Origin of the sequence: Niallia tiangongensis, from assembly GCF_044704065.1 — a bacterium.
In the GTDB taxonomy this organism is placed as follows: Bacteria; Bacillota; Bacilli; order Bacillales; family Cytobacillaceae; genus Niallia; species Niallia tiangongensis.
On sequence record NZ_CP162613.1, the window covers coordinates 3,109,410 to 3,224,752 of the forward strand.

Sequence of the window (115,343 nt, forward strand, 5' to 3'; positions counted from 1 at the left end):
ACTTACAGAACATTAAAATAGCCTATATAATTCAAACCATTGGTATTCTTGGCATATTAGGCTATGATCTTATTTTAAAAGGGTTAGATGGAATGACAGACAACCCATTATGGTATGTATTTATGATTACAAGCATTATTTCTGCTTATCTATCAATGATTATAAGCGTCGATCATGAAAACAGCAAAAAGGACCCTAAAAAGGGATTATACCTTTCTATTACTATTGTCACTCTGCTTTCTCTCCTTATTGGAATTCTGGTAATATTCTCTGATGGAGACCAATTTTTATCTGGTGCGCTTATTGGCGGAATAGTGTTTATATGTGGGATAGTTCCTGTTCTATTTATTTATTACTTACGAAATAGAAGAAAAAATGAGATGGAGGATGAGGAGGAACGGTAATTCCTATGCTATTATTCACTTTTGTCAGCTGGATTAATCTACCATTATTCCTTATAATTAAAGTAACGTAATTGGGAAACCACTTCCTAAAATGGAAATAATCATATAACCTAAAAGAAGGTGCAAAATGAATAATTTTTTTAGCAGACTAACCATTTCTTTATATATTTTTTGTTTCATCCTATCAGCAGTTGCTTTATATTTTATATATAAAAATATTAATACCACTTTTTCTTTTTATTTTATTATTGGATACACTATTTTCATAATTTGTTTTATGTTTTACTTACTATGGATAGCGGTAATCACGTGGAAGAATAAATTCAGCTGGTCTTTATTGAGAAAGAAGATATATCAATTTATTTGTCTTTTTATCTTCTTAAGTCTAGTTAGTTATCTATTTCATTATTTTTTCCAACCGACTCAGAAAACATTTACTGTCTCTTTTACTTCTCTCGGCTTGGCAATCGGTCTTTCTTTTCTAGATTTTCCTTATTTCCAAAGCAAAAGTAAGGAATAAAACGAAAATAATACATGAAGTGCCATGGTTTAACCCCCATAGTGAATCATGTATTTTTTTGCTTCCTGTGCTTGTTTTATTTTTATAGCTAGATCAATAAACTACTGCGATTTTCTTCTTTTTTTATTAGACAAAATGATATCTAAAAAAAGTGGTAACGACTCAGGAGGAAGCAGCGTTATTCCGTAGTACCCTAAACCATTAGCAGGTCTTTCATATGTATGGAAATATGTTTTCATCATCGCTAATTGTTTTATCATCTCTTGTATAAAATCATCATTTACTGTTACTCAATCATAAAGATCAGGGGGGTAATGATTTAGAAATGATAATTTAAATATGTACAAACGTGCTTGAATAAAGATGTACAAAATCGACTTTAGATTACATACTAATCTTGGGTGATTAGTATGTACATAACATTAGATATTGAAACAAATTTTGAGATTAAGAGTCTTTCAGACTTAGCAAAATTTAAACAAGTAATGGAGCACTTAAAGATGAAAATTAATAAGAGTGAATTAGCTAGAGAGCTAGGGGTGGACCGTAGAACGATTGATAAATATCTAAATGGCTTTATCCCAAAACGCACACGAAAAAAAACATCAAAAATGGATGAGTATTATGAAACGATAGCAGCACTTTTATCAGAGGATTCCAAGCAGAAGTTTTATTACCGGAGAGTCCTTTGGCAATATTTAAAGGATAATCATGGTCTTGACTGTTCAGCTTCTACGTTCAGAGCTTATATTGCGAGAACGCCAGAATTTAAAGCATATTTTGATGAGGACAAAAGAATTTCCTCTCCTAAAGGAACAGCTCGTTTTGAAACTCCAGCTGGCAAACAGGCACAGTTAGATTGGAAAGAAAGTATTCCCTTTGAAACTAGAGATGGTCAACATGTGGAGGTGAACGTCGCGGTTCTTATCCTTTCTTATTCCCGTTTTCGTACGTTTCATTTAAGTATCTCGAAATCACAAAGTGTGTTGTTCTCGTTCTTAACGGAAACATTTGAAGCGCTTGGTGGGGTCCCCTCTGAGATAGTCACGGACAATATGAAAACCGTAATGGATGAAGCTAGAACAGAATACACCGGAGGGAAAATTAATAATAAGTTTGCACAATTCGCTAATGACTTTGATTTTAAAGTAAAACCTTGTGTAGCAGGCAGACCACGTACGAAAGGTAAAGTAGAAACTACAATGAAACTATTAGATGAGATTCATGCATATCAAGGTCAACTGACCTTGGAAGAACTGAATCAATTTATACAAGATTTATGTAATCGATTAAATCATGAGGTGCATCAGGGAACAGGCAAGATACCAGTATTAGAATTGAAAAAAGAAAAGAACCTCTTACACCAGCTACCAACTGTCCAAGTAAGAGATTCTTATCGCATTAATCATAAGCTTGTAAAAGTGAATGCCTCCAACATGATTTCTTACAAATCTAATCAATACTCGGTACCAGCACAGTACCAAGGAAAGCGAGTGGGACTACAAGTGTATGATGATCAAATATGGATTTATTATAACACGGAGCTCATCGCTCAGCATCCTCTAAGCGATAAGAAATTAAATTATCAGGAGACTCACTATCAAGAATCTTTAGGAGTATCTATGCCTAACTATCCTAATATTGATGAGTTAGCGAAAAAGAATTTAGCAGCGATTGGAGCAGTGTATAAATAATGAATCCAGCAACAACAAACCATCAACAGTTAGTAAAGAATTTAGAGTATTTAGGACTTAAGCAAATGACCTTACATTTAAATGAAGTCTTAGACTTTAGTGTAAATAATCAATTGTCATTTAGTGACACACTGATTAAATTAACTAATTATGAAATTGATGTCAGAGAGCAAAATATGACACAGGCAATGGTGAAAGTAGGTGCTTTCCCACATCGTAAAGAAATAACGGAATTTGATTTTAATTTTCAACCTTCCGTTAACCGGCAACAAATTTTAGATTTTTTAACGCTTCGTTTTATAGAGAAAAATGAAAATATCGTTTTTTTAGGTACAAGTGGTGTGGGAAAGACTCATTTGGCCACTTCCATCGGGATTGCCGCAGCGAAGAAACGAACTAGTACTTATTTTATTAAGTGCCATGATTTAATCCAGAATTTGAAGAAAGCACGTTTGGAAAACCGATTAGAGAGTCGTTTAAAGCATTATGCCAAGTACAAGCTTTTGATCGTAGATGAAATAGGTTACTTGCCAATAGATGCGGAAGATGCGAAGCTCTTTTTCCAACTGGTTGATATGAGATACGAAAAGAAGAGTACAATTCTCACTACAAATGTGAATTTCAAAGAGTGGGATACAATCTTTCAAGAGACTAAGTTAGCAAATGCGATTTTAGATCGAATTTTACATCACGCAACTGTCGTGACGATTGTAGGTGATTCTTATCGATTAAAAGCTCATTTAACCCAAGAAGAAGAGTGATTTTGTACATCCTTACGCAAGCGAAATTGTACATAATTGTGTTGACATTTATAATGATTGTATGCTTGCTGTTTATTAAAATTTTCAATGATACCAAATTCATGGGTAATAGCCACGCATTTCAACCTTTCCAAAAAGTTATTCCATTTTATTAAATCCTCTATTCCTTCTACTATCTTAAATTAAATCTTTCTTTAATTTGTTTTGCAACTTCCTCTGCACTTATATTTGTATTATTAATTCGCAAATAATTACTGTGTTTTATTTCTCCTGGTAATGAATTTAAACGATAGGCTTGCATAGATGTCTTCAGATTATTTTCAGACCAAGCGATGTCTCTTTTAGTAGGTTTATGTTCAAGCCGATTCGGACTTTTATTCCGTTCGATTCTCTCCTCTACATCTGCTTCTAGCTCAACGAAATAAACCGTTGCTCCACTTGATTCATAAAGCTCGCAAACTTGATTTACATAATCCCAATCTTCCTTCATATCAAATGCCCACACGTAAGTGAAGATAATGCCATTCAAATCACTTTTAGAAACCTCTTCAAATATTTCCTTACGAAACAGCTCAACTAATCTCTTTCCTGCTGTTGACCCATAATCAAAAAATGTACTAACTAGATCAATGGTCATATGATTATGGAATAACTTTAAATCTGTTACTTTTGCTAGTTCTTGGCCAACAGTCATTTTACCGACTGCTTGTGGACCTACGATAAAAACTAATTTCAATACCTTCTCCCCATTTCATTTATAAACTATAATTTTTTATTTTAACAAAGAATAATCTTAATACAACAAAAATTGGAAATATTACGTAAATATTGCATTATGTCATTTACAATATTAACCATCTGTAATAAAATATATTTTAGTAAATAAATTTTTAGTATAGGTGGTTAATATAATGAGCTTACTTGACGTCTATTTACAAAAGAATGGAAAAAAGCGTTATGATGTTTTTAAACAAACTGGCATAAGCCAACAAATGCTAGCTGCCGTCAACAAAAAGAATGTCAGCAGCTATTCAGTAAAAACCATACAAGCTATCGCTGAAACAGTCAAAAAAAGCGAAGGAAATGTATTAGATGAACTATTACAGTTAGAAAAGAAAACTGCCTATTTTGAAGTATATAACACGGAGGATTTATTGCTCGCCTTCGCAAACAAAGAATCCCATATTTTAATTAAAGAGGAATATAAAAAAGAAATAGAGGAATTAGCAAAAACACAGCTTTCAGAGACAGAAACATTAGGTCTTGAATTAGGTTCATCTGGTACCATATACATTCTAGGTGAAATTTTTTATCAGCTTGCATTAAAGCTAAGTAATAAAAATACCGATCAAAAAAAGCTGGAAAATGATATTCGTAAGTATAAATTGAAGAAACTTAATGAAAAGGAATATCTTTTGTATTATAAGCATTTGGATTATTAACAAATGAAACAGGCTGGGACAAAACTAAATAACCAATCTGTAAAGACGAACAATCTCTAATTTAGCTCTTAAATAAAGCTAATTTCTCATGATGGTTATCTATGTTTTTAAATATAGTCACGTGTAAAAACTAAGTCGTTCCATTGCGCTACAGACACACGATGCGCTAGGGAGCAACCTAAGCCTCCTTGGCAAAGCCTGTGGGGTCTAAAGATTGCTCTACTTCCCGCAGGAGTCGAGTGTCTTCCGCTCCATTCCACTTCGTTTTTTAAAGTCTTTTCTAAAATATTTTTTAATAGAAAAATTTAATTATATGGAAGAACTGAGCAGTCTGAATACACGTAGACTATGGGAGCTGCGAGAAAGTCTGAGACCCCGCAGGAGCTAGCGACGAGGAGGCTTGGCGCTAGCCCCATGGAAAGCGAAGTGTATTCTGACTGCGGGTAATAGCAACAGACTTTTTTGAAACCTTCTTTCTAAAACGAAAAAAACACTAACATTAATACATCCTCATTCCATAATCGTTCGTGTTATTATTAGTTGAAATGCTTATGTGCCAGCCTCTTCCTCTACCAAAAAAGATGTCTCTCTCTACTAATAATAAATCATCTCACAAAATTTCATTTACTGTTGCAACTCCCCTTTTGCTAACAGGTATCCAACTTTCGCAGGCTACTTTAGGAGATTGTAAATCTTTACTTTTAATCGATAAAATTTCAGGACCTTCCATTTGTTGATAGCCTGAAGATGGGAACCATTCAGCATAAATATTTCCCCATGCTTTCTGTACTGTTTCAAAAGATTTGTAAAGGAGCGGGAGCAATGTATGTAAAAGTATATGAATACCATATACAAAAGGAGAAGGTTGCAGAATATTTTCGTATTCAAGAAAAAGCAACCAACATTTATAAAAAATACATCGACTCAGAAACAACCTACTTACAAAGTCACGATGATCCAACAAAATGGATGGAGATAACGACATATACTAGTGAGGAAGAATATCAAAAAAACATTGCTATTATTAATGAAAATGTGGAGATACAACTATTATTTAGTGAATTTCATTCCTTGCTTTCACCTGAGAATAATCATATAAAAGAAGAAGATTTCACCAAAGTCAGGGGATAGAACCAGATAGCTTTTTGGATTATATAAGGAAAGGATACCATTACTTAAAGCAAGGTATCCTTTGAATCCTATTTAAAATCCTTCCAGTTCATTGAATTTTCATTTAACAGTTCTTCAAAGCTTTTATTTTTCTCTCTTTGTCTACGTTCTTCTCTTTTTCTTTTTTCTTCCGCTTTTAGCTTAGCCTCTTCTTGTTCTTTAAGCTCTTGCTTTTTATTTTTCAGCTGAGCTGCTAATTGATCGTTCAGGAGATCACCTAATGTAACAGGCTTATCCAGCTGCTTTTCTTTTTGTATATTTTTTCGTTGTTTTGCCATATGATTATCCTCCAACTATCCGTTCTTTACAATGCAAGCTCAATCGTTTCGTCTAGCTCGACTTCAACATTCCCTTTGATAGCTCTAGTAATCATGCAGCTATCTTCTGCTTTTTGTGCAAGTTTTGCTGCAAGTTTCACGTCTTTTTCAGTAGCCTCTTTTTTAAGTATAATCTTCGGGCGATGGATAATTTTTTTATAGGTAAATACACCGTTTGTTACATCCACAACTGCCTCTGATTCCAATGTCAAACTCTCTTTCTCAAGACGGCTTCTTTCCATCATTGCTGCAAGCGTAATAATAAAACAAGTTGCCGCAGCACCAAGGAGCATTTCATCTGGATTTGTTCCGACACCAGGTCCATCCATTTCATTTGGAATAGATATTTTTGTTTTTAAATTCCCGCTTTCAATTGTACCGACATCATTACGATAGCCTGGCCAATCTGCTTTTAAATAAAAATGATGTTCTGCCATAATTCAACCCTTCTTTTTTACTATGCTGTATGTATAATAACATATTTTTTAACTCAAGTTATATTAGAGAATCGGATACAGCACAAATTGTCCTGCTAGTATCAGCATTTTAATTTAAGAGGGATATGAATGAGTCAAAAACGAGACAAAGGATACAGCCAAGCTGGAAAATCAAATGCAGATACTGTCAAACAAACGATTGCTGCGGAGGACTTGGAAAAAGCGATTCATCCGACAAACAGACAAAACTCCAAACAATAGATATCTTTGCTGCATCTTCTAATATCCTTTGAAGGTGCAGTATTTTCTTTGTATCCGTCTCCTTATCTCCAATGCCAATAAGCTTTGGTCACTCATTTTCCGCATTGTAACCATTTAATCATTCCTGCATATGATTTTTTATCATAGGCGCTAATCCTTCTACGTCTATTTTTTTATAATTGAAGAGATTGTCTATTTTGTTTCTCTACGGAGAAGTGATACACTCAAATTAGTTTCTGCTAAATTTCTGTACTTACTGGAGGAATCGGTTTGAGAAAACTGTTTCGTTATCTATTTTCTGTCTTATTGTTTATTACATCCATTGGGGTATACTGTTCCAATCGATTAATGTATATGAAGAAAAAGGACGATGCCTATATTTTAAAAAGAGAGAAAGAAGCTGGCAGATATGACCCTGTTTCTTTTGAAAATATTGCTAAACAAGAAATCACCATCCCCTCCCCCTATGGCTATGACTTAAAAGCAATCCTAGTGGAACCTTTTCAAACAAAGAAATATATCATCATTTCACACGGTGTTACGGAAAATAAAACAAGTTCGATTAAATATATGAACTTATTTTTAGAAAGAGGTTACAATGGAATCATTTATGATCATCGCAGACACGGAGAATCTGGCGGAAAAAATACAAGCTTTGGTTATTATGAAAAATTTGACCTTAAACAAATTGTAGACTGGGTAAAACGTGAAAAAGGGAAGGATATTGTTCTGGGCATCCATGGGGAATCAATGGGTGCTGCGACGATGATTCTTTATGCTGGAGGAATAGAGGATGGTGCTGACTTTTATATTGCAGATTGTCCATTTTCGGATTTTAGCGAACAGTTAAATTATCTAATTAAACAGGAAATTAAACTTCCTGGGAAAGTCTTCATCCCCCTTGCTAATTTGTTCCTACGAGCAAGAGCTCGATATTCCATAAAGGATATCTCTCCTATTTCCGTTATTGATAAGATAAAAAGTCCAATGTTATTTATCCATAGTCAAAAAGATGATTTTATTCTGCCAGAAATGACCCAAAAACTTTTTGATAAAAAACAGGGGCCAAAAAAATTATTTTTTGCCATAAATGGATTTCATGCTCAAAGCTATAATGAGAACAAAGAAGCCTATGAGAAAGCGATTGATGACTTTTTAACGGAATATGTAAAATGTGATTAAAGAAAGAGGAGATATGCTTTTATTCAGCATGTCTCCTCTTTCTTATTATATCTTAAATTGTTTTATCTTATCCTGTAGGTCGGTTGCGAGTTGTGCTAATGAAGTCGAAGATGCTGCTATTTCCTGCATCGACGCTACTTGTTCCTCAGTAGCTGAAGAAACGTTTTCTGTACTAGCAGCTGCTTCACTTGCCATACTATTAACTTCTAGAATGGAATAATTGATTGTATTTGTATGCTCTTTCAAATGGTCAAGTGATTCACTTACTTCCTCAACAAGTGTGACTAGTTCATTAATGGACCTCTCAATTTTCATAAAAGAATCTCCAGCATCTTGCACAATACCAATACCTGCATCCACTTCATTTGCAGCTGTTGTCATGGAAAGAGAAGTATTCTTTGAATCCGTTTGAATTTGACTAATAAGACTCGTGATTTGCTCTGCAGAACCTGCCGTTTGTTCGGCTAATTTTCTTACTTCATCTGCAACAACTGCAAAACCTTTACCTTGCTCGCCAGCTCTTGCTGCTTCAATGGCAGCATTTAAAGCTAGTAAATTGGTTTGGGAAGAAATATCTGATATAACCATCGTAATATCGCCGATTTTGTTAATTCGAGATTCCAATGTAGCTATAGATTGACCTAACGTCACTACATTATGATTAATTGATTTCATTTGTTTTGTTACTTCTGAAATTCGACTAGCACCTTCAGCTGATACAACCGAAGTTCGTTCTGCAGTTTCTGCCACTTTTTTCGCACGCTCTGTAATGCTTCCAGTCGTTTCATTCACACTATGGATTCCTTTTGAACTAGATTCCATTAATGTCATCTGCATTTCTGAGTTTTCTGCAAGCTCCTGTATTGTTTCCGAAATATGTTCACTTGCTCTACTGCTTTCTTCTGAGCTTGAACTCAATTGTTCAGATGATGTAGCAAGATGATGAGACGTTTCAGATAACGTTTCAATTAGTTCCTTCATCCCGTTTGCCATTATATTGTAGCTATCAGAAAGAGACCCTACTTCATCCTTGCCAATATAGGCTGATCTTTCCGAAAAATCTCCTTGTCCGCCTTTTTCCATTAGTGCTTTTAATCGTTTAATTGGGTTGACAATCATTGCGGAAATATATAATCCAAATAATACGGCAAGTGCTACAGCAATAATGATAATACCTGCCGTGATGAGTATCATCTTGGTATAATAAGTATCATTTTCTTTTGAAATCCGTTCCGCTTCTGCCTGATTTGCCTCTTGTAGTTCATCCAATTGACTGTTAATAACATTCCTTTTTGATTGAAGATTTGTAGTATATACGTTATACGCTGAGTCATTAAAGTTATTGATAGCTAAAGAGACAACTTGATCTTGCAAGTCTTCGAAACCACTATAAGCATCTTTAAATATCTTATAAGCATCTTCTTCTTCCTGAGAAAGCTCTATTGCATCTAGTTTTTTTATGTATTGCTCAGACTCATCCGTATTCTTTTTTATTGCGTCTAAAAGTTCCTGATTTCGTTTTTCATCCTCTGTTATCATTAACTCGATTACATAACTATCGTTTATACGACGATAATTTTGTACTTTCGCAATATATGTATTGGGTACTAGCTTCTCCTCATACATTTCTTGAGAATTATCAGCCATCTCTTTCATCCCATACATTCCAAATAATCCTATTAATACTAATGCAATGGCACTAAACATAATAATGAACAATATTTTTTTGGAAATATTCATATTTTGTAAAAATTTCATTGAAGCTACTCCTTTTTTATCTAATTCTCCCTCTCTTATCGACATAATCCGACAATACTTTAGACATAAGCATGATTAAATTGTTTTTTTCGAAAAAAATGAGATTTTTGCACCAATATTTTTTTAAATCGCTTTCTTTATGGTGTCAGTCAGATAGTCTTGAAGCCATAAAAAAGAACGAATTTGCAAGTTCTATCACATGGATAGATTAACTTCCAAAATCCGTTCTCTATAATTTCACCAATGTTCTTTAATAAATTCGTCTCTTCCAGACTTTTCTCTATCTTCTTTATAATGTGTCTTGTTTTTCTTATGATAATCTTGATGATAGTCTTCAGCAGGATAGAATGTCGCAGCTGGTTCTATTAATGTAACAATTGGCTTTTTAAATTTTCCACTTTCCGCCATTGCTTGTTTCGATTTCTCAGCAAGTTCTTTTTGTTTTTCATTATGATAAAAAATCGCTGTCCGATACTGCGGTCCACGATCTTGAAACTGTCCATCTGGATCAGTTGGATCAATTTGCTGCCAAAATAATTCTAATAAACGCTCATATGGAAATAATTCTGGATCATATGTGATTTCTACAACTTCAAAATGTCCAGTTGTCCCTGTTTTTACTTGTTCATATGTTGGATTCTCCACATGTCCCCCACTATAGCCAGAAACAATTCCTCCAATGCCTGGCTGCTCTTCAAATGGAGATACCATACACCAGAAACATCCACCTGCAAACGTTGCTTTTTCCATTACTCTCATCTCCCTAGTTGTTCCAATTAATTTTTTTAACATGCTATTTTAAGAAAATTAGCTATAACTCTCCTATTAGATAAAATTTAGTATATAATACTTTGGAGAAAGATACTATTTTATTTTAAGGAAAACTTATCAATGAATAAATTACTTCTTCAAAAAATGATTCAAAAGACACTTATGCAGTATCAAGGAGAAGGCAACATATTTTCTTCCAATGATGTAGATGAATTGTCTATCAAAATAATCAATCAAAAAAAGCGACATCCCATAAATGAGCTTTATGATATTGTTCAAGATGTTGTTTATGGCTATGTTACAGATTCGCCTTATTTTTCATGTTTTTATTTTTTATTCAAAATACCGCCCACTAACTTATCAGCAATCCCCGGAAATAAATTATATAAAACACTTCCCCAGTTCATCCAAACAGGAAGATTCAGTTCACGTTTTGGGTGAATCATTAATTTTGTTACTTTATCTGCTACTTTTTCCGCTGAGAGCATATACTTTTGAACATTTTTAACATAGTCTCCAGATTTGTCGGCCGTAGTAAAAAAGGCAGTTTCGATTGGTCCTGGATTTACTGCTGAAATGTTGATATTCGATTGAGAAACTTCCATTCTTAAACTGTTTGTAAAACCTAAAACAGCATGTTTAGTTGCAGCATAAGCACTTGATTTAGGAGTGGCTAATTTGCCTGCTTGTGATGCGACATTGATGATATGTCCTCTATTTTTTTCTAACATAAAAGGCAATACTTCTTTCGTACAGGCAATAACCCCCATCACATTTACTTGAAACATACGATCAATATCAGTCATACTTGCTTCATGTACCATATCAAAAACGCCAAACCCTGCGTTATTAAGTAAAATATCGATAAAATCCACCTCTCGATATATTTTAGCAAATACTTCTTTCACTTGGTTTGTATTACTTACATCTAAAGAAAAATAAATAGCTTGAACAGGAAATTGATTATTTATTTTCTCACAAATGGCAGCGAGCTTATCTTCTGAGCGAGCAAGAAGAATTGGACGAGCCCCCAAATGAGCTATTTTTAAAGCAATTTTCTCCCCAATGCCAGATGAAGCACCTGTAATTACAATGTTCTTTCCATTTAATTCCTTCATTATCCACCTCAGAAAAGCGCAAGCATATAGAAAAAAATGCCGTGCACCTCTTTCATAAATAGCCATTACTATATTGAAATATTATATAGTTTGAATTCTACTTTCTCTTTGTCTTCATAGACTTGATAAGTAAAATTTTCCTTATTATTTTCACATAGAAGATTCAAAATAACAACCCAGCTCTTTACTCTTCTTTTTTTAAACAAACAAAATAGCGTCTCATATTCTTAGGGATTCCTTTCATCTCAAACACACCTGAATAAACGAGGTGACGAATCCGATATTCAAGAAAATCAGGATCAATAAAAAGATTCTCTTCCTCTATCGTTCTCCAAATAAGCTGACTAGTCATGATGTAATCTATTTTATCCTTCGCATTCATTCGTTTCCATACTTTCACAATCGTTTGGTCATAATAACCCAGATTCACCGGTATAATCTCTTGATTTTCCCATATTCTTAAAAGCTCATCAGCGTTTGTTATTGATAGCCACTCCATTTCTAATCTTAGTTTTTGATTTGTTGTAATAACATAACTGCTATCAATATGTTCAAATATAGATTGTAATATCCCGCTTTTTATTTCTGCAGTATTAACCACTAACTTTTCAGTTGGAGCTATTTTTTCAAGGGCTTCCGATGTGTTGATAATGGAAATGGAATTAGGTCTTCTTCCCAACATAAAGATAAAAAATCTTAATGCTAACTGTTCTTCGATATTATTCCCACACCAGATATAGATGGGGCTTTCGTCATTGATCTCATCTAAACTATTTATTTTATTAGCTAGTGCAATCATGTATGGATTTTTGTCCTCAAATTCCCGATTTATGTTTTCAAAAATCCATTCAGACCGTTCTCTTTGGCCATAATACTCTTCAAGTTGACGAATTGGACCATACATAAAGGCTGCATCTAAGCCAATCACTTCGATATTCTCATTAAGGTCCATAGCTAATCTACTTGCAATATGTTGTGAGGCAACTAAATGAATCGCTTTCTTCTCTTTCTCTGCCTCTCTCTTCTTTTGTTTTTTGATAGCTTTATTAATATGAGTAACTAATTCTTTTAAACTCTCTTCATCTAAAAGTAATCCAGTACCAACAACTGCTTCGCTACTTTCATGTTCAAAATCTTGAAACGCTTGTTTATTTTTAATTTCATATAGAGCAGAATGGTTTGTCGTCTTTAAGTCATGTAAAGTAATATATGTATGTGACTCGATTTTGTAACTATAAATGAGATGATCATCTATCAAAAAATATACATAAGAACCGTTTGTTCTACTCTTCATTAGCAATCTCCTTTTTTAAAATTCTAAATTCAATTATACTATCGATTGGCTAAATTTCCCATCAAACTATTTTTCTATTGACAGACAAGCCTTGAATCTTGCATAATCAATTGAACTACACCCACTAATCGACCTTGAGGTCTGATTGAAGTGGGAGGATTCTTGGGATCAACCGATTTCTGCGAAGCAATACTATCCACTTCTTTAAGAAATGAATAGTGTTTCTTTAATTATGGAATTGCTTTTACTCTTTCATTTTTGTTCAACCATTTTCCTTTCCAATTATTCGTTGGAGAACCTACTTAGGAGTAGTTAGGCAAATCTAAACGTAATCCGTCGATACCGGGGAAGAGTTGTATAATCATGCGCATTGCTGTTTATATAGTAACTAAGGTGATACCACAGAAAATAACCTTTCGTCCTTTATTTTTGGCGAGAGTTTTTCTTGTTTCAAAAGCAAATGTAATAATTTTTATAGGGGGAAGGAAAATGAACAAACTTGCTATCATTGGTGCTGGTTCGATGAGCGAAGCATTAATTTCTGGGATTGTATCAAGCAAAATAATAGAGACAACAGATATTACGGTTACAAACCGTGGTAATGTGGAAAGACTGACTGAATTACAGGAGCGTTATGGCATACATTACTCCTTCGACTTAGAAAAAATTGTTCAAGAAGCAGATGCTATCATTCTCGCAATGAAACCGAAAGATGTAAAGGAGGCAATTGCTCAATGGAAGGATTATCTCTCGGAAAAAACCCTTCTAATTTCTGTTCTCGCTGGTGTTAGTATGGACAGCCTACAACGATTAATCGGCATGGAAGTTCCAATTGCCCGAGCGATGCCAAACACATCGGCTACAGTCGGCAAATCTGCTACTGGAATCTCCTTCAACTCCTTTGTAGTAGACGAGCAAAAACAATTCGTCCATGAGATGTTTGAGACTGTTGGCTTCGTTACATTTGTGGAGGAAGAACAATTAGATGCTATAACTGGGCTCTCAGGAAGCGGCCCCGCATATATCTATTACTTAGTAGAAGCAATGGAGAAAGGTGGTCTTACAATCGGGCTAGATCGTGATGTAGCTAATGCATTAATTGTACAAACATTACTTGGTGCTGCTGAAATGATCGCAAAATCAGCTAAAACGCCTCTAGAGCTTCGTAAAAATGTGACAAGTCCTGGTGGAACAACGGAAGCAGGAATTAGAATACTAGAGGAATTTGATGTGCAAAATGCCTTTATTACATGTATCCAAGAAGCAACTGCCCAATCAAAACGAATGGGAAAAGCACTTACAGATGAACTGAATCTTCCTAAGTAAAGTGACATTAACCATTCCACATATACGAAATAATTGAGCTACCACCTATATTAGCTAATTTCATAGGCTTATAGTTGAGTTTTACTCGTGTTTAAGAACATGGCTCTGATTGAAAAATTCTAGAAATGGATGATTGATAGTAACCAGCTTATATAATTAGTTAGGATAATTTCCTCAGCGTTTTATACAAAAAATACCTTTTCAGTGCCCTAGTTGGATGGGGATAAAATACTACCATTTCCCTTACAGAATCAAAGGCTGTTGCCTTAAATTTGACAACAGCCTTTTTCCTATTAAATCTCAAACTCTGAAAAATCTTCTGCTATATATGTATTCGGAAATATGGCTCTTGCTTCTTTCAAAAGCTGCATAGTTAACGATTGGTCATATCTTGCACTAATATGTGTTAATAAAAGACAATCTACATTAGCCATTTTCGCTGTTTTGGCAGCCTGTACAGTTGTAGAATGATAATATTCTTTGGCAATAGAAGCTTCTTTTTCAGAAAATGTTGCTTCATGAACCAATACTTTTGCTTCTTTAGCCAATACTCCTGCAGCATCACAGGTTCTTGTATCCCCTAAAATAGTAATAACTCTTCCTTTAATATTTGGTCCAAGAAAGGTTTGACTACTTATGACTGTACCGTTATCAAGCTTGAGGTCTTCTCCATCTTTTATTTTTTTGTAAATAGGTCCTGGGCTAATCCCATACTCCAATAATTTATTGGTATCTAACTTTCCTGGGCGATCCTTTTCGATTACACGATAGCCAAAGCTTATTACACCATGTTCTAAGGTTCTTGCTTCCACAATAAAATCATTATCCTCAAAAATAACGCCTTCTTCTATTTCCACGACTTGTAGCTCATATTTTAAATATGTCTGACTAACAGCAAGGCTGATTCGTATATACTCACTGATTCCTTTAGGACCATATACTGTCAGGGTTGTTTCCCCTCCTTGAAAGGATCTACTGGAAAGAAAGCCAGGCAATCCATAGATATGATCACCATGTAAATGGGTAATAAACACTTTGTCAATTCTTCTTGGTTTTATACTTGTATGTAAAATTTGATGCTGTGTTGCTTCCCCACAATCAAACAGCCAAATACTGCCCTTTTCTTCTAAAAGCTTTAAAGCAATCGCTGTAACATTTCTCGATTTAGCCGGAATCCCTGCACCCGTTCCTAAAAATTGCAATTTCATGTTTACGCGCTACTCCCCTTTCATTTTTCTTCATTGTTCCTAATCCTGCTGTATAAATAAAACCGTATCATTAAATACTAAATCAGAATAGTTGCCTTAAGTATACTTTACTGCTGTAGGAATATCCAAATTCTTAAATCTTTTAACTAGTAACTTTTGCTAATCTATTGTAATATCATGTTGGATGAATGAAAAATTTCTGCTGAAAATACAAATAGTAAAAATATTTGCAAAAATTACAAACAAATTTGTTGCCTTATCCTTCAGAAAAAGATAAAATTTTATAACTGTATAGGTACATGTCTTTTTTTAAGATAAATGTACTTTTGTAAAGCAGCAATTTAAACATTTTCATACATATATAAATGAAATGAGGTACAAGAAAGTGAATGAAAAACAAACATCAAATGCACTTATAATGATCTTCGGGGCTACAGGAGATTTAGCCAATAGAAAGCTTTTCCCATCTCTTTATCGATTGTATAAAAAAGGTAAATTAGCAAATTTCGCCGTGGTAGGTGTAGGAAGAAGAACGTTAACGCAAGAACAGTTTAAACAAAATGTTGTTAATTCAGTATCTGAAGCCATTGCGAATTCTAAAAATGATGACTTAGAGACATTCGCATCTTATTTCTGCTATCATTCACATGATGTTACAAATTCAAGCTCTTATGTGGAACTGAAAAACATCGCAGATGATTTAGATGTAAAATATAGCTTAAACGGCAATCGTGTATTTTATTTAGCAATGGCACCAGAATTCTTTGGACCAATTGCCATTCATTTAAATAAGGATGGACTAACAGATGTAAAAGGATATAAACGTTTAATCATTGAAAAGCCATTTGGACATGACTTAGAATCAGCTAAAGAACTGAATGAGCAAATCCGTACTGCTTTTTCTGAAGATGAAGTATATCGAATTGACCATTACTTAGGAAAAGCAATGGTTCAAAATATTGAAACGATTCGTTTTTCTAATGCGATTTTTGAAAATCTGTGGAACAATCGTTACATCAGCAATATTCAAGTAACTTCAAGTGAAGTGCTTGGAGTGGAAGAACGAGGAAGATACTATGAAACAAGTGGCGCTCTTCGTGATATGGTTCAAAACCATATGCTGCAAATGGTTGCACTACTTGCAATGGAACCGCCAATTAAACTTACTCCAGATGAAATTCGCTCTGAAAAGGTAAAAGTTTTCCGTGCGATGCGTCCAATTGAATTAGATGAAATTGATAAATATTTTGTAAGAGGACAATATGGAAAAGGATTAGTAGAGGATTTAGAAGTACCAAGCTACCGTGAAGAACAAATGGTTGATCCTAACTCCAACACAGAAACTTTTGTAGCTGGTAAAGTCATGATCGATAACTTCCGTTGGGCTGGCGTTCCATTCTATATCCGTACAGGAAAAAGATTAGAAAGCAAATCAACAAAGATTGTTGTTCAATTTAAAGATATCCCAATGAATCTATATAATCGACCTGATCAAGAAATCACACCAAACCTTCTTGTCATTCATATTCAACCAGAAGAAGGAATCACTTTGCATTTAAATGCTAAAAAAGCAGGACAAAACATGGAAGCAACACCTATTAAACTGAGCTATGCCAATACAGGAATTGCAGGAATAAATACTCCTGAAGCTTATGAGAAACTAATTGACGATAGCCTTCACGGTGATGCAACAAACTTTACCCACTGGGATGAAGTAGCGTTATCTTGGAGTTATGTAGATAAAATTTCACAAGCATGGGAACAAACTCCTTCTACTCAATTCCCGAATTATGCTTCAGGGACAATGGGACCAAAAGAGGCAGATGAGTTATTAGAAAAAGATGGCTTCTTCTGGTGGCCGGTCAATCAATTTGAAGTAGATGTTTGCTAAGTAAAACTTTTTTCGAGAATTTTTAAAAAAACGTGAATCCTCATTTGAATTCACGTTTTTTTTCTTATCAAAAATGGAATAATAGGAGCTCCTGATGAAAAAAATAAAATTCGCTTTTACTATCCTGCTAGTATTTCTCATATATAATTCACTTGTTTTTTACATAGGCTGGAATGGTTATGTATGGCTTAAGTCCTTACAACTGACACCCCACCCAGCTTTCTATATTGGGGTTATTATCCTTTTTTCCTATGCTTATTTTATAAGTCACTTCCTTAAATCAATCACGATTTTTAAAATAATCGGTGCCTATTGGCTAGCTATTTTTGAATATGGGCTAATCCTTTTTCCCCTAGCCAATATTAGCTTGTTTATCTTAAAGATGTTGATTGACCCTATGGATGCGACCATAATCATAGGTACTATCACTGCATCATTGCTCTTATTTTCACTTGTTTTTGGGACATATAATGCTTATTCGCCAGTTATTAGAACATATAAACTTACAGTAGAAAAAAAACAAGCGAAAAGAAACACTCTACGCATCGCTATGGCTTCTGATATGCACTTTGGTACTTTATCAGGGAAAAGTCACTTGAACCGGCTAGTAATGCAAATAAACAGCCTACAGCCCGATTTAATATTATTACCTGGCGATATCATTGATGACGATCCTCTTCCTTTTATGAAAAAGAAGATGGGAGAGCAATTGAAGCAATTACATGCTCCACTAGGTATTTATGGTGTATTAGGCAATCACGAGTATTATGGAAAAATGATTCCTACGTTTATTAAAGAAATGAACCGCATTGGCATTCACATATTAATGGATGAGAAACTTACAATCGACGAAACCATTCGTCTAATTGGTAGAAAAGATAAAACAGATAAAGATAGGCTTTCCATTCCTGCACTATTAGAAAATGAGAGCAACCACCTTCCAATCATCATGATGGATCACCAGCCAGATGAGCTTGAAGCTGCCATGAATGATGGAATTGACGTCATTTTGTCAGGACATACACACAGAGGACAAATGGCACCAAATCATCTTATAACTAGAAGAGTATTTGAATTAGATTGGGGCTATAAACAAAAGAAGCAACTTCATGCCATTGTTTCCTCTGGCTTTGGATTCTGGGGACCACCAATAAGAATTGGCAGTAGATCAGAAATCGTTTCTATTGAAATTAAATTTACTTAAAACGAGTTAGCTTTTATTATTGTGATAAAATAGACACTCTATCAATGTATAAGTATATGCTGCTGAAAAATATAGCAGCATATTTTTTTTACTTTTATTAGAGGAGTTTTTCATTTTTGGCAGGTAATAGTTTGGGTGCGGAAAATTTTTATTTAATGATGTTATGAACACACTTTTTCTTTGACTAGTCTTTCTTCTGGTTTTCATCCGCTTGATGAAAACCACTTTTCTCTTGATATCCTTCCTAATCTAGCTTTCATTCCCTTAATTTATGCATCTGCACCTTTGTCATTTCCATTGAGCTAATTTAATCCATCAAAAAACACACCACAATTAAAAGAGTGGTGTGTTTTAACATATTTCTTATTTTTCCATCCAGTTTGTATGGAAAATTCCTTCTTTATCAAGACGCTCATATGTGTGTGCACCGAAGTAGTCACGTTGCGCTTGTAATAAGTTTGCTGGTAAAGTTGCTGTACGGTAGCTATCAAAGTATGATAATGCTGCTGCAAAGCTTGGTACAGGAATACCGTTTAAGACAGCACCAGAGATTACTTCGCGTAATGCTGCTTGATAGTTTTCAGTGATTTCACTGAAGTATGGATCTAATAAAAGGTTTTTCAATTCTGGATCACGGTCATATGCATCTTTAATTTTTTGTAAGAATTGAGCACGAATAATACAACCACCACGGAAAATCATAGCGATTTCTCCATAATTTAAGTTCCAATCGTATTCGTCAGATGCTTCTCTCATTTGTGCGAATCCTTGTGCATAAGAAACAATCTTACTTAAGTAAAGTGCTTTACGTACAGATTCGATATATGCTGCTTTATCGCCTGTAAATGGTTTGATTTCTGGACCTGTAAGTACTTTGCTTGCTTTTACACGTTCGTCTTTCATTGCTGAAATAAAACGAGCAAATACAGACTCTGTAATCATTGGAAGTGGGACACCTAAGTCTAAAGCACTTTGGCTTGTCCATTTACCAGTTCCTTTTTGACCAGCAGTATCTAAAATAAGATCTACTAAAGGCTTACCTGTTTCTTCATCTATTTTAGTGAAGATGTCTGCAGTAATTTCGATTAGGTAGCTATCAAGCTCGCCTTTATTCCATTCTGCAAAAACTTCATGAAGTTCTTGCGCTTCTAATCCTAGAACATGCTTCATGATGAAGTATGCTTCACAGATTAATTGCATATCTCCATACTCAATACCGTTGTGGACCATTTTAACATAATGACCAGCACCATCAGGACCGATATAAGTAGTACAAGGCTCATCATTAACTTTTGCAGAGATATCACGGAAAATAGGAGCAACTAATTCATATGCTTCTTTTTGACCACCAGGCATGATAGAAGGACCTTTTAAAGCGCCTTCTTCTCCACCAGAAACGCCTGTACCAATAAAGTGAATACCAAGTTCACTTAATTCTTTGTTACGTCTTTGTGTATCTTTAAAGAATGTGTTACCACCATCAATAACAATATCCCCTTTATCTAATAAAGGTTTTAATTGCTCGATTGTTGCATCTGTGGCAGGTCCTGCTTTAACCATTAACATGATTTTACGTGGAACTTCTAAAGATTGTACAAATTCTTCTAATGTATATGTTCCAACAATATTCTTGCCTTCTGATTCTTTAAGCATTTCTTCTGTTTTTTCTTTTGAACGGTTGAAAACGGAAACAGTATACCCTCTGCTTTCGATGTTCATCGCAAGGTTTTTACCCATGACCGCTAAACCGATTACACCAAATTGCTGTTTTGTCATTTTTTCCTAACGTCCCTTCTAAACTATGTATCCTTATAGTAGAATTCACTTAACTTTAGCAAGATTTTTTAAGTTATGCAACTAAAATGCAACTACTTTTCAAGTTTATTTCAAAAAAATTTTTTTATCAAAAATAACGTCGCTAAAATTTCTTTCCTTGTAGAAAATCTTTATTAAAGCTAGTCAGTGTACCGATATTTTCTTCTTTTTTTGAAATATTATTTCTTTCCGATGCCGGTTCGATAATGGATGAGCCATATTTTTCTTTCAACTTATCAATAGCTGTCCATAAAGGTTCTTTCTCTGCATCTTTTTCAAAAGAAAAGAGATCCAGTTGTTTTACTACAATATTATTGTCTATTAAATCTCCTGCTGTTATTCCTAATAAGCGAACAGGATTGCCATCCCATGCAGAAATAAAAATCTCTTTGCTATATTGTAGTATCTCTTCCTCTGTTTTAACCGGATTTGCTAATTTTTTGCTTTTGGAATAATTTTTACGATTTCCATAGCGAACGGTAACAGAAAGATGATTAGCATGAACATGCTTCCTTTTCATCCGTGTTGCTACTTTATTTGCAAGTGTTCCTAATACTCGGAAGAGCTCCTGCTGATTCTTTACATCCTTTGGCAAAGTAGTAGAGTTACCGATACTTTTAAACTCATTGGCCGCTTCTGGATCGACTGGCCGATTATCTTCTCCATTAGCTCTTTCCTTTAAGCGAATTCCATTAATGCCTAATGTTGCTTTTAATGGAATAGACTGTGCCATCGCCAAATCGTGAATCGTTTGGATACCAATCGCCCTTAGTTTTTCCCCTGTTTTTTTTCCTATACCATGCATTTCTTCTACTTGCATTGGCCAAAGTATATTGGGAATATCTCGCTTTCTTAAAATCATGATTCCCATCGGTTTCTTTAAATCAGATGCCGTTTTGGCAAGAAATTTATTCGGAGCAATCCCAATACTACATGGTAAATCTAAACGTTCATAAATTCGTTTCTGGATTGTTTTTGCAATGTATATAGGAGTTCCTAAGTCATGACAATTCGTAATATCTACATAGCCTTCATCAATGGAAACAGGCTCGACAATATCGGAAAATTCATGGAGAATTTGAAACATCGCGAGAGATGCCGTACGATAACGATCAAAATTTGGAGGCAATACAATTAAATCCGGGCATTTTTTTTTGGCTTCCCATAAAGGCATTGTTGTTTTTACACCAAATTTTCTTGCTTCATAGCTGCAAGTGACGATAATACCTCTGCGTTCTTTTTCATTTCCCGCAATTGCCAGTGGCTTTCCCTTTAACTGTGGATCATAGGCCATTTCAACAGATGCATAAAAACTGTTCATATCTACGTGTAAGATAACTCGTCCTTTTTTTGGATAAAATTCCTTCATTTTGCCTTCACCAATTCTTTATGATCATTTGTAGACGCTTCTATTATATATTCCATATTTCCTACTTGTTGCTTATGCAGGTTGATTTTTCATATAGTCTTTAATATCTTTTACTCCTTCAAGTGTTTCTAATAAGACATTTGGGTCTAGCATTAAAACCAAACGATTTTCTAAATTAAGAACACCTGTAATATATTCTGTTTTCTGATATGCAGAAATACCAACCTCTTTAATTACTTCTTCTTTTATATCAAGAATTTCTTTTGCATCGCTAACAATCATAGCAAACGAGATATCTTCTGTTCGCGCAACAATTAATTTATTATTTTCATCTTCTTCTGTTTTTTGATTGTATAAAACCATTTGTAAATCAATGACAGGGATAAGCTCATCTCTTACTTTTCTTATTCCTCTCACAAAGGATGGTAATTGAGGAACAGGAGTAATCTGTTCTTCTTTCTCAATTGATATGACATAAGAAACATCTACGGAATATTCTCCGTTTGCCACTTTAAATATAACAACCTTCTTTTCTTCCATTTATATTCCCCCAAAATTATATTTTACAGTAGTATTTTCCTATAAAATATTTTCCTCTGTTTTCTAGATAAATGCAAGCAAAAATAGAAACATTTGTTTGATATATACACAAAAAGGGTGCTTCCCTAAAAAGGAAACACCCCTACTCAAAAATATGATTATTTACCTGTTACTCCTTCAATAATAAAATCTTTGAAACGACCGATCGACCTCGAAGTGACTAAACACACATCTACTTCTCCAAGAAGCGAATGTTAAGCTATTATCTTTTTGATTTTATATGAACCTTTTAATCACTAAAATCTCTAAAAAGAATCTCTAGTTCTTTCTCGTCATACATTGTATTATCAAAAATAAATTTCTCTACTTCAAATGATTGTGATTTTTTGTATATTTTAATTTTAATTCAAGAACTACTCTTCCATTTAAAAATTGTGCATCTGGCTTTTATTAGTTCCTCTTAAAATTTTATTTATGATACTTACAATTCCATCTTGTATTTCATAAACTATTATCGCTCGACTTGAGCAGAACTTCTTTCATTATTTGAAATTAATTTAACGGTAATCTTCTATTATAACGATTGATGTTTTTTCTGACACAACCCTATAAGTTTCACCTGTATGCAGAAATAGTCTGTGGTTTAAAAAGATTAATAAAAAGTAGGATGGCAGCCATAACATAAATTCCTTTCTACCTTTTGAAAAAATGGATTTCCATTCTCTTTCGAAATTTAAAGTTATTTGATATTTTGTAGTTATTACCAGTTTGTATCTCCATTTTTGTTATTTAATTATTTATTGAATCCTTTTTTTACTAGTCTTATAAATTCTAGTAATAAATAAAACTAGCGATAATATAATAGATATAAATCAAATGACTAATTATAACTAAACAAATGGAATAAATATTTATTAATTTTGAATATCCGTCTTTTTTTAAAAGACTAAAAATTAATAAGAAAAAACAGATAATAACCAATTGTCCCAAAAATGTTATAAACATATAGGCTTTTAGGTTCTCACCTATTCCAATATATATGCCTATACCCACTAACACAATCCCGGTCAATCCATATCCTCCAATAATATTATTTAGCTTCTTACTTTCAAAATTTACAGTTTTACCTAAAAATAAAGATATTGCTAACACCATAAAACTGCTTAAAAGATGAAATAATAATACTAACAATCTTATGTCTCCTATCTTTTATAAATTACATTTGCTATAACATCGCTTCGTCCCTAACCTATTCTTCATGTAAATGGAGTATGAATAAATTAATAAAATTTACAATAATAAAATACACCGTGAACATCTTTACAAACTAATTCATCTGCTTTAGCGTCTAGATATTGAAACTCTAAGTGATTTCCCAATTGATCAATTGCCTTAAATAATTCTATTTTTTTGAAAGAAAATCATAGACTTCCATTTCCCCACCAGAAGAGATTTTCCATATTTTTGATTTAGTTATACAGGACACAGTTGGAATCAGTTTTCCTGTAGCGCCCCAGTTAAAGATATTAACTTTATTTTTAATTTGAAATCATAGGTAACGAATCTTCACCAAAGTAACAAACCCATATATTATTATTATCATCTACCGTAATACTATAACATTCATTCATTAAATCCATTTTCAAAACCTTAAATACTGTATAATGTTGTTATATTAATTAGTTTTGTAATACTGATTCTAGAAATGTGATTTTGATATATTATGTCTACTATTATTTTATTCAACTCTAGTATAAAATTTATGCTTTACATCCAAAGAAATTTCTGATAACTGATTATTTTCCAATGAAATTTTAGTGAATTTTAATTTTCCCAATATAGAAATGCTCCTATACGATTGTTACGATACTCATATCATTATAGGCATAACTATCATCTTTTTTAACCTAAAGTAAGATAAGTATCTAAATCATTTTTATCATCTAAATACTGAATGTCATTTAAATTCAAACTCTCCGCATTTAAAAATAATTTCTTTAATTTAATTTCATCTTTACAATAAATTCTAGTATACTTACTATCAGCAATTAAAAATAAAAGTTCACAGTTACTATTTAAAAATTCATCATATGTTTTAAAATTTTGATTTAATCTTTCCCCGTTTAAGTATGCTTTCATTTCTGCAAAGATAACATAATACTGCTTATCTTGAATTAATTCCTTTATCTTTGTTCCTTCCATAAAATTACTTTCTGTAGAAAAGAGCTGATTTTCTAACGATTTATTCTTAATTTCATAAATCTCACAATTATCTTGTATGAACCAGTCATAATTTTCAACTTCTATAGGCTTAAGAATGTTAAATAGCCATTTCCCATATTCATTAGGTATAATAAAACTAATTCCTCTAATCACTTAAACCATTCACCTTCCTTTTTATCTTGCATGGAACTACTTAAAAATTCATAAAATAATACTATTTACATTTTTATTAAATTTCAAAATATATACTTTTTCTCTCTTCATCGATTAATTCAACTTCTATAATTTCGTATTCCTTTACAGATGGAGAACCATTAAATTGCTTAAGTATTTTCATGATACCATTATAAAAGCATTTTTCTTTAACAACACCCTTTGACTTAAACTTTTTCTCTTCTAAATACAATTCAAGATTGTAAGTCATTCCATCAAAAGATAAATTAAAATTAACTTCCCTTTCTTCTAGCCAAATAATTAAATCATCAAGGGTAGGAATCCATGTGCCTTTTTCATATATATCTTTAGGGCAAAGCAATGCTTCTCGAGGTCCTAATTTCCCTCCAACTATCCATGTTGACTTATTATAGTAGAACATATCGCAAGGGTTTATTTCATCATTAGTATATTGTACTTTACTAAAGCCTGCATTCATTAGTTTAGTAGCATCATTTACACTCAACGTCATCTGAATCATCACCTAATTTTTATTTAAGTTTAATAATCATACCTTTTTTACTTTTATGTTTATTTATGTAATTTCCATATTATCAGCATTTCCCATTCGTACTAGCCGTTTCTTTTCTGTTCAAAAACCTTATAGCAACTATCTGCATGTTTAGTTGTATCTTTAGCCCACCAATTTCCCTGTCCTAGGATCCTTACATATTTATTACTTCAATCTGTCTTATGAACCAGTTTTTATATCCCAGAGCGTTTCTTGATTCTTAATCTTTTTCAATTTACTACTAGAGCTGCTTTTAGGGTTTTTAGCAGATAATCCCCCTTTAAGTCTAAGTCCTCCATCCATATTTGAGCTATTTTCATTTATTCGTTTCTCTCCAGTAAGATCTATATAATTAACTGGATTATTATCAGTATACAAATATCTATTTTGAGATAGAGGTTCAGATATATTGCCTGAGAATGAATCTATAGATAATCTGAAAGATTATAATACCGTGCGTTTGAGTAATATTTTTTGTTCTTGGTCATTATTTCATTACTTTATCATAACTATATTCATTTATAGTAGCATTTGGTAATTCTTCTCTTGTTAGCTAATTAATGGCATCGTAAAATAAGATCTAAAAATATGCCATAAACGATATACCATATCTTAAAAATGTATATTTTAATCCCAAAACGTTTTAATTCATCCCAATTTTGCTATACTTTATTTTCCTAAAATATATTTCACAATGGTTTAGGCATATTTAAACTAAGGAAGAATGAACAATGTTGAAAAGAAAGCTGATAAACGTGTGCTGAATTAGAATTTTCTTTTCCTACTCTAGCAAAGCCTTAACACTTCCAGATATTTGCGGTCAGATAATATGCGAGAAGGAAAAAATGGCGATAGACATTAGTCGTAAAACAACACAGGGATTGGTAGGGCAATCGAGGAAATAGAAAAGGAAGCAGTCCCCCCCTGCTTCCTTACAAAATCTAACCCCTATAAATCTTCGACAAATTTCGGAACGTCACTGTGTAGTGAGCCTAATTTTTATACTTCAATAGGAAATTTAAAGTAATAAATTGGGATAATTAGCATCACTACCATCAAACTTACTTTCCCCAAAGTAATTATGTGCTTTCTCTTCAAGTTCACTAATAACTTTCTCATCAGGAATTTCAGCTAATTGAGTAATAATACCATTTTTATTTTCCAAGAAAATTCACTTATACTATTTTTGCCTAAATAGTCAACAAATAATGGAGAAAAATAATTTAACCAAAAAACACCAGGTAGTCTTTCTCTTAATGTACCTGTAACATGCTGTCTATTTCTTGATTCTTCATTAGTCACATATCCATATGTAGCATCCATATTTTCAACTAATTCAGTAAAAAACAAAAAGATCTCTCTAGTTTTTTGTTTAAAGACTTTTTTACTTAAGTATACAGTTAAATAATTTAAAGTTTTTTTTGATGGATGTTTCCACCAATGAACTTGATACCAGAACCCTTTCCCCTTTCCATACATTCCTCCGGATTTTCCAATCATTTTATCTGAATCTGAATCATATAGTCCCGGCTCTTCTGTTACCCACATATTTTTTGCCTTAATTAATGAGTAAGTTTCGTTAGCTGGTTCTGACAAATTAATTTTTTCTATTTCAAATCTATATTCTTCCATTAATCGTAAAAATCTTCCTGCGTATTCCTCTGTACCAATATGATTAGTGGAATAAATCGTTATTAGTATTCCCATATTCTTCACCTCAGATTATATAATTCAAAGTTTCCTAGAATTACGGTTTCCAATCCATAAAAAAAGTTTAAAAAAACATATTTCGCTTAGCGATAATATGGCTAATACACGTACAAATTCAAAGTCACTAATCATAAAAATCTCATTATTGGAGCAATTACTCAACTATAAAATCTTTATTTAAATTAAAGACAGAATTAAAAAAATGCCAAATATTTCAATTCTTCTTTTGAATATTGCGCTAACATAGATTTGTTTTTTTCAAATTATCCCTCCTCTTTGTTTAATTGCTTTTATACCTCAAGATATTTCCCGTTTTTAAATGATTCAATCTTAACTCTTTCTCTGTCCAATAGTTTTTTGTTTATCCTCATTAAATTACTGTTTTTTGCGAAAAATTGCAAATTTAATTTTTTCAACTTAAGGTTAGGAAATATTAGCATACTAAAATTAATCCTAGCTTCACCGCCTCTACCAGCCATGGAACTATTCTCATTACCTACTTTTTGATCTCCGTTTGGATCACAGTAATTGATAGGATTATTTTCCGTATATATAACCATTTTGTGATAATGATACATTAATCATGCCTGGATATGGATCTAGCGCTTGAAAATTCCCATTCACCGGATCATGGTTTAGGCATTTTAAACTAAAGAAGAGTGAACGATGTTGAAAGGAAAACTGTTAAAAAATATTCTCTTCTTACTCTAGCAAAGCCTTAGCACTTCCCGATATTTGCGGTCAGATAACGCAAGAAAGAAAAAACTGAATAGACATTAGTTAGAAAACAATACAAGGATTGGTAGGGAAATCGAGGAAATAGAAAAGGAAGCAGTCCCCCCTGCTTCCTTACAAAATCTAGCCCCTATCAATCTACGACAAATTCCGGGACGTCACTGTGATCAGGAATCTTTGCAACGCCTGCGATAGTTCCACTACACGGACAAAAGTTAAGTCAATGGTGGCGGACTACCGAATTTGCACTACCTTAGATAAGTATAGTGGTCTTTTTTATAGTGGATCTCTTGCTCGCATTTCCTGGCTCTATTTTCCGCAAACGGTGGCTCAAAACTCCACAATACTCAATTGGGAAATCTTTTAAACTTACATATATTTAATATTCAGACTTATAACTCCTTTTTATTTTAAAAAAATAATTTCTTTCAAAAGAGAAGCTATATCTTTGTATATTATTCGATTTAAAAAAGTGTTTTTTTTCATATAGGTTTTGGAATCATAAATTTCCTTTAACTCCCTTTTAATTTCCGGGAATTTTTTCAGCTGTTTTTTTAACAATCTTAATGCCATTTCTTTAGTTCTAACAGAATAATCCCCTCTTATAATTTCTAATAATCTAATATAAATACTTTTATTAAGAGTCTCCGTTGGAAAATAAGGTTCATATAAGATAACAGTAATTGTATCAATTAATGTTTGGTCATCTTTTTCAAACAAATCTTCAATAATAACTTGGGCAGATTCATTATTTGGAAGTGATGTATAAATCGCTTGTCTTAAACTCCCAATACAATAATTCTTATTTTTTTCCTTATAAACATTTATCACCCCATTAATTCCGCTTATAATTTGAAGCTTCGCAACAACTACCTGCTCTTTTACATGGGTATTTTTTGTAGTAATTTCATCTAAGAACGGAATTATCGAACTATCTGCGTTATTACCTAGATAAGACAAGGAAAGTACTTTTTCCTCGTCTGGTTGATTATGAAATTGTTTTTTTATCTTTCTTATATTTTTTTGCTTTTTTGTTTTCTTTTCAATTACATGTTTAACTATATCATTAATAAAAAAAGGTTCATTTGTATCTAATAATGACTCTATATAATCAAATAATTTAGCATTATTACTAAACAAGCAGACTTGAATGATTGTAATTTTTTGTATATTAGTAGCATTAGGATAAAAAGTTATTAGGTCTAAAGAATTCTTTTCATCCATTTTTTTTGCAATTTTTTCTGACGTCTCAACACAATTATCATCATTAACAGCTGATAATAATATTTCAATCTCTTTGTTTTCCATGATTCTCCCTCTTTAATTAATATCTTAATACAATTCTAACTTTCGCCCCAGCTTTTTTATAATTGTTTAATTGCTTCTTATATGTTGAACTTCTTGTATATTTTGATTTTAATTCAAGAACCACTCTTCCATTTAAAAATTGTGCATCTGGCCGTTTTTTAGTTCCTCTTAGTGTTTTATTATATTTCCCTCCTGGTACAACTTTTTTCATACTTTTATCCCATGCATTATGTGCTGCTCTCCCTTTGGTAAGATGCGAACCTTTGGTTGCAGTTGAAACCGATCTTGCAACTTTTAATGCCCTAAAAGTTCCAGAACCTACTCCTCCAATTGCTCCGAGTGCTGTACCTCCAGCTACTGATCCCCAAAGTTTCCATCCTTTTGTTCCACTCTTTTTAGCAGTCACGTACGAAGACACTCCTCCAATTAATGCACCTGCAGCCATCCAATAAAAATCTCCATCCGGATCAATATTGATAATTGGATTATTTCCTGCATAATTATAACCATTTTGAGAAATAATATCATCTTCATCCCCAGGATGTGGATCTAACGCTTGGAAAATTCCATTGACTGGATCATAATATCTTGCCTTCAAATAATAATGTTTTGTCTCTTGATCATAATAATAACTAGCATAACGGATATTATTTTCTTTCGCAATTGTGCCTGTTTCACTTAACACATTTCCATAAGCATCATACGAATAGGATCCTACTTCTACTCCCGTATTATCTATTATACTACTTACATCGCCGCGTTGATTTGTTAAGAAATAATAGACGCTAGTCTTCCACGTTCCATCTGAAGCTTTCTGTTTGATTGTCATTCCGACCGCTTTTCCGAATGTATCCCATTGATAGTAGCGGTACTGCTGTATCTGGTCGTTTACACTCATTACTTCTAAGGTTAAATGATCTTCTTCCCCATCGTAATAGTATTCGTACGTTTTCGTGCCGACAATCTTTTTCGTTCTTAAGCCTTCGTTATCATATTCATGTTTGGCAATTAGACTACCTGCTAGTGTTGATATGGTTTAGGCATTTTTGAAAGCTGTAAAAAATATTCTCTTGCTGCTCTAGCAAAACCTTAACACTTCCAGATATTTGCGGTCAGATAATATGCGAAAAGGAAAAAATGGTGATAGACATTAGTCGTAAAACAACACAGGGATTGGTAGGGCAATCGAGGAAATAGAAAAGGAAGCAGTCCCCCCTGCTTCCTTACAAAACCTAACCTCTATCATCAATTTTCGACAAATTTTGGGACTTCACTGTGACCATACCTATTTTTGTGGTCAGGTGGTCACTTTTTTGCTTTTCATCCAGAATTTTAAAATTAATACGTGAAAAGCATCATAATTACTATCATTATAATCAATAAAACACGGTGTATTACGTCTACTTATTTTCCAAACTTTATAATTATTTTAACATTATAAGCTTTGAATAATTATTGAGCATACTCATTAATTTGACCGTCTATGTTGAATCGCTTTAATTGTTCCCTTGTCGACACTCTTGCGTAAATCACTATCAAGTTTGTTTTGTTCCTCTCTATATTTCTTTACAATATAATGATAGCAATCTTGTATTACTTTATCAGTATTAGGAACCTTGATAATGTTGACCTTCATGTTGTCATCACCTCATTAATCTATATGAGGTGAGAGCTTGTACTTATTAGTTCCAAAAAATTCTTATTACAGTTTAGAGTATATCTTAAGCTTTGCTTACTTTTATTATCTATTACTCGCAGTAGATATAACTCCGCTTATTGAAAAATTCATGTAATTCCCTGTGAGTTATGTTGAATTTGTTCCTATATAATTATTCCCGAAAGGAGATGATCATTATGTTAAAAGATTGCGGGACAAAAAAATGGATAGCAATCATGTTATCAGAACATGCTGCAACAGTTATTGAAGTTAATAAAGAGCTATCCATCTCTATCATGGAATAGCTCTTCATTATACATTTAACTATATTTATCCTTATATCTATCAGTTAACATTTCTAAAATTGCTAGATCTCCAACTACCCCCAATGGATTAGGTATTTTTCTAGCCTCTTTCTCTTCAATTACTTCACATTCCATAATTTCTCTATTACTTAATCCTCTGCTTTTAAAATATTTACCTCTTGTAAAAGTAACATATTCAATCTCTCTTAGTTCTTCCTCAGTAAAAATTACTTTGTTATATTGACTTGTTAACTTCCAGTCATAGTTCATTATTGATGCATATCCAGTATTAGCAATCATTAAAAACTTATGTTCACTAATATATGAATATATTTCAGATACTTTCAGAGGATTGTCGGAGAAAACATCTAAATATCCTAAGATAACATCGTCGTTTTTGTCGACAACTAGATTTCCACTAATAACTATCCCATAATTATATTTTTGAATGTTCTCAAGGAAGATTTCAAAAACTTGCCCGGTTTCTATTTTTTTAAAATACTTTGTTTTTTTAGGTTGCTTTATTTTCAATTCTGATACTATGCCTTCAAGTAATCGAACATCATAATTTAGTATCTCAAGTAACAAATTTTGTATGTCTGTTAGTTTATCCTCAGTATTATTAGATATACTCCTGTCTTTAAGATATTCAACAATTGCTTCTTTATTATCCATCTCTTCCTCCTTTTTCATTAATGCTTATTTATAAACACTTCTTGATACAGACATATACTGTTTATATTTTTTATTCTTCTTACTAATAGGTCTAATCTTATTTCTCAAATTTTTCTTTCCACCATTTTTCAAGTATAACCTATGTTCTAATCCTCTTGCTTGGGCATACGTTAAGCCTTTTTTTTCTATATTAAAAGTAGCATCGGAATGAACTTTGCTATGTGATTTTGCTCTAGCCTTAATATTTCTTGTCCTTCCTACATAAACAACCTTTCCTCCTTTATTTAAGGTATATACAGCATGACTAGCCTTTTTTAAAGCCTTTAATTTTGGTCCACCAACAATAGCTAAAGCAGCAACACCTGCAATTTTCGCCGCACTTCCACTAGCTTTATATGCTTTATAACCATCATAAGCAGCAAATCCTACATTCACTGCCATCCAAAAAAAGTCACCATCTGGATCGACATTTATTACTGGATTATTACCCGCATACGTATATCCATTCTGAGAAACTGGATCATCTTCATCCCCTGGATGTGGATCTAATGCTTGAAAAACCCCATTCACTGGATCATAATATCTAGCTTTTAAATAATAATGTTTTGTCTCTTGATCATAGTAATAACTAGCATAACGGATATTATTTTCTTTCGCAATTGTGCCTGTTTCACTTAACACATTTCCATAAGCATCATACGAATAGGATCCTACTTCTACTCCCGTATTATCTATTATACTACTTACATCGCCGCGTTGATTTGTTAAGAAATAATAGACCCTAGTCTTCCACGTTCCATCTGAAGCTTTCTGTTTGATTGTCATTCCAACCGCTTTTCCGAATGTATCCCATTGATAGTAGCGGTACTGCTGTATCTGGTCGTTTACACTAATTACTTCTAAGGTTAAATGATCTTCTTCCCCTTCGTAATAGTATTCGTACGTTTTCGTGCCGACCATCTTTTTTGTTCTTAAGCCTTCGTTATCATATTCATATTTGGCAATTGAACTACCTGCTAATGCTGATACGGTTCTTAAGGTACTCATATCATTATAGGCGTAACTATAACTATCATCTTTTGTTAAGTTGCCATCACCGTCATAAGTGAAGACTGGGTTAGTATTCTTGGTTTCGACCTGATTCGCTTCATTATACGTATATTTATTAATTTCTTTGCCATTTTGTATAAATTTTTCTCTATTTCCTACTTTATCATAACTATATTCATTTACAGTACCATTTGGTAATTCTTCTCTTGTTAGCTGATTATTGGCATCGTAAAATAAGATCTAAAAATATGCCAAAAACGATATACCTATCTTAAAAATGTATATTTTAATCTCTAAACCGTTATAATTCATCCTAATTTTGCTATATCGTAAAATAAAAATACCACAGAGATTGGTAGGGCAATCGAGGAAATAGAAAAGGAAGCAGTGGAACTGTGCGAGACCACTGAAAAAGTCCATTTTTTTAGAAACTAGATTTGAATAAAAGGGCTGAAATATCTAGATATGCCAATAAATTGGGAAAAACATAGTGTTTTTCAGTTCTTTTAGAAATTGAACCAGTCTTTTGAGAGGATAGGATAGCTGCTATCCTCTTTAGATTTACTGCTAAGGCAGCAAGTTTTGCCTGTATGGACATGCTTTTTAGACCGTACCCCCTGGCACGATCTAGCCCGTGAAAATTTTTCATCTCACCGTTCTTCCACTCCTGACAAGCTCTTTTTTTATATTTCTCTCTGAACTCCTCTGTCTTTTGTTGTTGACTATATTCGTAGAATTCAGGAGTGTTTATTCCAACGACAAGAATTTTCCCTATTCTTTTTTCCTTGATACACTCTGCCCTTAACGGGCAGCTTTTGCACTGCTCCTTTTCAAAGTAAAACTTATACGTTTCCCTCCCACGTTTGTCTTTGTAATATTTTTTCCTTTCCGTTTTATTCCCCTGAGTACAAAACCATTCATCGGAATCTTTATTGTAACTGAATAGATTTTCGTCTACTCTATATGCCATAGCACTTACAGGAATATAAGGAGTGGCTTCTAGTTCCTTCACTTTATCAAGAATTGGTTTCTTGAAATAGGCCTTGTCTCCATACACTTCATCTATAGTAATACCACAATTTTTAGAACGTTCGATTAGCTGATTGAATTGCGTTCCATCTACGTAAGCTCCATGATTCACAGTTACTGCAGTGATAATTCTGTCCTCGGTTGTGATTATGTATTCCGTTTTATATCCAAAAAATTTATCTGTTTTGCTTTTGTGTCCAATTCTTGCATCTTGGTCAACAATGGATCGCACTCCTTTTTGTTCGATAAATTTAGGGTCATTTAGAATAGCTTTGGTATTTTCAATTATTGCCTTTGTTTTAGAACCATCTATTATTTCAACGTTTTCCTCCACCTGTTTAATAGTTTCTTCTAGAAAGACCTTCATGGTTTGTTTAGCTTTCTTGTGGTCCTCTATTTCTTTATAATCAGGAATATTCTGGTTGAGTGCCTCAGGCACTTTTCCGTTCTCTACTTCTACAGCTTTGAACAAGCTCTTTACCAATTTCTTCATGATTCTTTCGGGAGTGGCTTTGAATGTATTTGCTTCAGAGTGCGTAGTATCAATACTCACACTACTACTGCTTACAATTCCCTTATCAACACATTGTTTGACGACTTCTACGAGAATTTCATCTAATGTGAATTCCTGCAGACGATGGTTTCTGAATTTCGCTAGAAGGCTTGGATGAGGAAGTTCCTCCTCTGGATTTATACCGAGAAAGTACATGTAGGCAATATTAAGGGAAGCGTCCTCTATTACTCGTTCATCAGAAAGGTTATAGAGATACTGCAGTACAAGGAGTTTAACCATGAGCTCTGGATCTTTGGCGGGACGTCCATAAAACTTATTATAAGATTTCTCAATCATACCCGTAATAAAACTAAAATTAACAGCTTCCTCAATAAGTTTAAGAGTATGATTCTCTGGGATTTTAAAGTATAATGTGGAATAGAAGCTTAACTGCATATCTTTGCTTTTAAGCATAAGAAAATCCTCCTTTTTTTGTTTTTTTTGGTTTCTAGTCAATTCCATTATACCAAATCCGGAAGGATTTTCTTTTTTTTTGCCCTTAATATGATGAATTACCATTTATTTGGAATCGTTTTTCAGTGGTCTCGAACTGTGCCCCTACTTCCTTAGTTAACATTTTGAAAAGAAAATTCTAGATTACGTTAATAGTTTATTAATTACCTCTTTAACTTTATTTAATGTATCTAATTCATTGTAATAATAATTATACTTTCGGTATTTTTGCACTTCTTCTTCAAAAGGAGAATATCGGCTGGTTATATGTGCTAACTCTTCAAAAAGTTTATATTCAGTTTCACTTAACTGGTCATAATCTACCTCGGTATTAAATGTAATAGTAAAATTATCTGTGAAATAACCAATATTGATTTTCCCTTCATAATAATCCCTAATTAATTGATATAACTTTCTAACCTCGTCGTTCACAATTATCCCTCGTTTTAATTCACTTTTTTGGTTTTGGTATTTGTTTAAGTGGTCCCATAGATTTTCTAGCATATTCAAAATGATAAATTGTATTACTTTTCTTATCATATAATACTTCAAGATTATACTTTTTCCCATTTTTATACATTGTTGTATAATACATTTTTGCACTTGAGCCTTTAGGATCCTTATATCCCTTCCCTTTTAACGCTTGTTTTAAAATATTCACAGGGACATATCTACCAGGGTTTTCCATATGAGCTGCAGGGGTTTTAGCAAATTTTAAACCACCTTTAGTGACGATACCACTATTTTTTAATTTTACTTTGGACTTTGATTTCGACCACGGCCAGCTAAAGTTAATTCTAGCTCCTCCACCCCCACCAGACATAGAGCTATTTTCATTACCTATCTTTTGCTCACCGTTGGGATCAAAATAGTTAACAGGATTATTTTCCGTATATATATATCCGTTTTGTGATAAAGATAAATCAGTTTCTCCAGGATACGGATCAATTGCCAAGAAGATCCCACTGTTAGGATCATAATATCTAGCCTTCAAATAATAATGTTTTGTCTCTTGATCATAATAATAACTAGCATAACGGATAGTATTTTCTTTCGCAATCGTTCCTGTTTCACTTAGCATATTTCCATATGCATCATACGAATAGGATCCTACTTCTACTCCCGTATTATCTATTATACTACTTACATCGCCACGTTGATTTGTTAAGAAATAATAAACGCTAGTCTTCCATGTTCCATCTGAAGCTTTCTGTTTGATTGTCATTCCGACTGCTTTACCGAAATTATCCCATTGGTAATAGCGGTACTGCTGTATCACATTGTTAACACTAATAACTTCTAATGTTAAATTATCCTCTTCACCATCATAATAATACTCGTACGTTTTAGAACCAACTATCTTTTTCGTTCTTAGTCCTTCGTTGTCATATTCATACTTAGCAACTAAACTACCTGTTAATCTTGATATACTAGTTAAGTTACTCATGTCATTATACGTATAACTATAACTATCGTCTTTTATTAAATTTCCATCCGCGTCATAGTTAAAGGTTATATTAGCATTCTTTGTTTCAATCTGGTTCGCTTCATTAAAAGTATATTTACTTACTTCCGTTCCATTTTGTTTAAAGCTAGCTCTATTTCCTACTTTATCATAACCATATTCATTGACAGTACCGTTGGGCAAGACTTCTTTTACTAACTGATTATTTGCATCATAAGAATACGTCGTTGATCCATCTTTATTCGTTTCAGTCTTAATATTTCCTGACTTGTCATAAGTATAAGAAAAAGATAAGAAAGATTGTGTATTCTTTAAATAGGAAATTTTCGTTAAATTATTACTATCATCATACTGGTAATCATTATTAATTAATCCATTATGAAAATTAACTGCTGCTTTGTTTTGTTTTAAATTATAAGTATAATCAAGAACCATCTTAGTATCATTATCTGTTTCAGAAACTACTTGTTTGATTTTCCCTTCGTCCGTATAACTGAAGTTTTGCTTTATTGTTATTGGGACATTTCCACTTACATTTGTTGTTTGATTTTCTACTCGATTTAGAGAGTCATAATAATAATCAACAGTGTAACTGCCTTGAGTAAATTTAGATACTAAATTATCAATAGTATAATTATAAAATTTTATTATTGATATATTGTTCACTATATCTTTAAAGCTTAATGTCGTTAACTGACCAGCATTGTCGTACGTTTGATTCCATTCAAAAGTAGATGTCCCATTTTTGTTCTTAACTGTTACATTTTTTAGTAAATCAACCTGGTCATATTGATACTTCTCAGTGACACCAGAATTTTGGGTGACCTGTTGTAAATTCCCATTAACATCATACAGATTAGAAGTCTTTATAACAGCAGAACCTTTTCGTGGAAAGGACGAAGTTAGTAAATCATCATTCCCATTATACGTGTATGATTTTTTTCTATTTAAAGCATCTATCAAAGAAACCATATTACCATTATCATCATATGCATAGGTTGTTGTATTTCCATTACCATCTGTAACAGATTTCTTTATATCCGGGTATAATACATCAAAAGTATAACTTTGGCTTCTATTTTCTCCATCTACTTCCTTCACAACTTGACCATAATCATTATAATAAGAGCTTGTTGTTACTCCCTTAGCATCTGTAACAGTGACTCTCTTATTTGCTTCATCATATACAGTTTGTGTATAGGTGTTGTTAGGATTTGTTACTTTCGTTACTCTTCCAATTCCATCATATTCATAAGACGTTACTTCTTCCCCAACCGTTGTGGTTTTTAGATTGTAACCATCATACTGTAAACAGTCACTTTATATCCTCTCAAATACCGTTGGAATTTTCAAATTCCTCCGGAATTGTTTATATACTTCTCTAGAATAATGTGCTAAATTTTTTGCATATTAGAAGGGGGAGTTTTTTTATGATCAAATTTCATGATTTTGGTATCAGCTTAGTGGAGTATGAAAAAAGAGGAAAAAAGAATGAATTTCCTTTGTTTGATGTATGTCCAAACTGCAAATGTCATGCCCATGGGAATCTTCATCGTAACGGCTATTACTGGCGATATGGAATAACTGATGAGACAACCGTACGTATCCCAATTTGTCGCCTAAGATGTTTACAGTGTGGAGTGAATATCTCTATCCTTCCAGACTTTCTTATCCCTTATTTTCAACATACTATTCATACAATTATAGAAAGAGTGATGAAAATTCTTCAAAGGAAAAAAGCGAAAGGCAGCCGACAATTATTGAGGTTCCATCTTAATCGTTACTTAAAATGTATTAATTGGATTCACAGCTTCTTTATCAGCTTGGGGAAGAAAAGTGGCATGTCAGAGGATATAAATAGAGAAGCCACAAAATATATGAAAATGATCCTTGATTTTGGCGAATCACCCTTCTTACGAAGGTCACGGGGTCACTTATCAAAATACTTTATGGCAAATTAATTCTATCATATTTGGGTGAATTTAAAAATGTTCTTTGTCCCACATACCTTTTTCATAGTCAGAAAATATCGAAAAAAGTAGAATAATAACCATGGATGACCGGTCATCCTTCTATGAAAAAGGAGGAAGATTCCATGAATGAAAAAGAGCGTGAAAAAGTGGCCTTATTTCGGTATGGCTTAATAGCCCCCCTCTTGAATGGACAAGTTGACCCGAAAGAATATTTAAAAGGATTAGAGGGTAAGGTTCATTCTGTCCCTCATTATGGAGAAAGGAAAATTGCAGAGAAAACAATGAAAGAGTGGCTGCTTCATTATCGAAGAAATGGGTTTGAGGCACTAAAGCCGAAAAAGCGCATGGATAGAGGGAATTCTCGACGGCTGTCCCCTGATGACCAAGATCTTGTTCTTGAAATACGAAAAAAATCTCCCCATATGCCGGTTAGTGTTTTCTACGAACAACTAATCGAGCGTGGAGAGATACAAAAAAATCAAATATCTTACTCTACTATAATTCGATTATTAAAAAAACACAACCTTGTAGGAAAGCAAATTTTAGCGACTCCAGAAAGAAAACGTTTCGCTCACGACAAGGTGAACGTATTGTGGCAGGCCGATTTATCTCATGGGCCATTTGTGCCCATCAATGGAAAAAAGACAAAGACCTTTTTAATTGCCTACATTGACGATTGTTCTCGCCTTGTGCCGTACGCGCAATTCTTTTCGTCAGAGAAGTTTGATGGATTAAGAGAAGTCACGAAAGAAGCTTTAATTCGAAGGGGAAAGCCGACCATCATTTATGCGGATAATGGCAAGATTTATAGATCTGAAACGCTTCAATATGCTTGTGCTCAGCTTGGGATTACCTTAGCTCATACGCAGCCGTATGATCCCCGTGCGAAAGGGAAAATAGAAAGGCTATTTAAAACGATTCAAACACGGTTTTATCCATTATTACAAGCGGAGCCAGCCAAGTCATTAGAAGAGCTGAATGAGAGGTTTTGGCGATGGCTTGAGGAAAATTATCATCGAAGAGTTCATGCCTCTTTAGAGGGTAAAACGCCTCATGAGGTGTTCCACTCTCAACTAAAGGATATAACATTTTTGGAGGATTTGTCTATTCTTGAAACAATCTTTTTGAAAAGAGAGCAACGGAAGGTAAAGGCTGATAGTACGATAACCTTAAATAAGCAACTCTACGAGGTACCTTCACGTTTTATCGGTTATTCCATCGATGTGAGGCTAGACGAAAAAGGTGTCTATATCTTTGAGAATGATAAGAAAGTGGCTGAAGCAGTTCCGGTATCCATGAAGGATAATGCGCATGTAAAACGGGCTCGCTCTCCATTTTCATTATCTCAAACAGCTGAATTGAAAGGGGAACAAGATCATGTATAAATCTTTTTACTCTTTAGCTCAAGCACCATTTTCGAAGGATATACGGCCAGCGGATGCGTTTCCCTCCACTGATTATCAAGGGGCTTTAAATGCATTAAATTATTTACAAAAATCAAAGGGAATGGGTCTCCTTATTGGGGATCCAGGCGCAGGCAAAACCTTTACCTTGCGGTCCTTCAAGGAGTCATTAAACCCTTCTTTATATCATCTAATCTATTTTCCCCTTTCAACTGGTGGTGTCATGGATTTTTACCGGGGGTTAGTATACGGCTTAGGGGAGGAACCGAAGTTCCGTAAAGTTGATCTTTTTAGGCAAATTCAACATGGAATCGAGCGAATGGCTGGGGAACGGAAGATCACACCCGTTTTCATTTTAGATGAAATGCATATGGCCAAAGATGCCTTTTTGCAGGATATCGCACTATTATTTAACTTTCAAATGGACTCAACTAATCCGTTTATCCTGGTTTTAGCTGGCCTACCGCACTTAAAGACTCGCTTAGCGTTAAATCATCATTGGCCACTATCACAGAGAATGATTATGAAATATGAGATTCAACCATTATCGAAAGAGGAAGTATCCAATTATATACATCATCATATGAAGCTAGCAGGATCGAAAATGCCTATCTTTACAGAAACCGCTATAGAAGCTATTGCTTTACGTTCTCAGGGTTGGCCGCGTGTTATTAATACATTAACGATTAATAGTTTATTATTTGGATCTCAGCTTAATAAGGAACAGATTGATGAGGAAATTGTTAGGTTAGCTATAGAGGATAATGGCTTGTCATGAAGCGTGGGATATTAGTATTTGACCATTATCAGCAAGAATGGAGAGCGTGGTTAGGACAACAGTCCTTTTGGGTAGAGCAAGGCCAGTCATTTGAACTGAGAATCCAAACCAGATATTTAAAGGCAACCTTGGAAAAGGACTTTGATTGGTTCATAACTCTTGAAAGTGAAGTAAGGTTCGTTCTCCACACTCACGAGGTGTATAAAATCCGGATAAAAAGACAGGATTATATGCCAGTTCATGCCCCTTTTTAGGGGTTTTCTTTTACCAAATTTAAGCTGAAATTAGTTGAAAAAGATTTTGCACATTCCGAAATATAGTGAAAAAAATAGCACATTATTTCAGATTTTCTCCCGGATTAAAGTGGAAAAGAGTATCTGGAATATTATGCTCGTTTACAATCATACACATTAACCGTTTTTACGCCATCAGGATCTATTTTTTCAAGGAGCTGGTTTTTATCATCGTATTTTACATACTGTGTTTGTTTTCCATCTTTCTCAATTGCAGTTTTAATATTTCCATTGGCATAATAGACATTACTTTCAGTTTGTCCCTGTTCATCTGTTGTAGTTAGAACATTGTAATTATTATCATACGTACTTTTAGTAGACGTTCCATCAAAATTTATTACATCCGTTACACCAAATGTTTTATTAGCCGTGTCTCTTTTATACAGTGTTTTCTTCTCGGCAGTATCTAATACTGTATACTCATTTTTATTTTTATTAAATTGGTAAGTGGTTAAGATTGACTCTTTTCCATCTTCTTGTGGTGTTAAAATACTTATTTCGTTTGGTGAATAACTTATTGAATTTTCGTTATCTTTAGCATCGATATATTCTGTTAGTAATCCTGATTCTTCGTCATACCCATATAAATTCGAAATTACTTTAGTTGTTCCAGCGGCTTTAATCAGCATATCACTAAGTTGATTTTCTGCGTTATATACATATTCAACTGTTCTATCTACATACTTTGTTTGGTAAAGTAATCCATTTTTGTAAACCAAACTAATAGACTTTCGAATAATGCTATTATTTGTATCAACTTCTGCTATCTCTCTTAATTCGCTCCCTACATATTTAAACGCTATTTGATTGTTATTTCCATCTCGATATGCATACAATCTAAACTTATTAGGTGTATTTGGATCTGCTTCAAATATTTTAACAAATCCAGATTTATCTGTAAGTGTAAAAGCAGCTCTGTTATTTAAGATCGTATCCTGTAATGTTAAATACTTCCCTTTAGGAGAGGTATACGTACTATTTGTTGTATTATACACAAATTCATGTCTTGTACCATCCTCATCCCATAAATAGAAATTATTATTAGAGGCAGCTTTTATTAAATATTCGCTTCCTTCAAATGACCAACCTCTTCCTAGGACAGAAGATTGATTTGATTTTGAATTATAATATCTGGTAAAATCGAATCCTAAATTTCCTTTAGTAAATAATGAGTGATCTGTCTGACTAAGGGTTAAGTTGCCAGTCGTAACATTTACTGAAACTTCAGAGGTTCCCATAGTATGAGTTCCATAAGTAAAATAATCTTCTAACCCAACCAATGAATCATCAGCTGTAAAGCTTGCATAAAGATTGGAAGATTTTGCGCTTAATCCTCTAAATTCTTCTTCTAGCTTTTCTTTCTCTACCGTATCAGGAGAATTTTGATAGGTATGGTAGTATGCTTGAACATTTACTAAATAAGCTTTTTTATCTAATACGGTTTGATTAGTTGTATTTACTTTTTTATAATGACTCGTTGGATCTACAGGTAGATTTTCTATCCCTGGGAACAATTCAATTCCTTTTGAATTCCATTTCGTAGTATTTCCTACATCGTATGAAACAAACTCATCTCCATCAAAAACGTTAACGACATAACCACCTGCGTCAGTCACTGCGTCCCATTGAACATTTATTTCTCCTAAGTTTTGCGCATCATCTGTGATAACTGTACTAGTTACTTTCACATTTTTAGGTTTTTCTATTGGAATATATCCATAAATGGAATCGGAATATGGAGTAACACCAAGACTAGATTCGGCCTTAACTCTTATAGAATAACGCTTGAATTTTTGATAACCACCTGAATTTATATATACTGGATTAGGATTAGCAGCTAATTCCACACCTGTTTTATCATGATGAAGGGCAAATTTACCAGCTGCCACTTCTGCATCAGTTGGCCATATTTTTTGCCCTTTCGTCGACCATTTATTTACATTCCCAACCGAAAATTCTTCGTAGTTTTTCCCATTTAATATTAAAACGCGATAATTAGTTGCATTAGGAACTTTATCCCATGAGATTTCAAGCCATCCTCTTCCTTTATTGGTCGTATCCGTTTCTGGATATGCAAAAGCTTGAACGGATGGAATATCTGGTGTCTCAACTAAATTTGCCGGAATCGCTTTTTTCACTTCAGATGAAGCTGGGCTATTTCCGCTGCTATACTTCGCAATAACTCTGAACCCATACTCTTTCCTTGTAGTTGAAGTTCCACTTTTTGCAGTATAGTATGCACTTGGGTCTACTGGAAGTTCCACACCAGTCTTATCTAACTTAAAAGTACTACTAGTTGAATAAGGTGTTTTCGGAAATATCTTCTTGTCTTTAGATGACCAAGTTGTTGCTGTTCCAGTATAAATAGTTTCAAAACTTTTTCCGTTAAACATTTGAAGTTCATAACCGCCAGTAGCACCGTAGACAGACGGCCAAGAGACATCAACGTATCCTGTTGACGCACCAACGGAAGTTTGTGTAGCCTTCACTGTTGGATTTTTCATCGTTGGGTAATGATAGGAAATAACTATTTTGGCTTTGTTTGCACTTTCACCAGCAGTTATTTTTTTCCAATACGATTGACCATTACCATTAGTATGAAACTTAAATCCTTCGTTAGCGTATTTTGTATCTACCCAATCCTGAACCGTTTGTTTTACATTAAAAGTAGCCCATTGATCTCTTGCAACAGTTGTACTTGTAATATTTGTTGAGCTTGGTTTATTATTCCATGTTAATAGATCAGCAGTCCAATAAGCATTTGCTTTATCTACCCATAGACCTGTCTTTTGCGTGGCATAGTATGAATGAGTAACATATACTTTTAAATCTGCTGCATCAATAACTGCTCCTTTTAAATCACCCACAATAGCAAACTTAATAAAGGCATAGTTAGTTCCAGTTGTACTATCATACTTTCCTACTTTTAGAACATATTCTCCCTGTGAGGAATCCCATTCTTTATTGTAATTTGTTGTAGGATAAGCACTTGAAACAAATGTATCTCCTAACATATTAATCGTAACTGATGGATCAACATACACAGGAAATACTCTATCTTCTGATTCTAACCAAGACTTATCAACTATAAGTCTTATAGCATATTCATTTTGACTTATTTGTTCTAGTTCATAAACTAATGCATCTGATTTTACTCCATTACCCAAGCCCTCGTTAAAATTTGAATCCTCCATCATTGGAGTTGGGAGTGTAAACACTTTCTCTTTCATACTTTTATCTTCATAAAAGTTGATGGAGCCATCCTCTTCTAATTGAGCAATCAGATCAGTATTTACCACGTAATTGAATTGACTAATTCCTTGATAATCATTTATTATCCAGTCTTCTTTTACTTCATTATTTAATGATACATGACGTAAATCAATCCCTGGTAATACTTCTTCATATGTTACTTTATTATCTTGATAAGAAGTTGTTGTATCCTTTTTAAATTGAAATTCATCTTGACCATTAGATGCTGTGATATTTGTAAATTCTAAACTATGATCACCAAATGTATATAATATTTCTTTATTTGACGATATTTTGGACGGATAAACAGCTTGAAGTTGTGTAGTTTCCGTCTCCAATATACCTTCTTCTTTATTTAGAGATAAATCTGTTGATATCTCTACCCATTCTCCGTTTATCTCTGTATGAATGGGTTCCGCATATACTTCTTTTGTAAATTGACCTTGTTCATCCACATAGGTTTTAGAATAAGCATCTCTCTCTGTTTCTACTTCTTCTAAATTAGCCGTTACACTATTTTCCTCTGTATTCTCTAAAATGGTTTTATCTATATCTGTGCTTTCTCCTTCGTTGGCACCAGCATATATTGGCATGATGGAGATAAATAGAGTAATACAAAGAATTAAAGATATAATTCTTTTAAACAATCGAATTCCCCCTAATATATTAAAATTCGATTAATTATAACTATTTTCAATAGAAACAGATATTTTTTTTTCGACAAACTTCTACAATTACACCTTATATTAAAATACTAGACAATTTGTTTACACATGAGATACTAGCTAATGCTAAGTTGACAATGTATTTACCATTATTTAGGTTTGTATTTTTTTGTCGAATCCTTTTCACTAATTAACTTTAATTACCAATAATAATGTTTATTAAGATAGATAATCTCCTATATGTATAAAATTTTTAATTTATCATGAAAATGATATCCCAAATATACTATAAGTCGTGGAAAAATGAGGAAGTGCTGCAAATCTCTTTGAATTTAACTTTTTCTTACATTCTAAAAGAGGAAATTTTTTTCTGTTTTCTAGAAAATACAAACAAGAACAGAAACATTTGATTGATATATACACAAAAAGGGTGCTTCCCTAAAAAGGAAACACCCCTACTCAAAAATATGATTATTTACCTGTTACTTCTTCAATAATAGCAAGTACCATCTCAGCCAATTTATTTAATTCTTCGATTGGCATTTTTTCATTTGTTGTATGAATATCTTCATAACCAACTGCTAAGTTAACAGTTGGGATACCAAAACCGCAGATAACGTTGGCATCACTTCCGCCACCGCTTTGTTGTAATTCACAGCTTCTGCCGATTTTTGTAGCTGCTTTTCTAGCTACTTCCACAACATGGTCACCTTCACCAAATTTAAAGCCTGGATACATGACATCTACTTCGACAATTGCTTGTCCGCCCATCTCGGTTGCTGTAGATTCAAATGCTTCTTTCATCTTAGCTACTTGAGCAAGCATTTTATCTTCTACCAATGAGCGTGCTTCTGCAAGAATATCTACATGGTCACAAACGATATTTGTTTGTTTACCTCCAGCGAAACTGCCTATATTAGCTGTTGTTTCTTTGTCTATACGACCTAAAGGCATTTTTGCTATCGCTTTAGAGGCAATTGTAATAGCAGAAACTCCTTTTTCAGGTGCCACGCCTGCATGAGCCGTTTTTCCTAAAATCGTTGCTTTTACTTTTGCTTGTGTTGGTGCTGCCACAACAATATTTCCTACTTCGCCATCACTATCTAGTGCATAGCCGAATTTTGCTTGGATTAACTTCGGATCAAGTGCTTTAGCACCCAATAAACCTGATTCTTCCCCTACTGTTATAATAAACTGAATGGTTCCATGAGGAATATTATTTTCTTTGATTACAGTAAGTATTTCAAGCATAACAGATAAACCAGTTTTATCATCTGCCCCAAGTATTGTCGTGCCATCTGTTACTATGTATCCATCTTTAATTGACGGTTTTACTCCAACTCCAGGAACTACTGTATCCATATGAGATGTGAAGTAAATAGGATCAACGTTTTCCTTCGTTGCCGGAAGCGTACAGATCAAATTACCTGCACCATGACCAGTAATAGCAGTTGTATCATCCTCTATTACTTCTAAGCCTAATTCTTCAAATTTCTTTTTTAATACAATACTGATTTCTTTTTCAAATTTTGTTTCCGAATCGATTTGTACTAGTTCTAAAAACTGATTTAATAAACGCTCTTGATTAATCATTTTTTTGTTCCTCCAAAAATTAGTGACATTATTAGTATACGCTTATAAAAATAGAACATCAAATGAAAATCACATAATGAGTTATCTATAATTCCATATGTTTATAGTTGTACCATTCTGCTATTCTTAGTAAAATAGACAGTAAGAATAGTATGACATTGGAGGATTCTATGAAGAAGAAGAAAAATAGATTACAAAAGATTGTTGTATATTTAATGATCTTTATTATGCTAGCATCTACTCTGTTAATCGGCATTGGGATGTTATTTTAAACGAAGACTATCTACATTTATGGAAGCGAAGAGGTATAAGCCTTCTTCGCTTTATTCATGATTACTGAATTGCCCCATACGCTCTTGCTAATTCCTCAAAGCTTTTATCTGACTTTATAATCAGAACTTTGGTTCCTAAAGGAATTAAATCATAAATCGATTCTACTGCCTCATTTTGCATGCGAACACAGCCATTAGACACATAATTTCCAATAGATTTTGGATTATTGGTTCCATGAATACCATAAATTCTTCCATCTGTATTCTTCGCATCAAAACCAATCCACCGTGTTCCCAACGGATTATTTTTGTTTCCCCCAACGATATTTTTTTTTCGATAATACGGATTAACTGCTTTAACTGTAATTGTAAATAAACCTTCTGGCGTTAAGTCTTCTTTTTTTCCTGTCGATACACTAATCGTTGTTTGAACTCGATCTTCATCTATAATGGATAATTGATTGGTTTTTTTATTAATAATGACAAAGGAATCCCCTGGCAGAGGGTTTTGCCCTAATGGCCAGATAGGTGAGACAGTTAGGAAAATAGAGAGAACAAGTTTCAACATACAATCACACTCCCTTTTTTTCTTAGTTTGTGTGGATGTTTGTCCTTTATACGAAAAGGAATAGTATCTTTCTAGGTTTATTCTTTCTTTATTCAGCTTTACGAAAACTTATTTTTTCTCTAAACTTAATAAAAAAAGATTCCTTCATCCCAAGACAAAGAAATCTTATTGTATTCATTATTACAGCATCTTTTCCAAAAATTCTTTTGCACGTTCTGTTTTTGGATTGGTGAAAAATTCTGCTGGTGGTGCGTCCTCTACTACAATTCCACCATCAAGGAATAATACTCTGTTTGCAGCTTCTCTCGCAAAGCCCATTTCATGTGTCACAATAAGCATGGTAATACCGGTATTAGCAAGTGATTTCATTACCTCAAGCACTTCTTTGACCATTTCAGGATCCAATGCTGACGTTGGTTCATCAAATAAGATAACTTCAGGATTCATTGCAAGGGCACGAGCAATTGCAACCCTTTGCTTTTGACCACCAGATAAGCGGCTAGGATATACATCCGCCTTGTCAGCAAGTCCTACTTTATCTAGAAGCTCTTTGCCCATTTTTTCAGCTTCCGTTTTACTTAAGCCCTTCACCTTAATCGGTGCATATGTGACATTTTGCAATACAGTCTTATGTGGAAAAAGATGAAAATGCTGAAATACCATCCCAACGTTTTCTCTAATTTTTTTTATATTTGTTTTTTTATCCGTAATATTAGTGCCATCAATAATTACTTTTCCTTCAGTAGGCACTTCAAGCAAGTTAATGCAACGAAGAAAAGTAGATTTTCCTGAACCAGAAGGACCGATAATGGTCACTACTTCTCCTTTTTTGACCTGTGTATCAATCCCCTTTAAAACTTGAAGAGAGCCATAGGATTTATGCAAATTTTCAACATTAATCACTTCTTCTCATTCTCCTTTCAACAGCTTTTGCCAATGTTGTCAGTATCATAACTAATACATAGTAGATAAGACCTGCCAGAATCATTGGCTCCAAATATGCATATTTTTCTCCACCCATTATATACGCTCTACGCATAATATCTGTTACACCAATTACCGTTACAACCGCTGACTCTTTTGTTAAGGAAACAGCCTCATTGATTAATGCTGGGAAAATATTTTTTAAAGCCTGTGGCAAAATTAAATCGAACATCGCTTGTCTTGGTGAGACACCTAATGCCATCGCTGCCTCTTTCTGGCCACGATCTACTGCTAAAATTCCGGCACGAATAATCTCAGAAATATAAGCAGCTGAATTTAAGCCAAAGGAAAGAATGGCGGCAACCGCGGGTTCAATTTGTATCCCAGTTAACTGGGGGACACCAAAATAGATAATCATTAATTGCAAAACAAGGGGCGTCCCTCTGAATACAGATGTATAAATTGCGGCAATCCAGCTTAATACTGGAATCTTACTTAGTTTAAAAATCGAAAGTATAATTCCTAAAATAAATCCAATAATTCCTGCTACAATAACAATTTGCAATGTTACTGTTATTCCCTTCAGTAAATAAGGAAGCGATGGAATAAATTGTTGGAAATCCAAGCCCATTAATATCTCAATCCTTTCATAAAAAAACAGGGTGTCTTCTATCTCTATTTATAGCTTAAAAACAAGAAAACGTTTAGGGCAAAATTTGCCCTAAACTGTCCCCGGCTTTCACTTATCAATTAGTTATCAAACCATTTAACAATTAACTCATCAATTTCTCCGCTATCTTGCATTTTCTTTAATTCCGCATTGAACTTACTAGTTAATTCACTGCCTTTTGGAAATGCAATCGCAGAACCTGCATCCTGATTAGCTTCTTTTGCAGGGAAGGATGTTAATGTATCCTCTTTATTTAAATAGCCAGTAGCAACGACATCTTCAATTATTGCTGCATCAAATCTTCCAGCTTTAATTTCTTGAATTAATTGTGGGATTCGGTCACGGTTCTCCACAGTAACCTTTACTGTTTTAGCAATTTCTTTTGCTGCATCCTCTTGAATAGAACCTAATTGCACCCCAACTTTTTTCCCTTCAAGGTCTTGTACAGTTTTAATATTGCTATCTTTTGTTGTGATAACTAAATCTTTTGATGTGTAATATACATCACTGAAATCAACGTTTTCAGCTCTTTCCGGTGTAGGAGACATACCTGATAGTACTAAATCTACTTTTCCAGATTGTAATGCAGAAATTAATCCGCTAAAGTCCATATCTTTCACTTGGATTTCATACCCAAGTTTTTCGCCTAATGCATTTGCTAAATCAATATCAAAACCGATAATGTCATCACTTTTTGCTGTATCAATATATTCAAATGGTGCATAGTCAGCTGAAGTACCCATTACAAGTACCTTTTTATCAGAAGATCCAGTATCACTATTTGAACTATTCTCATCAGTAGAAGTACCACATGCACCTAAAACAACTACTATAGACAACAGCATTAATGCTAATAATTTTTTCATTGTTTATTATCCCCCTATACTTTCTAATGCTTCTATTCTCTATTAATATTGCTTGTTTGTTGCAAATTATAAGATAATCTTTCATTTATATTCATGCAACAATATGAATTTTAACACATACTTATAATTATTCAATACAATTTATACAAATTCAATTAATGAAATACTATTCTGAAAAAACTTAATTTTTAAATAATACCTTTAAAACTTTTTGAAAATTCCGTTTCTATTAGACGAAAGCCTTGTCTTTATTGCTGTTAAATTTTGATAAGCAATTATTATCAAGAGGCTAATTACTTTCAATATGTTGTTTTTCTATCATAAACCTGTAAATTTCCCCTCAAAAAAAAAGCCCAGATTCCTGAGCTTTTTAGCAAATATACAGTGCTTATTTAACTTCTTCACAGTATTCTTCAAATGCATTTTGCAGCCTTTCTACTACTTGCATTGGATCATGCCCTTCGATTTCATGGCGCTCCACCATCTTAACAAGCTCTCCGTCTTTCATTAACGCAAAAGAAGGAGAGGAAGGTGGAAAGCCAGTAAAATAAGAACGAGCTTGTTCTGTTGCTTCTTTATCCTGTCCTGCAAATACAGTTACTAATTGATCTGGTCTTTTTTTATAATGTAACGAGTAGCCAGCAGCTGGTCTTGCAATTCCACCAGCACACCCACATACAGAATTCACCATCACTAGCGTCGTGCCTTTTTGGGATAATGCTTCATCTACTGCTTCTTTTGTCGTTAATTCTTGATACCCAGCATCTACTATTTCTTGGCGTGCTTGACGGACAACATCATTCATGAATAAGTTAAAGTCAATATTCATCGTTTCGCTCCCTTTTATGAAATATTTTTCTTCCTACATTATTATAAAAAATGTATTCATTTTCAATATATATGTTTGTATTAGCTGTATTCACAATTTTCGGAACTGAATTCTCCCATTTCTTAATAGATTGGCGTTGTTTCCTCAGATGTAGTTTCTAGTATTTCCTTAATTCTTTGTAAGAATCTTCCGCAAACAAGTCCATCTAATACTCGATGGTCTAGTGACATACATAAATTCACCATATCTGAGATAGCAATCATATTCTCTTTAATTACTGGTCTTTTCACAATTGATTCCACTTGAAGGATTGCAGCTTGTGGATGATTGATAATTCCCATTGACTGAATAGATCCAAATGAGCCTGTGTTATTGACAGTAAATGTGCCATCCTGCATTTCATCAATAGTTAGCTTTCCAGTTCTTGCTTTGTTGGCAAGTTCTGTAATCTCTCTTGCAATTCCTTTAATTGATTTTTCGTCAGCGTTTTTTATAACTGGAACAAATAACGCACCTTCTGTTGCTACAGCTATGGAGATGTTAATATCTTTTTTCTGAATGATTTTGTCTCCAGCCCAAGTAGAATTAATTTCTGGGAATTCTTTTAATGCACGGGCAACTGCCTTCACAAAAAAGGCAAAGAATGTTAAGTTATAGCCTTCTTCTTTCTTAAAGGAATCTTTTACTTTATTTCTATATTGGACAAGCTTTGTTACATCAACTTCTATCATTGTCCAAGCATGAGGAATTTCATGCTTACTTTTTACCATATTAATTGCAATTGCTTTCCTAACTCCAGTAATCGGCAACTCCTTGTCTCCCGCTTTTGTTTGAATACTACTATGTACAACCGTTTCTTTAAGGGGAGTTTTTGCAACATTTACAGGTGCTTTCTCTTCTTCTTTCACCTGTGGAACACCGTCGCTTATCGCTTTTTGAACATCTTTTCTTGTAATTCTTCCACCTGCGCCTGTTCCCTTTAATAGCGCTAAATCAATTCCAGCTTCCTGAGATAAACGTAATACAGCTGGTGAATATCTAGTTTTTTGACTCGTGTCAGCATGAATAGATACATCCACTTCTTTTTTTACTGTCTTTTCTTCCTGAGACTGTTCTACCTGTGATTTATCCCCTTCTACTTCAATGGTACATATTACTTCGCCTACATCAAGGGTTTGCCCTTCTTCAGCAATTAATTCTTTAATCTTTCCAGAAAAAGAAGAAGGAATTTCTGCATTTACTTTATCTGTCATAACTTCAGCAAGAGGATCATATTTATTGACGACATCCCCTACAGCTACAAGCCAATTGCTTATCGTACCTTCTGTTACACTTTCTCCTAATTTTGGCATGGTAATTTTCTCGATTGGCATCTGTTTTCACTCCTTCTTATGCGACTTAAAATTCTGCGAGCTTTCTCATTTCAGTTTCTACTTTTTCTGGCGTAACTAAGAAGAATTTTTCCATCGTTGGTGCATATGGCATCGCAGGAACATCTTCTCCCGCTAAACGCATAATTGGTGCATCTAAATCAAACAAACAGTTTTCGGCTATAATGGCTGCCACTTCACTAATCACACTGCCCTCTTTGTTATCTTCTGTTATTAATAGGACTTTTCCGGTTTTCGAAGCAGCTTCGATAATTGCCTCTTTATCTAGTGGATAAACGGTTCGTAAATCTAAAACATGGGCAGAAATCCCGTCCTCTGCCAATTTTTCAGCAGCCTGCAGAGCAAAATGGACACATAAGCCATAAGTAATAACGGTAATATCATCACCCTCCCGTTTGACATCTGCTTTACCGATTGGCAGCACATAATCTTCTTCTGGTACAAACCCTTTAATTAATCGATAAGCACGTTTGTGTTCAAAAAATAAAACAGGATCCGGATCTTGAATGGCCGCCTTTAATAAACCTTTGACATCATATGGAGTGGAAGGCATCACTATTTTCAATCCAGGAGTATTAGCAAACATCGCTTCAACTGATTGAGAGTGATAAAGTGCCCCATGAATCCCCCCTCCATAAGGTGCACGAATGACAATAGGACAAGTCCAGTCATTATTGGAGCGATATCTAACTTTTGCTGCTTCTGAGACAATTTGATTGACAGCAGGCATAATAAAATCAGCAAATTGCATTTCTGCAATAGGCTTTAAACCGTACATTGCTGCTCCAATTCCTACCCCTGCTATAGCTGATTCAGCTAAGGGAGCATCAATTACTCTTTCTGCGCCAAATTGTTCGTAAAGACCTGTGGTAGCTTTAAAAACTCCCCCTTTTACCCCTACATCTTCACCTAGGATAAATACTTTGTCATCTTTCTCCATTTCTTCTCGAATGGCTTGAGTTACTGCATCTATATAAGATATTACTGGCATCTACATTTCCCCCTTATTCGCCATACACAAATTTAAGCGTATCTTCTGGTTGTGCATATGGCGCCTTTTCAGCATAATCTGTTGCTTCATTTATTTCTTCTGCAATCTTTTTATTCAAGCTTTGATCCAATTCTTCCGTTAATATACCAGTCGAGATTAAATAAGCTCTGAAGGTAAGTAATGGATCCTTCCCTTTCGCTTCTGTCACTTCTTCTTTTGCACGATAGCTACTATCATCATCATCAGAAGAATGTGGAGTCAAACGGTAAGAGACGGTTTCAATAAGTGTTGGACCTTCTCCTCTTCTTGCTCGATCCACTGCCTCTTTTGTGACACGATATACTTCAATTGGATCATTTCCATCCACTGTATATCCTGGCATTCCATAGCCAATTGCTCGATCGGAAACATTTGCACAACCTAATTGCTTTTCGATTGGAACAGAAATGGCATATTTATTATTCTCACATAGAAAAATAACAGGTAGTTTATGCACACCAGCAAAGTTTGCTCCTTCGTGGAAGTCTCCCTGATTCGAAGAACCTTCTCCAAAGCTTACAAAGGTAACAAAATCTTTCTTTTCTATTTTACCTGCTAACGCCACACCTACTGCATGTGGTACTTGCGTAGTTACTGGAGAAGAACCTGTGACAATACGGTTTTTCTTTTGACCGAAGTGTCCTGGCATTTGTCTTCCTCCTGAGTTCGGGTCTTCTGCTTTTGCAAAGCCTGATAGCATAATATCCTTAGTAGTCATCCCAAAAGTTAGCACAACCCCTAAATCACGGTAATATGGCAGCATATAATCTTTTTCACGATCAAAAGCAAAAGCTGCTCCTACTTGTGCCGCTTCTTGACCTTGGCAGGAAATAACAAACGGAATTTTCCCTGCTCGATTTAATAACCACATTCTTTCATCAATTCTTCTAGCTAGGAGCATCTGCTCATACATAGCCAATACTTGGTCGTCTGTTAAACCAGCTTCTAAATGGCGATTATGGACCATCGTCATATTATTACCTCCTAATGGATTCATTTTTGTTCCCCCTACTTATCTTCTTCCCCTATTTTTGTAAACTTTTTATTTAGCCATGAATTGCTTTACCTTCCACTGCAAGTGCTGCCTCTCCAATAGCCTCTGATAATGTTGGATGTGGGTGAATCGTATTTCCGATTTCCCAAGCTGTTGCATCGAGTACTTTTGCAAGAGCTCCTTCTGCGATTAAGTCAGTAGCATGTGCCCCGATAATGTGTACTCCTAATAAATCCTCTGATTCTTTATCCGAAATTATTTTTACAAATCCATCTTGTTCTCCATAGATAAGCGCTTTTCCAATTGCTTTAAAGGAAAATTTGCCTTTTTTAATCGAATAGCCAAGTGCAATTGCCTCGTCTTCTGTATAACCTACACTAGCTATTTCTGGACTAGTATAGATGCATTTAGAAACTGTTTTATAGTCTAGTCGATGTGGCTTTTCCCCAGCAATATGTTCAACGGCAATTATTCCTTCATGTGATGCTACATGTGCTAGCTGTAATCCTCCAATACAATCCCCAATCGCGTAAATATGCGATTCCTTTGTTTGATAGTATTCATTCGTTTGAATTTGATTATTAACAACCGCTATTTCTGTATTTTCAAGTCCGATTCCTTCGACATTTCCAATTCTTCCTACAGATACAAGAAGCTTCTCTCCTTCGAATGTTTTGTTTTCGCCATTTTTTTCTGCTTGAATGGTTACCTTCGTCGAGTCTTTTTGCAAGGTTTCTGCCAGTACCTTGGCACCTGTAACAATGTTAATGCCTTTTTTCTTTAAAATTCTTTGTAATTCTTTACTAATTTCCTTATCTTCTGTAGGCACTAATCGTTCACTATATTCTAAAATAGTAACTTCTACATCAAAATCTGAAAGCATGGAAGCCCATTCAACTCCTATTACTCCACCGCCAACAATAATAATTGATTTAGGGAGCTCCTCCATTTGCAACGCTTCCTCCGAGCTAATTACAGTCGATCCATCAATCTCTAATCCTGGTAAGCTTTTCGGTCTTGAACCAGTCGCAAGGATTACATGTTTGGGAAGCAGCATTTCATTTTCTTCTCCATTATTCATTTCAACGGAAATGGTTCCTGGCATAGGAGAGAAGATGGATGGTCCTAATATCCTTCCGTTCCCTTCATAAACATCGATTTTCCCTTTTTTCATCAAAAATTGAACACCGCTATGAAGCTGATTTATGATAGTAGTTTTTCTTTCTTGTACACGACTAAAATCTAATCGTATATCTGATGTAAAAATCCCAAATTCATCACTTTTTTTCGTTGTCGCATAAACTTCCGCACTTCTTAATAGTGCCTTACTTGGAATGCAACCATTATGTAAACAAGTACCACCTAATTTTCCTTTTTCTACGACTGCTGTATTTAAACCTAATTGGGAGGCTCGAATCGCTGCTACATAGCCTCCAGTTCCACCACCTAGAATGACAAGATCATACTCTTTTGCCATTTTTCCACACTCCTTTACTTAAATACTCTTTTGCTAATTCTTCCTTACGTAATACTCGTAATACACCCTGTGCCAATGATTGTCGTTCATTTTCGCCTGGATATACCATTATATCTGCAATCCAACTAACACGTTCCATAATTAATTTTACAAATAAATTACTATATGCAAGTTCACCGGTTAAGATAATTGCGTCTACTTTTCCTAATAGCACCGTACTTATACTCCCGATTTCCTTAGCGATTTGATATGCTAGAGCTTCAAAAATCGGATAATTCGGATTATCAGCCTTTTTTAGCTCTTCTTCTAAATCTAAAACCCCTCTACTCGGTTTATCGATATAAGCCATTACCCCTGAATGGTATAGTAATTCATGCTTCATTTCTTCGTAGCTGAATTCTCCAGAATAACATAAATCGACTAAATCACCATGAGGAAGGGTTCCAGAACGTTCGATACTAAACGGCCCTTCCCCATTTAATCCATTGTTAACATCAATTACTCTTCCATTCGAATGGGCACCGATTGTAATGCCGCCACCAAGATGAGCAATGATTAACTGAACCTCCTCATACTTTTTACCAAGTTCCATCGCTGCTCGTCTCCCAGATGCTTTATGATTAAGGGCATGGAAGACACTCTTCCTTGTAATTTTCGGATAACCAGAAATCTTGGCAATGCTGTCCATTTCATCTACAACGACCGGATCAACTATATAGGAGGGAATATCGAAATGCTCTGCAATTTCATATGCAATAAGCGCTCCCAAGTTAGAAGGATGTTCCCCTCTTGTTTGTCCAAGTAAATCATCGCGCATAGCAGTATTAACAATATAGGTTCCACCATCAATTGGCTTAAGCAACCCGCCCCTTCCACAAACAGCAGCTAATTTGGAAAGATTGATTCCTTTTTCCATTAGATAAGAAAGAATTTCATTTGAACGGTATATATATTGTGAAACAATGGAAGGGAACCCCTGTATTTTTTCAGCTTCATGATGTATATCGGCTACTATTATCGGAACCTCATTTTCATAGAGGGCAATTTCTGTTACAAATGACCTTGGGTTTATTACCAATATGCGAAATTTACTCATTTTAAAAACCCCTTGTCAAAAAATTAATTCAAGTCATATTTATCCAATTTATAATATAAATTACGGACAGATAAACCTAATGTTTTAGCCGTTAACGTCTTATTTCCATCTAGCTTGCTTAAGGTTTTCTCAATGATAACTTTCTCATATTTTTCAACTAGCACAGAAAGTGTTTGATTATCCTCATCCGTATCAAAGTACAAATCCATTGGCTGTTCTTTCTTTGTCTTTATGGAAATTGGAACGAGATGCTCTGCTGTAAGAACGGTAGATTCTTCTTGGGCTCTTATTACAGCAAGTTGTAAAATTGCCTTTAATTCTAGTATATTGGTTGAGTATGAATAAGCTTCTAATACTTTTCGAGCTTCTAAATCAATTTCACCTATCCATCTACCACTTTCTTTGTTTAACTCTAAGAGAAAATGTTTAGCTAATGGATAAATATCCTCCTTACGCTCACTTAATGGCGGTAAGTAAATATTCGATTTCATTAGCTCATCATATAGTTCTTCTATAAACATTCCAGCAATTAGTGCTTTCTCTAGCTTGATAGGTGATGAAACAATAAGACGAAGGGAGTATTCTTGCTCTACCTTCCCAAAGTCCTTAATTATTTCTAGTAGCAAGGATTGTTCATCCATCGATAAGGAGGTGACATTTTCTAAGTAGACCGTTCCTTTATAATTACCAAAACGCTTACTTAAAAGCTTTATTAGTTGTTGTCTGTCTCTTTTTGGATTTATACGCTTGAACAATCCAAACTTATTTTCACTGCCATTATGAATAGCGTTAGCAAGCATAAACTTTCCAGTACCTTCTTCTCCTCTAACAAAAATGACACGTTTACTAGCAGCTGCTAGCTTTGCTTGCTCAATCGCAAATTTCATAAATGGGGAATGATAAATAAAATCAATAAATTGATAGCTATGCTCTAACCCACGTATTATCGATTTTGTTTGCTCTAGCTCATTTTTCAAATAGACTGTTTCGGTTTCATTATGAATAATTTGCAAACAACCTTTTAATATTCCATTCACTATAATCGGTGTACTTTTTATATGAAGAGAGGATGCGTCTGTATTGATTGTTATCTCCGCATCTCGTCTTGTTTGAAAGACTTCTTCTCTATTTTTGATCATTAATTCGCAACCATTTTGCTGCTTCAGTATGGAAAGCAGTTCTTTATATGATGAATTTTGCATAATAACATGACCAAGTTCATCGACTACAACATATGCCTCTGCACTTTTTTGCAAAACCAATGTCAGCAACATCCGTATATTGTCATCGTCCGCCCATTCTCTTTTTTGACCAGCTTCCTGTAATACTGCTAATGCGCCAATCACTTGATTTTCCTTGTTTTTTAAGGGATAACGAGAAATTAAAAGATAATCCTTTTCAGATATCGCAAACATTTTCTGTTCTTCTTTTCTTTTAGTATGCAATACTCTCATCATTCCACTAGTAGGAATACTCGATAATATATGCTGATCTATTTGTAGATGATATTGTTTTTGCATCATTCTTTCCGCACTTTTGTTGAAATAACAGATGACTCCATGATTATCCACTAGGATAATCCCTTCCTTCATTTCGTCAAAAAGGGTATAAGAGGTTGACTGTATAGTTCGATCGATCATTAGCACACTTCCTATCTGTTCATCCGTGCAATTTATTTCATATCTATACTATACCCATCTCTCGATTAATATGCAATTTTTTTCCCGTTTTTTCATATTTCTGAAAAAACCCATTATCTAATACTCTATCTCTGATCCTTTTGGTTGAAGGTTTTAATAGGGAATGGATCGTAGTTTTCTCTCAGTTACTTACAATCTCATAAGGGGGAGTATTAGCGGCTTGTAATATTAATAAAGTGAAACTTCCATCAGTGGGGTTTTCTTTCTCTCTTACTGATGGTTAGTTGAACCATTTGGACCTTTACGGACAGTTACTCCTCCCCCTATCTTCCTCGAATTCTCATAAGCAAGTGGTGTGAGTCTTACTGAAGTTTAAGCGTGGGATCAATCAAAAAGGTTCTCCTCCATCTCTATATACTAATAGAAGATAGTGGAAAACCATCACTCTTAAGACTGCTGTGTTAATACTTCTCTCGCTAGAATTGGCTCATCTGTAATAATTGCAGAAATACCTTGATTCATCAGCGCTTTCATCGTTTTAAGATTATTCACTGTATATGCTCTTACTTTTATATTTTTTTCTTCTGAAGATTTAATGATCTCTTGATCGATCCGTTTGTAATTAGGATGAAACCCTTTGGCACATATAGCATTGGCATAAATCCAAGGCTGATATATCCCGTCTGATAACAATGGAGCTGTTTCAATTTCAGGTGCGATGCGATAACTAAGAACGAGGCTATAATGATTAAAGGAGGAAAATATAATCCGGTTTTCGAATCCATATTTTCTGATGAGTTCAATCGTTTTTTCTTCCATCCCTTTATACGGGATTTTATTATTTTTCATTTCAATATTACAAGTTATTGTATTGTCCTGCATCCAATCAAATAACTCAATTAACGTGGGAATAGTTTCTTTTCCAATATGCTTGAATCGATGTCCTGCATTTAATGATCTTATATCTTTATAACTTAATTCTTGCACATACCCTGATCCATTTGTCGTACGATCTACTTTTTCGTCATGGATAATGACAACTTCCCCATCTTTTGTCATTTGAATATCAATTTCGATTCCATCAGCCTTTGCTTTTTCTGCTTCTTCAAAAGCTTTCATGGTATTCTCTGGATATTGAGCGGAAAAACCTCTGTGTGCAAATATTTTCGTCACGTAAAATCACTTCCTTACGTAGAACTCATTAGCTATTGAAAATTTTAATAAATGATGAAAAAAACAGGCCCTAACATAAGTCAGAGCCTGTATCCGTTTTTGTTAAATTAGTTTTTTACTACGTTAGCTGCTTGAGGTCCGCGTTGACCTTCTTCTATGTCAAATGAAACTTCTTGACCTTCATCTAATGTTTTGAAACCGTCTGTTTGAATAGCGCTGAAATGTACGAATACATCTTGTCCTTCAGCAGTTTCGATGAAACCAAATCCTTTTTCTGCGTTAAACCATTTTACTTTACCTGTAGCCATTTCTTGTTTCCTCCTATGTGCTTTATGCACAAATGTATTACTATCCTTGCTCGTAGTAAAAAATAAAGAAATATGTATTTCTCAACTATTTTCTAAAGAACAAAAATAAGTCTCCTTAATAGTAACAGGTTAATCTTCAGAAAGCAAATCTTTGAGTGAAAATTTTTCAATTTTTTAAAATAAATTCCTTATTATGGATTTTAATTCACAATGGCAAGCTTGCACAATTGGTCTTGAATATATTTACACCCCTATTATTTCCATTTAATAACCCTATATTGTAATTATAGCATACCAAACGTAAGAACGTTTTGGTATGCTTTGTAACCACCCTAACCCTCTCAAGAAGCCTTATGCTCTAATCTTAATTTATCTGCCACAATCGCGATAAATTCTGAGTTTGTTGGTTTTGCTTTAGACATGCTGACAGTGTAGCCGAATAAGGATGAGATGGAGTCGATGTTGCCTCTGCTCCATGCTACTTCAATAGCATGACGAATCGCACGTTCTACACGGCTCGCTGTTGTATTGAATTTTTTAGCGATGTCGGGATACAGGACTTTTGTAATCGATCCTAATAATTCAATATCGTTATAAACCATAGAAATCGCTTCACGTAAATAAAGGTATCCTTTAATATGGGCAGGTACACCAATCTCGTGGATAATACTCGTGATGCTTGCATCCAAATTCTTTGCTTTTGGTTCCTGTTGCGATTTGAAAGAAGAAGATTTCCGAACGAATCCAGCTGTTTTACCGCTTACTTGACGAATATGGCCTGCTAAATACTCCATATCAAACGGTTTTAAAATAAAGTAAGAAGCACCTAGCTCAACCGCCTTTTTCGTAACATCCTCCTGCCCGAAAGCAGTTAACATAATGACATTAGGCATTTTTTTATTCATTTGGCGCATTCTTTCTAGCACAGCTAAGCCATCTAGATGAGGCATAATAATATCGAGCACCATCACATCTGGTTCTAGTTGTTCGATTAACTCCAGACACTCTTGCCCATTATGAGCAACACCGATTACTTCCATATCCTCCTGAGCATCTATATACTCTTCCAATAAACCTACTAGTTCTCGATTATCATCAATAATACAAACTTTTATTTTCTTCAATAGTTGTTTCCTCCCTCAATCCAAATGTCTCTAGTTATCTATATTTTTATTCTAAAGGACATTTTCGACAAAGCAACAAAAAATCCTTTGATTTTATAAAAAAAACTTAATAAATAAGAAAAACCCTATTGTTTCTCTCATTTTCTCATGTTTTCGACTGATTTCGATACAATTCATACTTTTGTCGAAAAATCTTTACATTTATATTATCCCCCACCTATCCACTAAGAAAAAGAACACATTCAAATTTCCTTTCCTTTACCCAAACACTTCTTTTTTTGGAAGAAAAAATTATGACTTTTTTATGAATATTTTCTTGTTGGTATGTTACTTTATACGGTATTATTAAAGTTGGACAAAAGAAGCATCTATTTTTTTGATTTCAACTTATCTATCCCGTTAGATAAAACCCAGCACAAAGTTTTTTTACTAAATGAAAAAACTTTGCGCCTTTATAATTTGCTCAAAGCTAGAAAGGATTTTTTTATGGAGAATGTCACAAATGAAGTAAAACCTACTTTTAAAATACTATGGAAGCTTACAAGACCGCATACGTTAACTGCTTCCTTTGTACCTGTTTCCATTGGTACGGTTTTATCTTTCCCTTATGCCTCAACAAAATGGGGTTTATTTTTTGCCATGATGTTTGCTTGCTTGATTATTCAAATAGCGACCAATTTATTTAATGAGTACTATGATTATATAAGAGGTATTGATACTGCTGATTCAGTAGGAATCGGTGGAGCGATTGTTCACCATGGAATGAAACCAAAATTAGTTTTAAATATGGCAATTAGCCTATATATTATTGCATTACTTTTAGGTATTTACATTTGTTCGAATACTAGTTGGTGGATTGCTTTAGTTGGCTTATTTGGCATGGCTATTGGGTATTTATATACAGGAGGACCGCTCCCAATAGCTTATACACCATTTGGCGAGGTATTTTCGGGTATTTGTATGGGCTGTATCTTTATCCTAATCTCATTCTATATTCAAGCCGGTGAAATTAATCAAGAAAGTATTATGATCTCTGTACCAATCGCAATACTTATTGGTGCAATTAATTTATCAAATAATATTAGAGATATTGAAGAAGACACTTTAGGCGGAAGAAAAACAATTGCTATCCTAATCGGTTTTAAAAAGGCAGTTAATCTGCTTGCGGCATTATTTATTTTATCCTATCTATGGGTTGTTATCTTCGTTGCTGTCGGCATTTTTAGTCCATGGCTATTAATTGTATTACTTAGCTTCAAGAAGCCACTGGAAGCAATTAAAGGCTTTAGAGGAGATCGAAGCCAAACACCGATTGCTATGAAAAATACCGGATTGACGAATACAATGTTTGGATTATTTATTACAGTTGGATATTTATTAGATTTCATCATGCAAAATATGTAAAATCAAAAGTATCATGAAAAGGATTATCAACAATCTTTTCATGATACTTTTTGTTTTGCTGTTGGTGTTTTTTAGCTTATAGTGTACAGCCTTTCCTGGAAAGTGAAGTGTATTAACGGCTGCTCTCTAGCAACAAACTTTACGAAAACAGCTATTCTATGACGCTTTTTGACCTTTTTCGTATATATCAATTCCTGCCTCATTTAACATCCATTCGATATGAACTCCATAACCACTCGTCGGATCATTTACAAAAACATGGGTAACTGCTCCAATTACCTTACCATCTTGAATAATTGGACTACCGCTCATTCCTTGTACAATCCCACCTGTTTTACTTAATAACTCTTTATCCGTTACTTTAATAACTAATCCTTTTGTAGCAGGATATTTTTGTGGTACAGAGCTTACTACCTCTATATCAAATAGCTTCACTTGATCATTATCTACGACCGTTAGTATTTGTGCGGGTCCTTCTTTTACTTGGTCAGACAATGTAATCGGCATCGGCTTATCCATTATTCCATTTTTTATTTCTTTATTTAGTTCCCCAAATATACCAAAAGGACTGTTTGTCTTAATGTCCCCGATCACTTCTTTATCCTCTGAAAATCTTGCTAACTTTTCACCAGGATTTCCATTGCTACCTTTTTCAATGCTTGTAACAGTAGAACGTAGTACTTCGCCATCGTCCACAATAATTGGTTTTTTTGTATCCATATCTGATATTACATGACCTAAAGCTCCGTATTTCATGGAATCTGGGTGATAAAAAGTCATGGTCCCTATCCCTGCTGCTGAATCTCTTATATATAGCCCTAATTTAAATGCGTTGTCCCCTTTTTCTTTAAGCGGCATTAACTTTGTTTTAAACTCTTCTTTCTCTCTTTTAATCGTTATATCTAATGGTTTATTTTCTTCGCCAGCTTTTTGAACAAATGGTGCAACATCTGCCATTTTTTCGATTTTCTGTCCATTTATTTCAACAATCATATCGCCAACTTTGATCCCAGCTTTTTCACCAGGTGATTGTTTAGCTTCTTCTGTATTAACCTGGTGATGCCCAACCACCAGTACGCCAACTGTATTTAATTTTACTCCGATGGACTGACCACCAGGAATTACTTTAAAGTCTTTTAAAACATTCACATCCACTTTTTTTATCGGAAAACCAGCAAGCTCAAGCATCATCTCTTCTTTCCCACTAACTTTTCCTTGCAAAGAAAGTTTCCCTTTTTCCTGGCTTAATGCAACAACCGAATCTTCGTCTGCTACATTTGCTGTCACAGGAATCGCCTCACTATTATTGATTTCCATCGATTGCCCTTCAAACAATGTAATGCTTTTTGGGATATGAATATATTCTTGAAATGATTGATTACATACTAAAGATATTAATGAAACAAGGAGAATCCCACCAATTATTTTTCTTAGGATATCACTTTTCAATTCTCTTCACTCTCCTCGCTTCTTTTCACCACGACTTCTCCGGCTACATTTATAACTTTACCTGTAACAGTCTCATTTATAACTGTTAAAAATTTTAAATACCTACCCATATTGGATAACTTTGTCATATTTTCTAAATAGGAGCATTAAGACAACTTCTTAAAAAAGAATAAAATAAACCTCTGCACATACACAGAGGTTTTACGTGTCTATATTTTATTCTTGGCTTTTTGCGCTAATTTTAACAGTTCTTTTGCATGTTTTTTTGTTAATTCGGTAATTTCTGCACCTGAAATCATTCGCCCTATCTCTTTTATCTTTTCTTGCTGAACCAATGGGGTAACAGATGTAGAGGTTCTACCGTCCTCAATTTTTTTCGCAATAAATAAATGAGTGTCTGCCATTGCAGCTACTTGAGGCAAATGGGAAATGCATAATACTTGCGAATCAACTGAAACATGATGAATTTTTTCGGCAATTGCCTGAGCTACTCTTCCGCTTACACCAGTATCTACTTCATCAAATATGATAGAAGTAACGCCTTGATGCTTGGAGAAAATACTCTTTAGTGCAAGCATCATTCTAGATAACTCTCCACCAGAAACAATTTTCGATAATGGTTTTAGCGGTTCTCCTGGATTAGTGGAAATATAGAATTCTACTTCGTCTATGCCTTTTTTCGTGACATTATTTTCGTTAGCATGTATTCTTACTTCAAAAATTGTTTTTTCCATGTATAGCTCTTTTAATTCTTGATGAATACTATCTGTTAGACGATCTGCCGCTTTTCTTCTTAAAATATTTAGTTCCTTTGCTTCGACTAATAGATCTTTTTTTAGAGAAGCTAACTCGTTCTCTAATAAATCAATATGCGTTTCTTTATTTTGTAATGTTTCTAGTTCTTCTTCAATTTTAGCAGCATACTCTAAAATCTCAGATACCGTTTTGCCGTATTTTCGCTTTAATGTATTAATTTCATTTAGCCTTGTTTCAATTTCATTTAATCTTTCCGGGTCATATTCTAAATAATCTAATGCACTCCGCATCTGTCTTGCAATATCTTCTAAAATATAATAACTATTGGAAACAGATTCAGCCATATCTTTATATTCTGTATCTAGACTAGCAGCTTCCTCCATATTCCCCATTACTTCACCAAGCCAATCCAACCCCTTTTGCTCTCCTCTAAGAGCTGTATAGCCTGTTTGAATGCTATCGTATATTTTTTCAAAATTACTCAGCTTCTTTTTTTCTTCCAATAGTTCTTCATCTTCATTTAATTTTAAATGAGCACTTTCAATTTCATTAAACTGAAATTGCAATAAATCGAGTCTTTGTGCCATTTGCTGCTCATTTTCTGTTAAATTCATTAATTTCTTATGCGTTTGTGTATAAGAGCGATAAATCTCTTCATACTCTTCCAAAACAGGAGCCAATTCTCCCATTGCAAAAGTATCCAACAATTGTAAATGTTTCGTTTCATCCATTAATTCTTGATGTTCATGCTGTCCATGTATATCAATCAGAGTGGAACCTATCTCTCTTAAAACAGAAATCGTAATTAGTTTTCCATTTATTCGACAAACACTTTTACCAGACAGAGCAATATCTCTTCTTAACACAATTGTGCCTTCATCTATATCTATTCCAAATTCATTCATTTTTCGAAAACATGGATGACCATCTTCTATATAAAATAATCCTTCAATTTCTGCCTTTTCTTCCCCATGACGAACAAATTCGGCAGAACCACGGCCACCTACTAACAAATTAATAGCATCAATAATAATGGACTTGCCCGCACCTGTTTCACCAGTTAGTACAGTAAGTCCCTTTTTAAAGGAAATGGATAGACTATCTATGATTGCAAAATTTTTAATCGATAATTCACTTAGCAATTAATGTCCCCCCAAATTAAAGCATATCAAGAAAACGATCACTAATTCTCTTGCCATCTTCAGCAGAGCGACAAATGATTAGACATGTATCATCTCCACAAATTGTACCTAGTATTTCATCCCAATCTAGATTATCAATTAATGCACCAATCGCCTGCGCATTTCCAGGCAAAGATTTTAGGACTAACAAATTTTCTGCAGAATCGATTTTTACAAAGGAGTCCATCAGCATTCTTTTTAATTTTTGCAATGGATTAAATCGTTGATCAGCAGGAAGGCTATATTTATATCTACCATCTTGAAGTGGCACTTTAACTAAATGTAATTCTTTAATATCTCTTGAAACAGTAGCTTGTGTTACATTATAACCGGCACTTTTCAATTCATCTACTAATTCATCTTGCGTTTCTATATCATTATTTGTAATAATTTCTCTTATTTTTATATGCCTTTGACCCTTATTCATATTTTCCATCCTTTATAGTGGTTATCATTTTATTATGTATAATGTTTATTGCTCTTTATATAAAAGTATTTGTTTCCTTTTATTCGTTCATTCGATTTTTTTAGACATTTTCCTTCTATTTTATTTTACCGTGTTTGTTCGCCTTTTTACAAGAACAAAGAATAAAACAAAATTACTTTTGTATCTTCTATTGTACAGCAAAAAGGGTTAGCCAACATAAGAGATCCATCTACTAGCATTATTGTACTAGTTCTCTTCATGTAGCCAAACCCTTCTACAATTTGCTTATTTATCGGTTTCTTTAGTTGCTTTTAATTCAGCGTGTGCCGCCTCAACAGTTTCTTTTATTTGATAAAAATGCTCAGATTTCCCCTCGCGTTCATCCCAATATAGATGGAGCAAAAATTCGATGTTTCCATCGCCGCCTGTGATTGGAGAAAAGGACAGATTCTTAACGATATATCCTTCCTTTATAGAAAAATCGATAATCTTTTCTAAAACGGATTCATGGACTTTTCGATCTCTGACAATCCCTTTTTTCCCAACTTGTTCTCTTCCTGCTTCAAATTGCGGTTTCACTAAAGCAATGACATCACTGCCAGAAACTAATAATGTTTTTAGCACCGGCAAAATTAGCTTTAAGGAAATGAATGAAACATCAATAGAAGCGATATTAGGCATTTCTCCTACTAGGTCAGCAGGAGTTACGTAACGGAAATTCGTTCTTTCCATAACAATTACACGCTCATCCTGTCTTAGCTTCCACGCTAATTGGTTATAACCTACATCTAAGGCATATGACTGCTTTGCTCCGTTTTGCAAAGCACAGTCAGTAAATCCTCCGGTAGAAGAGCCGATATCGAGCAATACTTTATCTTTCATGTCGACATCGAATACTTTGAGCGCCTTTTCTAGCTTTAAGCCGCCTCTTGAAACATACTGCAGCGTTTTTCCCTTTACAGTCAGCTTAGAATCGGCGCTTATTTTTTCACCTGGTTTATCCAGTCTACTCTCCTCACAGTAAACAATCCCTGCCATCACTGCACGTTTTGCCTTTTCCCTTGTTTCAAATAAACCTTGTTCAACTAATAATACATCTATTCTTTCTTTCTTCATGAATGCTCTAAGCCCTCTTTTGTTTTTTTCTTGCAATCGCTAAAAGTCTATTTACAACTTCTTCTTTTGTTAAATTTATTTCCTCTAATAAAGAATTGACATCACCATGTTCAATAAATTCATCGGGAATTCCCATGCGATCGATTACATTTGCGCCAAAGCCATGATCATGTGCGTATTCTAAACAATAGCTTCCAAATCCTCCTTGCAAAATTGCTTCTTCTAATGTTAAGATTGGAATTTGTTTTTTCAGTAAATCCGTTAGCATTGCTTCATCTATTGGTTTAATAAATCGTGCATTAACGACTTTCACATGTATGCCTTGTGCTTCCAGCTGATTCGCTGCCTCCATTGCCATCTCAATAGTTGTGCCAAAGGTAAGGATTGCTGCATCAGATCCCTCTTTTAACACTTCCCATGTACCGATTGGAATCGTTTTTAAGGCAGAATCTAGCTCTACCCCAATTCCATTTCCGCGAGGGAACCGCATTGCAATTGGTCCATCATCGTATTTAATTGCCGTATTTACCATATGCTGTCCTTCATTTTCGTCCTTCGGCATCATTAAAACTAAGTTTGGCATATGACGTAAAAATGCAATATCATAAATTCCTTGATGCGTTTCTCCATCTGCTCCTACTAAGCCTGCACGATCAATTCCGATAAACACATTTAAATTTTGGCGGCATACATCATGAAGCATTTGATCATAAGCGCGTTGTAAAAATGTCGAATAAATTGCTAAAAATGGCTTCATCTTTTGCGTTGCAAGTCCAGCTGCTAATGTAACAGCATGCTGTTCTGCTATCCCAACATCTAACATTCGATTTGGGAATTCTTTTGCAAATGATTCTAATTTGGAACCGACTGGCATTGCAGGCGTAACAGCAACGATACGTTCGTCTGTTCGTGCCAATTTCAAAACAGTATCACTTACAAGTTTACTCCAGGCAGGTGCTGTAATAGTCGGCTTTACAAAATCTCCTGTTTCAATCTTATATGGACCTGTTCCGTGCCATGTCCCAATTTTGTCTTTTTCAGCAGGAGAAAATCCTTTTCCTTTTTTCGTAATTACATGTAATAAAACTGGTCCTGAAGTTTTCTTTGCATAATTTAATTGTTCAAATAAGTCATCGTAATCATGTCCATCAACAGGACCTAAATAAGTAAAGCCTAGCTCTTCAAAAAAAACACCAGACACCAATAAATACTTTAAACTATCTTTAATTCTTTCAGCAGTGGCAGCCATCTTACCACCAACTGCAGGAATTTTCTTTAAAAGCATTTCTAATTCATCTTTAACCCATTGATATTTCCCAGCAGTTCTTAATCTTCCTAATACTTGATGAAGTGCTCCTACATTTGGAGCAATCGACATTTCGTTATCATTAAGAATAACAATCATATTTTTCTTTTCATCGCCGATATGATTAAGTGCTTCAAGGGCCATTCCACCTGTTAAAGCACCATCCCCAATAATAGGAATGATATAAGAATCTTCCTTTTTCAAATCCCGAGCTACTGCCATTCCCATTGCTGCTGATAAAGAAGTAGAGCTATGACCTGTTTCCCATACATCATGCTCACTTTCATTCATTTTTGGAAAACCGCTCATACCTTTGTATTGTCTAAGGGTGTCAAAATCTTTTGCACGACCAGTTAAAATTTTGTGTACATAGGATTGATGCCCTACATCCCATAGCATTTTATCCTTTGGACTATCAAAACATTTATGAAGTGCAATTGTTAATTCCACTACTCCTAAATTTGGACCAATATGGCCACCAGTTAGAGAAAGTTTATTAATTAAAAAGTGACGGATATCTTCGCTAAGGCTCTGAAGCTCCTCATTGGATAATCCTTTTAAAAATGCTGGATTTTCAATTGACATTAAATCCATTAGGTAACAACTCACTTTCGTTCAGTTATAACCAATAGCCGATATTTCCTATATGACTAAATTGGTATATCTTCCTTCCATTTAACCATTTTTCATTTCTTTTTCGCCAAAAATTGTATTTTATATTAGAATACCTTATTCTATAAAAAAAAACTAATTTATTCTTATTATTAAATATGTATTATACCATTCATTCACACATAATAGTAGTAATTCTACATAGTTAGAACGAATGAAAATTAAGCGCTTTAAAGAAGGATGCCTCAAAGTGGAACACTCCTCCTACACAAATATAGAGGTTTCACTTCTATAAAATGCATAAGTGTTGTCAAATATGCTTGAGGCACCCTGTTATCTGATTCCCTATTCTTATTTATTTCCCCAATGATAGTTACTATAATAGTAGTAACTATCTTCCTAAAAAAAACTTTTAAACGTTTTAAGGAAGATAAAATTAATTATTTCTATATGCAATTAAATCTGTAATCTCTTCTAAGATTGCGCTATTTATATGTAAGCTTGCAAGATGATCTTTTGCTTGTCTGATATGCAGATCTAGTTCACTTTTCGCTCCATCCATGGTGAGTATTTTTGGATAGGTACTTTTGTGATTATCCATATCACTACCTATTGGCTTTCCAATAAGCGCTTCATCGCCCTCTAAATCTAAGATATCGTCTCTAATTTGGAAAGCTAATCCTAAATGATAAGCAAATTGTTTCAGCAGCTTCATTTCAGTGTTAGCAGCGCCTGCTAATTTTGCACCGATTATAACGCTAACCTCAAGTAGCTTTCCTGTTTTGTGTAGGTGAATTTGCTCAAGCTCTTGTTGATTTAAGGCTTTATTTTCCCCTTCAATATCAGCAACTTGTCCACCCACCATTCCTTCTGCACCAGCTGCTTCGGCTAAAAGGCCAATTGCTGTGAGTATGGTGTCAGCAGGAATATTACACTGCTTCATATTTGTCATTATTTGAAAGCTGTATGTAAGTAGGGCATCTCCTGCTAAAATTGCTGTTGCCTCTCCGTATACTTTATGGTTTGTTGGTAGTCCTCTTCGTAAATCGTCATCGTCCATACTTGGCAAATCATCGTGAATTAAGGAGTAGGTATGTATCATTTCAATTGCTGTTGCCGGTAATAACCCGATAAGTGGATCTTTTCCATACGCCTGTATTGTTGCAAACAAAAGTAGCGGTCGAATTCTTTTTCCACCTGCATTTAGCGAATAGAGCATCGAATCTTTTAAGTTTGTTGGCGCCACAAGCTTTTCTACATTTTTCTTTAATTCCTTTTCCAATATATCCTTATAGTTGTTTGTAAATGCTGAAAAAGAGGTTTTATTCAAGCTTTATTCCTCCTCAGCAATCGAAAAAGGTTGTTTTTTTCCATTCTCTAAAACGACTTCAGCTAATTGTTCTTCCACATTTTTTAATTTCTCATGACAATATTTAGAAAGCTCCATTCCTTTTTTATACGTATTGATCGCTTCTTCTAACGGAACGTCTCCCTCTTCTAGTTTTTCAACGATTCTTTCTAATTCTTCCATCGCTTCTTCAAAAGATGGATTTTTTTCTGAATTGGTTGCCAAAATCTATCTCTCCTTTACCGCAATAATTTCTGCTTCTACCATTCCATCAGCCAGGTTTAACTCAATCTGGTCCTTAGGCTTAACTTGTTTTATGCTTGCTATTAATTTCCCGTGATTATCATATGCTACATTATAGCCTCTTTCCATTATTTTCAACGGACTTAATGCATCCATCTTACCTATTTTTGAAAGAAAAGCTTGTCTTTTTGTTTGCATAATAAGCTCCGTATTACGGATTAGATTTTTTTGTAAGCTAGCTAAATCTTGATTGGCCTTCTTTATATATTGATTAGGGTGATTTCTATCAAGCTGCTTTTGTATTAATTGCTGTTGCTTATGCTTCTGTTCAAAAACTCTTTGCACATTACGCATTAATAATTCTGACTGTTTGTCTAATTGCTCCATTTTTTGATCATACAATACCTTTGGATAACGAAATGCGTAGGAACGCTGAATTCTATTTAGGCGAAGCTTCTGTAATCCAACCTTTTCTTTTATACCTCTAATTAACCGACTTTGCCTTGTCAAAATACGCTCTACAAGTTCATCTATATGGGGTACAGCAAGCTCAGCTGCTCCAGTTGGAGTCGGAGCACGCATATCAGCAACAAAATCAGCAATGGTAAAATCTGTTTCATGACCAACAGCGGAGATTACTGGAATATTCGAAGTATAAATGGCTCTGGCAACGATTTCTTCATTAAAAGCCCATAATTCCTCAATGGAACCGCCACCTCTACCTACTATGAGGACATCAATCATTGGAGAATCCTGCTCATTTGCTTGTTGAATAGCCTTTACAATAGAAGGAGCCGCTGTTTCTCCTTGAACTAGTGCTGGATAAATCATTATTTTTGCAATTGGATATCGTCTTCTAATCGTCGTAATAATATCTCTTATTGCAGCACCAGTAGGAGAGGTAATCACACCAATTGCTCTTGGATATTTAGGAATGGCTTTCTTATACTCTGGACGAAACATGCCTTCTTGTTCCAATTTTGCTCTCAGCTGTTCATAAGCCAAATAAAGCTGACCTATTCCGTCTGGCTGCATATCAGAAACATACATTTGATATTGCCCACTTGATTCATAAACAGTGATACTTGCTTTAATAAGTACTTTCATCCCATTTTCAGGCATAAATTTCATTTGCTGATTATTTCGAGCAAACATAACTGCTAAAATCCTAGCCTTTTCATCTTTTAAGGTAAAGTACATATGACCACTTGTATGCTGCTTAAAATTCGAAATTTCTCCTTTTACCATGACCTCATGCAAATGAGGATCCGCATCAAATTTTCTTTTTATGTATTTCGTCAAAGCATGTACCGTTAAATAACGTGATTCCATTTATAAAAAACTCCTTTTACAGGATGGAAAAAGGGTGTAGTATCCATACACCACATCCCTTTTCATTCATGTTTATAGGTTATAGAAGGAAACAATTTTAGGATGATATCAAATCTCATTTACTTCTTGATGCAAACAAAATTTGATTTGTCACATATTCGTACTGTTAATCAAACCATCGTTTCTCTTAATACTATTGATTATCTTTAATCTTAGATAATACACCGTTGACAAATCTACCAGATTGATCATCACCATAAAGTTTAGCAATTTCTACAGCTTCATCAATCGCTACATTTACAGGTACATCATCTGCTTGACCATACATAATTTCATACGCAGCAAGACGAAGAACGTTACGGTCTACATTTGCGATTCTTTCTAGAGACCAATTTTCTAAGTATTGCTTTATTGTTTCATCAATAGAAACTTGATGGCTTAATACACCATCCACTAATTTAGTAAGGTATAAATCGGATTTTTCTCCTTCTAAAACATGTTCTATTGCTGTTTCCTTATCTATATCACTAATATCAATTTGAAATAGTGCCTGTAAGGCCTTTTCTCTGGCAGTTCTTCTTTTCATTATTTATGCTCCTTTAAAATCCTTCCATAGGTTTAACAACCTATTTATCTATGCTACATGAATAATAGCATAAATAAAAACAAAACTCTATCTTACATGAAAAAAACCTAGAAATATGTTCTTATTATCAGTTAATTCCCACAAAAACAAAGGCTGTACAGGATATAAACTTAATACCTATCAAAGAGGAAGCCCCCTTTTAGTAGATATTTTGCCTTTTCCTGTTCAGCCTTTGCTATTTACACTCATTATACGCTAGCTTCATTTTTTCTGTTTCGTTACATCTCTTGCTGTAATTCAGGTTCTTGTTTTGCTGTTTCGAACTGAACACCAACAATGTGAATATTAACCTCTTCTGTTACAAGGCCAGTCATATTGATTAACGTCTGACGAATATTATTTTGAATTTGCTGAGCAACTTGTGGAATCGATATGCCAAAATTCATCACGCAATATACTTCCACTTTAATTCCTTCTTCACTGAGGTCAACCTTTATGCCTTTGTTGTGCAATTTCTTTCCAAATTTCTCCACAACTCCAGTTGCAAAATTACTTCTCATTTGTGCTACACCTTCCACTTCAGAAGCAGCAATACTTGCAATAACCTCAATTACTTCAGGAGCAATTTCTACTTTTCCTAGCCCATTATACTCTTGGTTCATTTCTAAACTTGTTGTTTCGCTCATTACCTTTTCCTCCTTTTAATCTTCTGATTTCATTAAATCATACATCTCTAAAAACTTTGTGTTGAAGTTGCCTTCCACAAACTTTTCATGATTAAGGAGATTTAAGTGAAATGGGATCGTCGTATGTACACCTTCGATCACAAACTCACTCAGCGCCCGTTTCATGCGGGAAATAGCTTCTTTTCTAGTTGACCCATATGCAATAACCTTAGCAATCATACTATCATAGTATGGTGGGATCGTATAACCAGGATAAGCAGCTGAATCAACACGTACACCTAATCCGCCTGGAGGCAAATACATGTTAATCTTCCCTGGTGAAGGCATGAAATTCTTGGCAGGATTTTCTGCATTGATCCGGCATTCTATTGCCCAACCAGTAAATGTAACATCCTTTTGTTTGTATTCCAGTGGTTTTCCTGATGCAACTAGTATTTGTTCTTTAATTAAATCAATACCTGTTACCATCTCTGTTACTGGATGCTCTACTTGGATACGCGTATTCATTTCCATGAAATAGAATGCTTGATTTTGATAATCAAAGATAAATTCTACCGTTCCTGCACCTGTGTAATTAACTGCAGCTGCAGCTTTAACCGCAGCATCTCCCATTTTCTCTCTCATTTCTTCTGTTAACACAGGAGACGGTGTTTCTTCGAGCAACTTTTGCAATCGACGCTGAATGGAACAATCTCTTTCTCCTAAATGAATAACATTTCCGTAATTATCTGCAAGTACTTGCAATTCTACATGGCGGAAATCCTCAATGTATTTTTCCAAATACACGCCTGCATTACCAAAGGCTGTTAATGCTTCTTGTTGGGTAATGTTTATTCCTTTAACTAATTCTTCTTCTGATTTAGCTACGCGGATACCCTTACCACCGCCACCTGCTGTAGCTTTAATAATTACTGGATATCCTATTTCTTTAGCTAAAGAAATTCCTTCTTCTAAATCTTTAATAATACCTTGGGATCCAGGCACGATTGGTACGCCAGCTTGACGCATCGTTTCTCTAGCAATATCTTTTGTCCCCATTTTATTAATAGCCTCTGGACTAGGGCCAACAAACGTAATTTTGCAATCTCTGCATAGTTCAGCAAAATCTGCATTTTCTGCCAAAAATCCGTATCCTGGATGAATAGCGTCACATCCAGTCAATGTTGCTACACTTATTATATTTGTAAAGTTTAAATAACTATCCTTTGAAGCTTTTGGACCTATGCAGTATGCTTCGTCTGCGATTTGAACATGCAAAGCCTCACGATCTGCTTCTGAATAAATTGCCACAGTTTGAATATCTAATTCTCGACATGCTCTTATTATGCGGACAGCTATTTCGCCTCTATTTGCGATTAACAGTTTTTTTATCATTGACTAAACTCCTCTTTGTTACGCCTTTACTAGGAATAATGGTTCCCCGTACTCTACAAGCTCTCCATCTTTAACGAGGATTTCTACAATCTCTCCATCTACTTCTGCTGTAATTTCATTAAATAACTTCATCGCTTCTACGATACAAACAACAGAGTCTTTCGTAACTTTATCTCCAACTTTTACAAACGCATCTGCGTCTGGAGAAGCTGATTGATAAAAAGTTCCTACCATTGGAGAAGTAATCTTATGTAAGTTTTCATCGATTGATTTTGCTGGTGTATCTGCAACAACACTTTCAACCGCTACTTCTTTAGTTGATGCTTCTTGCTGCTGAATTGTTTTTGTAATAACTGGAGCCGAAACTACTGCCTCTCCAACATTCTTCTTGATTTCTACTTTCACACCATCTTGTTCATATAAAAAATTACTAATAGTAGAATCATCTATTAATTTAATTAGCTCTTTTACTTCTGAAATATTTAACATATAATTGCACCCCTTAAATCATTCTTTTAGGACTAGATACTAATATCATACGATAAGACCTTATGATAATTCAACAACCATCTTTAAAACATGACTTTTTTGCTACTATTCCTTTTATTTTTTCATTTTATTATTTGAATCGAAAGATGATCCTCTCTCTTTCTACATACTTATCATACCACTATCTTTTTAAAATAACTAATCCAAGCTGTGCGATTTACAGAAAACGCTTTCTTGCATTTCAAGGGTAAAAAGAGCAAAAATTAATTACTGTTAAAAGGACTATTTTTCTTAAACATTGTTTTTTTGTCACTTTAATTTTTGGATGTTTCTTTCTCTTTTTGAACACCTGTAATAAATTTGCTTTGCTAGTAATACACCCCAAATTCCCTCCGTCTGTCCTTTTTATACCTTTGTACAATCCCCTTACAAAAAAACTGTAGACACTTTCTTGAAGTGATCTACAGTTTTACTCGCTATTCGTTATCTTCATTTTCCACAAATAATATATCTTCCTTCTAATTTCTTCTTATTTTGGATCAATTTTTACTGCGACATTAGCGTTTGGTGCATCCATATTTTTGCGGACTAGCTGCACAATTTCATTCGCTGCTTCTGCAGATAATTCTTCTGCTTTTACCGTTACTTTCACTGTTCCATCATCGGAGGTCTGTACAAGTACATCTTCATAATTCTCTGCTTTAATTAGGCTTTCCATGATCTTTTCATTATCTGTAATTTCCTGAAGCTCTTTAATTTTTTCTGTAGCTTCATTTTTCTCTTCTGCTGTTTTATCTTTTGAACCTTGAATGGTTACTAATTCTTCTTTCACCTTGTCACGCTGCTCCATTAAATCTAGTCGCATTTGTTCAAATACTGCTTCAGAATCAGTTGTCATAACAGAGCTTTCCCCTTTACTATCAGTAGCTGCTTCCTCCGCATCATTTGTTTTTGCATTTTCTGCATTCTCTTCGTTAGTTGCAAGTTCATTTAATCGAGATTCTGGGGATGTGATATAGTAGACTGACAATACCACAACCAAACTTAACATCGTTAATAACCACACTGTTTGCTTTTTTAATAACATCTATTATTCCCCCTTAGTTTTGTTTAGGCTGTACAGAAACTCTATGGCTTGGAACATCTAACGCCCGAGTAACTGCCTCCACAATCATTGTTTTAACTTTTATATTTTCAGCTCCTTTTGCAACAACGAGAACACCTGCAATTTTAGGCTTCATCGTTTCCACTACAATTGGAACTTGTTTATCCCCATTTGGCACTAAAACCACCGTTTCTTCATTCGATGTTTCTTCTACGCTTCTATTTCCTCCTTGCGTATCTTCTTCTTCTGTTTTTTGGATTGTTTGAGAATTATTTTTTTCATATATTTTCTTTTCTGATCCTTCTAAATTCACATAAACAATTGCATCTTTGACACCTGCTATCGCATTTATCGCTTCTTTAATTTGTTCCTTGTACTGTTCTTCATAATCAGCAATGGTTAAGTTACTACTATCGGCTTTTTGTCCAAATGTTTCTTGAGCATTTTCAGAGGAAGCATCATTACTTAATGCGGCAACTTCTTGGGCGTTATTATTGTCCTTAAAAAACATGTTGCTTAAAAGCATAATAGCTACGCCAAACAATACAACTATGACAAGATAGGTGGCTTTTCCTTTTTTCTTTTCATCCCCGTCATTTGACAGTAAGTTTTTTAACCAGCTTAATGGCCCTTTGTCCTTGTTATCCATTTTTCTCCTCCTCCCCTCCTTCGTACATAATTACAATTGCATCATCTCGCACTTCCCATTTTTCGGAAAGAAAAGAAACAATACTTTCTGTATCCATTTGTTTCGATTCACTTTTGTCAAGAAGAGGTTGCTGTGTGTCAATTCGAACAGGGCTTACAGCTTCCACAACGTTTTGTGGATCTTTGCTTTCTTTCATATGGATAACCATTTCTGTTAAGTTTGCAGGAAACCCAACATCCTTCTCTTTGTCGATTGATAATTGAATCGAATTGATCTCCATTCCGTAATTTGCTATCAACTCCTCATTTGCATCCTCTTTTAATTGGACAGCCATTTTATTTAATGTATATTCATCAAGTGAGGCTTGTATTTCTCTTTTTTTCAATTCGATGGAATTATTCATATTATTTTGTTCTGGCTCCCCCATTGCATTGGCAGTGAAAACAGCTTCAAAGTCACTGGATATCAGCTTAAATACAGGTGTCAATATGACGGTAATTAATAATAATCCAGCGACCATCTTCGCATATTTCTGAAAGGTAGAGTTTGGCAATAGCATGTCCACAACAGTTGCTAGCAAAATAAATAGAATTATATTTGTAACCCACTCTGTAATAAAATTCATCCTTGCCCTCCTTTCTACCTCACCATCATTGTTAAATTACTTGCAACAATAATTACTGTAATGCTTAGGAAAAACATAAGGGAAACGATCGCTAATGCCGCAAAGACATAGATAACACTCTTACTTATAACATCTAGACATTTAATGACAGGTCCTCCGCCAATTGGTTGTAGAAGTGCTGCGGCAAATTTATAAATAAATGAAATCATCAAAATCTTAATCGCTGGAAAGGCAACAAGAAGAAGGAGAATTACCACTCCTGCTATTCCTACCGTGTTTTTTAATAATAAGGAGGCATTTATAACCGTATCCGTTGCATCTGTGAACATACGTCCAATAACCGGAATGAAATTTCCAGTCACAAATTTAGCTGTTTTAATCGTAATCCCATCTGTTATTGCGGAAGATGCACCTTGGACGGAGATCACGCCTAGAAATATAGTCAAGAAAGTCCCTAGAATCCCTATGCTGATATTTCGTAATAAATTCGCTAATTGTGTAACTTTATATTGTTCTGATAAACTGCTTACAACATGAAGCAACGTTGATAAAAACAATAGGGGCAGTACGATATATTCAATTAACATCCCGCTTGTATTCATTAAAAAAAGAATAACAGGATGAAAGAAAGCTGCTGATATAGCACCGCCTGAAGCTGCCATAAGCGCCAGCAATAAAGGAACAAGCGCTAATATAAAATTTGTCATGTTCGATATTGCGTCACTGGCATAAGTAATGGCTACATGAAAGCTATTCAATGCGAGAATAATGATGACCATAAATACTATGGCATAGGCCACTGTACTAATAGAGCTTTTCTCGAACGAATTTTGGAGCATTTGCAGCATGACACTAAATATAGTAAGCAATATTAACGACCCTAATAATTTCCCATTTACAATAATTTCATGAAATGCAAATTGAAGCATGCCGTGGAAAAAGCCTTGTAAGTCAAAGGTTTTATTCCCTATCATAAAATCATACAGACTTCCCTTTTGGCTTTCTGGCAAAAAACCGCCATACTCCGTTTTAATCGAATCCCAAAATTCCGTTAATTCATTTAAGTCTAAAGACTCCAATTGAGACTCAACGAGTTTTGTTGGATCGATTCCTTCTTCCTTTGCTTCCTCCAACGTTTCTGATTTTGGCACTTCTTGTGACTCATGAGGTGAGGCTTGTACAATCGGTTGATAGAGAAAAAAGATAGCTGTCATTATTAGTAGTACGACTTTCAGCTTTGTTTTCAATTTTTTCACCTCGAAATAAACGGTTCCTACTTAATTTGGAATCATATTTAAAATTGTTTCTACTAAGACCGTCAATATCGGTACTGCCATTGCTAAAATCAAGATTTTCCCTGCTAGTTCAATCTTTGATGCAATGGAGCCTTGTCCTGCATCTTTGGTAATTTGCACTGCAAATTCTGCTATATAGGCGATACCGATAATTTTCAGAATTGTTTCTACATAAACGGTGTTTACCTTTGCATTCATGGCAATTCTTTCCACCATTTGAATAATTGCCGCTATTTGGTCAACAAGAAAAAGGAAGATTGCACAGCCAACAAAGACAACTAATAAAAAAGCAATATTGGGCTTTTGTTCTTTTACTACCAATGCTAAAAAAGTGGAAACTAATGCAATTCCAACTATTTGAAGAATTTCAATGATGATATCCTCCTTTACCCTTGGAATAAAAATACCGCTTTAATCTTTTGAAACAAATCATTTACAATATTTGCTACCATAAATAGAATGTAAATAAATCCAAATAATGTAACCCATTGTGCATATTCCTTCTTGCCAACTTGGTCGAGGATTGTGTGTAAAAAAGCTACAACGATTCCTACTCCTGCGATTTTAAATATAATATCGACCTCTAAGCCCATAAAAGTCTCCTCCTAAAAACTACATCAATAAAATGACAATCAGCAGACCGGACAGAAAACCTAAGCTTCTTACCATTTTTTCGTATTTCCCTTGTATTTCTCTTGCCTCTTCTTCTTCTCTTTCTAGATGAGTTAGCGTCAGCATAATTTGCTTTTGCTGTGAAAACCGGTCATGCCGACCTAATGTTTCACCGAATTGCTTCATGATTTCTAATTCAGTATCTTTCATCGCTGTTTTTTTCCAAATATCATTTAAGGATAAACTCCACGCTTCTTTCACCGTAGTATCCTCTTTGATTAAGCGTTCCGCAAAACTTCCAAAAAAAGAACTTAGTGGATCACTTAATTGTTCTGCTAATCTTCTGCTAGCTTCATGCAAGGGGGTATGCCCATACATAATCTCCGCCTCTAATGATTGGAGAGCTGATTTTAATGCCCTTATTTGCTTTGGTCTTTGGCTTAATAGCTTTGAAAATTCCATTCCTCCCCAGCTTGTAGAAGCAAGAATCAAGATGGCGCCAATTATTTTCACCATTTATTTCACCTTCATTTCATCCATTAATAATTGGCCTTGTCCATTTCGTATTGCTGTTACTGTACCAGGACCCTTCTTTCTATTTAATTCAATATAGCGTTCAAATATGCCCATTTTTATAATCGTAGAAAGCATCGGTCGTTTTTTTACTTCTTCCAAGCTTGAACCATGTGTTGTCATTATTAATTGAATACCAGCATTAACAGCTTCTAGTATTGCTTCTTCATCCTCTTTTCGACCTACCTCATCCACAATAAGAACATCTGGACTCATGGAACGAATCATCATCATCATTCCTTCCGCTTTTGGACAAGCATCCAGAACATCTATACGCGGGCCAAACGTCATTTGAGGAACCCCATCCATACAACCTGCAATTTCAGATCGTTCATCAACAATCCCTACTTTCGAAGGCTTACGTAACGAATGCTCCTCCTCGGATGAAATTAATCTAGCAATATCTCTTAATAAGGTCGTTTTTCCGGTCTGAGGCGGACCGATAATCATCGTATGCCGCCATTTTCCTTTATCATATAAATAAGGAATAAATGGAGTAGCTATTCCGATCTTCTCCTTCGCAATACGAATATTGAAAGAAGCTACATCCCGTATTGCCTTTACTTTGCTATCTTGCAATATAACTCTACCTGCAAGTCCAACACGATGCCCACCTTGAACAGTGATGTAACCTCTTTTCAATTCTTCTTCCATTGTATAAACCGAATATTGACTTATTTTATTTAATAATTGGTTCCCATCCTCTTTTGACACAATGAATGGAAAAAAGATAGAATGTCCATTTATAAATACTTCTAAAGGTCTGCCTATTCGAACTCGAATCTCTTCCATACCTACTCTTTCTGATGGAGGGATTGTGAGAATATGATTTTCAATAGATTTAGGCAAAAAAGAATAGATGGTATTCACAATAAATTCCTCCTTTGCTACAGATTTTCTACTTTCTTTTAGGCTGTTCATACTTTTATTGCTTAGTAAAAATGAGAAGTTGATTCTCGGATGCCATTCATTATTCATAAACAGTAGGGAACAAGATAGGAGAAAAGATAATCCTGTCCTTCCTTTAACATGACATACATAGGATGACTTATTAAAATGTATGCTCGTCTTCTTTTTTTATGTCATTTCCTGTTTGATTCGTTTATTTTTATAAATACAATTTTTTAAAAGTACATCGCAATGATAGTTAAAAAGGGATTAAAAAATGAATTTTTTCAAAAGCTATACAAGATTAAACGTCAATAGCCTAGGAGGAAGAAGATTTGAAAAAGCTACTTCTCGTTTTCCTTTCCATCAGTTTAGGGTTCATCCTTTCTGTTCAAACAGTGGTAGATAAGCCTGCTTTAAGCAAGGAACAAAAGGATAAACCTAAAAATGTTATATTACTCATAGGGGATGGCATGGGTATCGGGCAAATGGAGATTGCTCGTTTATTTGAGCATGGTGTAAAAGGAAAACTTTTTATTGAAACACTTCCCTTTACCGCAATTGTCCATACATCCTCAAGTAATAATCGGGTTACCGACTCTGCTGCCGGGGGAACAGCTCTTGCGATTGGACAGAAGACGAATAATGGTATGATTGGCATTACACCAAATGGGAAAAACCAAGACAGTATTTTAGATATATTTCAAAAAGATGGAAAAAGAACAGCTGTCATTACCACTAATTCGGTAACAGATGCAACACCCGCAAGCTTTACTGCTAGTGTCAATAATAGATGGGCAGATCAAGAGGAAATCGCCAAGCAACAATTAAGCAATAAAGTAGATATTATTATGGGAGGAGGCAAAAAATACTTTACTCGAAAAGATAAAAGAGGGGTTGACCTTATCGATGCATTCAAAAATTCAGGATATAGTTATATTTCAACTGTAGATCAATTAGAAAAAACAAATTCAAATAAAATTCTCGGTCTTTTTGGTGATGCTCATTTAAATTTCCAATTAGATAAAAACCTTCTAAAAACAACGGAACCAACATTACAGGAAATGACTAAAAAAGCACTCGATATTCTATCAAAAGACGAGGAAGGTTTTTTTGCGATGATAGAAGGAGGACGGATTGACCATGCCTCCCATGCATCCGATATTACAGGAATATGGAAAGAAACGATCGCCTTCGATGAAGTGGTTAAATACTGTGTGGAATGGGCAAATAAGCGAAAAGATACATTAGTTGTTGTTGCCGCTGACCACGAAACGATGGGAGTATCTGCCACTGAAGCAATGGATATAAATGCACTAAAAAATATTTCTGCATCTCCCCATTACATGGCGCAACAATTAATAAAGAAAAAAACAAGTAATAGCTATACAGAAAAGAGTATTCGGAAGGTTTTTAAAGACTATGCAGCTATTGATTTAACGAAAGAAGAACTTACAAAATTTCAAACAAATATAATGAAAAAAAAAGGACAAATTTATCAAGATCAACAAGTAGACTGGAAAATCGGAAATATAATCGCCAACCATTATTACGCTGGTATCGTACAACCACAAATACAGCAACTTAGCGATACAGGCGGACATACGAGCAATATGATTGTCGTTTTCGCAGATGGAATAGGTGCGGAAGAATTTCATGGTGTGCTAGATAATATCGATATCCCCCAAAAAATAGCCTCGATTATGGGCTATACTTTAGCTAATTAGTATGGTAAACATCCAAGCATAAATAATCACTCCAGCGTATCTTATTATGAGGTGATATTATATGTTTTTAAAACCAACTTCCGTAACCTATATATCAAATGGATTCCGTTCAATAGGTAAGGACAAGCATTTTGGAATTGACTTTGCACAAAATGGAATTAATGCGATCAGAGCATGTGCTGACGGAACGGTTACCAAATCCTATTATTCGGCGAGTTACGGAGAATGTATAATGATTCTTCATAAAATTTCTGGACAAGAATATGAAACTGTATACGCACACTTAAAAAGTGGTTCTCGAAAAGTAAATGTCGGAGAATATGTAAAAAAAGGACAAGTTATTGGCATTATGGGTAGTACAGGAGATTCAACTGGCCAGCATTTACATTTTGAATTACACATTGGCCGTTGGAATATCGATAAAACTCACGCAGTTAACCCACTTCCATATTTTGAAACAGATACTCAAGCAATTCCTTCTAATAATAAAGAATATATTGTTAAAAAAGGAGATACACTGTATCAAATTAGCAGAAAATATAAGACAACTATTAAAGTTCTTGCAGCTTACAATCAAATAGCAAACCCTAACCAAATTAAAGTAGGACAGAAAATCAAAATACCATCAACTCAAGCTGTTTATTATGTCATAAAAAAAGGAGATACAGTCAGCCAAATTGCAAAGACTTTTCATACAAGTGTTGGTAAAATAGAGGAATGGAATCAATTGAAGGATGTTAACAAAATATATCCAGGTCAAAAACTAAGAGTAGGATAAGCTTAACTATCCTACTCTTCTTTCTCCTTTTATTTTATTTTGTTTTGTATTAACGCTAAAATCAAGTACTCTACTTAACCATACAGTTCAATTATAATCAACTACATTCCTATACATATAGATTTATACTGATAGATAAATTTATCTTTTTGTTTGAAGAAAACAACTAACTAGTAATCAAGCATTCTACCAACTGGTTAAAGCATATACCTTAAGCTTATTTTCCTGACTGTATCTCTCCATATTTATCCATATACTCTCTAGCCATGGCCGTGATTTTTTCAAATTCGCCTGTTTTTGCTGGTGCCAATAAATTCCCGCCAACACCAACCGCAATTACCCCTTGCTTAAACCATTCTTCCATATTATGTAGACTAACTCCACCTGTTGGCATGATATTCAATTGAGGCAACGGTGCTTTATAGCTACTTACTATACTTGGACCAAATGCACTTCCAGGGAAGAGCTTAATAATATCTACTCCAGCTTTAAGCGCTTCTTTCATTTCTGTAATTGTCATACAGCCTGGTAAATATGGTATTTGATATAAATTGCAAATTTCAGCTGTTTCCGAATTAAAGCAAGGGCTTACAATATATTCTGCACCTGCCATAATCGCCATTCTTGCAGTATAAGCATCCAATACAGTGCCCGCCCCGACTACAATTTCAGGGAACTCTTTGTATGAAGCTGCTATTTCTCTAATTACATTCTCTGCCTGCGGAATAGTGAAAGTAATTTCAAGACCTTTCATTCCTCCTTTAACAACTGCTTCAGTAACCTTTAAAGCTTCTTCCATAGTATCTGCACGAATAACTGCTACAACCCCTGAATTTCTAAGCCTTGTTAGTATATCAAGTCTTTTCATAGTTCCTCCTTTTTCATTTCCTATTCAGAAATTCATTTGTCAAATAGGAAATATTCATGCTTTAATTATAGCGTTTTCATTTAATTATTCAATAGTTGTCGTATAGAAAATTTAGAAAATAGGAAACGCTTTAAATTAATTTTTTTTAATTTAGGCAAATTGTAGGAATCCAATAAAATAACTTATAAGACTGCTGGATTGTAAACAACTATCTTTTTTATTTGTCATAGACTTAGTTCCCTCATGCCCACAAATAATAATAGTTACTAACAAAGCAATTCTCAACACAGAAGTAGTCAGATTCATGTATCCAAGATTTTTATCGTTTTTTTAAGATAACGACATACAGTTTTTTTCATATAATCTCCCTTTTTTCTTCATAGGAAATATTTCTAAAAGGATAAATTATACTTGCTTAAAGCGTTTATTGCATAGAAAAAGGAGGTAATCAAATGATTACCTCCTTTTTCAGCCGCATTTGCCGCTTAGATTGTATGGAGTTTCAAAACCTGCTCCACCAGGTGGGTGTTCGCAAAAGCTCTCATCATATGTCCTAATGACAAATGGCATTAGGCCTGCTGATCCTTCTTTAATATAGAACTCCCTAATTATCGATAAAGGTTGAAACTTCATACGATAACGTACAACGCAGCTTCTATGTTTTTATAATACATGAATTATCTCCGGAAAGCAAATGGTAAAATTAGTATATTTACTTTTCTTTCAAACATTACGCACGAGAAACATAACTTGCTTCAGCTGTGTTAATAATTAAGCGATCCCCTTGGTTAACGAAGAAAGGAACTTGAACAGTTACACCAGTTTCCATTACTGCAGGTTTTGTACCACCTGATGCAGTATCCCCTTTAATTCCAGGCTCAGTTTCAGCAACTTCTAGTACAACCGTGTTTGGAAGTTCTACACCTAGTGTTTCTGATTGATACATCATAATATGAACTTCCATATTCTCTTTTAAGAATTTTAATTCGTATTCAATTGCAGAAGCCGAAAGTTCAATTTGATCGTAAGATTCTACATCCATAAATACGTGCTGGTCACCGCTTGCATATAAATATTGCATTTTACGATTATCAATTTGTGCTTTCGCGACTTTTTCTCCAGCTCTAAATGTTTTTTCTTGAACAGCACCAGTACGTAAATTCTTTAATTTAGAACGAACAAATGCTGCCCCTTTACCAGGCTTAACGTGTTGGAAATCTAGTACACGCCAGATTCCACCATCTACCTCTATTGTTAAACCTGTTTTAAAATCGTTTACTGAAATCATGCAGTAATCCTCCTATAAAATAATCAGTTCCTTCATTGAATGGGTTAAAGCTTCATTATGATCATTTGTAATTATTGTATCATCTTCAATACGCACTCCACCAAGTCCTGCAATATATATACCTGGTTCTACTGTTACTACCATACCTGGTTCTAGAGGAGCATTATTTCGGAAGGATAAATTCGGTCCTTCATGAACTTCTAGCCCAATTCCATGACCTGTTGTATGTCCAAAATATTCTCCATATCCTTTTTCAGTTATGTAATCACGAGTCAGTGCATCTGCTTCGACACCAGTTATTCCTGGTTTAATGCCTTCCATTCCCTTCAGCTGAGCCTTTAATACGATATCATAGATTTCTTTTAATTTCTCATCTGGGTTACCAATAGCAATGGTTCTCGTAATATCTGATACATATCCATTATAATAAGCACCATAATCTAATGTAATAAAATCACCAGCTTCAATTACTTTATCGGTTGCAACACCATGTGGCAATGCAGATCTTTTCCCTGATGCAACAATTGTATCAAAGGAAGATGAAGTGGCGCCTAATTTTCTCATAAAAAACTCTAATTCATTCGAAACTTCCAATTCTGTTTTCCCAACCTTAATGAAATCAAGGATATGGGTGAAAGCAGCATCAGCAATCTTAGCAGCTTCCTTTAATATCTTAATCTCTTCATTAGTCTTAATCAAGCGTAACTTTTCAATTATACCTGAAACTGGCACTAATTCTCCTTTTACGACTGATTCTAACTCCTTATACTGAGTAAAAGTTGTATAGTCTTGTTCAAATGCTAGTTTCTTTATTCCTAATTTCTCTGCCTGACTTGCGACCTCTTGAAGAATTGCTCCTTTATGCTGAACAACCTCGAATCCAATACATTGATTTCCAGCCTGCTCCACATAACGGAAATCTGTGATAAATAAAGCTTTTTCCCCACTGATTAATACAGCCCCTGAAGAACCTGTAAAGTTACTAACATAACGTCTGTTATATGTGCTTGTAATCAAAATACCTTCTGCCCCAACTTCTGTCAGTGCTTCTCTTACTCTTTTAAGTTTCTCCATTAAAATCCTCTCCCTTAGTTTATACACTTTCCTAGAGGCACTGTACTTCTTAAAGCCTTAACAACTTCTAGATAAGGTAAAAATCTGAATGATGAAAAAAGTACACTCATGGAATTATTTTAACATAAATACTTTTATAATACAGGCAAAATAGCATGCAAATAAAGATTTTAGACACCCTAACTAGCTAAATAAAAGCCTTACGAACGATGTCGTCACCAATTTTTACTATTAACGTCAATAGAAGGTACACCCCTATTTACTTTCTAGAGTAAATAAAATTTGATCTATTCCCCTTCATTACCTGTTAAATTAGTTGCTGGCTTTTTTTCCTTCCATTCTTTTAATTGAATTTCACTTTCTTCATAAGAGATTGTATATCCTACAAATACTCCATAAAGGACATATATACAAGCGGAAGAAATAATTGTATCTCTTTTCAGCTCTAAAAAAGGAGCCATGCTTGGAAAGATAGGGTTTAAAATGACAAAAACACAAATAAACAATGCGATACCAAATCCAATGCCAATATAAATGGTTTTAAATTTTCTTAACATTAAATAGTAAGCAAATGCTGCCCCAGCTGAAAAAAATCCTATGACAACGATACTGATTACCGTTCCTAACCAGCCATATTTCCAACTGCCAATCGCCCAAGGCTCTAAGAGGATGTTAGGGCGTATTTCTGTAAAATTAAAAACATATCCTATGTACCCAATAAGCGACCAGAAAATCCCACCAAACATGCCTGTCCAAATTACTAAGGCGATAAAAGACATCGGTCTTCCTTTTTCATGTGATTGTTGTTGATTATCCATAATGTCCACCTCCAATTCCTAGTATGTCCCAATCCTTTTCTTTCCTTGCATCTTTATCTTTTTAGAGTTTTAATTTAAATGGATTATTCACAAAGGATGAAATGTCCTGCTAGTGGTTTTTAGAATTTTTTAGTAAAATAGTATTAGGGGATATACAACCATAAAATCTACTTAACAGAAAAAAAATCCAGTTGTTTTCACCTAAATTATCCTGAGGTTGGTGTTATTATACATGTCAAGTGAACAAAAACCATTATACGGAGGTCAGGCTGTTGTGGAAGGTGTGATGTTTGGAGGAAAACATCATTATGTCACAGCCATAAGACGCAAAGATCAGTCTGTTGATTATTTTCATCTTCCTAGAACGTATAATACCAAGCTAGCAAAATTAAAAAAAATTCCATTCTTACGAGGTATGATTGCGATTATTGAATCAAGCGGGAATGGAACAAAGCATTTGAATTTTTCAACGGATCGCTATGATGTTGACCCTTCTGATGATTATAAATTGGAAGAACAAGAGCCTTCTAAAATATCAATGATTTTAGGGGTAGCAGTATTAGGTGTACTTTCCTTTCTATTTGGAAAATTTATTTTTACGCTTATTCCAACTTTCCTAGCAGCTATGTTTATGCCTATTATTTCTGGACATGTTGCGCAAATACTATTAGAAAGCTTTTTTAAGCTAATTCTTTTACTTGGATATATTTATTTTGTATCACTGACCCCCATTATAAAGAGAGTATTTCAGTATCATGGTGCTGAACATAAAGTGATTAATGCTTATGAAAGCGGGAAAGAATTAACAATAGAAAATGTACAATCGGCTTCAAGGTTACACTATCGCTGTGGATCAAGCTTTATTCTGTTTACCGTAATTGTCGGGTTATTTCTCTATTTATTTTTCTATCCAGATAATCTTTTAGATAGAGTATTAATTCGTATTGCCTTGATTCCAGTCGTTCTTGGCATTTCCTTTGAGGTATTACAGCTTACCAATAAATTAAGAAATGTCCCTGTTTTAAAATATCTTGGCTTGCCTGGTCTATGGCTACAATTATTAACAACGAAAGAACCAAGTGATGATCAAGTCGAAGTAGCAATACTTTCCTTTTCCGAATTAAAGAGACGCGAAGAAGAAACGGAAGCACAGGTTTCAAAGGCAGTTATTGAATAAGTTTCAATTTGGGTATAAGTAAGTAATTTATAAATGAAACTTTCTCATATATTTAGTTACATTACTGTTTAAAAATCTATTTTCTGAAAACTTTTTCTTGTGAACAATTTGGCTTTTTTTGAATAAACTTTTCTTAATAATAGTTTAAAAGTTAGAAAAAATGCTCATCATGCTTTTAGGGAGGTGGCTTTTTGAAGAACCGATTTTCAATTATCTTATTTGGAAGTATTTTTCTCCTTGCTTTCATTGGCTTAACTACTAGTTTAATTAAAAATCCTGCTGGATTTTTTCTAAACATTGCTGTCATTGTTGCGGTTGGTGCTATTATTTGGTTCATTTTTCGCCATTTCAGTACATCTAGTCCGCAAAAAAGAGAGCAAAGAGCTTTTCTAAAAGCTGCGAAGAAATCAAAAAAACGGCTACAAACAAGAGAAAAGTTACCAGCAGGACAGCAACACTCAACTAACTCCTCTTCCTTAAAAGCCAACAAGCATAAACGAAGTAAAAGCACTGCTCATTTAACTGTTATTGACGGGAAGAAGAGCAAAAAAAAGAATCGAGCCTCTTTATAAAGGGCTCGATTTTTTTAATTCTATATGAAGTTGAAGTTCTTTCCCTACGTAGCCCTTTTAACTCACTTATGCTTTAATAAGCCCATGTTTTAAAAAATTTCGTTGCACAATCTCTTCCTAACTGCATAAGCTTTGCTTGGTCTTCTTTCGTTAGAGCAAATTCTGTTGCCAGTACTCCTTCTGTTGGAACAAAGATTATATTTTTTTCGTGTTTCCTAGAAATGTAACGAGAATCATGAGCATCCTTCATCGTTTCAAACATCGCTGTAAGTAAATCAATGGCATTTTGGATTTTATGCTTTGGATGCTCCTTTATGCTATGACTTAATTTAACTCCTAAAACAGGTCTTGTTTTCAGTATATTCTCTTGATCAAATAACCAAATTGGGAAATTACTGAGTACTCCTCCATCGACAACCACATTTTTATTTGACTTATTGCCAAGGATTACTGGTTCAAAAAAATATGGAAGACTACAACTCATTCTAATAGCCTTCGCAATCGAAAAAGTCTGGGGATTGATTCCGTATTTCGGCAAATCATCTGGTAGAATCATTAATACACCATTTGTAATATCTGAAGCAATAAAGCGTAATGATTGCGGGGGGATATCTGCAAATGTTCTTAATCCTTTTACTGCCAATTTATTTTCTATCCACTTTTCCAGTTCTTCTCCTTTATATAGTCCTAACTTCCAATAAAGAAAAAACCATTTTGCAAGTGGAAAAGGAATTAACAATTGTCGTTCATCTAAAAATGTACTTAAATCCAAATCCTCCAATAATTTCGCTATTTCTCGACTCGTATACCCTGCAGCAATTAAGGCTGCAACTATTGAACCTGCACTAGTTCCTGCCAGCCTAGCAAATTGAAATCCTCGTTGTTCTACAACTTCATATGCTCCCACTAAAGCTAACCCTTTAATTCCTCCGCCCGAAAAGACCCCGTCTATATACATAAAATTCACTCCTTTTAACAAGCAAATGGGACTTCGAAAGGTTTTTCATTTTTATGGACCCTAGACCTTTATACTCCAATTTAGTATTCGTAATTAGAAAATAGTACAGGAGACAAGTTAAATGTCATTCTTTTATTTATGTTCATAGTATTCACTTTAAATAGGATGCAGTAAATGCATGTTGGGTTTAGGCATTTGTATCAATCAATATAGTGTATAGACACATAAACTAATTCGAAGTAGATAAGTGCAGTATCTCGTTTTGAAGATAAAAAGTAGTGGAGGATATGCGCTTTAGCTAAATAATGAAAAAAAGAGGAGGATATTTTATGCAAAATCAATTCATTTATCCACAGGATGTAAGAAGAATACGACCTGGTTTTGGTGGCTTTGGCAGACCTGGTTTTGGTAGACCTGGATTCGGCTTTGGAGGAGCTGGCTTAGGACTTGGCTTAGGCTTGTTAGGCGGGTTTGCAACAGGTGCATTACTTGGTCCAGCATTATATGGAGGATATGGTTATCCACCATATGGTTACGGATATGGCGTCCCACCGTATGGGTTTTATTAAAATAATGTAATAGTTAATGGGAGCGATAAGCGAACCACCTTAATATCGCTCTCCTTGACTAAGTTATCCTGTTTTTTAATATATTTAAAGAGGCTGACAATTGCTCAGCCTCTTTCTGTAGCTTTATTCATAAAGGTAATAATTTCCAAACTGGAAGTTTATTAATAATGACCAATATCTGCGTATTAAAGGCCACATTTTAATTGTGTGTTGCAATTCGTACAAGTATTACATCCACCGATTTCTTCTACAACACCTTTTCGGCATACGGGACAAGTATCGCCGATTTCTGAACCAATCGTTACATTTGTAGATTTCAACTCATTTATCGTATCGACAAGAACTACATGTGGTTCTTCACGTTTTTTCGGTTGTGCTTCATCAAATGTGTTTTCTTCCGCTTTTAATGTTAGTACTTGACTATCGCGGGAGCCATCCACATAAACGGTACCGCCTTTAGCACCACCACGATATAATCTTTCATACACTTTTTGAACTTGCTCTACACTATATCCTTTTGGTGCATTTACCGTTTTACTAATAGAGCTGTCAATCCATCTTTGAATGATACATTGAACATCAGCATGTGCCTCAGGAGCCAAATCCATTGCAGCAACGAACCAATTTGGAAGATTATTCGGATCTGCCTCTGGATGAGCATCTATATATTCTTGAACAATATCTGCTTTCACTTCAATGAATTTTCCAAGTCTTCCGCTTCGGTAATAAGAGAAGGAGAAGTATGGCTCAAGACCAGTTGATACACCAACCATCGTACCTGTACTGCCTGTAGGTGCTACTGTTAATAAATGAGAGTTACGGATACCATATTGAAGAATGTCTTCTCTAATATCCTCAGGCATTTTTTTCATGAAGCCAGTATGAATAAAGGCATTGCGCAGTTTTGCAACCTCTTCCTCTGATTCCGCTTGTAAGAACGGGAAGCTGCCTTTTTCTTTCGCTAACTCAATGGATGCTCTGTATGCAGTTGTTGCAATTGTTTCAAACACTTTATCTACTAAGACATTTCCCTCTTCGCTTCCATATTCTGTTTCACAGTAAATGAGTAGATCATGAAGCCCCATAACGCCAAGACCGACACGACGTTCTCCTAGAGCTTGCTTCTTATTCTCTTCCAAGAAGTAAGGTGTAGCATCGATAACGTTATCCTGCATTCTCACTCCCACTTCTACTGTTTTCTTTAGCTTTTCAAAATTAACTGTTTTATTTTCCTTATCTGCCATTTCCGCAAGGTTAACAGCAGCTAAATTACATACGCTAAATGGTGCTAATGGCTGCTCGCCACAAGGGTTTGTTGCAACAACTTTTTGACCGTAGCTAGTTGCATTTGTCATTTCATTTGCATTATCAATGAAGAAGATACCTGGCTCTGCAGAATAAGTTGCACAGATATTAATTAAGTTCCATAATTCCTTCGCTTTAATTTTGCGATAAACACGGACTTTATTTCCTTCTGCTTCCCACTCTCTTACATCGCCAACTTTATGCCATTCTTCGTTATAATGCTGCATTTGCTCCTTATCGTAGCTTTCAACATCAGGGAAGCGAAGTGCATATTCTTCATCCTTCTCCACTGCTTCCATAAATTCATTCGTTAAGCAGACAGAAATGTTTGCTCCTGTTAAAAATTCGGATTGATGAACAGCATAGGTTCCGCCACTTGATAGCTTTTCTTCTGCATCACGGAAAATCCCCTCGTTAAAACCACCTTGACCAGGGATATTTTTATAATTTAGAATGCCTTGATACATGGAACGCTCTTGTTCTGTTAGAGGCGTAAATTTCAATTTATCTTGTGCATATTTTTTTATTGTTTCATCTTGTGTATTTTCAATCAAGAACCGTAAAATCCGTGGATTTTGCATTTTCGAAATAATGAATTCAATAATATCTGGATGCCAATCAGCTAGCATAATCATTTGAGCACCACGCTAATTGTTACTCACTTCATGGAAGTGGGGATGGTCATTTCTGCCACCCTCTCATACTTTCATATGAGAGCAGACTATATCATCAAAGAAAAAGATTTATCCGTTCCTCTTTGTCTCGTGCCTCATAACAACGTCTCCATTTGCTATGATTTACTCCTTCCTTTGCTCCCAATTTAATCCCCTCCTTGCACTATAGGGCTTGTTTTACTGGTAACTTTAGGAAGTTTCAATAGTCGTTGAACCTTTATCTTCGTTTCCAAAGACACTTGGCTGCTGATTGCCCAATCTTTATCATTTTTAAACCATCACGCTCACCGTTACCAGTCACGTTGTGGTTGATAAAGCTCTAAGGATGTTCCAGCAATTCACGAGATTTTAATCCCGCCGTTATAGGTTAACGGGATCCACCTTGTTCTACTAAATGCGTTAGCTTCGCAATATCATCTAACCAAGAAACAGATCCAGATGATTTACCATTAACTCCTTTTGCTAATGTATTACGAGGTCTTAGCGTAGATCCATTTGTTCCTACACCGCCTCCACGACTCATGATTTCCATAACCTGTTTACGATGCTCGGAAATACCTTCTCTTGAATCCTGAACAAAAGGCATTACATAACAGTTGAAATACGTAACATCTGTTCCAGCTCCAGCTCCATATAATACACGACCTGCAGGGATGAAGTTCAAATGAACAAGCTCACTGTAAAACTTTTCGAACCATTCTTTTCTTTTCTCTTCCGTCTTTTCTACTGATGCAAGACCAGTAGCATTACGCTTTGCAATTTGCTCGTAATAAATTTCCAACGGTTTTTCGATTACATCTAAGGAACGAACAATGACACCCGTTTCTCCCTCTTCTCCTTCAAGAACACCACGGTAATCTTCTTCCACTAATACTTTAGCTGTATTAAGAATATGATCAATTTCCTGAATAAATCCTATTCCTCTCGCTGGAAACTTAGGATCTTCTTTAATAGTCAATACAACGAAATCGCCAGCAGATAACGTAATTTTCTCTGTATCTTTATACGTATAACGGTCAAGCATGACAAGTCGAGAAACGCCTTTATGAGTTAGTTTCATATCTGGAGTAATTGGATGAACCTCCGGAAATAAAGCAATATCCTTATTCAGCTTATCTATATCTACCTTCACACCTTGACTTAACATTACTGACATACACACAACCCCTTCATTCATATAAAAAGTAGAGCAGATACTAATAGTTGTTGAAAAATAATCTTTGTATATAAATCTATAATTAGATATCTAGCATTTTTTTATTAATATCCTTAAACTATCACACCAAACACATAAAATCAACATATAGTATTCAATATAAAAACAAATACCTATATATTGTGTGTATTTTAAATATCTTGCGATTTGTCAAACAACGAAAAAAAGTAGATTTTAAAGAAAAAGAAAGAGATACATAGATAATATGACATAAAAATAGAAATTCCGTCCTTTTTCGCACTTGCTTATTGGAACATAGGATAATCCATTGATATAAGCCTATTTATCTAAATCTTTTCTCTCCAAAAAAATTTTTCGACATGTAAAAATGGTACGAAAGCTTTGTATTTTTTCGTTTAAACAACCATTTTCCAAACAATTAAAACACGAAATTCTAAAAAAAAGAATTTCGTGCTCAAAAATTACGATATATTTATCGTCTAAAATTCCATTCATCACTTTCATATTTTTCTTTCGCGATTTTTTCTACATATTCTAATTCTTCAGCAGTTAACTGATAATTATCTAATTGAATATTTAAACCTTCTTCAAATCCTTTTTTAAAAGCTTCTTTCGCCATCTCAATGGAAATGTTTCTCGATGTTAAATCGTTAATTGCAACCGCTTTACTCTTAAAAGCCTTTTGCATTCTTTCTTTGACACGGTCATTTGGATACTTAAATAGACGGAATAATTTGTCCTCATCTAAGTCTAATAGAATAGAACCATGCTGCAAAATAACACCCTGCTGTCTCGTTTGTGCACTCCCAGCAACTTTTCTTCCCTCTACTACTAATTCATACCAGCTAGGGGCATCAAAGCATACAGCGGATCTCGGACTTTTTAAATTATTTTTTTGTTCTTCTGTTTTCGGCACAGAAAAATAGGCATCCAATTCTAGAAAGTGAAACCCTTTTAATATCCCCTCCGAAATTACTCGATAAGCTTCTGTTACTGTTTTCGGCATATTGGGATGTTCTTCTGAAACAATCACACTGTATGTCAATTCATGCTCATGTAGAACGCCCCTTCCACCTGTTGGCCTTCTTACAAACCCAAGACCTAATTCTTTAACTGCTTTTAAGTCAATTTCTTTCTCTACCTTCTGAAAATATCCAATAGATAAAGTAGCAGGATCCCAGCCATAAAAACGAATCACCGGCGGAAAAACCCCTTTAGAATGCCATTCTAATAACGCTTCGTCTAATGCCATATTAAAAGAAGGAGAATGATTGCCTGAATCAATAAATCTCCACGTTTCTTTTATCATAATGAACCCTCTTTTTCTATGTATAATACATTTAAATCCTTACTAAGGATATCAAAAAGAATAACTATTTAAAAGTAACTTGCATGGAAAAAAGAAAGATACTTCCTTTACCATCATTCTTTTTATGAAAATAAATTCGATTAAGAGAAGTTAATGATATATTGTAAGTATTTACTTTACTACTATAAGGGTTGATAGATATAATAGAGATAGTGTAAGTAATTGAAAGGAGAAATGAGAATTGACAACGATTTATACTCTTCTCATCATTTTAGTCGCATTCCTTGTATATTCCGTGGTTATGTGGCTGTATCAACGCCGTATCGTAAAAACTGTAAGCCAGGATGAATTCCGCCAAGGATACAGAAAGGCACAGTTAATTGATGTACGTGAACCAAACGAATATGAGGCTGGTCATGTACTTGGCGCAAGAAATATTCCACTATCACAGCTAAAGATGAGAAAAAGTGAAATTCGTCCTGACAAACCAGTATATTTATACTGTCAAAATGGGATGAGAAGCGGAAGAGCTGCTCAATTTCTTTATCGTAAAGGATATAAGGATTTAACCCAATTAGAAGGCGGATTTAAAAAGTGGACAGGAAGAATTAAAGCAAAAAAATAATAATATTCTAACCAGGAATTATTATATAAAAAGAGCTGATGTCTAGACATCAGCTTTTTTAATTAGCTTCATAAATTCCAATTATATTCTTACATCTTCGTATAACGAAGTACTGGTTTTCTTGCAGCTAACGTCTCATCTAAACGGCCAATTACTGTCGTATGAGGTGCTTCCTGAACAACTTCAGGGGTTTCTTCTGCTTCTTTTGCAATTTGAATCATTGCATCAATAAAACTATCCAATGTCTCTTTCGATTCCGTTTCTGTAGGCTCAATCATAATGCATTCTTCGACATTTAGAGGGAAATAGATTGTTGGTGGATGATAGCCAAAATCAAGCAATCTTTTTGCAATATCTAATGTTCGTACCCCTAATTTCTTTTGTCTTCTACCACTTAAGACAAACTCATGTTTACAATGACGATCAAATGGCAAGTCATAGTATTCAGCAAGGCGTCTCATCATATAATTTGCATTTAGGACCGCATTTTCTGTTACAGCTTTTAATCCGTCTGGTCCCATTGAGCGAATATACGTATAGGCACGTACGTTGATACCAAAGTTTCCATAGAATGGTTTCACTCTACCAATTGCTTGTGGTCGATTGTAATCTAAGACAAATTCATCTCCTACCTTTGTCAAAACTGGCTTTGGTAGAAAAGGAATTAAATCGGCTTTTACTCCCACAGGTCCAGACCCTGGCCCACCGCCACCATGCGGTCCTGTAAATGTTTTATGCAGATTTAAATGGACAACATCGAAGCCCATATCTCCAGGTCTTGCTTTTGAAAGTACGGCATTTAGATTGGCACCATCATAATATAATTTCCCGCCGGCACTATGGACAATTTCAGCCATTTCTACAATATTTTCTTCAAATAGCCCTAACGTATTCGGGTTTGTCAACATTAACGCTGCCGTATCTGATCCAACTACTCGTTTTAAATCTTCTAAATCTACTAATCCATATTCATTTGATTTTACAGTCACCGTTTCTAAGCCTGCAACTGTTGCGGATGCAGGATTTGTTCCGTGTGCAGAATCAGGAACAATGACCTTTGTTCGAAGTGTATCCCCATTTGCTTCATGGAAAGCTCTAATCAGCATTAATCCAGTCCACTCACCATGTGCACCAGCAGCTGGCTGTAAAGTAACTTCATCCATACCTGTGATTTCAACAAGATGCTGTTGCAAATCATACATTAGCTCTAATGCACCCTGTACAGATGATTCCTCTTGTAATGGATGTATATGAGCAAAACCATTAAATCTGGCAACATTTTCATTTATTTTCGGATTATATTTCATCGTACATGAACCTAGAGGATAAAAGCCGGAATCTAAGCCATGATTTCGTTTTGATAAGGCAGTATAATGACGCATAATATCTAATTCGGAAACTTCTGGAAGATCTGGAGTTTCTTCTCTTATATAATCATTCGGCAATAGCTCCGTGAGATCTACTGTTGGGATATCCAGTTCTGGTAAACTATAACCTATTCTTCCTGGTGTACTGCTTTCAAAGATAAGAGGTTGATTTTGATTAGACATGATAATCCTCCATTTCTGCAACAAATTCATCGATTTCAGCTTTTGTACGCAATTCAGTTACGGCAATTAGCATATGGTTTTCTAGTTGTTCAAAGTCTCTTCCTAAATCATAGCCACCAATCATTCCTTTTTCTAATAACGCACGGTTAATTGAAGATACAGAAGCATTACATTTAATAATAAATTCATTAAAGGCTGGCCCTTCAAAAACAATTTCAAAGCCTGCTTCCTTTAGTTTTATTTTTGCATAATGTGCTTTCTGCATATTAGCAACAGCCATTTCTTTCACACCATGCTTTCCGAGTGCTGTCATTGCAACAGATGCAGCCAATGCATTAAGTGCTTGGTTTGAGCAAATATTAGAGGTTGCTTTATCACGTCTAATATGCTGCTCCCTTGCCTGTAAGGTTAATACGAATCCTCTTTGACCATTATCATCTACGGTCTGTCCTACTAAGCGTCCAGGAACCTTTCGCATTAACTTAGAAGTTACAGCAAAATAGCCACAGTGCGGTCCTCCAAATCCCATCGGAATACCAAATGGTTGTGCATCTCCTACTACAATATCTGCTTGAAATTTCCCTGGTGGTGTTAATGCTCCTAAAGCGAGTGGATTGCTTGATACGACGAATAATGATTTATGCTCATGGATAATAGCTTCTAAATCTTTTAATGGCTCCACTCTTCCAAAAAAGTTTGGGTATTGAATCATCACTGCCGCAACTGTATTATCAATCATTGTCTCTAAAGCACCTAAATCTGTTACACCTTCCTTATGAGGAACCTCAACGACGTCGATATACTGTCCCTTCGCATAGGTTTTAACTACTTCTTTTGCTTCTGGATGTATGGCGCTTGATATCAGAATTTTTTTTCGTTTCGTTGTCCCTGCACTTAACATACCTGCCTCTGCTAAGGCGGTTGCTCCATCGTACATAGAAGAGTTAGCTACGTCCATTCCTGTTAATTCACATATCATTGTCTGAAACTCAAAAATAGCTTGTAATTCCCCTTGAGAAATTTCCGGTTGGTACGGGGTGTAGGCTGTATAAAATTCTGAACGTGATAAAACATGGTCTACAATAACAGGCGAATAGTGATCATAAACACCTGCTCCAAGAAATGATACATTCGCTTTCGCATCTGCATTTTTTTGGGCAAGCTTTGTCAATTCTTTCAATAATGCAGATTCACTTTTTGCAGGCTTGATTTGATAGCTTCCTTTAAAACGTACTTTTTCTGGTATATCTGAAAATAATTCATCTACTGAACTTACACCAATTTTTTCAAGCATTTCCTTTTGATCTTGTTCTGTCATCGGTAAATAGCGATGCTTCATTCGTTTTTCCCCCAGTCATTAGCCCATCTTGTTTTTAAAAACAGCCTTTAAAAGTTATTTTCTTTTATAAAAAGGTGTATTGATAACTTTTGCCTTCAAATGCTTCCCTCTTATTTCTACTTCCACTTCTGTAACCAATGTAGCATAATCAACTTGAATTAACGCAAGACCAATGTTTTTCTTTAAAGTCGGCGACTGAGTACCGGTTGTAACCTCCCCAATACCCTTGCCACTTGCAAATACTTTATAGCCATGTCTTGGAATGCCTCTATCCAACATCTCAAGTCCAATTAACTTTCTTGATATCCCATCTTCTTTTTGCTTCTTTAAAGCTTCCTTCCCAATAAAGTCAGCTTCTTTATTTAATTTAACTGCAAATCCAATTCCAGCTTCCAGTGGTGAGATATCTGCTGATAATTCTTGCCCATATAATGCAAGTGTTGCTTCAAATCGCAAAGTATCCCTTGCACCTAACCCGCAAGGAAGTGCTCCTAATTCCTCACCTAACGTTAAAATTTCACTCCATAGGTCTTTAGCATCTTCCCTTTGACAATAAATTTCAAAACCATCCTCGCCAGTATATCCAGTGCGTGATAACAGAACCTCTTTACCTGCTAAATTCACCTTGTTCTGAAAGTGAAAATACTTAATTCCAGCATAATCAACAGATGGATTTATTTTTTTTAATATCTCCTCTGCTAATGGACCTTGAAGTGCTAATTGAGCAAAATCTTCTGATAAATTAGTTAAGATAACGTCACCAGCCACATGATTTTGCAGCCATTCGAAATCCTTCTCGATATTGGATGCATTAACCACTAACAAATAATGATTGTCTGCAAGCTTATACGTTAATAAATCATCTACAGTCCCACCATTTTCATAGCACATCGCCGAATATTGCGCAGCACCTATTTTGATTTTTTCGATGTCATTTGTAAGCATTTTTTGAAGAAAAGCTAAGCTACCGCTTCCCTTTACTTCGATTTCACCCATATGGGATACATCAAATAAGCCTGCTTTAGTACGAACAGCCTCGTGCTCCAGCTTTATACCGGAAAATTGTACAGGTAAAGCCCATCCTCCGAAATCGATTGTCTTTCCTCCATACTCTTTGTACACCTCATATAATGGTGTTTGCTTTAATAAAGTCAACGAACAGCACTCCTATCCCCTATGTATTATATTAGACTTTCTCATTTATCCCATTAAAAAACGGCAACAAAAAAGACAGAAAACCCCCTTTTATAAAAAAGTAAAGGTCTCTGTCCTTGCACCTGAAAGTTTACCGATAAATCGGCTGTCCCCTTTGGTGGCTCACATATAATGTAAGCACTCTCCAGAGCTGCGTCCAAATAGAGTTCTTTTGCCTGAGAGATTCACAAAATACTTTGCTTGCTCCTTCGGCGCTACTAATGTAGTCTCTCCCCTATTTCTCATCCGCGATTCATAAAATTTTCTCAATTGGTCATACTAAATACTACCAGAAATAATGTTTGTTTATCCCACCTGACAGTTGCCTTCCACTTAAAGCCTTATGAAAATTCGAGGAAGATAGGTGGGAGGTACTATCCGTATAGTGATTGGTTCAACTAACCATCAGGAGTGTTGAAGGAAAACGACACTGATGAAAGTTTCCCTTATTTTAAAAAGTAAAAACCGATTATTTATTGTTCATTTTGTATTTAATGTTCATGTTTTGTCCAAATATAAATAAATTGTGACAAAATTAAAAACTTTTTTACCCTTTTATCCTAACATCCGAATGAAAAGGTGGCAATATATTTTTTGTTTTACTAGCATTCTTTTTTCAATCCTTTTTATACATACATAACTTTTTTAGCTTTACCAAATGAAATAAGAAAGGACGAATAATATATGACCGTTCAAATCAATTTTGATGATTCATGGAATGATCAGCTACTAAAGCGAATTTCAGATGATGGTCCATGGGCAAATTGGGAACTATATAAACTAGCAGTAGAAGTAGAACAACATAATATCATACCAGACTTCGAGGGTCTCCAAGCCCCTAAGTACTTATCAGAGCTTTCTCCTTTGCCCCATCAACTTGAAGTTGCGAAAAAGGTAATCGAAGATATGAATGGAAAAGCTATTTTGGCAGATGAAGTTGGTCTTGGAAAAACGATTGAAGCAGGATTGATACTAAAAGAATATATGATTCGCGGATTAGTAAAAAAAGTGCTGATTTTAGTACCTGCCTCTCTTGTCACACAGTGGGCTTATGAATTAAATAGTAAATTCTACATTCCAGCTATGGTTCAGCGTAAAAGCTATGTTTGGGAGCAATGTGACATTGTCGTATCTTCTATTGATACAGCAAAAAGACAGCCCCATCGTGATATTATAAACAATCTGGACTATGATTTGGTTATTATTGACGAGGCCCATAAACTGAAAAATAATAAAACGAAAAACTATGAGTTTGTCCAAAATTTAAAAAAGAAATTCTGTTTGCTATTAACAGCTACTCCTATTCAAAATAGAATTAGTGAAATCTTTAATTTAGTATCTTTATTAAAGCCCGGACATCTTGGTAGCGAATCATCCTTCTATGAAAAATATAAAAAAGATGCCCGCTCCATTGATGATGACGAGAATTTAAAAGCTTTGGTCAATAAAGTAATGATCAGAAACAGACGCCATGATACAGGGATTGAATGGACAAAAAGAATTGTTGAAGCGGTTCCTATTGAGTTTACGAAAGAAGAAAGAGCATTGTATGAAGGGCTGGTAGATTTAAAAACAGAAAACAATCTTTCCAGCGATATTGAAAATCCTCGCAATCCTTTCTCGATGATTACGTTGCAAAGAGAGGCTTGCTCCAGCAGGGAAGCAGTCTATTATACCTTGCAAAACATGGTGAAGAAAAAGGAAAATCCAACACCACAATTCCAACAAAGAATACAAGAACTTGTAAAAAAAGTAGAAGCAGTTCAGCAAAACTCAAAAGCAAACAAGACACTAGAGCTTATTCAGAAAATAAATGATAAAGTAATTATCTTTACGGAATATAGAGCAACGCAAATTTATTTACAATGGTTTTTAAAGCAGCACGGCATCACATCTGTTCCCTTTCGCGGTGGATTTAAACGTGGCAAAAAGGATTGGATGAAAGATCTCTTCCAAAATCATGCGCAAGTATTAATAGCAACAGAAGCTGGCGGAGAAGGTATTAACCTTCAATTTTGTCATCATATTATTAATTTTGATTTACCATGGAATCCAATGAGATTAGAGCAAAGAATTGGAAGGATTCATCGACTTGGTCAAAAAGAGGATGTGAAAATTTATAACTTTGCAGTGAAAAATACGGTTGAGGATCATATTTTAAAATTACTTTATGAAAAAATCCATCTTTTCGAAAAAGTAATCGGAGAACTAGATGATATTCTTACGAAGCTGGATTTTGGCAATATGGATGATTATATGATTGATATATTCTCCCATTCTAAATCAGAAGGGGAAATGAAAATCAAAATGGATAATTTAACGAGCATGATTGAATTCGCACAAAGCATGAAGGAAGGTGAAACATATGAAGCAGCAGGAAATCCATCAATTTCTTGAACGATTTTTCATTGCGAATGATTGTGAAATTACAGAAAATAAACCTGGTTATCTAATCGTCCAACTGACTATCGAAATGGACAAAGAATTAATGAATCGACCTTTTTATTGGCATTATCTTGAAAAGACTGGCGGCGAGCCAAACCCCGCCAGTCTAACCCTCATCACGAATCCAAAGCTTGCTCCAGCCGATATAAAAGGGGAACTAATCCATTTTGGTTCTCCCCGTCTTCACCAGCTTTTTGCTTCAGCAAAAAATTTATCAAAGTATATTCGTTTATATGAAAATAAAACAGGTCAAGGACAGCAGCAAACGGCTCTTAAACCATGGCTTGCTCTAAATGTAAAAATATCGTATCAATGCGACAGAAAACGGGATGTGTTTCAATCGATTGGTTTACAGCTAATCAATGGACAAATAGCAACAAATTTTCAAACAAAAATTGAGAAGATGAATCTTTCTGCCAAAATCCCTGATTATGCATTTACCCTATCTCCTTTAATTATGCCAAAAAGCGGGATTACAAGAATGGAGAATATGATTAAACAATCATTATTAGCAGAAGACCATACATGGGCAGAAGAAGCGAAAGAAAGGTGGAAAAAGGATTTGGAATTGCTAGAGCATTTTTATGAAGATATGGAAGACATCGAGGAAGAACAAGAAACGTTGGAGACCGAAAAATTAGCATTGCAAGAACAATACGAGCCAAAGATTAGTATTTCAATAATTAATGGCGGGCTATTCTATTTGGCTTCAGAAACTGTTTCCTAAAGATCATGCATGAAAAGGAGTAGATGCTGTTCAATAAGCAGCATCTACTCCCTTTCACATTATCGCTTTATGTTTCTACGTCTAAAGCTGAATAAAATTAAATACGGTAAAATCCCAAACCATCTCAGCATAAATGGCTCTTTCAGCCCTTTTCTTGCCGCTCTTAACTTTTGCCTTTCCTCTTTAGGCTGATCCATGTACTGCACAAATGTTTGGGTTAAATACTTCACATAATCATTGGTATTCATCTAATCACCTACTCTAGCATTTGTACTAGGATAGCCAATAATCCAACTTTTCATTCTACCCACTTTGTCATTTTATGCAGTTCATTATCGTAATAACTTGTTGCAACAAGTTGGTTCTTAACACCCTGCAAATTTAATTTATAATCAATTTTATAAGTAGTAGCAGAATTTTTTGTAATCGTATAATTAATTTGCCCATGCAAAAAGACCTTTTCACCGGCTATAATTGGGGTATCCTGTGTAGCTAGCTGGTTCTCGACATCTTTTGAAGAGGTAAGAAAGTAGTATTCTTGCATATTATTATTATTCACACTTATTTCTATTCCTTTCTTATTTTCATAAAGGCCATATAAAACAAATAAGAAATGAATAAAGAGGATATACACACATAGCGATAACGGATAAATAAACCCTTTGTTATTCCTTATCAATTCACTTCACCCTCCATACGAAGATATGATATTATGCTAGCATCTTTTTTCTTTGCAAATTGGTTTATTACCTCTACCCTAAAACCATTCTTATCCCTTTTAAAATCTACATTTTTAACACCTTGTAATGCAACCTCATGCCCTGTCGAATCTACCCGCCTTCTTATACTGCTTTCATATTTTTCATAGGTAACCACTCTTCCATCTACATAAAGCAGTAATTTATTATTTGAAACATCAATATTCTGTGCTATTTTCGCTTCTTTTTTTAATTCTAGGATAAACACTTCCCATTCCATATCTTGTAACTCTGTCTCCGAAACTTGACGATTAAGCATATGTTTCAAAGGAACGATCAATAAAGAAAGAATAATAGAAAAAATAAAAAAACAAAGAAGCATTTCCATTAAAATATAGCCTTTAGTATTAAAAACCATCAAATGTTTCATTCTAGCAACACATCGCATATTTTTTTCGTCTTCTGAAATACATTTTTATATTGAATACAGACTGTATTATCTTTTTCCCAAAGGATTGTGTAGATATTTCCCTCTTTTTCAATAGAAGCTATTCCTTTTTCTGCTTCTCCTAATTTAACTTCCATTAAATAGTGATAAAATAGCTCATTAACAGCCTTACCCTCTTCCGAATCTTCCAATTGCTTTAATACGTGCACATAGATTGGCATCCATGTCAAAGCAATTAGAAGCCATATCGTAAAGGCCAATAAGTAATCCGGTAACATAAATCCTTTACAATTTAGTCGCATAAAATCGCCCTTTACCAATTAGAATGGTTAATTTATATGGTTGCTTTCCAATTCGAAATTCATATGTGCCAAAATTAGAAACATTCCCTCTCGAATTAATGGTAAAAGAAAGCGTGTTTTCATTAACAAAAACAATATCATCATTATAATAACGATCCACAATAGTACCCGTATTTACATCCCCACGAATACTGTAGCGATTTAAATACGGATATATTCTTACTTGAAGAGGTGCTTGATTAGCTATAGCAAAAGCTTGTGCATAATAGAGATCTGCCTCCAATTGGGTAACAAAATGATTCTCATTGAGTGTGGTTTGCTGGGAGGTAACTAAGAACACAGATAAAGAGGAAAGAATCACCAATAATGACATTGCGACAAGCATTTCAACTAGTGTAAAGCCTCTTTGATTTGCTATCACGGATTTTCCGTACCAGAAGTGGTTACTACACCATTTGTAATAATTAATTCCTTGCCATTTGTACATTTCTCTTGCTCTTCTGTAATATAATTTTCTTCTTTTAGTTTAGCGATACTCTCAGGATATGCTTTATGCTCCATATAATAGGATTGAACCTCTGCTTGTACCATCTTTGTTAATGCTTCACAACCTGTATCATTTATTTTCGAATTGTGCTTCGTTATATTGGGAATAGTCACAATTAATAATATAGAAATAACCACCAAAACTATCATCATTTCAATTAGTGTAAATCCTTTTTCATTTTTCATTTTGTGCTCCTTTCAAAATCCATCTAATAACTGGAACATCGGCATTAATACAGATAAATAAATGGAAACGATTAATATTCCAACAACGGAATACAATGTGGGCTGAAGGACCTTCATTGTTTTTTGTATATTCTCTTCTATTTGCATTAAACAATGATTGCCATAGTAATAGAATTCCTGATCCAGCTTGCCATTTTCTTGGCCATGCTGAATAATTTGTAATAGTTCTTTATCAAAAAAATCAAATAACATAAAGGCTTGGTCTAGACGAACACCTTTTTTCAACTGAGAAATAGCGATTATACCTATTTGAGAATATAGCCTTTGCTCCTTATTTTCTTCAAAAAATTGCAAACATTCATAAATCGAAAATCCACTAGATAATAAATAACTTAATTGCAAGGATAAAAGATAGGAAAAATAGCGTCTTACAATTTTTCCTATGTATGGAATTCGTGCTAGTAAATTCATCTGAACAATAATATCCAGCTTGCGAAAATATAAATAATAATAGAAGAAACTAGAAATAAGAAGAAGTAATAAAAAAGCGAAGAGAAACGGAATAATCTTACCGATTAATTGGACAAAGAGCAGAAAGAAATTCTTATTTATATTCATCGTTAGAAAAATGGAATTAAATTTAGGAATGAGGATACTTTGAACAAAGAAGAACAAAACAAAGGTAAATAATAGAAGAAAAAGAGGATAAGAAAGAATCCTCCTTAATTTTTTGATTGTATCTTGTTTATGTTGAATCATTTTACTTGCATCCTGAAAAGCAGTTGCAAATCCTCCATGCTTTTCAGCAAAATAAACAAAACTAATAACTTGGTGATCAAAATTTAGTCTTACAAGATTTTCAAAAAAAGTTTCTCCTCCTTTTAAAGAACCATAACAAGCATTTATATCTTCCATTCGACATTCCGGCATGTAATAACGCGAAGATTGGACGGCTTCCGCCATGGAATAGCCCCTATCAAGCAATTCTCCGATACATTTTAAAAATCTTGCTTGCTCTAAATTAGTCCATTCTTTATTTCTTTTCATCATAAATCCACCGTTCATATTCCCCATTCTTTATATACCCTAACGCTATCCCTTTACAAATGATATCCCCTAATGTTTTATACTTATAACTCCAATCATCTGACCGATTGTAAAGAATGTTTGCAATCATCCTTCCAGTTAACATTTCAAACACAGTCGATCTTTTTAATCGATCATCTAAACGGTAACAGTTAGGTGAACAGCCATCATCACAAAATGGACATACCATTTCTACCAGTCTTTGTGCAGTAACGGCAATTAAGGTTTGTTCAATTTCTGTCTCCTTTATTCCAAACTCGAGCAATCGGTGAATCGCACCTCTCGCATCCCTTGTATGCATGGTAGTTAATACCAAATGCCCTGTTAAACTTGCCCTTATTGCGATATGGGCAGTTTCTCTATCTCGTATTTCTCCAACCATGATAATGTCGGGATCGTGGCGAAGAATCGCTTTTAATCCTGTAGAATACGTAATGCCAGCCTTCTCATTGACCTGAATTTGAAGCACATTTTCCTGGGGCTTTTCAATAGGATCTTCTAAGCTGATAACATTCCTTTGATAAAGGTGAGCATTTTCATTTAAGAGGGAATAGAGTGTTGTCGTTTTGCCAGATCCAGTCGGACCAGTGAGGATAATTAAGCCATGAGCGTGCTTTAATAAAGAGATTAATTTTCGAGAAACATTTGGAAATAAGGAGATATGATAGATTGGAAGCATATTTTTGTCCGAAAGTACGCGAATAACTAAACTTTCATGAGGGTAAGAAGGTAAGGTTGATAAACGTAGGCCAATATATTGACCATTTATGCTCGTGGAAATAGATCCATTTTGCGGTTTTCTTCGTTCTCCAATATCCATGGATGCCGTAAACTTAAAATGAGAGATTAACTTGTCACATTCCTCCGCAGTTATTACTAATCTAGTAAGCAAATGATTAGCAATCCGCAATTGAAGGACAGATTCCTTTTGTCTCGGGGTTATGTGAATGTCAGTAGCATTCTGCTCTACTGCATCACAAATAATACGATTGGCTAAAGCTTCAATAGATAACACTTTTCATAAAACACCACCTTTTTATTTATTCGACTTTATATTTCGACATAAAAGAAGAAATTCCTTCTTTCGTCATTAATTTTTTTAAATTTTATCCAATCGGTTATTTATAAGAAATGTAGAACATAAGATCTGGACCTTTCATGCTTATTTCCCTATTAATACTTTTGATTAATTTCCATAGCTCTTCTAAAATAACCGCTTGATTTTGTATAAAAAACACCGAACAATCCATACTATATATATCAATTATATTGGGCTATAGCCAAGTGGTAAGGCAACGGACTTTGACTCCGTCACTCGTTGGTTCGAATCCAGCTAGCCCAGTAAAGACCCAATTTCCACGGGTCTTTTTTTAATGAAAAAAAACAACCCCACAATGAGGCTGCCCTGTTTTCATTCACACATTCATACCATCATGTTGAATCTGTGACTTTTCGATTTGAATAGTTGTATGTTCTATTTTAAATTTATCTTTCATTCGATCAATCGCTTGCTGAAGAATAGCTTGACTGTCTTTTTTATCTTCAATTAGAATATGGCAGCTTAATGTATCTAGCCCAGAAGTAATAGTCCATATATGCAGATCATGAACATCGATTACTCCTTCGATTTCTTCTAATACCATTCTTACTTCTTCTTGGTTAATTGTTACTGGCGTTCCTTCCATTAATATATGAGTGGAATTTTTTATTACCCCCCAACCGCTTTTTAAAATTAATAAAGCAACTACTACAGATATAATAGGATCTGCAACATACCAATCAAAGAATAGCATGAGTACTCCAGCAATAATCGCACCAACTGAACCTAATGCATCACCCAATATATGTAAGTAAGCACTTCGTAAATTTACATTATTATGCACATCCCCTTTCTGTATTAATGCCACTGCACTAAATATATTGGCTAACAACCCTATCGCAGCAATGATCATCATTGTTCCACTAGCAACCGTCGGAGGCTCCGTGAATCGTTTTATAGCTTCCCAAATGATAAAAAAAGCGATAATAAACAAAGTGGCTCCATTAAATAGGGCCGCTAAAATTTCAAAACGATAGTATCCATACGTTTTACTAGGGGATGCCTTACGTGACGCAAACCGGATTGCAAGGAAACTTAAGAAAAGAGAACTTGCATCACTTAACATATGACCGGCATCTGATAATAAAGCAAGACTATTTGTAAGAAGTCCTCCAAAAAACTCCAATAGCATAATCCCACAGGTAATGATTAAAGCGATAATCAACCCCTTTTTATTTCCTTCTCTTGTTGCTTCGAAGCCATGATGATGATGGTTATGATGTCCATGCTGACTATGATTGTGCTCATGAAAATTTCCCATATTTTTTCCTCCCTATTTCTATTTTATAAATCGAAATTATTTCCTTATGGTTAGATGTCGTTAACTATATGTTTATATAAGTAGCTTGCATCTGAACCAACACCTTGAAGAAGGCTGGAAGACCTATTCGTTTGCCAAGGCAAACCGATAAAATACAAACCATTTATATTTGAAATGCCTCTATTATGAATAGGGTCTCCCTTTTCATTTGTGACTTTTGGGATGGAAATCCAACCGTAATCTCTATAGAACCCAGTTGCCCAAATTACATTGTTGACCATCACTGAACGTTTATCTTGAAATATAAACACATCGTTGTTAATAGTTTCTACTCGCCTAAAAACACTTATAGCTTCACTTTTGATTTTTAATCTCAACTCATCCCCAAAAATCGGATCAGGGTTATTTTTTATCCATTGACCTATTTTTGAGTTAACCTTTGCTTTATATAACCCAAATTTATCAAACCACCAGAAAATACTCTTTTTCCCTATATCTTGTGGTAAAAACCTAATTTTATGACCAGCTGATAAAAAAACCTCTCGATCATTAGAAACTTCAACTGCAATTTGTGCCCCTGAGTTTCCAGCACCCACTACTAAAACAGATCCCTCACTAAGCTGATGAATATTTTTATATTGAGAGGAATGCAGCTGCACTATACTGGAAGATAAAGCAGAAGCAAAAGTAGGAATAAATGGCTTTTGAAAAGCTCCCGTTGCAATTACTACTTTTTTAGCAGTAATTTCATTATCTACAGTTACTACCTTAAACCCTTGATCTATCTTTAATAATGCCTTCACTTCTGTATTTAGTCGAATTGGTAATGAAAAAGCATTAGCATAATCGACTAAGTAAGCAGCAATTTCATCCTTTGTTGGATAGGCTTCAGAATCCCCGGTTAATGTTAAACCAGGTAGCATGCTATGCCAACGAGGAGTAAACAAGGTTAAGCTATCGTATCTATTTCTCCAGCTTTCTCCTAATTCAGTTGATTTTTCAACAATTAGAAAAGATAGATTAGATTTATGTAAGAAGTATCCCATAACGAGACCTGCTTGCCCTCCACCAATAATGATTACATCATATTCCATCATAATCACCCTTTAATATATGAATATATGCTCATATATTGATTTTATATTCAATACTTAAAAATGTCAATTACATATTTAAACATTAACCTTTATTAGAAATATTAAGAATATTAATATAACATTACAAAGATGTCCAAGCTTCAAATCGTGAATATGTACAATTTATGAACAAATATTTGTGAAGTTGTGAACATTTTATAAACTTATCGTTTTAACCATGTTTATGGTAGATTGCTATATTATAATAAAGAAAATTAGTTCCCAGGAGGAAACATTTGTTATGGAAAATACACTAAAAGTTACAAATGTATTATCTGACCCAACTCGTTTCTATATTTATCAATACATTACTAAACGTCATCAAGATGTAACAGTTCAAGAAATAGCAGACGAATTTTCCATCCATCCAAACGTGGCTCGATTACATTTATCTAAATTAGAAGATGTAAGAATGCTACATTCTGAAACAAAAAAAACAGGAAAGGGTGGCCGTCCAAGCAGACTATATCGCTTATCAGATGAGGTCATACAATTTAGCTTCCCATTTAGAGACTTTCAATTATTAAGCAGTATTTTATTAAGATCCCTTGAAAGCCTAGGACCAGAAGGAAGAAAAGCACTATATGAAACAGGAAAAACATTTGGTAAAGAAATGATGGAACAAGAAATCGCCCGTTATACAAATAATACTGCAACATTATCCAATGAGGATAAACTACGGTTATTACAAAATGCCAGCTTAATGACAGGACAACTGCCTGCATTAGAATGGAATGAAGATGAAACCTCCTTATATTTCGAAATATATAACTGTCCATTTAAAGAAGTAGCAATAGAGCATAAAGATAAAGTATGTACGATGCACCACTCCTTCTTTACTGGTATGTTTGAAGCGTTATTTACGGATGTTCAGTTAATCGAAAAACAAAATATTATTTCCGGCTGCGATCAATGTGCCTACAAAACGCTTGTTCAATAGGGAAGAAAAGAGAGAGGGTATTCCTTCTCTCTTTTTTCGGTGTTGCTTCTATGCTAACTAAAAGCCGTTAATATATGGATTATGATCCATTTCATGTTCGATTGTTGTTTTTCTTCCATGACCAGACAGCACAATCGTCTCTTCAGGTAAATTTAAAAGCTTCTCGTGAATACTATTTATTAATGTACGTTGATTACCACCAATTAAATCAGTTCGCCCAATACTTTCATAGAAAAGAGCATCTCCAGCAAATGCCCAATTCTCCTTTTTAAAATAAAACGTAACACTGCCAGGAGAATGCCCAGGTGTCTCCAGCACTTGAAAGGTAAAATCTCCAATTGTCATCTTAGGATTTTCATCTAAGAAATGCTCTGCTGGTCTTGAAACTACAGGATTAGGAAGTCGGAATGCTTCACTCCCATTTAATTTCGGATCAATCAACCACTCTTCTTCTTTGCTATGTACATAAACGGGAATGCTGTACTCTGTTCTAACATCTTCCACCGCACCAATATGATCAAAATGTGCATGTGTTAAAAGAATTGCAATAGGAGATACTTCTAACTCCTGTATCATCTTAATCAATTTTTCTCCATTTGCACCTGGGTCTATCACTAAACAATCCTTATTTTCATTCCATACTAAATAACAATTGGTTTGGATTGGCCCTAAAGGAATTTGCTTATATTCCACAGAATTCCCCTCCTATTTATTCTCTAATTGACTTATTACCCGTTCTACTTTATCTTCCATTTTTCTAGTGATGTCTCGTCTGTCATCAATTCTAATATTTGTACAAACACGCACAAGACCTTTTTCAAATGGAACTTCATGCATTGCCTGAATCACTTCAAATAATATTGGAAGTTCCCCTTCAATAATAGTGTTCATTGGCGTTAATTGGAAACGAATTTGGCCTTTTTCCTCATAACTCATTAAAACTTTTTGAATGTCTGCTACATACGCACTTACACTTGGTGTTTGTGTGCCTACTGGTATAACCGTTACATCAACGATTGCCATATTTTATTGTTCCCCTTTCTCTTCTATCATTAATCGGATTCCATCCATTATTGATCGATTTAAGTTCATTCCTATGATGGCATATTTTTATATCAACATCAACTATTGTGAAATATTTGACGTAAACAAAGGAGTAATGTCTCCAGTCTCCATATTCAGCATATTTTCAAAATAATAACCATAAAGACAGTACTTTCCGTCGCTTGAAATTTGAATTGGCTGATCTTCTAATTCCTTATCGGTAAATAACTTTTTACTCTCACCTGTTTCCATATCTACTTCCATAAATTCAAAAACATCTTGATACGTTTCGGCATTACCATTTCTTTTGGGAGTAAAGGTAAGGAATCTATTTTGATAAAAGGTATAGTTCGGCACTAACCAATTAGCAAATTTTGATAATCGAGGAACAGGAATACTCCCTTGCTTATTTAAATCTGCATCATAAAAGGTATAAACTGCATCTTCTGCTTTATCATTACTTGAGATGGTAAGTAGATAATCGTTTTTCTGGTCAATAAAGTAAATATTAGCCAAATCTACCTCGTTTTCTTCTTCCGTTTCCAAATTGAATATTTTAAGCGGTGCATATAGCGAAGGATTACTTTGATCCCAGTCAAGATACATTACCCTTACCTTTGATAACCATTGTGGAAAAGGGGTAGATACAGGAAAATCACTTAATACGTTTTCTTGAATATCCAATGTAAACACTTTACTTTCCCAATCCTTGGTTAAGGTAGTAATGAGTAATTCATTTTCATTATGAGGATTCCACGCAAAGTCTGTTTCATAGCTTTGCATAGTTCTAGAAAGTATTTCATTTCCTTTATAATCAATTATATGAATTTCTCCTTCTTCCTCAGAAAGAGCACTGTATATTAGCAGTTGATTTTTGTTTAACATCACATAAGATAATTCGTCTTCCGACTCATATAGAGGGATATGCTTTCCTGTATAAATGTTATAAGCATAAATTTTATATACCCCCTCAAAGATAGACGAATAACAAATCGTATCTTTCTTTATCCAGCCATATACTTGCTCAAAGTCTCCTTCAATTGGGCTAATAGGAGGAAGCATCGTGTTGTTATCAACATCTTTGTCCTTCGCTTCATTTTCACTGGCTGAATCACCCTGTCTAGGGGCACAGCTAGACAGAATTAGTATGAAAAAAGTGAAGAGAAGAACTATTCCTAACGTGTTTCTCTTACCTAATGGAAACATTTTTCACACCCCTATAATACTATTCAAGTTTTGTTCACTCTATAGAATAGTAACACAAAAAAGCCGATTTTTTCGGCTTTTTTCAAATCCTATTGGAGATTTTTTAATAAATAATGAAATTCGCAATAAAAATATGTGCTTTTTTACAACTGAATGTTTATTTAATCACGCTGTACTTCTCTTTATTCAATTTGCCCAAACCTTTCTATAAAACATAAGTATCCTACATATATAAGGAAGCCAAGAAAATTCCAGTTGTTTCATGATAAATTTCATCAAACTGAGAGAGAGGGAGTGGATTTATCCCTTTTCCTAACTCAATTGTGAATCCCGGCTTTCTTAATTCTTGAATAAACCAATCTTTATACCCTGCATGACTATCTACATTTTGAATCGATTTATATCCGCTCACTCTCGAAAACTCATCTGCTATTGCCCTCGATTCTGCTGGCTCCAATCCTTCATATCCCCAATAAAATTCTTTTCCCTGTGTATGTAAGGCTAATAATCGATCGAATTTTTCTTTTTCAGCAAGGTTTGCCATCACCTGAGACTCTGGTTCTGATAAAGGGCTATCTCCAGGATAATCTCTTGGAGCAGGGGCTTTCGGTTCTTTCCGTTCCTTTTCCATTTCCCAATTAGCTGGAAATTGATTATTTAAATCTACACCACGTATATTTGCTTTCCAGCCAGTAAAATCGCTACTGCCTTCATTTATTGAAATTATTTTTTCTTTCTCACTCTCTGGAGGACCGCTTAAAACCAAATCAACCCCGTCAGGATTAACCATTGGTACAAGTGATAAAGCTGAACCTTGATACAGTGGCATTGTTCGCACATTGCGCATACTAGTTCCATTAGTTAATGATAATAAAAAGTCATTTAAAAACGTCATTAAAATCCCTGTAGTAATCCATTCATTTGCATGGAAGGATGCATTAATATGAACCTTTTTCGTTCCTTTTCCTATTCTAATTTCATCAATATTTTTTCCTAATACACTTTTGCCTATTGTATGCTTTTTAATGAATGGGAAAGCCTTTATTAAACGATTCATATCTGACTGTAGGGATGTATAATCATACTTTTTCCTTCCCTGTACAAATCTTCCAACAATACGGTTTGGGATTAAAATCTCATCTCCCACTTTAAGATTATTTGGATTTAATTGTTGATTTAATAATAGAATGCTATCAACCGAAATATTTCTTGCTCCTGCAATTTTCCACAGGGTATCTCCTTGCTTTATTTGATGGACTTGTGATTCAAATCCAGGAATTTGGATTGTTTCAGAAACTGCTAATTTATTCGGATTTACGCTAGGATTACTATCTAAAATAAGATTTAGGGGAACAATAAATAGTTGACTATAATACCAAAGTGTATCTCCTGGTCTCAATTTAATCTCCATATAATCACTCCTCTCTCTTTTTATATATATGAATCGCTTATAAAAAACATGCTTAGCAGTGGTATAACATTAGCATATTAAAATTTCTTATTTAAAGGCTGTTTATTCATAAATCTATTATTTTATATGGTTTGATGTAAGTGCAGCACTCACGGATAAAGCCATTTGAAAAGAACCTCATCATATAATATAAGAAAGAGGCTGAGACATAAGTATTTCAGCCAAAGAAAAAGCCAAACAATCACACGGAATCGTATGATTGTTTGGCTTTTTAATTAGCTTTTAAAAAAGGAATTTTTAGTAAAGTAATTTAAAAACATAAATAACCAGTATGAGAAAGTAACCTTTATTTAACTATATTAGAGATTGTTCGTCTTTACAGATTGTCTATTTACTTTTGTCCCAGCCTCAAATTCATGCTAATTTATTAATTAAACATTAATTTGTATCTTCTATTATATCAAGCATTCCGTTTTCTTTATCATAAAAACGTAATAGGTCACCATAAATAATGCTATCAGAATACTGTAATTCTAGATTTGCCTGTTCTATATACGGCTCACATGCATTACCGTCAGCTACTTCTCCTGTTGCGCGCTCATAACAAACTTCTTTTGTATATACATAATCTTCTGTAATGAAGCTGCCATCTCGTAAAACAACAAATTGATTATTATTTTCTGAGAATAGATCAGATCCAAATTGAATATCATTTTTAGTTTCCATACCAAGCAAATGAAGAAGAGTAGGCTTGATATCCATTTGCCCCGATACTGTTGAGAGTGTTTTCCCCTTCATTCCTGGAATATGGATAACAAAAGGAACTCTTTGTAATTGCGTACTTACAAAAGGAGTAACTTCTTCCTCTAATAATTCACTCATTGCTTTATTATGATTTTCAGAAATTCCATTATGATCTCCATACAAGACGATAATACTATTTTCATAGAGACCTTCCTCTTTTAATCTCTCAATAAAGATTTTCAAAGCCTCATCCTGATAACGAACTGTAGGTATAAAGTTATTCAGCGTTCTACTTCCAGTTGTTAGAGGTTCAATTAA

The 115,343-nt window shown here is 34.5% G+C and carries 111 protein-coding genes, 1 tRNA gene, 1 other RNA gene, 2 pseudogenes and 1 riboswitch (2 of these 116 cut by a window edge); of the genes and pseudogenes, 27 read left to right on the plus strand and 88 right to left on the minus strand.

The window, feature by feature from the left end; genetic code table 11:
- The 3 genes from AB3U99_RS15010 to istB form a co-directional block, all read left to right on the plus strand.
- On the plus strand, positions 1-404 hold the 3' portion of the coding sequence (locus AB3U99_RS15010; RefSeq protein ID WP_400242182.1) for a hypothetical protein. Its footprint begins 37 nt before the window's first position; only the last 404 of its 441 coding nucleotides appear in the window; its start codon lies beyond the left edge, outside the window; the stop codon is at positions 402-404.
- 930 nt (positions 405-1,334) lie between these two features.
- Positions 1,335-2,618, plus strand: a complete 1,284-nt coding sequence (gene istA, locus AB3U99_RS15015) for an IS21 family transposase (RefSeq protein WP_400242184.1) — start codon at positions 1,335-1,337, stop codon at positions 2,616-2,618.
- Positions 2,618-3,379 carry an IS21-like element helper ATPase IstB gene (gene istB / locus AB3U99_RS15020; RefSeq protein ID WP_400242186.1) on the plus strand — a complete coding sequence of 254 codons (762 nt, stop codon included), beginning with the start codon at positions 2,618-2,620 and terminating at the stop codon, positions 3,377-3,379. The genes istA and istB overlap by 1 nt, the downstream gene beginning before the upstream one ends.
- A gap of 172 nt (positions 3,380-3,551) precedes the next feature.
- Here istB and AB3U99_RS15025 read toward each other — a convergent pair whose 3' ends face one another.
- Positions 3,552-4,115 (minus strand): AAA family ATPase, encoded by a 564-nt coding sequence (locus AB3U99_RS15025; RefSeq protein ID WP_400242188.1) that lies wholly within the window; start codon positions 4,113-4,115, stop codon positions 3,552-3,554.
- A gap of 175 nt (positions 4,116-4,290) precedes the next feature.
- Between AB3U99_RS15025 and AB3U99_RS15030 the strand changes: the two genes are divergently transcribed.
- Positions 4,291-4,821, plus strand: coding sequence for a hypothetical protein (locus AB3U99_RS15030; RefSeq protein ID WP_400242190.1), 531 nt, complete (start codon positions 4,291-4,293; stop codon positions 4,819-4,821).
- A gap of 610 nt (positions 4,822-5,431) precedes the next feature.
- Here AB3U99_RS15030 and AB3U99_RS15035 read toward each other — a convergent pair.
- A complete protein-coding gene (locus AB3U99_RS15035) occupies positions 5,432-5,755 on the minus strand; it encodes a GyrI-like domain-containing protein (protein WP_400242192.1) in 324 nt (107 codons plus the stop codon).
- Between AB3U99_RS15035 and AB3U99_RS15040 the strand changes: the two genes are divergently transcribed.
- Entirely contained in the window at positions 5,644-5,952 is a 309-nt protein-coding gene (locus AB3U99_RS15040; protein ID WP_400242194.1) for a hypothetical protein, read from the plus strand. The genes AB3U99_RS15035 and AB3U99_RS15040 overlap by 112 nt on opposite strands.
- A gap of 68 nt (positions 5,953-6,020) precedes the next feature.
- Here the strand turns inward: AB3U99_RS15040 and AB3U99_RS15045 are convergent, their stop codons facing one another.
- On the minus strand, positions 6,021-6,269 hold the full coding sequence (locus AB3U99_RS15045; RefSeq protein ID WP_400242196.1) for a YqkE family protein: 249 nt from the start codon (positions 6,267-6,269) through the stop codon (positions 6,021-6,023).
- Between the two features lie 26 nt (positions 6,270-6,295).
- Positions 6,296-6,745, minus strand: coding sequence for an OsmC family protein (locus AB3U99_RS15050; RefSeq protein ID WP_400242198.1), 450 nt, complete (start codon positions 6,743-6,745; stop codon positions 6,296-6,298).
- A gap of 129 nt (positions 6,746-6,874) precedes the next feature.
- Between AB3U99_RS15050 and AB3U99_RS15055 the strand changes: the two genes are divergently transcribed.
- On the plus strand, positions 6,875-7,006 hold the full coding sequence (locus AB3U99_RS15055; RefSeq protein ID WP_400242200.1) for a hypothetical protein: 132 nt from the start codon (positions 6,875-6,877) through the stop codon (positions 7,004-7,006).
- 270 nt (positions 7,007-7,276) lie between these two features.
- Entirely contained in the window at positions 7,277-8,188 is a 912-nt protein-coding gene (locus AB3U99_RS15060) for an alpha/beta hydrolase (protein ID WP_400242202.1), read from the plus strand.
- 45 nt (positions 8,189-8,233) lie between these two features.
- Here the strand turns inward: AB3U99_RS15060 and AB3U99_RS15065 are convergent, their stop codons facing one another.
- Together AB3U99_RS15065 and msrA are read right to left on the minus strand one after the other, a co-directional pair.
- Positions 8,234-9,946 (minus strand): methyl-accepting chemotaxis protein, encoded by a 1,713-nt coding sequence (locus AB3U99_RS15065; protein ID WP_400242204.1) that lies wholly within the window; start codon positions 9,944-9,946, stop codon positions 8,234-8,236.
- Positions 9,947-10,183: 237 nt separating this feature from the next.
- On the minus strand, positions 10,184-10,696 hold the full coding sequence (gene msrA / locus AB3U99_RS15070) for a peptide-methionine (S)-S-oxide reductase MsrA (RefSeq protein WP_400242206.1): 513 nt from the start codon (positions 10,694-10,696) through the stop codon (positions 10,184-10,186).
- A gap of 141 nt (positions 10,697-10,837) precedes the next feature.
- On the opposite strand from msrA, the gene AB3U99_RS15075 reads away from it, so the two are divergent.
- Positions 10,838-11,158 (plus strand): YqzH family protein, encoded by a 321-nt coding sequence (locus AB3U99_RS15075; protein WP_400242208.1) that lies wholly within the window; start codon positions 10,838-10,840, stop codon positions 11,156-11,158.
- On the opposite strand, the gene AB3U99_RS15080 is transcribed toward AB3U99_RS15075, so the two are convergent.
- Both AB3U99_RS15080 and AB3U99_RS15085 read right to left on the minus strand, forming a co-directional pair.
- On the minus strand, positions 11,044-11,838 hold the full coding sequence (locus AB3U99_RS15080; protein WP_400248091.1) for an SDR family NAD(P)-dependent oxidoreductase: 795 nt from the start codon (positions 11,836-11,838) through the stop codon (positions 11,044-11,046). The genes AB3U99_RS15075 and AB3U99_RS15080 overlap by 115 nt on opposite strands.
- A gap of 181 nt (positions 11,839-12,019) precedes the next feature.
- Positions 12,020-13,129, minus strand: coding sequence for a DUF1835 domain-containing protein (locus AB3U99_RS15085; protein ID WP_400242210.1), 1,110 nt, complete (start codon positions 13,127-13,129; stop codon positions 12,020-12,022).
- A gap of 489 nt (positions 13,130-13,618) precedes the next feature.
- Here AB3U99_RS15085 and proC point away from each other — a divergent pair, with 489 nt between their 5' ends.
- A complete protein-coding gene (gene proC / locus AB3U99_RS15090) occupies positions 13,619-14,455 on the plus strand; it encodes a pyrroline-5-carboxylate reductase (RefSeq protein ID WP_400242212.1) in 837 nt (278 codons plus the stop codon).
- Positions 14,456-14,748: 293 nt separating this feature from the next.
- Here proC and rnz read toward each other — a convergent pair whose 3' ends face one another.
- Positions 14,749-15,663, minus strand: a complete 915-nt coding sequence (rnz, locus tag AB3U99_RS15095; RefSeq protein ID WP_400242214.1) for a ribonuclease Z — start codon at positions 15,661-15,663, stop codon at positions 14,749-14,751.
- 418 nt (positions 15,664-16,081) lie between these two features.
- Between rnz and zwf the strand changes: the two genes are divergently transcribed.
- Positions 16,082-17,554, plus strand: coding sequence for a glucose-6-phosphate dehydrogenase (gene zwf, locus AB3U99_RS15100; RefSeq protein WP_400248093.1), 1,473 nt, complete (start codon positions 16,082-16,084; stop codon positions 17,552-17,554).
- A gap of 94 nt (positions 17,555-17,648) precedes the next feature.
- Positions 17,649-18,758 (plus strand): metallophosphoesterase, encoded by a 1,110-nt coding sequence (locus tag AB3U99_RS15105; RefSeq protein ID WP_400242216.1) that lies wholly within the window; start codon positions 17,649-17,651, stop codon positions 18,756-18,758.
- A 363-nt stretch (positions 18,759-19,121) separates the two neighbouring features.
- On the opposite strand, the gene gndA is transcribed toward AB3U99_RS15105, so the two are convergent.
- The 16 genes from gndA to AB3U99_RS15190 all read right to left on the minus strand — a co-directional run bounded on the left by gndA (position 19,122) and on the right by AB3U99_RS15190 (position 37,470).
- A complete protein-coding gene (gndA, locus tag AB3U99_RS15110) occupies positions 19,122-20,534 on the minus strand; it encodes an NADP-dependent phosphogluconate dehydrogenase (protein WP_048717795.1) in 1,413 nt (470 codons plus the stop codon).
- Positions 20,535-20,676: 142 nt separating this feature from the next.
- Positions 20,677-21,942: a DNA polymerase IV gene (locus AB3U99_RS15115; RefSeq protein WP_400242219.1), complete on the minus strand. Its 1,266-nt coding sequence runs from the start codon at positions 21,940-21,942 to the stop codon at positions 20,677-20,679.
- A gap of 72 nt (positions 21,943-22,014) precedes the next feature.
- Positions 22,015-22,482 (minus strand): chemotaxis protein CheW, encoded by a 468-nt coding sequence (locus AB3U99_RS15120; RefSeq protein WP_400242221.1) that lies wholly within the window; start codon positions 22,480-22,482, stop codon positions 22,015-22,017.
- A gap of 831 nt (positions 22,483-23,313) precedes the next feature.
- Positions 23,314-23,673 carry a hypothetical protein gene (locus AB3U99_RS15125; RefSeq protein ID WP_400242223.1) on the minus strand — a complete coding sequence of 120 codons (360 nt, stop codon included), beginning with the start codon at positions 23,671-23,673 and terminating at the stop codon, positions 23,314-23,316.
- Positions 23,674-24,384: 711 nt separating this feature from the next.
- Positions 24,385-24,858, minus strand: a complete 474-nt coding sequence (locus tag AB3U99_RS15130; protein WP_328019374.1) for a DUF2691 family protein — start codon at positions 24,856-24,858, stop codon at positions 24,385-24,387.
- Positions 24,859-24,934: 76 nt separating this feature from the next.
- The gene (locus tag AB3U99_RS15135; protein ID WP_400242225.1) at positions 24,935-25,390 is read right to left on the minus strand and encodes a hypothetical protein; all 456 of its coding nucleotides are present in this window, start codon (positions 25,388-25,390) and stop codon (positions 24,935-24,937) included.
- Between the two features lie 1,057 nt (positions 25,391-26,447).
- Positions 26,448-26,594, minus strand: a complete 147-nt coding sequence (locus AB3U99_RS15140) for a hypothetical protein (protein WP_400242227.1) — start codon at positions 26,592-26,594, stop codon at positions 26,448-26,450.
- On the minus strand, positions 26,561-27,136 hold the full coding sequence (locus tag AB3U99_RS15145) for a hypothetical protein (protein ID WP_400242228.1): 576 nt from the start codon (positions 27,134-27,136) through the stop codon (positions 26,561-26,563). The genes AB3U99_RS15140 and AB3U99_RS15145 overlap by 34 nt, the downstream gene beginning before the upstream one ends.
- Before the next feature lie 1,143 nt (positions 27,137-28,279).
- On the minus strand, positions 28,280-29,182 hold the full coding sequence (locus tag AB3U99_RS15150) for a hypothetical protein (protein WP_400242230.1): 903 nt from the start codon (positions 29,180-29,182) through the stop codon (positions 28,280-28,282).
- Positions 29,183-29,198: 16 nt separating this feature from the next.
- Positions 29,199-30,080 carry an RHS repeat-associated core domain-containing protein gene (locus AB3U99_RS15155; protein WP_400242232.1) on the minus strand — a complete coding sequence of 294 codons (882 nt, stop codon included), beginning with the start codon at positions 30,078-30,080 and terminating at the stop codon, positions 29,199-29,201.
- Between the two features lie 570 nt (positions 30,081-30,650).
- The gene (locus tag AB3U99_RS15160; protein WP_328019367.1) at positions 30,651-30,818 is read right to left on the minus strand and encodes a hypothetical protein; all 168 of its coding nucleotides are present in this window, start codon (positions 30,816-30,818) and stop codon (positions 30,651-30,653) included.
- Positions 30,819-31,159: 341 nt separating this feature from the next.
- The gene (locus AB3U99_RS15165; protein ID WP_328019366.1) at positions 31,160-31,819 is read right to left on the minus strand and encodes a hypothetical protein; all 660 of its coding nucleotides are present in this window, start codon (positions 31,817-31,819) and stop codon (positions 31,160-31,162) included.
- Between the two features lie 24 nt (positions 31,820-31,843).
- Positions 31,844-32,866 (minus strand): RHS repeat-associated core domain-containing protein, encoded by a 1,023-nt coding sequence (locus AB3U99_RS15170; protein ID WP_400242234.1) that lies wholly within the window; start codon positions 32,864-32,866, stop codon positions 31,844-31,846.
- Positions 32,867-33,293: 427 nt separating this feature from the next.
- Positions 33,294-34,865, minus strand: coding sequence for an IS1182 family transposase (locus AB3U99_RS15180; protein ID WP_400242236.1), 1,572 nt, complete (start codon positions 34,863-34,865; stop codon positions 33,294-33,296).
- Between the two features lie 183 nt (positions 34,866-35,048).
- On the minus strand, positions 35,049-35,336 hold the full coding sequence (locus tag AB3U99_RS15185; protein WP_400242238.1) for a hypothetical protein: 288 nt from the start codon (positions 35,334-35,336) through the stop codon (positions 35,049-35,051).
- 19 nt (positions 35,337-35,355) lie between these two features.
- Positions 35,356-37,470 carry an RHS repeat domain-containing protein gene (locus tag AB3U99_RS15190; protein ID WP_419095929.1) on the minus strand — a complete coding sequence of 705 codons (2,115 nt, stop codon included), beginning with the start codon at positions 37,468-37,470 and terminating at the stop codon, positions 35,356-35,358.
- Between the two features lie 329 nt (positions 37,471-37,799).
- On the opposite strand from AB3U99_RS15190, the gene AB3U99_RS15195 reads away from it, so the two are divergent.
- The 4 genes from AB3U99_RS15195 (at position 37,800) to AB3U99_RS15210 (ending at position 40,777) form a co-directional block, all read left to right on the plus strand.
- Complete coding sequence (locus tag AB3U99_RS15195; protein ID WP_400242239.1) at positions 37,800-38,330, plus strand: DUF6431 domain-containing protein; 531 nt, start codon at positions 37,800-37,802, stop codon at positions 38,328-38,330.
- Positions 38,331-38,464: 134 nt separating this feature from the next.
- Positions 38,465-39,727: a DDE-type integrase/transposase/recombinase gene (locus tag AB3U99_RS15200; RefSeq protein ID WP_400242241.1), complete on the plus strand. Its 1,263-nt coding sequence runs from the start codon at positions 38,465-38,467 to the stop codon at positions 39,725-39,727.
- The gene (locus tag AB3U99_RS15205) at positions 39,720-40,523 is read left to right on the plus strand and encodes an ExeA family protein (RefSeq protein ID WP_400242243.1); all 804 of its coding nucleotides are present in this window, start codon (positions 39,720-39,722) and stop codon (positions 40,521-40,523) included. Before AB3U99_RS15200 ends, AB3U99_RS15205 begins: the two co-directional genes overlap by 8 nt.
- Positions 40,520-40,777 carry a DUF5348 domain-containing protein gene (locus AB3U99_RS15210; RefSeq protein ID WP_400242245.1) on the plus strand — a complete coding sequence of 86 codons (258 nt, stop codon included), beginning with the start codon at positions 40,520-40,522 and terminating at the stop codon, positions 40,775-40,777. Before AB3U99_RS15205 ends, AB3U99_RS15210 begins: the two co-directional genes overlap by 4 nt.
- 131 nt (positions 40,778-40,908) lie before the next feature.
- On the opposite strand, the gene AB3U99_RS15215 is transcribed toward AB3U99_RS15210, so the two are convergent.
- Positions 40,909-44,715, minus strand: a complete 3,807-nt coding sequence (locus AB3U99_RS15215; protein ID WP_400242247.1) for a DNRLRE domain-containing protein — start codon at positions 44,713-44,715, stop codon at positions 40,909-40,911.
- 489 nt (positions 44,716-45,204) lie between these two features.
- A complete protein-coding gene (locus AB3U99_RS15220) occupies positions 45,205-46,326 on the minus strand; it encodes a tripeptidase T (RefSeq protein WP_400242249.1) in 1,122 nt (373 codons plus the stop codon).
- A 170-nt stretch (positions 46,327-46,496) separates the two neighbouring features.
- Here AB3U99_RS15220 and prli42 point away from each other — a divergent pair, with 170 nt between their 5' ends.
- A complete protein-coding gene (prli42, locus tag AB3U99_RS15225; protein ID WP_156827795.1) occupies positions 46,497-46,598 on the plus strand; it encodes a stressosome-associated protein Prli42 in 102 nt (33 codons plus the stop codon).
- 61 nt (positions 46,599-46,659) lie between these two features.
- On the opposite strand, the gene AB3U99_RS15230 is transcribed toward prli42, so the two are convergent.
- The 14 genes from AB3U99_RS15230 to spo0A all read right to left on the minus strand — a co-directional run bounded on the left by AB3U99_RS15230 (position 46,660) and on the right by spo0A (position 60,688).
- The gene (locus AB3U99_RS15230; RefSeq protein ID WP_400242251.1) at positions 46,660-47,166 is read right to left on the minus strand and encodes a L,D-transpeptidase; all 507 of its coding nucleotides are present in this window, start codon (positions 47,164-47,166) and stop codon (positions 46,660-46,662) included.
- Positions 47,167-47,346: 180 nt separating this feature from the next.
- Positions 47,347-48,069, minus strand: a complete 723-nt coding sequence (locus AB3U99_RS15235; protein WP_400242253.1) for an amino acid ABC transporter ATP-binding protein — start codon at positions 48,067-48,069, stop codon at positions 47,347-47,349.
- Positions 48,062-48,721 (minus strand): amino acid ABC transporter permease, encoded by a 660-nt coding sequence (locus AB3U99_RS15240; protein WP_400242255.1) that lies wholly within the window; start codon positions 48,719-48,721, stop codon positions 48,062-48,064. The genes AB3U99_RS15235 and AB3U99_RS15240 overlap by 8 nt, the downstream gene beginning before the upstream one ends.
- A gap of 119 nt (positions 48,722-48,840) precedes the next feature.
- Positions 48,841-49,626, minus strand: coding sequence for a transporter substrate-binding domain-containing protein (locus tag AB3U99_RS15245; protein WP_400242256.1), 786 nt, complete (start codon positions 49,624-49,626; stop codon positions 48,841-48,843).
- Between the two features lie 388 nt (positions 49,627-50,014).
- Positions 50,015-50,455 (minus strand): BrxA/BrxB family bacilliredoxin, encoded by a 441-nt coding sequence (locus AB3U99_RS15250; RefSeq protein ID WP_400242258.1) that lies wholly within the window; start codon positions 50,453-50,455, stop codon positions 50,015-50,017.
- Positions 50,456-50,577: 122 nt separating this feature from the next.
- The gene (locus AB3U99_RS15255; RefSeq protein ID WP_400242260.1) at positions 50,578-51,828 is read right to left on the minus strand and encodes a dihydrolipoamide acetyltransferase family protein; all 1,251 of its coding nucleotides are present in this window, start codon (positions 51,826-51,828) and stop codon (positions 50,578-50,580) included.
- 25 nt (positions 51,829-51,853) lie between these two features.
- A complete protein-coding gene (locus AB3U99_RS15260) occupies positions 51,854-52,837 on the minus strand; it encodes an alpha-ketoacid dehydrogenase subunit beta (protein WP_400242262.1) in 984 nt (327 codons plus the stop codon).
- Positions 52,838-52,850: 13 nt separating this feature from the next.
- Positions 52,851-53,843 carry a thiamine pyrophosphate-dependent dehydrogenase E1 component subunit alpha gene (locus tag AB3U99_RS15265; RefSeq protein ID WP_400248096.1) on the minus strand — a complete coding sequence of 331 codons (993 nt, stop codon included), beginning with the start codon at positions 53,841-53,843 and terminating at the stop codon, positions 52,851-52,853.
- 79 nt (positions 53,844-53,922) lie between these two features.
- Complete coding sequence (gene lpdA / locus AB3U99_RS15270; RefSeq protein ID WP_400242264.1) at positions 53,923-55,347, minus strand: dihydrolipoyl dehydrogenase; 1,425 nt, start codon at positions 55,345-55,347, stop codon at positions 53,923-53,925.
- Complete coding sequence (gene buk / locus AB3U99_RS15275; protein ID WP_400242266.1) at positions 55,331-56,443, minus strand: butyrate kinase; 1,113 nt, start codon at positions 56,441-56,443, stop codon at positions 55,331-55,333. The genes lpdA and buk overlap by 17 nt, the downstream gene beginning before the upstream one ends.
- A 23-nt stretch (positions 56,444-56,466) precedes the next feature.
- Complete coding sequence (locus AB3U99_RS15280) at positions 56,467-58,083, minus strand: sigma 54-interacting transcriptional regulator (RefSeq protein WP_400242268.1); 1,617 nt, start codon at positions 58,081-58,083, stop codon at positions 56,467-56,469.
- A gap of 447 nt (positions 58,084-58,530) precedes the next feature.
- Positions 58,531-59,256: a glycerophosphodiester phosphodiesterase gene (locus tag AB3U99_RS15285; RefSeq protein WP_400242270.1), complete on the minus strand. Its 726-nt coding sequence runs from the start codon at positions 59,254-59,256 to the stop codon at positions 58,531-58,533.
- Positions 59,257-59,363: 107 nt separating this feature from the next.
- Complete coding sequence (locus AB3U99_RS15290) at positions 59,364-59,564, minus strand: cold-shock protein (protein ID WP_400242272.1); 201 nt, start codon at positions 59,562-59,564, stop codon at positions 59,364-59,366.
- A 341-nt stretch (positions 59,565-59,905) separates the two neighbouring features.
- Positions 59,906-60,688 (minus strand): sporulation transcription factor Spo0A, encoded by a 783-nt coding sequence (spo0A, locus tag AB3U99_RS15295; RefSeq protein WP_400242274.1) that lies wholly within the window; start codon positions 60,686-60,688, stop codon positions 59,906-59,908.
- 486 nt (positions 60,689-61,174) lie between these two features.
- Between spo0A and AB3U99_RS15300 the strand changes: the two genes are divergently transcribed.
- A complete protein-coding gene (locus AB3U99_RS15300; protein WP_400242276.1) occupies positions 61,175-62,092 on the plus strand; it encodes a 1,4-dihydroxy-2-naphthoate polyprenyltransferase in 918 nt (305 codons plus the stop codon).
- 156 nt (positions 62,093-62,248) lie between these two features.
- Here AB3U99_RS15300 and spoIVB read toward each other — a convergent pair whose 3' ends face one another.
- From spoIVB to spoIIIAA, 20 genes are all read right to left on the minus strand, one after another.
- Positions 62,249-63,541 carry a SpoIVB peptidase gene (gene spoIVB / locus AB3U99_RS15305; RefSeq protein WP_400242278.1) on the minus strand — a complete coding sequence of 431 codons (1,293 nt, stop codon included), beginning with the start codon at positions 63,539-63,541 and terminating at the stop codon, positions 62,249-62,251.
- A 209-nt stretch (positions 63,542-63,750) separates the two neighbouring features.
- Entirely contained in the window at positions 63,751-65,439 is a 1,689-nt protein-coding gene (gene recN, locus AB3U99_RS15310; RefSeq protein ID WP_400242280.1) for a DNA repair protein RecN, read from the minus strand.
- A 16-nt stretch (positions 65,440-65,455) separates the two neighbouring features.
- A complete protein-coding gene (ahrC, locus tag AB3U99_RS15315; RefSeq protein WP_400242282.1) occupies positions 65,456-65,905 on the minus strand; it encodes a transcriptional regulator AhrC/ArgR in 450 nt (149 codons plus the stop codon).
- 285 nt (positions 65,906-66,190) lie between these two features.
- The gene (locus AB3U99_RS15320) at positions 66,191-67,021 is read right to left on the minus strand and encodes a TlyA family RNA methyltransferase (RefSeq protein WP_400242284.1); all 831 of its coding nucleotides are present in this window, start codon (positions 67,019-67,021) and stop codon (positions 66,191-66,193) included.
- A gap of 7 nt (positions 67,022-67,028) precedes the next feature.
- On the minus strand, positions 67,029-68,921 hold the full coding sequence (dxs, locus tag AB3U99_RS15325; RefSeq protein WP_400242286.1) for a 1-deoxy-D-xylulose-5-phosphate synthase: 1,893 nt from the start codon (positions 68,919-68,921) through the stop codon (positions 67,029-67,031).
- A gap of 454 nt (positions 68,922-69,375) precedes the next feature.
- Complete coding sequence (locus tag AB3U99_RS15330) at positions 69,376-70,269, minus strand: polyprenyl synthetase family protein (RefSeq protein ID WP_400242288.1); 894 nt, start codon at positions 70,267-70,269, stop codon at positions 69,376-69,378.
- Between the two features lie 3 nt (positions 70,270-70,272).
- Entirely contained in the window at positions 70,273-70,512 is a 240-nt protein-coding gene (gene xseB, locus AB3U99_RS15335; protein WP_031535244.1) for an exodeoxyribonuclease VII small subunit, read from the minus strand.
- A 3-nt stretch (positions 70,513-70,515) separates the two neighbouring features.
- Complete coding sequence (gene xseA, locus AB3U99_RS15340) at positions 70,516-71,862, minus strand: exodeoxyribonuclease VII large subunit (protein WP_400242291.1); 1,347 nt, start codon at positions 71,860-71,862, stop codon at positions 70,516-70,518.
- 193 nt (positions 71,863-72,055) lie between these two features.
- Positions 72,056-72,448, minus strand: coding sequence for a transcription antitermination factor NusB (gene nusB, locus AB3U99_RS15345; protein WP_400242293.1), 393 nt, complete (start codon positions 72,446-72,448; stop codon positions 72,056-72,058).
- Between the two features lie 278 nt (positions 72,449-72,726).
- Positions 72,727-73,134: an Asp23/Gls24 family envelope stress response protein gene (locus AB3U99_RS15350; protein ID WP_400242295.1), complete on the minus strand. Its 408-nt coding sequence runs from the start codon at positions 73,132-73,134 to the stop codon at positions 72,727-72,729.
- A gap of 15 nt (positions 73,135-73,149) precedes the next feature.
- Complete coding sequence (accC, locus tag AB3U99_RS15355; protein ID WP_400242297.1) at positions 73,150-74,508, minus strand: acetyl-CoA carboxylase biotin carboxylase subunit; 1,359 nt, start codon at positions 74,506-74,508, stop codon at positions 73,150-73,152.
- Positions 74,509-74,526: 18 nt separating this feature from the next.
- Positions 74,527-74,997 (minus strand): acetyl-CoA carboxylase biotin carboxyl carrier protein, encoded by a 471-nt coding sequence (accB, locus tag AB3U99_RS15360; RefSeq protein ID WP_400242299.1) that lies wholly within the window; start codon positions 74,995-74,997, stop codon positions 74,527-74,529.
- Between the two features lie 529 nt (positions 74,998-75,526).
- The gene (locus AB3U99_RS15365) at positions 75,527-76,084 is read right to left on the minus strand and encodes a SpoIIIAH-like family protein (protein ID WP_400242301.1); all 558 of its coding nucleotides are present in this window, start codon (positions 76,082-76,084) and stop codon (positions 75,527-75,529) included.
- Positions 76,085-76,097: 13 nt separating this feature from the next.
- Positions 76,098-76,751 (minus strand): stage III sporulation protein AG, encoded by a 654-nt coding sequence (gene spoIIIAG / locus AB3U99_RS15370; RefSeq protein ID WP_400242303.1) that lies wholly within the window; start codon positions 76,749-76,751, stop codon positions 76,098-76,100.
- A complete protein-coding gene (gene spoIIIAF, locus AB3U99_RS15375) occupies positions 76,744-77,376 on the minus strand; it encodes a stage III sporulation protein AF (RefSeq protein WP_400242305.1) in 633 nt (210 codons plus the stop codon). The genes spoIIIAG and spoIIIAF overlap by 8 nt, the downstream gene beginning before the upstream one ends.
- Positions 77,377-77,390: 14 nt before the next feature.
- Complete coding sequence (spoIIIAE, locus tag AB3U99_RS15380) at positions 77,391-78,632, minus strand: stage III sporulation protein AE (protein WP_400242307.1); 1,242 nt, start codon at positions 78,630-78,632, stop codon at positions 77,391-77,393.
- 21 nt (positions 78,633-78,653) lie between these two features.
- On the minus strand, positions 78,654-79,049 hold the full coding sequence (gene spoIIIAD, locus AB3U99_RS15385) for a stage III sporulation protein AD (protein WP_400248097.1): 396 nt from the start codon (positions 79,047-79,049) through the stop codon (positions 78,654-78,656).
- Between the two features lie 8 nt (positions 79,050-79,057).
- Complete coding sequence (gene spoIIIAC, locus AB3U99_RS15390) at positions 79,058-79,264, minus strand: stage III sporulation protein AC (RefSeq protein ID WP_016204918.1); 207 nt, start codon at positions 79,262-79,264, stop codon at positions 79,058-79,060.
- Positions 79,265-79,283: 19 nt separating this feature from the next.
- The gene (spoIIIAB, locus tag AB3U99_RS15395; protein WP_400242311.1) at positions 79,284-79,799 is read right to left on the minus strand and encodes a stage III sporulation protein SpoIIIAB; all 516 of its coding nucleotides are present in this window, start codon (positions 79,797-79,799) and stop codon (positions 79,284-79,286) included.
- Positions 79,800-80,726, minus strand: coding sequence for a stage III sporulation protein AA (gene spoIIIAA, locus AB3U99_RS15400; protein WP_400242313.1), 927 nt, complete (start codon positions 80,724-80,726; stop codon positions 79,800-79,802).
- A 353-nt stretch (positions 80,727-81,079) separates the two neighbouring features.
- Between spoIIIAA and AB3U99_RS15405 the strand changes: the two genes are divergently transcribed.
- Together AB3U99_RS15405 and AB3U99_RS15410 are read left to right on the plus strand one after the other, a co-directional pair.
- Positions 81,080-82,471, plus strand: coding sequence for an alkaline phosphatase (locus AB3U99_RS15405; protein ID WP_400242315.1), 1,392 nt, complete (start codon positions 81,080-81,082; stop codon positions 82,469-82,471).
- Positions 82,472-82,532: 61 nt separating this feature from the next.
- Positions 82,533-83,249 (plus strand): LysM peptidoglycan-binding domain-containing protein, encoded by a 717-nt coding sequence (locus AB3U99_RS15410; protein ID WP_400242317.1) that lies wholly within the window; start codon positions 82,533-82,535, stop codon positions 83,247-83,249.
- Between the two features lie 217 nt (positions 83,250-83,466).
- Here AB3U99_RS15410 and AB3U99_RS15415 read toward each other — a convergent pair whose 3' ends face one another.
- From AB3U99_RS15415 to AB3U99_RS15435, 5 genes are all read right to left on the minus strand, one after another.
- Positions 83,467-84,117, minus strand: a complete 651-nt coding sequence (locus AB3U99_RS15415) for a bifunctional 4-hydroxy-2-oxoglutarate aldolase/2-dehydro-3-deoxy-phosphogluconate aldolase (RefSeq protein WP_400242319.1) — start codon at positions 84,115-84,117, stop codon at positions 83,467-83,469.
- A 465-nt stretch (positions 84,118-84,582) separates the two neighbouring features.
- Positions 84,583-84,775, minus strand: a non-coding RNA gene (gene ssrS / locus AB3U99_RS15420) — 6S RNA.
- Between the two features lie 72 nt (positions 84,776-84,847).
- Positions 84,848-85,405, minus strand: coding sequence for an elongation factor P (gene efp, locus AB3U99_RS15425; RefSeq protein WP_400242321.1), 558 nt, complete (start codon positions 85,403-85,405; stop codon positions 84,848-84,850).
- A 12-nt stretch (positions 85,406-85,417) separates the two neighbouring features.
- The gene (locus tag AB3U99_RS15430) at positions 85,418-86,479 is read right to left on the minus strand and encodes a M24 family metallopeptidase (RefSeq protein ID WP_400242323.1); all 1,062 of its coding nucleotides are present in this window, start codon (positions 86,477-86,479) and stop codon (positions 85,418-85,420) included.
- A gap of 287 nt (positions 86,480-86,766) precedes the next feature.
- Positions 86,767-87,297 carry a YqhR family membrane protein gene (locus tag AB3U99_RS15435; protein WP_400242325.1) on the minus strand — a complete coding sequence of 177 codons (531 nt, stop codon included), beginning with the start codon at positions 87,295-87,297 and terminating at the stop codon, positions 86,767-86,769.
- Positions 87,298-87,529: 232 nt separating this feature from the next.
- Between AB3U99_RS15435 and AB3U99_RS15440 the strand changes: the two genes are divergently transcribed.
- Positions 87,530-88,474, plus strand: a complete 945-nt coding sequence (locus AB3U99_RS15440) for a DUF1385 domain-containing protein (protein ID WP_400242327.1) — start codon at positions 87,530-87,532, stop codon at positions 88,472-88,474.
- Between the two features lie 191 nt (positions 88,475-88,665).
- Positions 88,666-89,046 carry an SA1362 family protein gene (locus AB3U99_RS15445; protein ID WP_400242329.1) on the plus strand — a complete coding sequence of 127 codons (381 nt, stop codon included), beginning with the start codon at positions 88,666-88,668 and terminating at the stop codon, positions 89,044-89,046.
- Between the two features lie 73 nt (positions 89,047-89,119).
- On the opposite strand, the gene AB3U99_RS15450 is transcribed toward AB3U99_RS15445, so the two are convergent.
- Entirely contained in the window at positions 89,120-90,004 is an 885-nt protein-coding gene (locus tag AB3U99_RS15450) for a patatin-like phospholipase family protein (RefSeq protein ID WP_400242331.1), read from the minus strand.
- A 329-nt stretch (positions 90,005-90,333) separates the two neighbouring features.
- Here AB3U99_RS15450 and AB3U99_RS15455 point away from each other — a divergent pair, with 329 nt between their 5' ends.
- Positions 90,334-90,573 carry a spore coat protein gene (locus tag AB3U99_RS15455; protein WP_400242333.1) on the plus strand — a complete coding sequence of 80 codons (240 nt, stop codon included), beginning with the start codon at positions 90,334-90,336 and terminating at the stop codon, positions 90,571-90,573.
- A gap of 185 nt (positions 90,574-90,758) precedes the next feature.
- On the opposite strand, the pseudogene AB3U99_RS15460 reads toward AB3U99_RS15455, so the two are convergent.
- From AB3U99_RS15460 to AB3U99_RS15470, 3 genes and pseudogenes are all read right to left on the minus strand, one after another.
- Positions 90,759-92,525 (minus strand): annotated as a pseudogene (locus AB3U99_RS15460) (vitamin B12-dependent ribonucleotide reductase); the annotation flags it as partial.
- Between the two features lie 397 nt (positions 92,526-92,922).
- A pseudogene (locus tag AB3U99_RS15465) lies at positions 92,923-93,708 on the minus strand (ribonucleotide reductase N-terminal alpha domain-containing protein); the annotation flags it as partial.
- 493 nt (positions 93,709-94,201) lie between these two features.
- Positions 94,202-95,038: a biotin/lipoate A/B protein ligase family protein gene (locus AB3U99_RS15470; RefSeq protein WP_400242335.1), complete on the minus strand. Its 837-nt coding sequence runs from the start codon at positions 95,036-95,038 to the stop codon at positions 94,202-94,204.
- 241 nt (positions 95,039-95,279) lie between these two features.
- On the opposite strand from AB3U99_RS15470, the gene AB3U99_RS15475 reads away from it, so the two are divergent.
- Positions 95,280-95,663 carry a rhodanese-like domain-containing protein gene (locus AB3U99_RS15475; RefSeq protein WP_400242336.1) on the plus strand — a complete coding sequence of 128 codons (384 nt, stop codon included), beginning with the start codon at positions 95,280-95,282 and terminating at the stop codon, positions 95,661-95,663.
- 89 nt (positions 95,664-95,752) lie between these two features.
- On the opposite strand, the gene gcvPB is transcribed toward AB3U99_RS15475, so the two are convergent.
- Genes gcvPB through gcvT form a run of 3 tightly spaced genes read right to left on the minus strand, consistent with a single transcriptional unit; the run spans position 95,753 to position 99,707 of the window.
- Entirely contained in the window at positions 95,753-97,213 is a 1,461-nt protein-coding gene (gene gcvPB, locus AB3U99_RS15480) for an aminomethyl-transferring glycine dehydrogenase subunit GcvPB (RefSeq protein ID WP_400242338.1), read from the minus strand.
- The gene (gcvPA, locus tag AB3U99_RS15485; RefSeq protein WP_400242340.1) at positions 97,206-98,552 is read right to left on the minus strand and encodes an aminomethyl-transferring glycine dehydrogenase subunit GcvPA; all 1,347 of its coding nucleotides are present in this window, start codon (positions 98,550-98,552) and stop codon (positions 97,206-97,208) included. The genes gcvPB and gcvPA overlap by 8 nt, the downstream gene beginning before the upstream one ends.
- 54 nt (positions 98,553-98,606) lie before the next feature.
- A complete protein-coding gene (gene gcvT, locus AB3U99_RS15490) occupies positions 98,607-99,707 on the minus strand; it encodes a glycine cleavage system aminomethyltransferase GcvT (RefSeq protein ID WP_400242342.1) in 1,101 nt (366 codons plus the stop codon).
- A gap of 193 nt (positions 99,708-99,900) precedes the next feature.
- A riboswitch (glycine riboswitch) is annotated at positions 99,901-99,992 on the minus strand.
- Positions 99,993-100,430: 438 nt separating this feature from the next.
- On the opposite strand from gcvT, the gene AB3U99_RS15495 reads away from it, so the two are divergent.
- Positions 100,431-102,143 carry a DEAD/DEAH box helicase gene (locus tag AB3U99_RS15495; RefSeq protein WP_400242344.1) on the plus strand — a complete coding sequence of 571 codons (1,713 nt, stop codon included), beginning with the start codon at positions 100,431-100,433 and terminating at the stop codon, positions 102,141-102,143.
- Positions 102,112-102,918, plus strand: a complete 807-nt coding sequence (locus tag AB3U99_RS15500) for a YqhG family protein (RefSeq protein ID WP_400242345.1) — start codon at positions 102,112-102,114, stop codon at positions 102,916-102,918. Before AB3U99_RS15495 ends, AB3U99_RS15500 begins: the two co-directional genes overlap by 32 nt.
- A gap of 59 nt (positions 102,919-102,977) precedes the next feature.
- Here AB3U99_RS15500 and AB3U99_RS15505 read toward each other — a convergent pair whose 3' ends face one another.
- From AB3U99_RS15505 to comGA, 8 genes are read right to left on the minus strand one after another with little or no spacing between them, the layout of a single operon-like run.
- Positions 102,978-103,166, minus strand: coding sequence for a YqzE family protein (locus tag AB3U99_RS15505; protein ID WP_400242347.1), 189 nt, complete (start codon positions 103,164-103,166; stop codon positions 102,978-102,980).
- 50 nt (positions 103,167-103,216) lie between these two features.
- Positions 103,217-103,597: a competence type IV pilus minor pilin ComGG gene (comGG, locus tag AB3U99_RS15510; RefSeq protein WP_400242348.1), complete on the minus strand. Its 381-nt coding sequence runs from the start codon at positions 103,595-103,597 to the stop codon at positions 103,217-103,219.
- The gene (gene comGF, locus AB3U99_RS15515; protein ID WP_400242350.1) at positions 103,594-104,046 is read right to left on the minus strand and encodes a competence type IV pilus minor pilin ComGF; all 453 of its coding nucleotides are present in this window, start codon (positions 104,044-104,046) and stop codon (positions 103,594-103,596) included. The genes comGG and comGF overlap by 4 nt, the downstream gene beginning before the upstream one ends.
- A complete protein-coding gene (locus AB3U99_RS15520; RefSeq protein ID WP_400242352.1) occupies positions 104,043-104,366 on the minus strand; it encodes a hypothetical protein in 324 nt (107 codons plus the stop codon). The genes comGF and AB3U99_RS15520 overlap by 4 nt, the downstream gene beginning before the upstream one ends.
- Positions 104,350-104,853, minus strand: coding sequence for a competence type IV pilus minor pilin ComGD (gene comGD, locus AB3U99_RS15525; RefSeq protein ID WP_400242354.1), 504 nt, complete (start codon positions 104,851-104,853; stop codon positions 104,350-104,352). Before comGD ends, AB3U99_RS15520 begins: the two co-directional genes overlap by 17 nt.
- Entirely contained in the window at positions 104,784-105,098 is a 315-nt protein-coding gene (gene comGC, locus AB3U99_RS15530) for a competence type IV pilus major pilin ComGC (protein ID WP_400242356.1), read from the minus strand. Before comGC ends, comGD begins: the two co-directional genes overlap by 70 nt.
- 12 nt (positions 105,099-105,110) lie before the next feature.
- The gene (gene comGB, locus AB3U99_RS15535; RefSeq protein ID WP_400242357.1) at positions 105,111-106,172 is read right to left on the minus strand and encodes a competence type IV pilus assembly protein ComGB; all 1,062 of its coding nucleotides are present in this window, start codon (positions 106,170-106,172) and stop codon (positions 105,111-105,113) included.
- Positions 106,132-107,199 (minus strand): competence type IV pilus ATPase ComGA, encoded by a 1,068-nt coding sequence (gene comGA / locus AB3U99_RS15540; protein WP_400242359.1) that lies wholly within the window; start codon positions 107,197-107,199, stop codon positions 106,132-106,134. Before comGA ends, comGB begins: the two co-directional genes overlap by 41 nt.
- A gap of 255 nt (positions 107,200-107,454) precedes the next feature.
- Here comGA and AB3U99_RS15545 point away from each other — a divergent pair.
- Positions 107,455-107,526: transfer RNA gene (locus AB3U99_RS15545), tRNA-Gln, on the plus strand.
- Positions 107,527-107,599: 73 nt separating this feature from the next.
- On the opposite strand, the gene AB3U99_RS15550 is transcribed toward AB3U99_RS15545, so the two are convergent.
- Complete coding sequence (locus AB3U99_RS15550) at positions 107,600-108,544, minus strand: cation diffusion facilitator family transporter (RefSeq protein ID WP_400242360.1); 945 nt, start codon at positions 108,542-108,544, stop codon at positions 107,600-107,602.
- Between the two features lie 50 nt (positions 108,545-108,594).
- Complete coding sequence (locus AB3U99_RS15555) at positions 108,595-109,638, minus strand: flavin-containing monooxygenase (RefSeq protein WP_400242362.1); 1,044 nt, start codon at positions 109,636-109,638, stop codon at positions 108,595-108,597.
- A gap of 283 nt (positions 109,639-109,921) precedes the next feature.
- Here AB3U99_RS15555 and AB3U99_RS15560 point away from each other — a divergent pair, with 283 nt between their 5' ends.
- Positions 109,922-110,620 (plus strand): helix-turn-helix transcriptional regulator, encoded by a 699-nt coding sequence (locus AB3U99_RS15560; RefSeq protein WP_400242364.1) that lies wholly within the window; start codon positions 109,922-109,924, stop codon positions 110,618-110,620.
- Positions 110,621-110,677: 57 nt separating this feature from the next.
- Here AB3U99_RS15560 and AB3U99_RS15565 read toward each other — a convergent pair whose 3' ends face one another.
- The 5 genes from AB3U99_RS15565 to AB3U99_RS15585 form a co-directional block, all read right to left on the minus strand.
- Positions 110,678-111,313, minus strand: coding sequence for an MBL fold metallo-hydrolase (locus AB3U99_RS15565; protein WP_400242366.1), 636 nt, complete (start codon positions 111,311-111,313; stop codon positions 110,678-110,680).
- A gap of 12 nt (positions 111,314-111,325) precedes the next feature.
- Complete coding sequence (locus tag AB3U99_RS15570) at positions 111,326-111,643, minus strand: MTH1187 family thiamine-binding protein (RefSeq protein WP_400242368.1); 318 nt, start codon at positions 111,641-111,643, stop codon at positions 111,326-111,328.
- 102 nt (positions 111,644-111,745) lie between these two features.
- A complete protein-coding gene (locus tag AB3U99_RS15575; RefSeq protein ID WP_400242369.1) occupies positions 111,746-112,870 on the minus strand; it encodes a hypothetical protein in 1,125 nt (374 codons plus the stop codon).
- A 223-nt stretch (positions 112,871-113,093) separates the two neighbouring features.
- A complete protein-coding gene (locus AB3U99_RS15580; protein ID WP_400242371.1) occupies positions 113,094-114,281 on the minus strand; it encodes a M14 family metallopeptidase in 1,188 nt (395 codons plus the stop codon).
- Between the two features lie 438 nt (positions 114,282-114,719).
- Positions 114,720-115,343, minus strand: partial view of an LTA synthase family protein gene (locus tag AB3U99_RS15585; RefSeq protein ID WP_400242373.1) — the end only. The gene runs 1,266 nt beyond the window's last position; 624 of the gene's 1,890 nt are visible here — the last part of the coding sequence; the start codon falls outside the window, past its right edge — the gene reads right to left on this strand; the stop codon is at positions 114,720-114,722.

Coding starts and splice junctions, on each gene's coding strand:
- AB3U99_RS15320 (WP_400242284.1), bottom strand. CDS start 67,021: ATGAAGAAAGAAAGAATAGATGTATTATTAGTTGAACAAGGTTTATTT.
- AB3U99_RS15165 (WP_328019366.1), bottom strand. CDS start 31,819: ATGGATAATAAAGAAGCAATTGTTGAATATCTTAAAGACAGGAGTATA.
- AB3U99_RS15440 (WP_400242327.1), top strand. CDS start 87,530: ATGTCAAGTGAACAAAAACCATTATACGGAGGTCAGGCTGTTGTGGAA.
- AB3U99_RS15560 (WP_400242364.1), top strand. CDS start 109,922: ATGGAAAATACACTAAAAGTTACAAATGTATTATCTGACCCAACTCGT.
- AB3U99_RS15415 (WP_400242319.1), bottom strand. CDS start 84,117: ATGAAAAGACTTGATATACTAACAAGGCTTAGAAATTCAGGGGTTGTA.
- AB3U99_RS15115 (WP_400242219.1), bottom strand. CDS start 21,942: ATGAAGGAATTTTATCCAAAAAAAGGACGAGTTATCTTACACGTAGAT.
- spoIIIAC (WP_016204918.1), bottom strand. CDS start 79,264: ATGGGCTTAGAGGTCGATATTATATTTAAAATCGCAGGAGTAGGAATC.
- AB3U99_RS15065 (WP_400242204.1), bottom strand. CDS start 9,946: ATGAAATTTTTACAAAATATGAATATTTCCAAAAAAATATTGTTCATT.
- AB3U99_RS15550 (WP_400242360.1), bottom strand. CDS start 108,544: ATGGGAAATTTTCATGAGCACAATCATAGTCAGCATGGACATCATAAC.
- AB3U99_RS15030 (WP_400242190.1), top strand. CDS start 4,291: ATGAGCTTACTTGACGTCTATTTACAAAAGAATGGAAAAAAGCGTTAT.
- AB3U99_RS15455 (WP_400242333.1), top strand. CDS start 90,334: ATGCAAAATCAATTCATTTATCCACAGGATGTAAGAAGAATACGACCT.
- comGD (WP_400242354.1), bottom strand. CDS start 104,853: ATGTACAAATGGCAAGGAATTAATTATTACAAATGGTGTAGTAACCAC.
- AB3U99_RS15050 (WP_400242198.1), bottom strand. CDS start 6,745: ATGGCAGAACATCATTTTTATTTAAAAGCAGATTGGCCAGGCTATCGT.
- AB3U99_RS15105 (WP_400242216.1), top strand. CDS start 17,649: ATGAAAAAAATAAAATTCGCTTTTACTATCCTGCTAGTATTTCTCATA.
- AB3U99_RS15365 (WP_400242301.1), bottom strand. CDS start 76,084: ATGTTATTAAAAAAGCAAACAGTGTGGTTATTAACGATGTTAAGTTTG.
- comGC (WP_400242356.1), bottom strand. CDS start 105,098: ATGAAAAATGAAAAAGGATTTACACTAATTGAAATGATGATAGTTTTG.
- AB3U99_RS15145 (WP_400242228.1), bottom strand. CDS start 27,136: ATGGGAATACTAATAACGATTTATTCCACTAATCATATTGGTACAGAG.
- ahrC (WP_400242282.1), bottom strand. CDS start 65,905: ATGAATAAGGGTCAAAGGCATATAAAAATAAGAGAAATTATTACAAAT.
- AB3U99_RS15500 (WP_400242345.1), top strand. CDS start 102,112: ATGAAGCAGCAGGAAATCCATCAATTTCTTGAACGATTTTTCATTGCG.
- AB3U99_RS15265 (WP_400248096.1), bottom strand. CDS start 53,843: ATGGTCCATAATCGCCATTTAGAAGCTGGTTTAACAGACGACCAAGTA.
- AB3U99_RS15220 (WP_400242249.1), bottom strand. CDS start 46,326: ATGATTAATCAAGAGCGTTTATTAAATCAGTTTTTAGAACTAGTACAA.
- AB3U99_RS15210 (WP_400242245.1), top strand. CDS start 40,520: ATGAAGCGTGGGATATTAGTATTTGACCATTATCAGCAAGAATGGAGA.
- AB3U99_RS15290 (WP_400242272.1), bottom strand. CDS start 59,564: ATGGCTACAGGTAAAGTAAAATGGTTTAACGCAGAAAAAGGATTTGGT.
- msrA (WP_400242206.1), bottom strand. CDS start 10,696: ATGGAAAAAGCAACGTTTGCAGGTGGATGTTTCTGGTGTATGGTATCT.
- AB3U99_RS15200 (WP_400242241.1), top strand. CDS start 38,465: ATGAATGAAAAAGAGCGTGAAAAAGTGGCCTTATTTCGGTATGGCTTA.
- dxs (WP_400242286.1), bottom strand. CDS start 68,921: ATGGATTTAATGTCAATTGAAAATCCAGCATTTTTAAAAGGATTATCC.
- comGB (WP_400242357.1), bottom strand. CDS start 106,172: ATGGGGAATATGAACGGTGGATTTATGATGAAAAGAAATAAAGAATGG.
- nusB (WP_400242293.1), bottom strand. CDS start 72,448: ATGAAAAGAAGAACTGCCAGAGAAAAGGCCTTACAGGCACTATTTCAA.
- comGF (WP_400242350.1), bottom strand. CDS start 104,046: ATGAAACATTTGATGGTTTTTAATACTAAAGGCTATATTTTAATGGAA.
- AB3U99_RS15120 (WP_400242221.1), bottom strand. CDS start 22,482: ATGGAAGAAAAGAAGGTTGTTATATTTAAAGTGGCAAACGGAGAATAT.
- AB3U99_RS15555 (WP_400242362.1), bottom strand. CDS start 109,638: ATGGAATATGATGTAATCATTATTGGTGGAGGGCAAGCAGGTCTCGTT.
- AB3U99_RS15195 (WP_400242239.1), top strand. CDS start 37,800: ATGATCAAATTTCATGATTTTGGTATCAGCTTAGTGGAGTATGAAAAA.
- spoIIIAB (WP_400242311.1), bottom strand. CDS start 79,799: ATGGTGAAAATAATTGGCGCCATCTTGATTCTTGCTTCTACAAGCTGG.
- AB3U99_RS15505 (WP_400242347.1), bottom strand. CDS start 103,166: ATGAATACCAATGATTATGTGAAGTATTTAACCCAAACATTTGTGCAG.
- xseA (WP_400242291.1), bottom strand. CDS start 71,862: ATGGAATCACGTTATTTAACGGTACATGCTTTGACGAAATACATAAAA.
- AB3U99_RS15085 (WP_400242210.1), bottom strand. CDS start 13,129: ATGAAGAGTAGAACAAACGGTTCTTATGTATATTTTTTGATAGATGAT.
- accC (WP_400242297.1), bottom strand. CDS start 74,508: ATGATAAAAAAACTGTTAATCGCAAATAGAGGCGAAATAGCTGTCCGC.
- AB3U99_RS15205 (WP_400242243.1), top strand. CDS start 39,720: ATGTATAAATCTTTTTACTCTTTAGCTCAAGCACCATTTTCGAAGGAT.
- AB3U99_RS15435 (WP_400242325.1), bottom strand. CDS start 87,297: ATGGATAATCAACAACAATCACATGAAAAAGGAAGACCGATGTCTTTT.
- AB3U99_RS15470 (WP_400242335.1), bottom strand. CDS start 95,038: ATGATAAAAGAAACGTGGAGATTTATTGATTCAGGCAATCATTCTCCT.
- buk (WP_400242266.1), bottom strand. CDS start 56,443: ATGAGTAAATTTCGCATATTGGTAATAAACCCAAGGTCATTTGTAACA.
- AB3U99_RS15410 (WP_400242317.1), top strand. CDS start 82,533: ATGTTTTTAAAACCAACTTCCGTAACCTATATATCAAATGGATTCCGT.
- efp (WP_400242321.1), bottom strand. CDS start 85,405: ATGATTTCAGTAAACGATTTTAAAACAGGTTTAACAATAGAGGTAGAT.
- lpdA (WP_400242264.1), bottom strand. CDS start 55,347: ATGGCAAAAGAGTATGATCTTGTCATTCTAGGTGGTGGAACTGGAGGC.
- gndA (WP_048717795.1), bottom strand. CDS start 20,534: ATGACAAAACAGCAATTTGGTGTAATCGGTTTAGCGGTCATGGGTAAA.
- accB (WP_400242299.1), bottom strand. CDS start 74,997: ATGTTAAATATTTCAGAAGTAAAAGAGCTAATTAAATTAATAGATGAT.
- AB3U99_RS15245 (WP_400242256.1), bottom strand. CDS start 49,626: ATGAAAAAATTATTAGCATTAATGCTGTTGTCTATAGTAGTTGTTTTA.
- gcvPB (WP_400242338.1), bottom strand. CDS start 97,213: ATGTCTAATCAAAATCAACCTCTTATCTTTGAAAGCAGTACACCAGGA.
- AB3U99_RS15520 (WP_400242352.1), bottom strand. CDS start 104,366: ATGCGACTAAATTGTAAAGGATTTATGTTACCGGATTACTTATTGGCC.
- istA (WP_400242184.1), top strand. CDS start 1,335: ATGTACATAACATTAGATATTGAAACAAATTTTGAGATTAAGAGTCTT.
- istB (WP_400242186.1), top strand. CDS start 2,618: ATGAATCCAGCAACAACAAACCATCAACAGTTAGTAAAGAATTTAGAG.
- AB3U99_RS15250 (WP_400242258.1), bottom strand. CDS start 50,455: ATGAATATTGACTTTAACTTATTCATGAATGATGTTGTCCGTCAAGCA.
- gcvPA (WP_400242340.1), bottom strand. CDS start 98,552: ATGAAGCATCGCTATTTACCGATGACAGAACAAGATCAAAAGGAAATG.
- AB3U99_RS15255 (WP_400242260.1), bottom strand. CDS start 51,828: ATGCCAATCGAGAAAATTACCATGCCAAAATTAGGAGAAAGTGTAACA.
- AB3U99_RS15580 (WP_400242371.1), bottom strand. CDS start 114,281: ATGGAGATTAAATTGAGACCAGGAGATACACTTTGGTATTATAGTCAA.
- AB3U99_RS15350 (WP_400242295.1), bottom strand. CDS start 73,134: ATGAGCGAAACAACAAGTTTAGAAATGAACCAAGAGTATAATGGGCTA.
- AB3U99_RS15135 (WP_400242225.1), bottom strand. CDS start 25,390: ATGACGTTGAGTGTAAATGATGCTACTAAACTAATGAATGCAGGCTTT.
- AB3U99_RS15180 (WP_400242236.1), bottom strand. CDS start 34,865: ATGCTTAAAAGCAAAGATATGCAGTTAAGCTTCTATTCCACATTATAC.
- AB3U99_RS15430 (WP_400242323.1), bottom strand. CDS start 86,479: ATGGAGAAACTTAAAAGAGTAAGAGAAGCACTGACAGAAGTTGGGGCA.
- AB3U99_RS15230 (WP_400242251.1), bottom strand. CDS start 47,166: ATGTTGAAACTTGTTCTCTCTATTTTCCTAACTGTCTCACCTATCTGG.
- spoIIIAG (WP_400242303.1), bottom strand. CDS start 76,751: ATGGATAACAAGGACAAAGGGCCATTAAGCTGGTTAAAAAACTTACTG.
- rnz (WP_400242214.1), bottom strand. CDS start 15,663: ATGAAATTGCAATTTTTAGGAACGGGTGCAGGGATTCCGGCTAAATCG.
- AB3U99_RS15040 (WP_400242194.1), top strand. CDS start 5,644: ATGTATGTAAAAGTATATGAATACCATATACAAAAGGAGAAGGTTGCA.
- AB3U99_RS15495 (WP_400242344.1), top strand. CDS start 100,431: ATGACCGTTCAAATCAATTTTGATGATTCATGGAATGATCAGCTACTA.
- AB3U99_RS15055 (WP_400242200.1), top strand. CDS start 6,875: ATGAGTCAAAAACGAGACAAAGGATACAGCCAAGCTGGAAAATCAAAT.
- AB3U99_RS15240 (WP_400242255.1), bottom strand. CDS start 48,721: ATGGGCTTGGATTTCCAACAATTTATTCCATCGCTTCCTTATTTACTG.
- proC (WP_400242212.1), top strand. CDS start 13,619: ATGAACAAACTTGCTATCATTGGTGCTGGTTCGATGAGCGAAGCATTA.
- prli42 (WP_156827795.1), top strand. CDS start 46,497: ATGAAGAAGAAGAAAAATAGATTACAAAAGATTGTTGTATATTTAATG.
- zwf (WP_400248093.1), top strand. CDS start 16,082: ATGATCTTCGGGGCTACAGGAGATTTAGCCAATAGAAAGCTTTTCCCA.
- AB3U99_RS15075 (WP_400242208.1), top strand. CDS start 10,838: ATGAATAAATTACTTCTTCAAAAAATGATTCAAAAGACACTTATGCAG.
- AB3U99_RS15575 (WP_400242369.1), bottom strand. CDS start 112,870: ATGTTTCCATTAGGTAAGAGAAACACGTTAGGAATAGTTCTTCTCTTC.
- AB3U99_RS15160 (WP_328019367.1), bottom strand. CDS start 30,818: ATGAAGGTCAACATTATCAAGGTTCCTAATACTGATAAAGTAATACAA.
- AB3U99_RS15150 (WP_400242230.1), bottom strand. CDS start 29,182: ATGGAAAACAAAGAGATTGAAATATTATTATCAGCTGTTAATGATGAT.
- AB3U99_RS15450 (WP_400242331.1), bottom strand. CDS start 90,004: ATGTATATAGACGGGGTCTTTTCGGGCGGAGGAATTAAAGGGTTAGCT.
- AB3U99_RS15045 (WP_400242196.1), bottom strand. CDS start 6,269: ATGGCAAAACAACGAAAAAATATACAAAAAGAAAAGCAGCTGGATAAG.
- AB3U99_RS15570 (WP_400242368.1), bottom strand. CDS start 111,643: ATGGCAATCGTTGATGTAACGGTTATACCAGTAGGCACACAAACACCA.
- AB3U99_RS15280 (WP_400242268.1), bottom strand. CDS start 58,083: ATGATCGATCGAACTATACAGTCAACCTCTTATACCCTTTTTGACGAA.
- AB3U99_RS15155 (WP_400242232.1), bottom strand. CDS start 30,080: ATGAGTGTAAACGACCAGATACAGCAGTACCGCTACTATCAATGGGAT.
- AB3U99_RS15260 (WP_400242262.1), bottom strand. CDS start 52,837: ATGCCAGTAATATCTTATATAGATGCAGTAACTCAAGCCATTCGAGAA.
- AB3U99_RS15170 (WP_400242234.1), bottom strand. CDS start 32,866: ATGAGTACCTTAAGAACCGTATCAGCATTAGCAGGTAGTTCAATTGCC.
- AB3U99_RS15300 (WP_400242276.1), top strand. CDS start 61,175: ATGGAGAATGTCACAAATGAAGTAAAACCTACTTTTAAAATACTATGG.
- spoIIIAF (WP_400242305.1), bottom strand. CDS start 77,376: ATGAATTTTATTACAGAGTGGGTTACAAATATAATTCTATTTATTTTG.